Source organism: Enterococcus sp. DIV0187, assembly GCF_051713785.1.
Taxonomy (GTDB): Bacteria; Bacillota; Bacilli; order Lactobacillales; family Enterococcaceae; genus Enterococcus_A; species Enterococcus_A avium.
Genome location: NZ_JBIOQO010000001.1, coordinates 2,769,387 through 2,884,729 on the forward strand (window position 1 = coordinate 2,769,387; position 115,343 = coordinate 2,884,729).

The following is a 115,343-nucleotide window of genomic DNA, read 5'->3' on the forward strand; positions in this document are numbered from 1 at the left end:
TGCTCATTACTAAGCAATCATAACAATCATTTCAATCAAAAACCTTGTCATCTCAACACTTTGCCACTGCTGTCGTAACTACAGGAAATTCCGATTTTCAACGGTCGACAGATTGCCGGCAATGTGAAGTTATTCAAGTTAACTCTAAAGTTATTTGCCCATAACAAATAAAGGTGCAAAATAGCACGCTTTTTTTTGATTAAGCCAATAAAATTTACCGCCCTATTTTCTTCGTCTACGCTTACGATCTTTTGATTTTTTTGGATTACTTTGGCCTTTATTCTTTCTTTTCATTAAATCAGTTTTTTCTTCTATCGCTATTTGCTTCTTGCTTTTGGGCTTTTTGTAGATTGATTGCGGATTCTTTGGTTTCTTGTTTTCCTCAACAGGCTCAGGCGTTTCCTCAACTATAGAAGTTACTGCCCCGCTAGTGGACTCCGGTTCTTGCGACGTGGCGATGGACTTTTCGGGTAGACTTATCTCTTCATTGTCAGGATTTTCTTTATGTCCTTCACTACGTGTATCAGCTAATACGATGCCTTCAGGTAGTAACATTTCTACTAATTGTAGTCTCTCTTCTTCACTCATCCTACTGAAATCAAAACTAGGTTTCGCTGCTTCTGTCTGACTCGCTGAAGTTTGCGCAGACTCCTCCACAATTTCGCCTTTGCGAATTTTAAGATGGCGGGTGCAATTGTCAATTTCAGAGTTTTCCAGCTTCACGAATCGACGAACGCCATCTTTTTCAAAAATCGATAATGAGCTCAACAACTCTAATACGGCATCAATTTTCATCGCTGAGGCATTCTTATCGGCATCCCGCAGACTCCACGTATGAACCTTTCCAATCGCATCCTCAAAGGTCGATACTAGTTTATATTGTTGACCGTTTAATTCTTCGATAGGGGTTGTTTTTGCAAATAAGTATTTCTTACAATCACTCACACGATTATTGTAGCGATGATATTCTTTTGTCTTTTTATATAAACGCCTAGTCACCTGCTCCCATTCTTTTCCACTATCAAAGAATTCTCGAAACAGCGGGGCAAATTTACGCAACACGTCCGTCGGCTCAGCAAATAGCAGAATCTCTCGGACTAGATCCTGACAAATCAGTGAAAAATCAGAAATGCACAATGCATTTCGTACAAGGACAGCAACAACGTATTGAATAACCGTATCCGCGTCATCCGAATACGTATACGCTTTCATTATTGCTTTTTCTAATCTTTCCCGTTTTGTGACAAAAAGTTGTAGCTGAGATAGTGCCCAAGGTTGTGTTGACATCAATTTTTCCTCCCTAACAAAAATGCATATTATTAAATAATCCTTATTTTAAATAATACCGCAATGACAGCTTAATTACTTCCTTACAAAACCCTACTTTTTAATTATTAATAACGAAAATGACAATTAAAAGAATACTTTTCAGTAATACCATGGTTTTCTACTCGCCAAAAAAATACCTCAAAATATCGAGGTATTTCTTTAATTCATCTTATTATTGCTCCTGGAAAGCTGGCAGTTCATTTTTACTTAATTTCTTCAAGTAAGGAATCAGCATAATCACACCAGCAACAAAGGCGATACCTTCTGTAATTGTCATTGACCAGATCAAGCCATCCAATCCGTAGAAGTGATGCAATAGCAAAACAACTGGAATAAAAAAGGTGCCTTGGATCGTTGACATTACGCCTGTCTGAAAGCCATAGCCAGAGGCCTGGAAGATGCCGGTAAATAGACCGGAAAAACCGTTAAACACTGAAGAGACCAATTGCGCAGCCAAGATCGTTAACCCAACTTGGATCACACGTGGGTCATTAGTAAATAATCCCAATACAGGCACTCGGAAAAGGTAAACAATGAGTGCGAAGAAAATGGAGATACCTCCGATCCACAATGAAACTTCCTTCAACGACTCTTTTAAGCGTTTCGTATTATGAGCAGAAAAACTATAGGCGAATAGCGGCATCGCACCTAAAAATAGCCCCATCGTCAAAAATTCTGGCAATTGTGTAATGCGAACGGCGATACCAAAGCTGGCAACAACATTGTCTCCATATTGAACAGAAAAATTATTCAATAATAGAGTTGTGACAATCATAAACGCCGATTTGAACAGTTCAGAAACACCGATTTTATAGACTTCTAATTGATCCTTGAGCGAGAGCTTGAAATGCTTTAAGAAGCCCTTCAATGATTCACTTTTACTCTCCAAGAACCATACATAATAGGTTGTTGATGCAAGGTTTGCGATCACAATCGAGATTCCTGCACCGATCACATGCAGATTAAAGACTAAAATCAGCAAGGCATCCAGAACAATACTGACGGCAACACCAGCAAATAGAATGGTTGCATATTGTTTAGTGTAAAGTATTGTTTGACTATCTGCACCCAACAAATGAACAAAGGGATTCATAAAAATGATCGCTACGATGCCGATGATTATCCCTAGAATGATACTTGCGTAGAAAGAATAGCCAGCAACTTTCTTCCCTTTTTGAGTATCACCGCTGCCTAGCAGCCGTGTGATAAAACTTCCTCCACCGACTCCAAACATATTCCCAACAGCCATTAAAATAATCGTGATTGGCATCGCTAAGGTAATTGCGGACATCATGTTCGTATCGTGGATTAAACCAATGAAATATGCATTGATTAAATTGTAGATTGTTGTCGCTGAGATTCCGATCATCATCGGAATCGATAAATGGACGATGGCTTTACGAATCGGACTTTCTTTTAAATAGTAAATATTTGATTCATTCACTTCAAATTCTTCCATGATAATTCCTTCTTTTATTAGATTTTTAAATGTTAGATTTCTAACTATTTTATTGCAAGCAAGCATTTGCTGCTTGTTGACTAAAGGCTTCGATCAATTTTTCTTAACAGCTCCGTCAATTGTTGGACTTCGTCTTCATTCAATGCGTGGACCAATTCTTTCTCGGCTGCGTAAAAAGCTTCGTTTGTTTCGTCAACCAATGCTTTGCCTTTAGGTAATACAAAAATATTCTTTTGCCGTTCGTTGTTTTCTGGAATCCGGCGTTCGATGTAGCCTTTTTTCTCTAACCCCTGCAACATACTCGTAATACTCGCTCCACGGCGTTGAAATACTTCTGCTAAGTCCTTTTGAATCAATCCCTTGTCTTCGTTTTGCACGATATAAGAGATCATCCGTCCTTGTTGCGGGCTGATATCCATATCCTTGACACGTTGCTCCATCGATTCGCGAGATTTATTCATAATTGAACGCAGCAAATTTGAAATGACCAATTTATCCAAAAGATTTCCTCCTTCGCAAAATAATTAGGTATCTAACTGTTCGAAAAGAATATACACGCTTCAAAAAAAATTGTCAACAAAAAAATTCTATTTCTAATTATTAGATACCTAACAATAATCCATCAACTCTATTTTCAAGAAATAAGAGTCCATTTTACAAAATGAAAAGACCTTTAATTTGTCCAATGAGTAGAACCTAAACACGTATATGGCTGGAAGAGTTTCAGAACCTAGACTGCCTAATTTTTGAAATTTATCTTGGAAAATCTAAATAACTTTTTTAGTCATTTAAAAACATGTGCCTATCTCAATATCCGATTATTAAAATTCTAAAAAATTATTTAGTTTGATTTAATATCAAATTTATAAAAAGATGTAGTATCATTTAAGTACACCTACATGGTTAAATAATTATTTTTAAACAAATTATAGAAGGAGGATAATAAATGAAAAAGCAGATTGGGGTTAAGCTGGGGGTTACATTTGCACTATTATTTAGTTTTCTATTTTCTACGCCGACACCACAGTATCAAGCAGAGGCTGCTAAAACAAAGACTGAGGAAAAGGCAAAGATTAAACGAACTGCCAACAAGAAAATTACGGTCAACGTCAAGAAATATATTGACGGCGACACAACACGCTTCAAACTGAAAAATGGTAAGAACATTACAGCTAAATATTTACTGATTGATACTCCTGAGCTAAAAAAGGAGAGTCCTTACGCAAAAGAAGCCAAAAATCGGACAAAAGAACTACTGAAAAATGCAAAAAAAATTCAGATCGAGTACGACAAGGGCAAGAAGCGTGATAGTAAAAAAAGAGAACTGGTTTATGTTTGGGCAGATGGTAAACTCGTACAAGAAACCCTTGCTAATGAAGGCTTGGGGATGGTACGCAGTACGAAAAATAAAAATACGAAATATCAAGACAAGATCAAAAAAGCCGAGCAACAGGCCAAGGAACGAAAACAAAATATTTGGAGCATTGAAAACTACGCACAAGCTGATAAAGGGTACAATCAAGCAGCAGTAACGGCTCATTTAAAAGCACTGGAAGAAGAAATAGCAGCCAAAAAAGCAGAAGCAGAACGGCAGAAAAAGGAACAAGAGGCAAAAGAAGCCGAGGAAAAACGTGCAGCAGAACAAGCGGAAGCAGCTAAAAAAGCCGAAGAAAAGCGCATCGCCGAAGAAGCAGCGGCGGCTAAACAGGCCGAAGAACAACGCATCGCTCAAGAAGCAGCGGCGCAAGCTCAAGCAGAGGAAACTGCACGTGCTCAGCAAGAGGCCCAGGCTCAGCAGGCTGCTGAGCCTGCTCAAGGACAAACGGTTTACGTTACACCCACAGGCAGCAAATATCACACTCATAAATGCGGCAACGGTACCTACTCCCCTGCTACCTTAGAAGAAGCTCAAGCTCGCGGGTTAACAGCCTGCGCCAAATGCTATTGATTCAAAAAGAGGAGCGCCTAATTTTTTTAGGCACTCCTCTTCTTCTGTATCATCTGTTACATTACTATAAAGCATTCGATTTGATCAGTCCGCTTCATTAGGTTTAGTTAAAAATCTAGCTTGATTTCTGATTCAGGGCGATTCGCATGATACTCTTCCGCTAAATATTTACCAGCGGCAATTTGATAGATCGCACTTTTCAATTGATCCTGGTTGTCTTTAACGCTTAATTGAATCGTCAACCCCTGATGCCAGACCATATCTTTGATCTCCGCCTGTCCATTTCTGATCGTAGCAACAGCTTGATCATTTACCAAAACGTTCGCACCATCTCTATTTGAGGTAACTTTGAAGGAAATCTTATGAAGACTGACAGTAACATGGCTATCTGTCTCAAAATCAGGATTCTGATAGCGAATCAGCCTTTGACTAGATACAGACTGCACATCATCTGATTTTCCTGCAACTTGATAACTTCCAGGTGTGAGAGGACCCCAAGTTATCTGATAATTGCCGCTTTTTGATGTCGCTAATTTCTTATCATCAAGTGCTAACTGAATATCCGCCTGATCTGCCGTAACCGTCAAATAAACAGGCTGGATCACTAATTGATAGCGTGGGAATACCCCGAAGTACCTTCCTCTTTGGTGAAGTGAAAAATCTGCTAATTGTCCCGGATTATTTTTCAAATCGTACAAAAAATCAGCAAATTCACCTTTATGATTCTCCTCTTGATAATAGCTGATAAATTTTTTCAACTCCCCTGCAGTAACCCTATAGTTAGGATCTTCTGAGGTGACAACCTCTGAGATCTTTTTTGGGTCTTGTGTTTTGAAGGTTTGGGCTAAGCGATCCAACTGCTGCGGATAGCTATAATAATAACAACCAAATAAAAGACCGCTTATAAGTAGCACAATTACTGCAAGTATGCCGCAAAGAGCCATTTTTTGTTTACTTGAAAGTTCTTTTCTCGATTTAACCATTGAGTTAGAGGACAATTTTAGCTGTTGTCCACAATTAGAGCAAAAGACTGCCTTCGCTTGGATCGCTTCTCCACAATTGGAACAAAAGTGAAAATCCTGGATTTTGCTTTCAGCTATCTCTATCGTAAAAGGCTGTCCACACTCTTCACAAAAACGCGCATCGGTCAAATTCTCATGATCGCAATTAGGGCAATTCTTCATGTATATCCTCCCTATTCCTTGATTTTTCTTCTTTAATCAATCGCTCAATTGTTTATGTACCTGCTCATTGTAGCAAAAATAGGAACGAAAGAGACTCGATCTTGTTAAAATGCTGTGATGAGCGACAAAAAAGCACCCTCTCTTTTGAGAAAGTGCTCCGTTAATTGATTTAAACGATGGATGTTCCCCCATCAACAATGATGAACTGTCCATTTGTATAGCTGGACGCTTCACTTGAGAAATAAAGAATTGTTCCATTCAATTCTCCACGTCTTCCCGGGCGACTCATCGGATTCATCGTGTTGTACATGGTCAAGAAATCATCCGACTTGAATAAGGTATCCTCAGTCATTTCTGATTCGAACAGCCCAGGACCTACTGCATTAGTGGTAATATTATGTTTTCCGTAACTGGCAGCCATTCCTTTGGTTAGTCCAACGACTGCTGCTTTACTGGCATTGTATGAGTGGCGAATAAAAATATCGGCTTTGTCCGCCATCACCGCGTTGATTGACGCTACGTTAACAATCTTACCGTATTTATTTTCGATCATGTGCTGAACAACATATTTACTAACTAAAAAGATTCCTTTGACATTCACGTCCATTGATTTATCGAAGGCCTCTACGGTTAAGGAATCTACACCGCCATGCACCGCGATCCCTGCATTATTCAGCAAAATATCTAGATGTCCAAAATGATCAAAGGCTTGTTGAATACCCGCTTTAACATTTTCTTCATCTGTCACATCCATTTTGATCGCCAAAACATCGCGACCCATCTTCTTAATCTCTTCCGCCAATTCCTCTAAACGTTCCAAACGTCTAGCTAATAAAACCACATCTGCTCCAGCTTCGGCATACGCAATTGCCGCATCGCGACCTAATCCGCTACTGGCACCAGTTACCACAGCTACTTTTCCACTCAAATCAAACATAACCTATTCCTCCTTTTTGGTAACGCATTCACTGTTACTATTCTAACGGTACCTAAGTTGATAGGGTAATGTCAATAGCTTGTGAAAAATTGATAATCACAATCACGCTGATGCGTGATTTCTAGATTCAAAAACCTCCTTGGCGCTTGTGATTGCATTGAGTACCCGCGGAAAACCCACATAGGGAATGCAATGGGTAAAAATCTCGATAATCTCTTCTTCTGTAATACCAACATTCAGCGATCCATTGATGTGCACCATTAGTTGATTTTTAGTATCTCCTTGGGTCAATAAACTTGTAATCGTGACAATCTCCCGTTCACGAAAGGATAAGGTATCACTATTATAGATATCTCCAAAAGCAAATTCTAAAATATAGCGTCCGACATTTGGTGCAATCGTTTCGAGGCTCTCAATCACTCGTTCTCCAGCTTCTCCATCAATCTCCTGCAAATTTTTAATTCCTTGTTCCAATCTTTTATCAATCATAGCAGTTCCTGCCTCCTTTATGATAAAGTACAATAAACTATCAAGTAGGCTTTACAGCAAGTATTTTTTTTAATCACTAGGAAAAAGGAGAAATTTGATGTACAAAATTAGTGAGGTTGCCAAAATAACTGGCTTTAGCGTTCCTACTCTGCGTTATTATGAAGAGCTAGGAATCAGTGCTCCTGCTAAGAATAAAATCGGCTATCGCGAGTATAGCGAAGCCGACATTGAATGGTTACGTTTCATTTATCGATTAAAGCAAACTGGTATGGCACTGGAAACAATCCAACAATATTCAGAGCTACGTAGGCAAGGAGATCAGACGATTGAAGAGCGTCTAAAGCTTTTAGCGACTCAAAGAAATCGCCTATTATCTGAAAGAAGAAAAATCGACGAACACCTAAACTTTTTAGAAATGAAGCAAGCGACGTATAAACAAATGCTTACTGACAGAGACCAGCAATAAATTGGAACCTATAGTTCCTGAACAACTAGAAGAACCTCAGTCTAATACTTTCCGTATTTTACGAAACAATCATTTCTGTTTACGCCCCTCCTTCTTTACTCAGCATATACATATAATGATAAAAAGAGTGCTAGTACATGGAATTCAGGTCATCTAGATGATTTGATTCATAGTCGTGCAATTGAAGGCTGGGAACTCGTAACCCATTCGTATATGCCAATTCTTACTTCAACCAAGAGGGCGATTCTTGTCATGAAAAAATAGAACCTTTTACTTAAAAGATTGGGAAAAACTTCCCAGTCTTTTTTTTCAGCAAATTTTGTCTTCAAACGATCCCACATAACCCATGCTGTGTTTCGAAATATACGTCCTTTAGTAATAAGCAAAAGATAAATATAAGTAATTTTTATCAAGAAGATCATTAAAAATCACTTGCATTTGTTTGGTTTTTCACCTAAACTTTATAACCAGAGAGAATGAGAATCATTATCAACTATATAAGGAGATGAGTTATTGAGAAAAATAGGGATTCTTTTGGTTTTATTTTTGTTAAGCGCTCTCTCTATTTTTATCGGAGTAAAAGATTTGGTGCTGCAGGCTTTATTTCAAGGAGATTCACAACAGTGGCTGATTCTTGCTACTACACGTGTACCGCGTACCGTCAGCTTGATTTTAGCAGGCGCAACGATGAGTATCTGCGGTCTGATTATGCAGCAGCTCACACAAAATAAATTCGTTTCACCAACAACTGCTGGCACGATGGATAGTGCCCGTTTAGGAATTTTATTGGTCATGCTCTTTTTGCCTAATGCTTCTACGACTGTTCGGACTTTGGCCGCATTTATTTTTGCCTTTCTTGGTACGATGGTTTTTCTGGGGTTAAGTCGGTTGCTCCCAACAAAGGAGCCGATTTTTTTACCCTTATTAGGAGTAATGTTCGGTAATATTGTCGGATCAGTCGCTACCTTTTTTGCTTATCAGTTTCAGCTGATTCAAAACATGTCTTCGTGGTTGCAGGGGAATTTTTCACTAGTGGCTAAAGGCAGCTATGAATTGCTTTATCTAACGATTCCACTGTTTTTGGTTATCTACTTATTTGCCTATTATTTCACAATTGTTGGCTTAGGCGAAGATGTGGCCATTAATTTAGGCGTGAATTATCGCTTGATCCAAACGCTTGGGATTGGTCTCGTTGCAGCAGCCAGCGGACTGGTTTTAATCATGGTGGGGACCGTTCCTTTTTTAGGTGTGATCGTGCCGAATATCGTTTCGCTTATTTATGGAGATCATGTAAAGCAGAATCTATGGATTACCGCAGTGAGCGGCAGTCTATTTTTAATGGTCTGTGACATTCTCTCCCGCATCGTCATCGCACCATATGAGATACCAGTCAGCTTGACGGTCGGTATTTTAGGCAGCTTAATCTTTATTTACTTATTGGTTGGGAGGAAACGTGCATGAAATTTTCTCTGCCAAAAAAAGAATTGCTTTTAGCTGGACTCACTGTCCTTGCCCTACTCTTATGCGGACTTTACTTAACCTATAATACCTATGGCAATTTTCAATTTGCTTGGATGCTGCGAGGGAAAAAGGTAGCGGCCTTTTTACTTGTTGCATTAGCGACTGGAATAGCAACTGTCAGTTTTCAAACACTGACTCAAAACCAGTTTTTGACGCCGAATATTCTAGGTTTGGATTCCTTATATGTATTGATCCAGACACTATTGTTCTTTTTCGTGGGTGGTGTCAACATGCTCTCACAAGAACAAACCTCTACTTTCTTAATCAGCATTTTTTTGATGGCTTTATTGAGTTTGCTCTTAGCTAATGTTCTGCTAAAACAGCAGCAAAATAATCTATTTATCCTATTGATGTTAGGAATGATCCTCGGTACCTTATTCAGCAGCACGAGTAATTTTCTGCAGGTCATCATGGACCCAAATGAATATGATTTGCTGCAGGGACGACTGTTTGCCAGCTTCAGCAATATCAATACGACACATTTAGGGTTGGCCGCCGGAATTATCCTGTTGGGCTCTTTGGTTTTATTGGCTGCTAATCGCTATTTAGATGTCCTGCATTTAGGAGACGATCAAGCAACGAATCTCGGGATTCCACTAAAAAAGTTTCAGATTTTGATTTTATTTCTAGTCAGTCTCTTAACTGGAACAGCGACTGCTTTAGTCGGACCAATCACTTTTTTAGGATTTATTGTCGCGAATATTAGTTATCAGCTGATGCCGACTTACCGTCATAGTTATTTGTTTCCTACCGCGGTTTTACTAGGAATCATCTTTTTAGTCGGTAGTCAATTTTTAGTCGAACAAGTTTTCCAATTAAAAACAACTGTCAGTGTCGTCACACAATTCGTCGGCGGCTTGTACTTTATCGGCAAAATCATTTATGAGAGGAGACGACAACGATGATTGATCTTAAAGAAGTGTCAAAGAATTACGGTGAAAAAAAGGTGGTCACCGAGGTATGCTTGCCAATCGAAGAAGAAAAACTGACGGCCTTTATCGGCCCAAACGGCGCTGGTAAGAGTACCTTACTGTCGATGATCAGTCGGTTGATCTCTATCGATGCCGGACAAATTTATCTCGATCACAATGAGGTCAAAGCTTGGCGCTCCAATGAATTGTCGAAAAAATTATCAATCCTAAAACAAAGCAACGGCGTGAATCTGCGCATCACTGTTCGTGAACTCGTTAGCTTTGGCCGCTTCCCCTATTCAAAAGGCCGACTAACTAGCGAAGATAAAGAATTGATCGGCTATGCCTTAGAAAAACTCGGTTTAGTCGAAATGGCAGAAGATAGAATTGATACGTTATCTGGAGGTCAGCTGCAACGTGCTTATATTGCCATGATCTTAGCACAGGATACCGAATATATTCTTCTGGACGAACCTTTGAATAATCTCGACATGAACCACTCCGTCCAGCTAATGAAGACGCTGCGACGCTTGGTAGAAGAAGAACACAAAACAATCTTGCTAGTCATTCACGATATTAACTTCGCGGCGACTTATGCTGATGAGATCGTTGCCATGAAGAATGGCGGAATTTTTGCTCATGGATCAATGGAAGAAATAATCCAACCACAAATATTGAACGCATTATACGAAATGGATATAAAAATCTGTGAACTAGACGGCAAACGCTTTTGTATGTATTTCAATTAAACATGGTATTTAGCCTCATTTAACAGTGAGGAATTTAATAATAAATTAGGAGGAAACAGAAATGAAAAAATATATTGTTGGCTTATCGATGGTGTTGCTTAGTTTAGGATTGGTCGGCTGCGGTTCGACAAATAATGAAGTAAGCAGCGATTCGACGGGGAAAGCCGCGACAAGCAGCACAGCCAAAGAAGAGACGCTTGAAGTGAATGACTCCAACGGAAAAGTAACTGTACCAAAGAATCCTAAAAAGGTCGTCGTTTTCGATAACGGGTCTTTAGATACCTTGGATGCACTAGGAGTAGGTGATAAAGTCGTGGGTGCGGCAACGGATAATTTGCCCGCTTACTTAGATGACTATAAGAAGGTCGATTCAGCTGGCGGGATTAAGGAACCTGATTTAGAAAAAATCAATCAAATGAAACCTGATTTGATCATTATCTCTGGCCGACAAAGCGACTTTTTAGAACAATTAAAAGAAATCGCTCCAACCATGTATCTAGCGGTGGACACTTCTGATACCTGGAATTCTATCAAACAAAATGTTGAAACCTTAGGAAAAATCTTTGGCAAGGAAAAAGCTGCCGAAAAACAATTAGCAGCGCTTGAAACCAGCATCAAAGAAACCAAAGAAAAAGCTGTTGAAAGTAAAGACAAAGCATTGACTGTGCTTGTTAACGAAGGTCAATTGTCTACTTATGGGAAAGATTCACGCTTCGGGATTGTTTACGATACCTTCGGCTTTGCAGAAGCAGATGATGCCATCAAAGCCTCTACACATGGTCAAAGCGTTTCATATGAATATGTCCTAGATAAAAATCCAGATGTATTGTTTGTCGTTGATCGGACGAAAGCAATCGGTGGCGATGACAGTAATAATAATGTCGCTGACAATGAATTAGTCGCTCAAACAACTGCCGGCAAAGACAAAAAAGTCATTTCATTACAGCCGGATGTTTGGTACCTAAGCGGTGGCGGATTGGAATCCGTTAAAATGATGCTTGAAGACGTCAACCAAGCATTTGAATAATCAGGAAAATAGGAGGGTGTGACTGTCACACTCTCCTCTTTATAGATCCTCCAATCCATTCTTATCTAATAAAACAATTTGCCGCCTCTCCCGGCTAATCAGCTTCAGCTTTTCTAATCGTTTAAATTTTCTAGACAGTGTTTCTGGTGTCGTTCCTAAGAACAAAGCCAACTCCTTCATTTTCATTGGTAAAATGAAGGTATTCGCTTCAGCAACCTTTGCCAAATCCAGCAGATAAGTCGCTAGACGTTCTTCTACTTTTTCCATCATCAAAAACTGCGTCTGCTGCTCAGTCTTGACCATTTTTGCCGCATTAATCTCCAATAGCTTCAGACTTAATTGCGGATAGTCTAGTAACAATTTAGAAAAATCTTGTTTCTTCAGAATACAAACTTCCGTAGGCTCCAATGCTTCACCAAACAATACCTCATTCCGCACACCAAACAATTGATTTTCACCTTCGTAACCACCAGGCGCTACCACACGCAGAAGTTGCTCCTTGCCATTTGACGAAAGCTGATACACTTTTATATTTCCACGAGCCACAATGACCAGCTGTTCTTCTCCGTCTGGTGTAAAGACCTGTTCCCCTTTATCAACAATCCGATGCTTGATTAACGCGTGAATCTTTTTTTGATCCGCAAGCTCAAGATGGTTAAATAATGGAACTAAAGAAACACATAGATGTTCTTGATGCATGGAGACCCTCCTTAGTTTGTATGATGATCCTCAGCTATTCGTCATCATCCTTTTCAAATTCCTCGTGCACATCATTTCCTAAATAGCGCTGCCAAAGCAATACTTGGTGTTTGATCCATGTATAAAGCTTTTTCAGGTATTCAGCTAAGCCGAACTTTTCTTCCTTTTCAGCTAATGCAATTCCACGAGTGATAAATAAATTCTGAGTAGATAAATCAGTGACGAGCTCATTAAGAATATAATCAGCCGCTTCATATTTCAGCCGACCGCTTTCCTTGATCATCGCATAGCTCGTAAATTCCTCTAGAGTTGTAGGAATGAGCTCTCCTTCATCTAATACCAAGCGGCTCAATTCGTCAAACAACTGATCCTCTTCGACAATCATCGTTTTCAGTTTAGGCTCAGCAAAACCTCGCACGCTACCTTTTAAATAATACTCCGCTTGGCGTAATTTCACACGATGGATAAATAAATTGGCTAAAATATGGCTGATCATCGCAGCAGCTGTCGGTGTGTGATGATCCGCTTCACTTTTTATTCGTTCTGCTTGATACGTTTCCTCTGCGTTCATTTTATGCCAACTCCTTTACTTTCATTGCTTCTACTTCGTACCCTAAATCTTCAATAACCTTTTTTAAAGCATCCGGGCTCGTCTCATCCAAACGAAGATCCGCTTTAACTTTACTAGCGTTAAATAGAACTTTTACCTTATCAACACCCTCTTGCTGACCCACCGCGTTCTCAATTTTTTGCATACATGATGGACACGTTAAGGTGCCTAATTGAATAATGACTCTTTTCATGGTTGTTTTCCCCCTCATTTCTCTTGATACTCCTATTCTACTGAGTCCTGTTCCATAACAAATTGATTTCTATCAAGTTTTGAATTTTTTGTGTGATAAGAAAGCAAACGCATCCCATTAATGACCACCACTAGGATACTTAATTCATGGAAGAACATTCCACTAGCCATATAGACATAACCAAAAATCAAACCAATCAGTAAAAATAGAACTGTCCCAATCGCAATCGCGATGTTCTCCTTCATGTTCAATACTGTTTTTTTCGTTAGACGATACGCATGGACCAGCTTTTCTAGTTTTGACTGAATCAATACAATATCTGAGGTTTCCACCGCCACGTCTGTTCCGCCGCCCATGGCAATGCCGATATCAGCTAATGCAATCGAAGGACTGTCATTGATCCCATCTCCAACAAAGGCAACAACCTCACCAGCCTCCTGTAATTGATGGATAAAGGCTGACTTTTCTTCAGGCAGCAGTTCCCCATAAATTTCAGATAAGCCTAATTCCTTCCCAACGATTTCAGCTGTTGTTTGATTATCACCAGACAACATGATCAAGCGCTTAATGCCATTTTTCTTTAGCTTATCGAGCGTCTCCGCTGCTTCTGGACGAAGTTGATCTTTGATTCCGATCACCTGCACCACTTGATTTTCTGCTGCTACGAAGACGATTGAATGACCTTGCAGCTGTAATTGCTCGACATCAGTCTTCACGACAACCGGAAGTGAAATACTCTGCTCCTGCATCAATGCTTTGTTTCCGATCGCTAATTGAACACCGTCAGCTGTTGCGATCATTCCCTTGCCCTTTTCAACCACTGTATCCGTCACTTTGATCTCTGCTGTTTTTGCCTTATCCTCTACATAATCAACAATCGCCCGTCCTAGCGGATGATCAGATTCACTTTCGATGGCTGCTGCTAAAAGTAAATAGTCACGCGCTTGATTTCCATAAGCTTTTGCGAACGCTACACTAGGTTTTCCGTTAGTCAACGTCCCCGTCTTATCAAAAACCATCGTATTCACACGGCTAAAGGTATTCATTACTTCGCTACCCTTAATCAAGATGCCGTTCTTCGCACCATTTCCGATTCCCGCAACATTCGACACAGGCACCCCGATAATCAGCGCCCCCGGACATCCAAGTACCAGAATCGTGATTGCTATGCGAACATCACGTGTTATTATCCCAATAAGCGCGGCTAAAACTAAAATAAGCGGAGTGTAATACTTGGCAAAGCGATCAATAAAACGTTCTGCCAATGACTTGCTGTCTTGCGCCTCTTCCACTAACTCGATAATTTTTCCAAAAGTTGTTTCTTCACCAACTCGTTGCGCTTCGATTTTTAGCGTGCCATTTTCCAAGAACGTTCCAGCAAATACCTGATCGTTCTTTTCCTTAAATACAGGATTTGATTCGCCGGTAACATTTGCTTCATTGAGATAGCCGGTCCCTTCGATCACATACCCGTCCACAGGAACCTGTGCTCCTGTTTTAACTAATAAACGATCACCAATTGCGACTTCATCAATATCGATTTCTTCTGCGGCATTTCCTATCAGTCTCCAAGCCGTTGCAGGTGCCAGCTTTACTAGTTTTTGTATTGCTGAGCGGGTGCGCTCCAATGTTTTTTGCTCAAGTAAATGGCCTAGTAAAAACAGGAAGGTCACGATCGCTGATTCATTGTATTCGCCAATAATGAACGCACCAACCACCGCAATGGTGACTAACAAATCAATACTGATGACCTTCACCTTCGCTGCTTGATATGCTTGAATCGCAATTGGTGCTACACCAAAAATCGATGCCAGTGCCATCCCACTATCGTAGACTGTCATTTGATGAAATAGGACTTTGGCGGCAATCGCTACGACAATAAAGAAGCCGCTGACGAAGGTGATGGCTTTTTTGTGTGCGATTATTTCCTTCTGATACATCATTTTTCTCACCCCTCTTCTTTTCACTATTAGTTTACAAAGATCCTAAGGAGAAATAATTGACAACTATCAAGAAAACAAAAAAATCGACCGCAATAACCTACGATCGATCCTGTAAAATTAAATTAAGCTAATATACAACGGAACCATTTCTTCCAAAGCTTGGGTTGTCGTTTCATCAATATTTGGGATAACGGCTGTTTTAAAGAACAATTTACCCAGTTGGAAGCTGCGCTCTGGCTGCGTATTGTCAGATAAAAACACTGACAATGGCAAGTCGATTATTCATTAATGGCTTCGATACCCTGCTGCTTCATTTTTTCGACATGCGCCAACATTGTTTGCAGCTGCTCCTCAGAGTGCCCAGTCCATTCTCTTACCTCACCAACAACCTTTATAGGCTGACGCGTGCGATACGAGCGAGTGGGATTTCCGGGAAATTTTTTATTCGTAACATTAGGATCGTCCTCAAAAACTCCCGTCGGTTCCACTTGATAAATCCGTTGTGGGGAATCTCCTAACGCCAGTTCAGCACCCCAGATTGCCGCATCCATCGTCGCCGAAAAATAAACAAAATTCGCTTTAGCTTGTTTGCCATAGTTTGATTTTTTTCCAGCCTCCAATAATTCTCCAACCTTCAAATCAGCTTTCGTTCCATGATAAAACGGGCCTTTATCCAATCTAGCTTCCATCGAATCACTCCATCATCTTTTTTCTGTAACCGAGCAGTATAGCAAGAAAAGGCTAGAGTGTAAACTTATTCAGTCGGCTTTACTTCCGATAGCTGTTCGGCAAATTGCCACGTCTCGCCATTATCAGAAGAACGATACAGGCAAGCAAACATTTTCCCCTGATCAATCCCCGCCATTTTCAATAAATAGAATTTCGTTTCTAATTGATTGGTACTGACCTGTGTCACCTCGTTGGGCGTTTGGAAAAGATCCAATCCACCGGTCTGATAATCCGCGGGAATTGTCACGACCGCTTCTTTGAAGGAACTGCCGCTATTATTAGTGTAGTATAGGTTCTCCCGAGTAGAAACGAAGCCCAGTGTCGGATTGACAAAGCTAACATTTTGAACCGGCTGATTAATGGTTGTCCCATTGCTTCTAGACCACGTTTTACCAAAATCATTCGTTTGGAAGATTTCTAATCCTTCCGAAGATACCTCTGGTGAAGCATTAGAATAAACCAGTACACCGCTGCCATCAGCGAAAAACTGCGCCTTGCGATAACGAATCCTCTGAGCATTCTCTGAGACGAGGGATTTTTGCCATGTCTTCCCTTGATCGTGGGAAAATAAGAAAGACAACTCCTTTTCGTTATCGGAATAAATAAACCAAGAAAAATCTGGCGCAATATTATAGGTTTTATCCATCCAGTAGCCCAGCGGAATCTCGCCGCTAGTTAACAAATAGCTGCCAGAGCGCATCCATTCTGATTTCAGCGGTACAAATGACCAAGTACTTCCGCTATCGGTTGTCATATATAGCTCATAGGTTTCATTATTCAAATCCAATTGATTGGCCTGATTCGTCCGTTTTTCTGGTGCCGTTCCCTGCTGGACTATCAAATCATCGCTCGAAAGTGGTGCAGCTTCGCTTGATACTGTGGACTTCGCTGGTTCTGAGTGACCACCATAAAGATTTTGATGACGATTCAGTCCATCATACGTAAATACCCCGGCTGCTCCTAGAAAAAGCAGGCTGATCATCAGAAGCACCCATTTCTGATTTACTTCCTGTGCTTTTGGAAAGGTCATTGGCAGTCGCTCGGGGTCTTCATTGACCACAAATAATTGAACGGTAGAAAAGCCCCAAAACTCTTGATGATTGCCTAAATAGATCGTCGCGCCGTCGAAGGTCGTCGTTAATTCAATACATTCTATTTTTAATAGACGAATCACGGGCTTTCGCTTTTCTTCCGCTAAATAATAGGCCTCCTGATCTTGATAGACGACCGGGTATTTCGCAGCTTTTTTCACCTGTCGTTCCAAAAATCGTTGGAACGAACGGCGCAGCTCGATTCCTTGAATCACGTTTACAATGAAAAAGAGCACCACTGCGAGCACACTAAGCAGTCCCAGCACGAGAGAAAAATGATAAAATCCCCGTAACCAATAGCCGCTGTCGATCGAGCGTACACGCATTTCTAACTGCTGATAGACAAAACTGCCGATTCCAAAAAAGAGCACACTTGTGATTATTAAAAATAAAAAGGCAGACACCAGATTTTTTTGGCGATTCTTTCTTGCTCGCTTGTATATCGGCTCTGCCGCAGAAAGCAATTCAATGATTAATAATTCCTGATCCATCCTGTCTCCTATCCGTACATTCTTTTAGTTATTATCTGCCAAAAATCAATGCATGAATAGCTTCTTTCACTGAATTTAAAAAAAGCCCTAGAGATTTCTCTCTAAGACTTCTTCAGACTCCCTGTAACCACCTGCATTCCCTTACGGATGTAAGTAAAACCTGAATAAAGAACTACCGCAATCACAACCCAAGTCAATACGTTCATATTTAAACCAGTGACAAAACGCGTCGCGATGATCACCCCAATGATTCCGCCGATCGTAATTCCAAGGCTGACCTTACGAGAATAATCACCTGATTTAATAAAGTTTGTTCCTGCAACCGGCATCAATCCGGCACAAGAAGCCATCATGATAGGAAAAGCGACTAATGGACTCAAGCCTAGCATGTATACCATTGCCATACATGGTGCGTATAGACCCACACCGATCGTCATTAATGCGCCTAAAATAAAGTTTCCGACAATACCGACAATCAATTTTATCCCCGTCAAGCTGGTCAAATGATTGCCTGTTCCTAATAAATCAAGTAGGCCTAATTGCTTCAACGCCATCAAGGCCGCAGTGATAATCAACGCGATCCCCATATAAAACTGCACTTTTTTCTCAGGCAGCTTGCTGACGGTTTTTGAACCAACATATGAACCTATGATTGCTGCGAGAACTAATGAAAATAAGGTTAGCGGTGCTACTTTGACAACTGTAATAAAAATAAATGCTTCAATAATAACTGGAACTGTGTGAGAAACGTTCAATGTTCCCGGCAATTGACGGTCATTGTCTAATTGCTTCGTCGTTTCCAGCAGCATCGTCGTTGGCGCGAAGCTTCCGATTCCCAGCGTATCCATCGCGTCAGTAATAAAACCAATCACACCAGAAACCAAGAAGTTCCCACCGCCCCAGTTTCCACGTTCAGCAATCAAATCGCGAACAAAATAAAAAAGATAATAAACCAATAGGACGCCTAACAGTCCCAACAAAATTTGTACCATAATACTCTCCTTTAAATAAAATAATCAATGAAAGCTCTTTTTCCTCTTAAGATAATACAACAATTCACAAGAATTTTGACTTAAATCAAGTAATAGTTTGATGATATTCGTCAAATAAAGCAGCTAGGTTTCAATGAGTTTTAATAACGGATTGCTATTTCATAGCTGCATTATGCTTTCAAAAAAAATAACCCTCAATTACTTGAAGGTCATTCACTCAACACAAAATAATTATTTTCAGGATCGGCGAAATTGAATAGACGCTTTCCGCCTTGCTCCATCATAGGATTTACATTCGGACTAAGTCTTTTCAGTCGCTCATGATAGCTGTCTAAATCAGTTACCTTTAATAGCAGCGAAGGAAAGTTATCAACTACCTCCGGTGACACCTCTTCAATAAAGCGGCGATCAAATAGAACCAGCTGGACCGCTTCAAATAATTCTACCGTCACCTGTAAAGAGTCATCCGGCATGGTTTGCTGCGAAGCAATTTTCCCGTCTAATCCTTCCTGCCAAAAAGCTGCGGCTCCCGCGACATCATCGACATATAGCATAATCTCTATTCCCTTAAGCATTTTTCTCCACCACTTCCTTTAGACGAAATCGGACCATCTTTGTAATCAATTCTCTCGGCAACTCTTTCGTATATGGAAATTGTAAAGCGCCTTTTGATGTTTTATAATCCTTCAGTTGTTTCTCAAATGCCGACATTGCACTTGGTGTCGGATAGAAACCTAGGTGTTTTTTCATCGCGCCAAAGTGAACCAAATTTTCCGTTAAATAGAAGGTTGGCATACCATAAGAGAGTTTTTCAGTGGTTTCGACTGGGAGCATTTCTTTAATAAGTTGATAGATTTCCTTAAGCATTGGTTGTTGGTCCTTTTCAGCATCATTGATGTATTCTTCAATCGGTGACATCACTTCACGCCCTTTTTCTTTTTAGTCTAGCGGAAATCATTGAAAAGGTATACAAACTTGCTTTACTCGTCCTTTAATAAATCACCTAAAGAAAAACCGTCGAAGGTCTCACCATCATAATATTTCAGTAACTGCTCCGGTGTTAATAATGAAGAGGTCATATCTTCCTCTTTATCCTCCACCTGATTCAAGGCTGCATATTCCTGGTATTGCTCTGCTAACTGGCGATACATCGCTTTTTTCGAAGGTCCTTCTCCTGTGATAAACGGCAACTCCTTAATGTGCCCACGATAAAGCGGCAATTCCCCTACCCAGTCAATCGGCTGCTCAACAACAGTCAAATGAACGTCGTCAAAAAGGTCTTCATACATTAGTTTTCTTCCTCTCGCATTTTTCGGTATTGGCGCGGTGTAACTCCTACAAGCTGCTTAAAGCGTTTATAAAAAAAGGCTTTATCCTTGTACCCCAAGCGCTCTATGATTGTTTGAATGGTTAGATCTGTTTGCTCCAAATAGCTTTTACAGCGTTCGATTCTTCTAAACAAAACAAGCTCAGTAAATGTGTGCCCCGTCTTTTCCTTTAACAGACTTGACAAATAATTCGGATGAAAATGAAATTTTTGAGCCACCTCCTCTAAGGTCACTTGTTCTAACCGAGCATCGACATAGGTTAAAATCTCCTCTGTTAATTGTCCATTCGATACAAAGTTGTCCTTTGCGATCAGCCGTTCGGGTGCTGCTTGACTAATTTCCACGATCAAAAGAACAAATGCAGATTTGGTCACTTTATTGTTAAAGTATTCCATCTTAACCACTTGCTTCAGCAGTAACAGCGCGTAAAAATGCACATCCGTTACCTCCGCAAAGTCATAAATCAAAAAACGTGGAACATCATTCAATTCAACACTCAAAGCTTCAACAAAAAAACGATAAAGCAGCGGCTCTTCAAAAAACTGTCCTAAAAGCGATTCCGTAAAGTACCCTGCTTTAAAATAAAAAGCAATGATTTCCGTTTCTAAGTTGCCCTGATAGGAAAGAATCGTGCCCTCATTGGCGATGATCAATCCTCCAGTCCTCAACGCCTTTTCTGAACCATCAATCCTAACAGACACAGCTCCTTTCATCACGTACAATATACGTATGAAACCAGTAGGAATCTCAATCCGATCCCTTGTCTCCTTTGTTACAAAAGCCGCGATTTCCCGCTGCGGATTATCAGCAAAGCGTTGAACCTCATCACTCATCTGACCATCCCCAACTAAGTAGCAATCCAATGTTTTTAGAAATTGATAGAAGCTGGTGTACTGCGCTTTTGTTACCTCCATTTTATCCCACCTTAGAATCAAACACTTTCTTCTTTGTCTACACTATTTTAAATAAGGCTCAATAAGCATATAATTTCTTTATTGATTGTACCATGTTTAGGTATTTTAAACATTTGATTCAAACACTTTCCGCAGTTAAACGGATTAAAAACAAGGAGGATGTACAATGAAAATTGGTTTTATTGGTGCCGGCAATATGGCATCTGCAATTGTTGAAGGAATGGTTCAAAAAGGCTTTAGCAAACCAGAAAACATTTACTTATATGATATCGCAACAGAGAAAGTCCAAGCATTCGCCGAAAAAATCGGCGCTCATGCACTTAGTGATCCGCAAGAAGTTATTAAAACAGTCGACACCTTAATTTTAGCGGTCAAACCAAATGTTATTAAGGGAGTCTTATTAGAGGCAAAAGACGCAATCCTGCAAAATGATCCATTGATCGTCTCTATTGCTGCTGGAACAAGCACCGAGGCTATTTATGAAGTATTTGAAACGGATCAACCGATTCGAATTGTACGTGTCATGCCGAATATGAATGCGATGGTCGGTGAAGGTGCAGCGGCTGTTTGCGGAAATCCAAGTGCCACAAAAGAAGACGTCGCAACGATCATTGATCTATTTAATGCAGTCGGCAAAGCCTGGCCGCTAGAAGAAAAATATTTCTCCATCTTCACAGCGATCGCTGGCAGTTCACCTGCTTACACCTTCTTATTTATTGATTCGATTGCTCGTGCAGCGGTGAAAAATGGCTTGCCAAAAAATATCGCGCTAGAAATGGCAACCCAAGCAGTTCTAGGCAGTGCCGAGACCTTAGCCTACAGTAAAGAAAATCCATGGGAGCTAATCGACCGCGTAAGCTCACCCGGCGGAACAACCGTCGCTGGAATCGTTGAACTAGAAGACAACGCCTTTATCTCAACAGTGATTAAGGGAATCGATGCTACGATTCGTAAAGATGAAGAATTAGGAAAGAAATAGACTAAAAACAGGTGTCTCTCTCAAAACTGAGAAAGACACCTGTTTTATATATTCCCTAAGAAGCAACTTTTTCCGGCATAACCTTTTTTACATATGAATCGGCAAGCCTAACCCAACTTCACAAGCATCCATCACCATCTCGGATAATGTAGGATGCCCATGGATCGTCAGCGAAATATCTTCTAACGTCAGATAAGATTCGATCGCCAGAGTGATCTCAGCCACTAGATCACTGGCGTTGACACCGACGATTTGGGCACCTAAAATTAGCTCCGTCTCCGCTTCAAACACTAAGCGGACAAAACCTTCAGTCGCATTTAAGGATAACGCGCGGCCATTTGCTTGCATCGGAAAATTCGCCGTATTAGCTTTGAACCCTTCCGCTTTGGCTTCTGCCAACGTATAACCGACTGTTGCTACTTCTGGATCGGTAAAACAGATTGCTGGGATTGCGCGATAATCTTTAGCGACATTTTTCCCGCCGATGACTTCTGCCGCGACCTTCGCTTCATAGCTTGCTTTATGAGCAAGTGCTAAGCCCTCAACAATATCACCAATAGCAAAAATATTTTTTTGAGACGTTCGGTATTGTTCATCTACCTTGACTAGATTTCTCTCCGTCAGTTTGACTCCAGCCTTTTCCAAGCCCAAGTTCTCGGTATTCGGTCTTCGCCCGACTGTTACCATCACGTAATCTGCTTCGATCGTTTGGGTTTTACCTTTAACTTCAAACTCTACTGCCACACCATTTGTCGTTTCAACAGCTTTTTTGGCTTTCGCATTCGTAAAGACTTCTACGCCATTTTGCTTGAAACGTTTCGCCACTAACTCAGAAATATCACTTTCAAAATTCGGTACAATATTCGGACTGCCTTCAATGATCGTGACTTCCGATCCTAGATTACGATAGGCACCGCCGAGCTCCGATCCGACGATCCCGCCGCCGATAATGATCAGCTTCTTCGGAATCTCTTTTAGGTTCAATCCGCCAGTGGAATCCAGCACCCGACCGGCAAACGTAAAGCCGGGAATTTCGATCGGGCGGCTGCCGGTTGCCACGATTGCGTGTTTGAATTCTAATTTTTCTTCACCATTTTTCGTTGTGATCCTCATGCTCTGCGGACCTGTGAATGTGGCCCGCCCCATAATAACTTCTGCACCATTTTTCTTTAAGAGCATACCAACGCCGGAAGTCAGTGTTTTTACAACCTGCTGATCCTTCCACTGCTGCGTCTTCGTAAAGTCCAGCTGTGCTTCCTTCACACTCAAGCCTAGAAAGTCAGAATGCTGTGCTTCTTGATAGCGATGACCTGCAGTGATCAAGGCCTTCGAAGGAATACATCCGACATTCAAGCATACGCCGCCAATATGCTCTGCTTCTACTACAGTCACCTTTTGTCCTAATTGTGCTGCGCGAATGGCTGCGACATAACCGCCAGGTCCGGCGCCAATTACGACTGTATCTGTCTTTTTCGTCATGGTCAGCCTCCTCTACAGCAACAAACTCATTGGATTTTCCAGCAGGTCAACGATCATACTTAAAAACGCTGCGGCTGGTGCGCCATCAGCCACTCGATGGTCAAAGGACAGGCAAAGATTCAACGCGGTAATTGTCGCTACTTGTGGTCCTTCTGGCGTATCTTCAACAACAAGCTTTTCGTAGCTTCCACCAACACCTAAAATCGCCACTTCTGGCAAGTTGATGATTGGGTTAAAGGTTTGCACCTTGCTGCGGCCTAACGAGCTGATAGTGAAGGTGCCGCCGCTCATTTCCGCTGGCATCAATTGACCTTCACGAGCTTTCTTTGTCATAGCCTTGACCGCTGCTGTCAGATCGCTTAAGCCCATTTGACTGGCTTGCTCTACGACTGGCACCACTAATCCTGCGTCCACGGCCACCGCAACACCAAGATTGACCTGATCAAATTGCTTAATTCCTTCTTTATACGCATGTGCGTTAAATTCAGGATATGCCTTTAATGCCACCATTGCTGCTTTTGCGATGATCTCTAGGAAGGATAATCGTTGATCGGTACGTTCCTCTACCATTGGCAATAATTGCTTCCGCAGTTCGATTACTTTAGTTAAATCAACTTCAGCATTCATGGTGACATGCGGAATCGTCTGTTTGCTCTCTGACATCTTGTCTGCAATAGCTTTACGCATGCCGCTCCAAGGAATCAGCTCGCCTTCTGTCGCTGCCGCTTTTGATGCAGCAGCTGTGGCTGGTTCTTGATATTCCTTCACGTCCATTGCTTGGATTCGACCTTTCGGGCCAGACCCCTGAACCTTTTTCAAATCGATTCCCTTTTCTCTGGCAATCCGCCGCGCTGCTGGTGTTGCCCGAACTTTAGTCGTTGCAGCGGCTGTTTCCTGCGTTGGCTCCGCTACCGCTTCGGCAGCCTTTTCAAGCTCTTCTTCAACTGCCGCCTCAGCTTCACCACTCGGCATTTCCGCAGGAACGTCTTCCCCAGCTTCACCGATGTAGGCGATTACAGAATTTACTGGAGCGCTCTCCCCATCGCCAATATATTTTTTGAGTAAAATTCCTTCATCATAGGCTTCCACTTCGATCGCGATTTTATCGGTCATCACTTCAAAAATTGCTTCCCCGATCTCCACAGAATCGCCTTCATTTTTCAGCCACGTCGTGATCGTTCCAACATCCATCGTGGAACTTAACTTCGGCATCAATACTTCATTCGCCATTTTTATCCCCCCTATGCCATCAATCCGCGACAAGCTTCAACAATGTCTTCTACTTGCGGTACAGCTTTTTTCTCAAGCTCTGGATGATACGGCATTGGAATTTCTTTTCCGGCTAAACGAATGATGGGCGCGTCTAAGAAATCAAAGCACTCTTCTTCAGCGATCACACTGGCTAATTCCGCACTAAACCCGCTGCGCTTCACGGCTTCCGTCACAACGACCGCTTTCCCGGTTTTAACCACTGAGTCAATAATCGTTTGCTTATCTAACGGCACCAAGGTCCGTGGATCAACGACTTCAATTTGAATCCCTTCCTCTGCTAAAATATCTGCAGCTTCCAACGCTTTATGCACCATGATTCCAGTTGCTACAACGGAAATATCAGAACCTTCGCGTTTGATATCCGCTACACCGATAGGAATCGTGTATTTGCCTTCCGGTACATCAGAACTCGTTCGATAGCAAAGCTTATGTTCATAAAACATCACAGGATTATTGTCTTCAATCGCCGCATGTAGGAGACCTTTCGCGTCATATGCAGTCGCTGGCTGAATGACTTTTAGCCCAGGAACATGAGCTGTCCAGTTTTCCAAACTTTGCGAGTGCTGCGCCGCTGCTCCTGTTCCTGAACCGCCAGGCGTCCGCATTACCAATGGAATCTTCGCTTTCCCACCGTACATATAACGAATTTTTGCCGCCTGATTGACAATCTGATCCAAGGCAATCGTAATAAAATCTGAAAATTGTATCTCAAAAATCGGACGCATTCCAGTCATAGCCGAACCAACTGCTGCTCCAGCGATCACTGACTCAGAGATCGGAGTTGAGCGTACTCGTTCTTCACCAAATTCTTCCACCATTCCGCGGCTTACACCGAAAGCGCCACCATAAACGCCTATGTCTTCGCCTAACATGAAAATATCTTGATCTTCCCGCATCGCCTCAGACATTGCTTCTCTGACAGCCTCCGCGTAAGTGATTTCTCTCATCTTCTGCTCCTCCTATTTCGTATTAACGTATTTATTTTTCTAAAAGAAAAATAAGTTTGATTCTCACCACGCATACCATTTTACTAACTTGCTAAAGCAAGAAGTAAAACTGGCATCCTATTTCCTCTAGTCTGAATAAACGTCTTCGTACATGCTTTCGATCGCCGGCATTGGGCTTTCTTCTGCAAAAGTCACTGCATCTTCAATCGCTTGCTTTGCAGCTAGACGAATTTCTTCCGCTTCTTCTTCAGTAAAGATTCCCGCCGCTACAAATTTTTCACGAGCCAGTTTAATTGGATCGCGATTTTTGCGCCAATCCTCTTCCTCTTCCTTCGTACGGTATTTCTTCGCGTCAGATTTTGAATGGCCCTTCCAGCGATAGGTCATGGCCTCTATCAAGGTCGGTCCCTCTCCGCGACGGGCTTTTTCAACCGCGTCATAGGTAGTATTGATGACTTCAATGACATCATTTCCTTCTATCGTAATGCCCTCAATGCCATAGGCTTTCGCCCGTTCTGACAAACGATCAACATTCATCATAGTTTTAAATGGTCCGCTCATTCCGTATTGATTATTCTCAATGAAGAAGACTACTGGTAACGACCAAATCGAAGCTAAGTTCAATGATTCATGGAAGCTTCCTTCATTGGTTGAACCGTCGCCAGCATACGCCAAAGCAACCGTGTCATTCTTTTTCAGTTTTGACGTTAATGCGGCACCGGTCGCGATTGGAAAGCCGCCGCCAACGATTCCGTTTGCGCCTAGATTTCCAGTATCCAAATCAGCGATGTGCATCGAACCGCCTTTCCCATTGTTGGTTCCAGTGGTACGGCCGAATAGTTCTGCCATCATTTCATTGATGTTCGTTCCTTTTGCGATCGTTTGTCCATGTCCGCGGTGAGTGGCGGTGATCCAGTCCGTTTTTCTCAAAACCGCTCCGCTACCTGCTGCTGTTGCTTCTTGACCCACCGCTAAGTGAGTCGTCCCATGGATCAAGCCTTTTGCAAAGAGCTGATCGACTTTCTCATCAAAGAAACGGATTTCCCACATTGTGCGATAAAGCTCTACTAAGTTTTCATCCGTCAAACCTGCTCGATTTGGAATCGAGATGTTTTTCGTTGCTGTCATCATTTATGCGCCTCCATTTTATTTATCTTCGTCTAGTAACGTTTTCGCTGTCTCTTCATCGGTGATCAACACATTGACTAAATTGCCTTTTAACGCTGCACGAATTCCGCTAACCTTTTCTTTGCCGCCAGACACACCGATACGTTTTGGAATCTTCTTCAATTCCGCCAAACTGATCGCTAACACTCGATCATTCCACGTACAATCCGCAAGTTTTCCCTCCTCATCAATAAAGTTGTAGCAAATATCTCCCGAGACATTCCCAGCAGATAATTCCTTTCTTAATGGCACCTCTTCATTCGGCAAATATGCTTTGGTCATAGTGGAATAGGCTGGTAACCCGCCGATTCCGACTAATGCGATATCTGCTTTTTTGCCTTTATCAAACACGTTTTTGATAAAGGATTGTGCCATGAATACCTTTTTCGCTTCAGCTGAATCTACCGTAATTGGTGCATGGAGCTCTAGCACCGCTCCGCCACTTTTGCGGGCAAATATTTCACAAACCACATTGGCCTGTAACGCTGTATGCTCCTGACCTAACCCGCCAACCAATGGAATAAAACGAATGTTTTCCATTTGATTTTTCGGCAGGAAATTTTGAGCCGCCTCATGAACGACCATCCCGGCAGAAACGCCGATAGTTTCATCACCTTTTAAGATTCGCGACAAGTATTTTCCAGCCGCGATGCCGATCCGTTTATTCAACATTTCAGCCGCTGCCGGCGCAATACAAATCACCTCAGTCAAACCAAATTTTTCTACCAGCTTCTCCTCTAGCAAGCGATAGGGGTGAACCAGATCATCATGAATAATTATTTCTACCAATCCTAGGGAACGCGCCTTTGCTAAATACTTAGAGACCAGCGACCGGCTAATATTGAACTTTTTTGCAACCTCCGATTGTTTGGCGCCTTCTTCGTAATACATTGAAGCAATCTCCGTCAGTAATCGTGCGTCGTCGGAATAACTCATCTTTTATTCCCTCCTAAGGCGAATCTTTCTTAATTACGTCCAACCATTACCATATGTTCCTATATTTAACATATGTTATAATGCCATCATAAGAGGCTTTACTCCGAGAGTCAACGCTTTCAACAAATGTTTTTATTCACAAGCTCATCTTTACAAAATGTTCCAACGACGCGATTTCCGTAACAAATGTCACGAACCTTCACAAACTTCTTTATTTCGGCATTTATCTAAGAGCAGATAAAAAAATTCATAGTGAAAACCATAAATTATTGGATGAAACCAGACCAATAAGGAGGATTTTCACTATGACTTATTTCTAATACACGATAAGAACCTAATGACATCTAGGTATTAGCATTTAAACTTTAGGCAGTTAATCCCACCAAGCATAACGCCCTTACTTCTTCAGGAAGTCCTAGTTCTCCTTCTCATCCTTATCATAATGGATGCCTGTTCCTGATTAAAGACAACCTTTTTTCATCATTAATCATGAAAGGATGAAAGAATCATAGCTGCTTTTTTGTTGTGAAATCAAAAATTGCGCCGCTTAAATTTTCTCCAGCAGTTGCTGGCAACAGGTATCCATATTAAATTTTGTGATAAAGGCTGTGCCATCGATAATTGGAACATCCGTCGTAAATTGTGGCTGACCGATTGCTACGATCGCTGAGATTCCGTCTGCTACTTCCGTTACATCGTAAATACTTTTTCCTTCCACGCTAACAGTCAGCCCTTTGTCTTTCATAAAAGACTCAATGTAATTGACTGCAAAATTGCGTTTATTCTCTGAGGTACCTGTAACAACTAAAATATTTTTCATATGTTCTCCTTAATAGGTTCGTCCACCGTCTGCTAAAATAATCTGTCCATGAATATAGGAACTTTCCGGGCTTGCCAAAAACAATGCCAGATTGGCGATATCTTCTGGTTGTCCGATACGTTGAATCGGAATCTTTTTCAACAACTCTTGTCGGCTTTCCTCATCAGGATAAAGTGTATCTAAAATATCCGTCTGAATCACTCGTGGAGCAATGGCATTGACATTAATTCCTCTCGGTCCAAACTCTTTCGAAGCTGCTCGCATTAATCCATGCTGTCCGGCTTTTGAGGAAGCATAATGCATCCCACCACCAGTTCCTGTGATGGCTGAACCGGAGGTAATGAAGATGATCTTCCCTTCATTGTCGGAAAAATGCTCATAGAATGCCTTCAGTGTATAGAAGGAGCCATCCAAATTAATTCGTAGTACACGCTGCCACTCCGCGATCGTAATTTCTTTTATCGAATGCAGATAACTGATCCCAGCGTTAATCACTAAAATATCAAGACGGTTAAAATACGCCACCACCTGCTCACTGGCAGCCTTCAATGACTCGGGATCTGAGACATCTGTCTTAATGAAGAGCGTTTCAGCGAAGGCTTGCGAGAACTCCGCCGCGGTTTGTTCCCCGCTCGTTTGGTCGAAGTCCAAAATCACTGTAAATGCTCCAGCCTCTGCAAATTTTTTGGCAATGGCTTTTCCGATGCCTTTCGCAGCCCCCGTGACTACCGCAACTTTCCCTTTCATAGGTCTGCTCCTTTTTCATTTTAAATTTTTTTCCGTACAAAACTATCCAGCTGGTCATTAAGCTAGACACGCTTCTGTACAAAAATCATTGACTTCCTAGCTTAAAATATCCACGATTTTTTGCACATCTGCTTCGATTCCTACACCTGTTAAAAAGGATAATGCGCGAATCACAGGAATATCATCACTTTCATAAGCTGTAGTAGTAACAACTAAGTCAGCCCCATGAATTTTTGACGGCAGTTCAGCTACTTTGCATTGTTCAACCGTTGCAGGAATATTATTTTTTTCCAATTCCTCTTTTACTCGCATACATACGACCGTTGATGTGGCAACACCCGTTCCACAAGCAATTAAGATATGTTTTTTATTCATTCATCTCGGCTCCTTTAACTGTATTGTCAGGATCGTCTTTTCCTGTTGGGATTCCATATTGCTTTTTGATGTCATTTCGCGTCCAGAACCATAGTCCACCGTACATCACTAAAGCGATGGCGCCTGCCATGAAGGCCGGCAGATTCGATGGATCGATCAATTTCAACATGATCCATAAAGTAATGTGGGAGCTCATATCGATCCCTGAGATCATCGTTGCACCTTCAGGAAAGGCAAAGCCTACCGCATGGGCCATTGTTGTAGTCAATGCACCTAAATTCGTCGCGATGAATAAAACGATACAAATCGAAGCGATCGAATTCAGCAATCCTCTGAAAATATTTCCCTTTGAAGCGGCCACAGACCAAATCACAGTAAACGGCAACACCGCCAAATCAGCAAATGGCAACAGTCGGTTAAATGGCAACACCGCCGCCAATAAAATCGTGATCGGTACCATTAACAGTGCTACGGTAATAATCGCTGGATGCGCTGTTACAACCGCCGCATCTAACCCGATATAAACCTCTTTTCCTGGGAAACGCTTTTGAATAAAGGTTTTCGCACCTTCAGCAATCGGTGCTAGACCCTCCATTAATAGAGCAACCATTCTCGGCATCAAGATCATTACCGCAGATGTTTGCACGCCTAACTGGATAATCGCCTGTGAATCATATCCTGCCAGTAAACCCATACCAACACCTAGGACCAACCCGATCATCATCGGTTCGCCAAAAATACCCAAACGTTCTTTTAGATTTTTTGCATTGATATCGATTTTGTTGATGCCTGGAATTTTATCCCATAGTCGGTTCAACGCATAAGTCAGCGGCGCAAAGTTGACCGTCTCTCCATGGGGTAGTGAAATTCCCGGTAATCCAAAGAAATGCTCTACCGCTGGTGCTGTCCAATCGGCTAGTTTGAAAATAATGAAGGTATTTACTAAAGAACAAACAATGGCAATCCAAATCGAATCTGTCGCGTAATAAATCATCGCCCCTGGAAAAATCAAATGCCAATAATTCCATAAATCCACATCCATTGTTTTAGTCTGGTTAAAACGCAGCAATATAATATTAAAAATAAAGATAACAGGAATTAAAATGACTGCAATCGGTGTCGCAAAGGTAATCGCTGCACCAATCGGCCAGCCAACATCTAAAATATCTAACTGCAATCCTAAACGTTCAATCATCGCCTGAGAGGATTTTCCGATGGAATCTGATAGTAAGCCAATCACTAGATTTAATCCGGTAAAACCAATCCCAACCGTTAAACCTGCTCGAAACGACTTGCTTAGCTTTTGCCCTAAGATCACACCAAAAATAGTCAGGATGATCGGCAACATCGCTGCCGCACCAAGGTCTAAGATATAATTCACTCCTGCTTTAAGCATATCTAACATTTTTTCTCCTCCTTGTACTTATCACTGAATGGTCTTCAATAATTGCTCCACCTCAACAACCTTCTCTTTTGCCTTAAGTAACTGTAGATTTTGCTCGTCCTGACATAACAGCATCAACTTTTGCAGCATGACTAATTGGTCTTCCGGCTGCTTAATTGCCAGCATAAAAATAAGCTCCACCTCTAAAAAAACATCCTTACTGGCCATCATTTCAAAGGTCACCGGCTTTTCTAATACTCCCACTAAAAAGCCCTCTTTTTTAACATGAATCGAATCTGTATGAGGGATTGCGACATTGATTCCCTTTGTCGGTAGACCGGTGGGAAAGATACGTTCCCGTTCAATAACGGCTTGTTGATAGCTTGGATGAACGAACTCCGCATCAATCAACACCTCACTCATTTTAGCGAGCAGCGTCTCTTTATCATCCTCATCGAATGAATAATATAAAAACTTTTGGTTTTCTTTTCTCAGTAGTTTATTCATAAGGAAATCCCATCACTTTATCTTCTAATTTTCTTAACTGGTTCATGATCGCTTCTTCCGATTGACACTGATCCATCACGGATATGAAATCTTCCGTTGCTAATATTTCCGTAAAATAATACAAACACGTTCCGATTGAGACACCCTCCGGTAAAGAAAAAGCAATCACATATTTTACCGGATCATTTTTCTGATGATTGAAGGAAACAGGTTCTGCTAACCGAATAAAACTAGCGCCGATTTTTTTGGCCCCATGGGAAAATTCGGCATGAGGAATCGCCACTCCCGGTGAAATGACAATATAAGAATCGAACTCCACGACCATTTGGATCATCGCATCAATGTATTCTTGGGTGATCAGCTTATCCTGCAGGAGCAGATTGCCTGCCTTTTCTACTGCTGCCTGCCAGGAGTTGCACTGCTGATCCAGTGCGATCCGATCAATTGTTAAAATCGCGGTTAATCGATTGATTTCTTGCGTTTCCGTTGACAGGCGTTCATTTAGTTGATTAAAGGACTCAAGATCACCTAGAAAACTTTGATATTCTCCGGCATCAAGATATTTCTGAATGATCGGCAAGAAGTCTTCGATCATTGCTTCTTCCTTCGTAAGTAAATATTCTTGATCAATAAAATGGCGCGGTTTGATTTTGTATAAAACTTTTTGAATGCGAATGATATCCTGCTCTGTCAGAATTGGATTTACGAGGACAACCGGTGATTGATCAAATTGCAGCGGAACAGTAGTTACGATCAAATCCTGATCTTCAGGTTGAATCTTTTGCAGTACATGAGACGAATCGACTGAAATAACGTCAATCTGGGGAAACGCTGATAATAATTTCACTTTGATCAATTGAGCGGTGCCGCTGCCAGAGTTGCATACAATGCGTAGCCGAACCTGTCCTTTTGATTGCGTATGGTTGCTGTTTTCTACAATTGCCATCACATACATAACGATAAAAGAGAGTTCATTTTGCTGAATCTCAACCTCTAAATACTCCTCGATCTTATGCAAATTACGTTTAACGATTTCAAACATCTCGGGATATGATTGATAGATTTCATCAAACAAAACATTGGTAACGCTATCATTTAATGAAAGACGGTAGATCAGAAGCTTCAAATGATTTTCCAATAGATCAAATAGATCACTATTCAAGTAATATTTGATATCCATTTCTCTGGCCAAGTTGAAAATAAACTCATTGATCAAAATTTGAATCTCAATCGAATCAATCTTGCGTCCATTGTTTTTAATGTAGCTTTTTCTGCGCAGCACCGAAATCAAGTAATCCAGTTCCCCAGTCGTTGTTGTGATAGCAAAGCGTTCTTCAATTTTTTTCAGAATCGTTTGAGCAAAACTGGATTTTGAGCTCTCCCGAATTTCCTCCAGCATGTCAGATGCCTCAATAAATCGCTCAAATTTAATGCGCTCGATCATGATAATTAAATAGCAAATCACTTCTTGATAAGAAAAATCAGATAATTGGAGCTGCTCTTCTTTTTCTGCTTCCATTAACAGTTGACTGACGTCCTGATAACGCGTATCAGGATCAATGATTTCTAACAGAAGATTTTGGAAAATATTATTTTCCCATCCCATAGCGTAATCATAGCCATAATCGAATAGTCCATTAAAAATCACTAGCTTGGTCATTGCCGAGCGAATATCAAGCTCATCACCAACCACTTTATAGCCCTTTCCGATATGGGAAAGCAAAACCAAATTATTCTTAACAAACCATTTTTTCAATGCTTCTATATCACTAACAAGTGTATTACGACTAACTAAGAGGTATTCAGAAAGATAGTAAGTTGTCACATAATCATGACTTGTGACCAGAAGCAACGCGAGAATCGTTCGTCTTTCATCGAGGGTTAAATGATAGTGTTGGAAAGACGCATAGGTTTTGAATAATTCCTTTAGATTAACCTCCTTCGGTATTTGTAAAAAACCATCCTCCAAATAGATTGCTTTGTTTCCATTATTACTTTCCAGTTGAAAGTTGATCTCTTTAATATCGTTGCGAATCGTCTGCTCAGAGACATCAAACAATTTGGCATAGTTCACCAATGAATCTTCCTTTTCGTGCAAAATATCCAATAAAATTTTATTGATCCTTCTGTTCATTACTATCACCTCTACACTTTTAATTGTATCTGCCTCCTATTATTTCACAAGACCAATCCTTTTTGTTCGTTTCTCAAAAGAATTGTGATAGATGGCTACTAAACATCTATGATAGGCTTGGCATACAGAGAACAAAAACTTTTTTAATAACAACTTCTAACTAATAAACAATCAAGGAGGATATTAAATTGAAGGCATTGAGGAAATTATCAGCTGGCTTTGGGAATGTAGAATTGTGCGATGTAGAAGCACCCTCAATTAAAGATGATGAAATTATAATCAAAGTAATTTATAGTGGTATCTGCGGCTCAGACATCCATGCATTAAAGGGAGAATATAACAAAAAAATACCATTAACTCTCGGACATGAGTTTAGTGGTATAGTCTATAAAAAAGGAGATAAAGTAACAAATTTTTCTATTGGTGATCGGATAGTTAGTGAGACAACCTATGAAGTTTGTGAAATTTGCCCCTACTGTTTGAAGAAAGAATTCAATCTCTGCAGTCACCGAAAAGGGCTGGGGACACAAGTCGATGGAAGCTTCGCAACGCTTGTTTCAGCAAAAGCCAATCGCTGTCATCACCTGCCGGACTCACTGCCGAATGAAGTCGCTGCACTATTGGAGCCACTAGCTTGCTGCATCCATGCCGCAATGGAAAAAACCACCATTAAAGCAGGTGAAAAGATCGCGGTCTTTGGCCCTGGTCCCATCGGAGTTTTACTCGCCTTAGTCGTAAAATCTTTAGGTTCGGAAGTCACTTTGATCGGGATTACGAAAGATGTCAGTCGTTTGGCAAAAGCTCAAGAACTCGGTATTGAACACGTTATTGATAGTCAAACAACAGAACTAAAAGCGCTCATTAAAGAAGCGACTAACGATTTAGGCTTTGATCAAGTGTTTGAATGCTCCGGCAGTCCGCAAGCACTTCAACAGGCATTGGAGCTTGTTAAGAAAAAGGGAACAGTTATCCAAGAAGGGCTCTTCGCAAAAAATCCTGTTCCCATCGATATGGGCTTACTATTGAACAAAGAGATTCAATTAATCGGATCACGAACTCAAAAACCAAGCTCTTGGTACAAGTCGCTTGAATGGCTAGAGACCTCAAATGTCGATCTCACGCCAATGATCACCAAAATTCTGCCATTGAGTCAGTGGGAGAGAGCCTTTGAGTTGGCGATGAACGGAGAAGAACTAAAGGTTCTGCTGAAACCTGAGTGAGCCCAATAAGTTTTTCCTGATTAATCGACAAGTTGGTTAAATGAAAAGAAGAAGACACAAAAACTGCCTGCCGAGTTTCGGCAGACAGTTCACAATAAAGTGTCTTCCAATCGTCCCTTCAACATAAAATCCAAATTCTCATGATAACAGCTGATTCTTTAGCCCTTCACCTGTCCATAATCTTTAAAGACTTCAACTGCCGTTTGGATCTGTTCCTCATTCAGTTTGGCGACTTTCCCGCCATAGGAATGAGCGACATACAATGTTTTCGCGGCTTCTTCTAAGTAGACGGCCGCATACAACGCCTCTTTCAAGCTCTTGCCGATGGTTACAACACCATGATTTTTCAACACGACAGCTAATTGATCACCAATATGATCCACTACCGCATAGCCCATATCAATACTGGCAGCTGAGCTATATGGTGCCACATTGACATGCCCCTTTGCTGTATTGGCAAGTGTTGTAACATCGCAATCGATGCGATCCACTACTAAACCGATCCCAGTCGCATAGGGCTGATGCGTATGGATCACCGCATTAACCGCAGGCATCTTTTGGAAAATGTAGCGGATCGCGATTGTATCAACACTTGGACGACGTGTACCTTCGATGATTGTTCCATCAAGTGCCATCACCAAGACATCTTCTGGGACCATCTCTTCATACATCATCCCGCTAGGAGTCACCAGTAGCGTTTCTTTATCGATTCGCACACTGACATTTCCGCCGGATAAAGAGATCAGACCATAGCGATCCAATTTTACGCCTGCAGCAATAATTTCTGCTTTTTCTTTTTCTAACATCCGCTTGCCTCTTTTTTCTTTTTGACTTTAGTATTGTATTCAGTATTGACCCTTCTAGCACGCGCCTTCAACGATTCAGGATGTTTTTCATACTCCATATCTAGCAGTAATCGAAATAGCTCCTGTCCGTCGTTATAATTTTTCGTATTCAACCAATAGCGACCCTTCAGCAGCCCGCCTCCATCCATTCGCAGGTACATTTTTCCTGCAGTTGGAAATTCGCGGATTTTAAAGCTTTTAAGCTGCGACAAATGATAGTCATCCGTCCGATTGAAAGAACGAAGCATTAGCGTATCGCCAGTTACATCCACTTCTTTTGGCGTTACTCTGGCCACCAGCGCATTCCAAAAGCTATAAAAAGCGACAATCCCTACTAAAAACATCAAGGCAGGCATTCGATTCGTGACAATTAAGGCGATCGCAATAAGGAAAACGATCAATGAGACTACTCCTGTAAGAAGAACATCTATAAAATACAATGTTTTATCGTATTCAAATCGCTTCATTCGTTCCTCCTCCTTTTCATAGGAAATACTTAGGCAGCTCCTCCGTCATGTAATTGTGCAGCTTCTTTTTTGATCCGGTTACGATTCCAGACAGCCATCGCTAATGCTACGACAGCGCCAATTCCAGTCCCGATATAGCCCAGACCGTTCAATCGAACCAGCACCCAAGTCAATGGGTTAGCCCCATCACAGATAGAAGAAATCTGTGAAGCTCCTTCTGGCATTTCGAAATTCACATTTTTAGCTGCCGTCGTAATCATCGGTGCCAAATCAGTTGCGATCCATAGCCCGAATACTAATACGACCAGCCCGACAATCAAACCTCTAAATCCATTTTCTTTTACAATTGGTGTAATCAAAACGAACATCCATGGGATAACAGCCAAATCGGCAAATGGCAATACTGTGTTCCCAGGTAAAACAACAGCCAAGAAAATCAATAACGGTACTAAGATAAAGGAAATCGCCAATGTCACTGGGTGTCCGACACCAATTGCTGAATCCAATCCGATATAAATTTTCCCGCGATTTTGAAATCTTTCTTGAATAAAATCACTGGCAGCATCACTAATCGGAATCAAACCTTCCATCAATAAAGCGGCCATTTTCGGAATCAAGACTAATACGGCACCTAGTGAAACCCCTAAGGTTAAAACATTTGTTATGTCGTAACCGGCGATGGCCCCGATAACGATCCCCATCACTGTTCCAACTAAGATAGGTTCCCCAAAAACACCAAAGCGACGTTGGACAGTGTCCATATTAATATTGATATCGCGTACACCAGGAATCATATCAATGATTTTGTTGATGACCATTGCGATTGGCGCATAGGCTGTCGTGAATCCATGAGGTAGTGAAACCCCTGGCAGATCCAATGATTTTTCTACCTCTGGAGCAGTAACATCGCCTAGAACCATAATGATCACCATGTTTACAACAGCCGCCAGAATCCCTAACCACAACGTATCTGTAATAATCGCAACTAAAGCACCAGTAAAGGCAAAATGCCAGTAATCCCAAATATCCACGTCAACTGTCTGAGTCGTATTTGTAAAGAGCATTACAATATTCACAACTAACCCTAGTGGGATAATAATCAGCCCTACTGTTGACCCCATGGCAATCGCCGCCGCTGCTGGCCACCCAACATCAATCGTTGAAAGGCTGAGTCCAAAACGGTCAACCATCGCTTGAACAGCTGGCGACAGACTTGTTCCTAACAACGAATTGATGACTAAATTCAATCCAATAAAACCAACACCTACCGTCAAACCTGCTCGAAGACTTTTCCCAACACCTGTTCTGAATGCACAGCCAATAATAAAGATCACAATTGGCATTACAACGGATACTCCTAAGCCCTGAATAAATTGAAACACATTAATAATAGCATCCATGATTCTTCCCCCTTATTACTCCTAATAGTTACTGCCGCTTACTTTTCCATCAACGCTAAAATTCGATCAATCGTCGGTTTCGTATTCACACCTGTCAAAAAGCACACACCTGAAACAGATTCACAGTCCAAATCCTTTGGTATCACCGTTGTAGAGATCAAAAAATCATAGTTGGAAGCTTTGTTAGGTGCTTCCGAAATCTTACATTGGGTAATTTTGTATTGCCCTTTATAACCATTTTCATCCAAAATTTTTGAGATTTTTCCGTTCACTGCTGTTGATGTCGCGATTCCTGAACCACATGCCAATAAGATATTTTTCATTTTTCCCACGTCCTTAATTTAGATTCTGTTTCATTCTTTTTACGGCTTCCGCTGCCGTTTTTGCTTGAACAATTGCTAAGACTTGTTCGTCTTTTTGGAACATATCGATCAATGCTTGGAGAAATTCCAATTGTTTCTTCGGCTCCTTAATCGCCAGCATGAACATGATCTTGACTGGTACCAAGACTTCAGGCGACCCCATCATTTCAAACATTACGGGTTCCTTTAAAATACCGATTGCCATCGATTGCTTATAGACATATTCAGAATCCGTATGAGGAATCGCAACCCCCACATGTTCAAGCGGCAGGCCAGTTGAAAATTCTTTTTCCCTTTCTTGAATCGCTCGACTAAATTCGCCATTCACACATTGATTTTTTTCAAGACAGCCTGCTAATGCTGCCAACGCTGAAAAATTATCTGATGCCTCTATTTCTAAATCTACCAAATGTTCGTCTAAGTACATTTCATCCCAAAAGTCAGCCACTTAGATTGCACTCCCTTCCCCCATCACTAATTCCAATAGTGTCTCTTTATCCGTTACTTGAATTAACTGCTCCACGTTCTCCTCCTTTTCGATGAATTCAAGCAAACCTGTGATTTTACTCTTTGCCACGTCGATATCTGTATCTGAAATTGCAAAAAACAGAATGACATTTACATTGTTGATGCCCCAATTGATTTTTTTAGCCAAGGTCATAATTCCAATGGATGTTTGATTGACCTCACTAGGGTCGGCGTGGGGAATTGCCACACTGACTGAAAAACTGGTATCGCCTAATTTTTCTCTGACCCAAACTGATTCACCAAATTTTTCCTTCGCGATTCCCAATGCCTGATATTTTTCGATCATGAAGTTCAAACATTCCTCTTTGTTCTCTACCTGTTCTCGGAGAAAAACAAGTTCAGGATTGATCCACTGGTGTCGGACCTGTGATTTCTCCTTTGTGGTTGCATGGTAACGTTTATAGTAGGTATGAACGATTCGACTAATTTCCTCATCTTTAATCATTGGGGAAATGTACACGACATTTCTCGCCTTTACAGTGGCATCCGTAGTCACAACAACGTCATTTGAATTCAACGTCACCTGCTCAAATTCCTTCGTAGTTAATTGAATTACTTTATCCGTGTGGGGAATGATTCGCCGAATTTTTGTATAAATCAAATCACTGGTAATCAATCCACGAGACAAAACAACATAAATATTTCGAAAACTAACGCCATACTTACGTTCTAATGACACTTGGAAATAAATGACCAAAAAAGAAATTTCATCACCAGTAATCTCAATCGAAAAGCGCTGAGCTAAGCTGCTGGTGGCATAACACATCATGGAATACAATAGTAGATAACGGTTTTTGATTTCCTCCATAAAAGGATTTTTGATCAGAATGTTGCGTCGCAAACGATAAATCATTGGGATAATGTGACTCATTAAGGATTCGTGCAGCTCTTGATCACCAGAAAAATCAATATTTAATAAATTCCCTAAATCTGCTATGAGTTCTTCAACTGCTTCTTGATAACAGTCGCTGTAACGTTTAGTCGATTTATAATATGGCTTCAAGTTCATGGCATACAACGTTTCGGATAAATGATAAATGTCTGGGTACCATAATTCGATCGCACTATTGGCGGAAATAAAGGCACAAATTTCATAAGTTTGCGTATAAAGTGCCAAATCTTCCAACTCACTCTTTTGCTTTTCTTCGATAGTCATATGACAGCCTTGTTCTGCTCTTGTCAGTAAGCATAAAAATGTAAGAAAAATTGCTGGAAAATATTTATTTGAAATATCGCTGGAAAACATGTCTGAAAACTTCTCTAAAGTTTCTTTGACTAATTGAATCTTTGCCTGAGAGAAATAATTCTCTAATTGAATCAACAGCTCTTCATTATTTACAAGTAACGCATCTGGAAACTTGGTCATCAAAAAATTCTGATACGCTTGTTGAATATCGGCCTCTGCACCAGCAAGCCCCACTTTTCGTCGATTCTGAGAAATTTTCACCCCAAAGTGGCGGAGATATCGCTGAAGATAGTCTAGGTCTTTTTTTAGCGTAGAATCCGAAATAAAAAACGTGCTCTCCAGATCTTCTAGTAATTGTCCTTTTGAATGCATAAATAACTTTCGAAAAATGGCTTCTCTTCTTCCCAATACATCATAAACATCCCCGTCATTTTCAATTGCCAGCTCTCCGATTTGATTGACAGTTCCCTTGGTACCCACTAGCTTGATGCCATGCCGTGGCACTTTGACGATCTCAATCTCTTTTTTGACTAACTCCTGATTTAAAAAATTTACGTCATTCAAAATTGTCCGAGTTGAGACTTCCAATTTCTCACTAAAATAATCCGTCGTTTTGTAATCGCTTTCAGAAAGTAGTAAAGATAGTAATTGATTTCGGCGCCGCATACTCTTATCCATTTTCTCACCTCCTTGTCTGTTTGGTGACAGCTTATTTTTCTCAACTTTTTTGAGAAGTCCTATCCTTCTACTAAACTGCTTGTTCAATACAAAGAATAACTTCAAGAATAGCTAAACCTGTCGAAATCACTGAGAAAAGCATCACTAGCAACCTTGAACCGACCTCTTTACTATTTCTTATATTCATCTTAATCAATTTTCTATATCCTTTAAAGGCATCCTTTTTTCATCATTAATCATGAAAACACTAATGAACAAGAAATATTTCTGAAAAGACTGCTTAGCATTTATTTGAAACAGCTCTCCTGATTTTCCATTATAACTGTTTACACCTCGGAAATTTCACACTTTGTATCCTGCACCTTTTATTTGTACAGTGACTTCTCTAATCACTATCTTTATAAGCAACATTAAAACAATTATGTTATCTTAAGACCTTATTCTCATGACAGATTCTCTACTTAAATTGGTTGAGTAACTACTCTTACATCCTTTTATTAACGGTTCCGTACTTTAATTCTAACAAAAAAATTGCTGATCAATGCGACCAGCAATTTTATAATTATGATTATTTTTGCCACCCATCAACTTCTTTTTGATGGTCCTTAATCCAATCTTTGGCTGCCTGTGAAGGGTCCTTCCCTTCGTTGATTGCCAGCATGACACTTTCCATGTCTTTTTGGGTCCAATGGAAGTTGTCCAATACTTTGTAAGCCTCAGGATGATCCTCTTTCAAGCCTTTACGAGCCATAGTATGGATCGCTTCTTCCGTACCCATAGCTCCTTTAGGGTCTTCTAAATATTTCAACCCATATTTAGCAAACATCCAATGTGGTGACCAGCCAGTGATTACGATTGGTTGTTTCTTCTTGATTGCTTGGCCAAGTGCCACAGTCATCGCACCTGAAGAAGACGTAGCAACCTTCCAATCAGCTAAGTTTGGATAAGCCTTCAACGTATTTTCCGCCGCGTTCACTACACCGGCACCAGGTTCGATTCCAGTAATCGTTTTATTGGCTTGATCGCTCAAATCTTCAATTGAATTGACATCCATATAATCAGGAACAACGATCCCGACTTTGGCACCCTTCAAATTGACGCCTAAATCATCGACTTGATCCTTATATTGAGCAAATTGTGATTTATGAGTATTTGGCAGCCAAGCAGCCACCATCGCATCCGATTCTCCTTTTGCGACAGATTCCCACATAATTGCATTATCTAATGGCGTCATCTTGACATTGTAGCCCATTTCTTTTAAGACTTCTCCTACGACATGGGTAGAAGCAACTTCGGTATCCCATTCCACATAAGTTAGATTGATCGTGCCTTTGTTTTCATTAGATGATCCGCCAAAGCCAAAAGAAGCAAGCAGTACGATCGCTGCTACGACACCTGCCGCAATCCCGATTTTACGTTTTTTGGTTTTCGGCATTTTTTCCGCCGCCTGTTGTTTTGGTTTGTTGATGTTTTGAGTGAAGCGGTCAATGATGATAGCCAGAATTACTAACGCCAAACCATTCACAAAACCATTTCCGACCTGTGCTCGTTGCAGTGCGGACAATACGCCACGACCTAGACCGGGAGCTCCGATCATTGAAGCAATAACAACCATTGATAAAGCCAACATCGTCGTTTGATTGATTCCTGCTAAGATCGTGCTTTTGGCTAACGGCAATTCTAATTTAAATAATTTTTGTTTGCCGGTTCCGCCAAATGAATCGGATGCTTCCACCAATTCTTTCGGAATTTGACGTATCCCTAAATTGGTAAAACGGACGGTTGGCGGCAAAGCAAAAATCACGGAAGCAAATACGCCGGGAACCATTCCGATTCCAAAGAAAGCAACGGCTGGAATCAAATACACAAATCCAGGCATCGTCTGCATAAAGTCCAGAATTGGCGTAATGATCTTTTTCGCTGTCTCATTTTTTGCCATCAAGATTCCTAAGGGAACCCCAATGACGATAGAAAGTACACTAGATAAAAGAACTAGCGTGACTGTACTCATTAAATCGATCCACAGTCCTTGATTGTAGATAAAGAGCAAACCAATCAGCGTAAAACTCGTCAATCCCCATTTTTTATTGGAGATGAAAAAGGCTGCAATGGTCAAAACAAGAATCAATAATAATGGCGGAATCATCGTTAATAGATTGGTCATCCCATCCATCAAAAATTGACCAGCATGCTGCAAGGCTGAAAACAGTCCTGCAAAGGTGCCTGTTAGCCAATCAGTAAATCCTTCAACCCAATCTGCAACGGGCAAGGCTTGTTGTAAAAAATTAAACATGAGCAATCACCTCTTCAGTCTCTGTATCTGCCAACGCTTCTAAGACACTCCCGCGGATAACGACCCCAACTAAACGGTCGCCTTCAACGACAGCCAACGGTGCTGGCGAATCAAAAATCAGATTGAAAATATCAGTAACCAGCATATCTTTTGGTATGCGTCGGACATTTTTATCGATGACGTCCTTCAATGTTAGGTTATTTTTACGAGCTTCCCGCGCCTTTTCCGCTGTCAAACTTCCTTTCAGCTTGCGCTTGCGATCAACCGCTAGAAGCATGCTGACTTCTTCCTTACGCATCCGGTTCAACGCGACATTCGGCCCATCAACTTCGATATTGGTCGTTAATGCTGGAACCATGATGTTTTGTGCTGTTAGTACTTTTGAACGATCGACATCTTCCACGAAGTCACGCACGTATTGGTTCGCTGGATGAGTCAGAATTTCTTCACCAGTACCGATCTGCATGATTTGCCCATCCTTCATCAAAGCGATCCGATCACCGATTCGCAAGGCTTCATTCAAATCGTGAGTAATGAAAATAATCGTTTTCTGCACATTCGATTGCAAATCCAATAATTCATCCTGCATTTCCCGACGAATCAATGGGTCTAATGCTGAAAAGGCTTCGTCCATCAATAAAATCTCTGGATCATTAGCTAAAGCCCGCGCTAAGCCGACCCGCTGCTGCATCCCACCGGATAATTGATTTGGATATTGATCCTTGAAGGTCAATAATCCTGAGTTCTCTAATGCTTGTTCAGCCAATGCCTGACGTTCGACTTTGGGAACACCTCGCACTTCCAAGCCATATTCTGTATTTTCTAAAATCGTTCGATGAGGAAACAAGCCAAAATTTTGAAAGACCATATTGATTTTATGGCGACGCACTTCCCGCAGTGCCTCTTTATCCATTTGGGCAATATTTTTCCCGTCGATATAGATTTCACCAGATGTTGGATCGATCAAACGATTTAATAAACGAATCATTGTAGATTTTCCGCTGCCGGAAAGTCCCATAATGACAAAAATTTCTCCTTCTTCGACTTCAAAACTTGCGTCATATACACCAACAGTTGCACCTGTTTGCGCCACGATTTCATTCTTATCGCGGTTTTCTTGAATCATTGCAAGTGCTTGTTGTTGCTTCTTACCAAATATTTTAGTCAGATGTTCTACCTTAACTTTACTCAAAAAATATCCTCCTTTTAAAAAAGTGACCATACAACACTAACACCATGTGGTCACTTTGTCAAAGGAGATGCAGAAAATTTTCAGTAAATCAGCATTAATTTCAACAAAATTCACTGTAAGAAAACCTCAGGAGAAAACCGCTCCTGAGGACTTTTTGTTTAGATAAATCATTTTATTGTCGATCACTGATTCTAAATTCGTATCCAAGTACGTTCTTATAGTATTCTGGATACATCTCTCCACCACATTTTTCGCAATCAAATTGCGGAGCGTTCTCAGGATCAAATGCAACATCTCCTGCATCCAAAAATTGAACTACTTCCTTTGGAATTTTTTCCTTTATCCCACATTCAAGACAAATGTAATGAACCACTCCATTGGAATCGAAGTTTTTTAAAAGCTGCTTCTTTTTCTTTTTCATACTTACGTTTCGATGCTTCTTCCCCAATTTTTTTATTCTCCTCTCGCATGAATCGTTCCGATTCTTTATTCTTCGCATATTTCACTACAAGTCGTCCATTTTTAGACACACTAACTCCACTAAATTCATAATATTCGCCACATCTAGTACATTCCAATGGATTTACTCCGAATTCTTCGGCTATTCGTTCACACCATGATTTTGGTTTAAGTGCTTTCTTCACATTCACAAGCATTCGTTGAATCTCTTTCTGGTAATTACTTAATACTTTTTTCATGATTGTCTTGATCCGCCGACTATAAATGCCGTATCTACGAATTGTTTTGAACTGGTTCTCTGGAATATGACGAATCAGTGCACCAATAAATTCCTCTGCCGACATCGTCTTTATCTTATCCGTGTTAGTTCGTTTATCATGATACTGAAACATCACTATTTTCCCATCGTACAAAAGGATACGATTTAAAGCAATGGGACCACGTTTCATATAACGACTGATATATTCTAATATCTTTTTGAGAGAAGTTCGGCTCCTTTTGGGTGCATGCACGTAAAAACCCTCTGCATTTTTCGTGTACGCCGCTTGTAAAAGCGGCTGGACTCGTGCCTTATCCCATTGGGATAAGGTTCTTCGAATGAGCTTTAGGACCGCATTCTGCCAATATTTCCTCAACATTGCGAACGGAAAATAGTCATAGTCCTTCCATTTTCCATCCCTCGTCAGTCCACCCATGGTGACGACTAAATGAACATGCGGATTGTATTCTAGCTGAGAACCGAAGGTGTGGAGTGTTGCCACAACCCCAGCTTGTATATGGTGCTTTCTAAAAAAATCTAATAGTATCCGTGCAGCTTCATCCATTAATCCTTTTAAAAGCTCCTTACGATACTTCTCCTTCAGAAAAATCTCACGTAAACCTTCATCGATCGTGAAGATGACGTGTCGATGCGTCACTGTAAACAGATCATTCGCCGCAACCTCTGCCCACCGTTGACTTTCCCCAGTTGCACAAGTTGGACAAAATTTCCCTTTACAACGAAAAGCCACTTTCTTTACATCATGGCATCCTTCACAGACAAATAGACGATAACCTTTTTTAAGGTCACCACAATCGCGAAACTTCTTCACTTCTCTTTTCACAACGGATCGAATCCTTCTCGTGTACCTTTGATTGAATTTCTCCCAGTTTTGATATTCATCAAAGAAAATGGCGTGTAAAATATTGGGTTTCATATCTCCAGTTTAATAGGAAAAAGACCAGATGAAAAGAGGTCAAAAGATTGATGTATCAATCCTTTGACCTCTTAAAATGTTATACTTCCTTTAATGTCAAAAAAAGAATCTCAACGATTCCTTTGAGATCCCTCTTAATGCTAAGAAGCAGATATTCACCTATAATTGACGATTTTGATCAAACAGATTCGTCGGATCATATTTTTCCTTTACTTCTTTTATTTTCTTTCCTGTTGCACCTGGCCAAACTCGCGCATTCTCTTCCTGACTCGTGTCACTTGAATAAGCGCCGTACACACCTTGCCCAAATTCTTGGATTGGTTGAAATAATTGAATTGCTTGATCGGTATATTCCTTATTAAAAAAATAAGCAATCATAATTTCAGCCTCTCTAAAGGGCCACGCATTAAAATCAGCAGTTTTTTCATTGACTGCGCCGCCAAGCGCTCGTAATTCTACACCATAAACAAATGACAGCTCCAACAGTTTTTCTATTTCTACCGCGATTTCTTGCGGGATATGTGTCACTAATGTATTTTTCGCGAATACCGGATTTTTTCCTTCAATACGAGCATGCTCATCCGGAAAGAAATCAGAGTAGTTCATCAAAATTTCAGTAGTTGCCGAAACAGTACCTAGTCGAAGCGCTTGTTCCAATACATTCTTCGATTCACTTGTTTCTTCTCCATACCAAAAATTTCGTGTTTGTACAGTAATTGTTTGATCGGGTCCCTTATTTAAAAATAACGTACTTGTTAATTTATTTGAAGCAGTTTTAAACCAATTGTGCCATCCTTGAATAAATTCAAAAAGATCCGTTATCGAGTAGTTAATCGTTTGTACAATCATTGGATTGGCAATTTTCGAATTCACTGCAGTTGCCTTATCTGCTTGGAAAAGAAATTCGGTCACTACACCAAACTGCCCACCGCCCCCACGAATCCCCCAAAAAAGGTCAGGTTCGTTCTCTTTATCCACAATGTGTTTTTTACCATCTGCCGTTATAATCGTTGCTTCGATAACTTTATCAATGGTTAGTCCAAAGGAGCGTAAAATGGTTCCCATACCGCCAGATACTGCTAATCCACCCACACCAGTGTCTCCGTGGTCACCACTGGAAATAACTAATTGATCAGAATGCAGCTTTACTGCGACATCACTCCAAAGAGCACCCGCTTGAACGTTGACAAGCCCTTTCTCTTTATCAACAACACTTATCTGATTCATTTGCGAAAGATCCAGAATCACTCCTTGATCATTTACTGAGGTAGCAGCCAAGCCATGCCCGCCGCATCTGACTGATAATGGAAATTTCTCGTTCTGATCCTGCCTGATTCTTGCTGTATAGTTAATCGTTTCTATGACTTGTTCTTCTGTCTCGGCTAAAATAACAATTTTGGGCTGTCCTACTTTAAAATCATTTGAGCGAACTTTGTCATAACGTGGGTCTTCTGGAAACACTGCAACGTCCTTCAGAGACTGCGGTAATTCTTTCTGCATAGTAAATCCTCCATTTCGCTAAAATTATTAGTAGACTTAGTCAAGTCTCTCATGTCACAAATAAATAGTAAAAAGATAGCTTCTACAATATAGTAAGCGTTATCATTTCTTAATATTTTGTCGCTATAAAGCTGCTAACATAGTAAAAAATCAAATAAAAAAGAACCAACGTATTGGCTCTTTTATGTGCGATTTATTTAGACCCATTTTCTGGGTAAAACAAGTGCTGCATTCGTTGCAATACCAGTTCGTCTCCAACGAAAAACAAAGTATCGCCAGCACAAATTTTAGCATATGGACCAGGAGACAATAGCAGCTCATCCTTTTGCTGAATGGCAATGATCGTAGCTCCCGTCTCATGCCAAATATTTAGCTCGTTAACTGTACTATTCAAATGAACCGCCTCATTGGTCAAGGTAAGCTCATAAGGAACGAAAGGAGCAACGTTATGAACACGTTTAGTTTGAGCTAATAATTGATTCAACAATTGACTCACATGCTCCAATTCTCTTTTCTGTTTTTCAACACTTTCTTGAAGCTCATTTTTGATTTCTTGGACTGATTGTACATCCTGATATTTCTCAAAATAAATTTTGGCTTTTTCCCGTGACAACACATATGCGCCGCTGCCGTGACGTACTTCCATAATCCCGAGATCAACCAGCACATTGATCGCCTTGCGAGCTGTCTCAGGAGAAACATTAAAATTACTGGCTAACGTTGAACGTGCGTGAATCTTTTCTCCTACCTGATACCGCTGGTCTGCAATCCGTTCAGCAATCTCTACTGCTACTTGCTGATAGCGTGGCAGCAAGATTCGCTTCTTGTTTTCCCCGTCCATCTACATCCCTCTTTTTCTGCAGAATTCTGTTCAAGCATAGCATATTTTTTTAGGAAAAGCTGTAATCATCAAAAATCCGTAAAAATGAAGTTGTTAGTGTTTTCGTTTTTAGAATTTGTTCATAGAAGCGCTTTTTTCATAGTTAATCTTCGCAAAATTTTGAAAAACAAGCTAAGCTGATTCAGATTATTTTTAAACTATGAAGCCCTTCTGCAGTAATGAAGCAGCTTCGAAATCAACTTTCTAATTTCGGCAAGCTGCAAAATGAAATATGGGTGAACATCGAATTCATTTTACTGGTTTGCAGATGAATGAGGATATTATTATGAACTAGGAGTGATTTTTTGCGTTTTATTGGTATTATTGGTTTGATTCTTATCTTGGCATTGAGCTTTGTCATTAGCAGTGACCGAAAAAAAATTCGGTATTCACCGATTTTGATTATGCTGGTTTTGCAATTTTTATTAGGATTTATTTTGTTGCGAACGACTGCGGGAACAACGATTGTTAGTGGTTTAGCCGGTGTGTTTGATGCACTGCTGCGGTTTGCTGGCTCTGGGGTTGATTTTGTTTTTGGCGGAATCGCCAACAAAGGCAGCTTTCCTTTCTTCTTAAATGTCTTAATGCCGATCGTCTTCATTTCTGCAATCATCGGAATTTTGCGTTACGTGAAGATTTTGCCCCTCTTCATGAAAGGTGTAGGCTTAGCACTTAGCAAAATCAATGGCATGGGCAAATTGGAATCCTACAACGGAATTGCTTCAGCAATTTTAGGACAGTCGGAAGTCTTTATTTCTATTAAAAAGGAATTGCCTTCTTTGTCTGAACAACGTTTGACGTCCATGAGTATCTCGGCGATGTCTACGGTTTCGATGTCGATTGTCGGATCCTACATGGCGTTGATTCAGCCACGTTATGTAATTACTGCGCTTGTCTTGAACTTATTCGGCGGCTTCATCATCGCATCGATCATTAACCCCTATCAATTTGCAGATGACGAATTGGTGATTGAAGAGGATAAGGAGCAAACCTTCTTCCAAATGTTGGGGGAATATATCTTGGACGGCTTCCATGTAGCGATCACTGTGGCAGCGATGTTGATCGGTTTTGTGGCTTTGATCGCAATGATTAATTTCATTTTCGCTAAGATCACCGGCTTGACCTTCCAAGAAATTTTAGGTTACATTTTCGCTCCATTAGCGTTCATTACTGGGATTCCTTGGAATGAAGCAGTCGATGCAGGGAGTTTAATGGCTACGAAATTGGTAACAAATGAGTTTGTTGCCATGACAGAATTAGCCAAAGGCAACTGGGACTTCTCCCCTCGCACGACAGCGATCATCTCTGTTTTCTTAGTTTCCTTCGCCAACTTCTCCTCCATCGGGATCATCTCCGGTGCCATGAAAGGCTTGAATGAAGAAAAAGGCAATTTAGTTGCTAAACATGGGTTGAAAATCTTGCTAAGCGCCAGTCTGGTCAGCTTCTTGAGCGCCATTATTACAGGTTTGATCTTCTAGAATATCGTCCCCACTGGAATGGACCCAGTAAAACCTACATGATAAGAGTGGTTTTGCTGGGTCCATTTTGTATTAATTATATAGTTTTTATTCGTTTTAGCTTGATAAAATGCCCTTCGGCAGATTCAACTACTTGATCAATCCTATAGTGAGGAACAAACCTTGTCTCATTTATCTCCAACAGTGTTACTTCTTTCCCAAAACCAGGAACGCCGACAACTAGGTTTTTGGTGTCTAAGTGTAACTGCATCACATTTTGCAAATGAGCGGCAATTTCTAATAATGCTTTTTTGTCCTTGTTTTTTCGCCACGTACTTTGATGTAACAGTCGTAATCCACTTCGTAAAATCGTATTTTGGACCGTCTTTTGGTGAATCACTTCTTTCCACATGGCTAATTTCCTAAGCAGCCTTCGCTTTCACCGTAACCGTTACTCTAACGCCTAAAGCACGTCCGGCTTCGATGAGCTGTTCTGCGACTTCATTTGGACAGTCTACATAAAAGACAAAAGCAGAATAATCCTTTGAGAATTTGTCTAAAAATCGTTTTCCTTCTTCTACCAACGATCGTCCAGTCAGGCTTTCATAAAAAATAACTTGCTTATTTCGTAAGAAGGTTTGTGGCAATTGCTTCTCGACTCCAACAACTGCTACTTTTTCCCCCTGATAGTGACGTTTGATGTGTGTCCATATTTGTTGCGCTGGTTCCGCTTTCTTTTCAAGAATAAACAATTCATTAACTTCCTTTCAGTTTTAATTCATTGCTTGCAGGAAATAGCCCTGCTGCTAGTCGATCATGCAAGACCATCACCTCCCATTCTTGCTAAAAAATAACAAACCATATTGTATCTATCATACCAGCTTCTACTTTTAAAGCAAGTCAAAAAAAGACCCTCAAGCATTTAAACTTGAAAGCCTTGCGTAATTAGCGTTGTTCTTCTTCTAAAACTTCGTATTCGTACGGTGATCCTTCATAGAAAAATTGCGTTGAAACTGTTGCATCTTCATCCATTGCGATCAATTCTTTCCGGAAGGGAAATCGGACTGCTTGCCCGTTAGCCGTTTTATCACCTGGTAAAATGTAATAAAGCTGGTCGTCTGGTGTCGGTTTGTTCAATTCTTCCATTACATCATCGACTACTTGTTGCTGGTCAATCGTTGCTGCCTTAGCAACTTTTTGATAATCCTCTAAGAATGCTGCTTGTCCTTCAAAATATGTAAGTTCCATTTTCTTCACCCTTTCAATTTAACTGTAACATCTATCTACGTTTTAACAAACTTATTCGCCCAAATCCAGACGCCCAGCTTCTGTTTGAAACACTGGCCAGCTTCCGGCAAGCTCGACACGAATCAACTGCATATCAGGATATTCTCGAATCGTTGCTATCACAGAATCAATCAAATTAGCCTGATAAGTCAAATGTTGCTGAGAGGATAAAAGCTGATCCTGATCCAACAGCTCACGATATTCCTGATTTGCTTCCACAATCTCATGAAAAGCTGTTTTAAATGATCGCTCAACCTTACGCGCGAACTTCACTTCATTTTCTGTAGTGTAAGCCACCTGCGCTTTTTCCATTAAAAAAGTCGCGTAAATTAACGGAACTGTCGATACAGGCTTAACTGGCGAAACATAATAGAATGTTTTTTCTAAAATATCTAACGAAACTGTCAGCTTCATAGTTTTCCTTCTTTCTGCTAATAAAATCAAGACGCCCGTTTATTAATTCAATAAAAGCGGCATGCTCTTTTTCATGCTTTGATTATAGCATTCACATAAGAGATACTTGTCTTTTTTATCTCATCAAACAATTTTCAAACTTAATTTAGACAAAAAAATAGGCCAAAGCTTACCAAGCTTTTAGCCTACTTTTCGTCTGAAAGTTATCATTAATTTTTAGATCATTACCGTCATCGCAGCGGCAGCTAGAATCAGTACCAATCCAATGATCGTAATGGTCATTTCTTTTTTCGTTTTCTTTTGTCCCAGGAACCAGATACCCGTCAATGTTGCTAGAACAACGGAAGTCTGAGACAGGATGAAGCCTGTTGCTAATCCATTCATATCTGGTTGGGCTGAAATCAAATAAGTCAATGCTGCAAAAGCGAAAAAGAAACCTGAAAAAATATGCTTATAAGAAACGGCTTCTGCAAGTGCCGATTTTTCTTTATCCTTCACACTTAAAATTACTGAATAGACAAGAGCTACTAGAAGCATTCCGATCGCTTGCGGTAAGAATGCATGCATCCCATCAATATTCGTTGCTTGAGGGGCAGCAGAATAAGCCCAGTAGCCGATCTCACCAACGGCTAATAAGAGAACCGCTTTCTTTAAGACGTTGGCTTTTTCCTGTGTTTTCTCTTCTGTCCAGACCGTCATCCATGCACCTAAAATGATGAGAACTAAAGCAAGTCCACCTAATAATTTAGCGTTCATGCCTGGCCAATCACCTAATGCAAATACCCCCCACAAAGATGCTCCCAATAATTGAAAAGCTGTCGTGATCGGCATCGCCCGTGAGGAACCGATCAGCGTAAAGGATTGAAAGGTAATGATTTGGGCAATCGCCCAACCAACTCCTGAGAGAATCGAGAAGACTAGATCCATCCCTGTTGGTAAACTCATTCCGTTAACTAATGCGAAAACGAAGGCAAAAATCAATGTTCCTAAAGTTGAACCTAAAATTTGATTTACTGGACGACCACCGATTTTTGAAGCAATCGTTGGGTAAAGTCCCCAACCAAGTAACGGGCCTAGTCCGATTAAAATTGCTGTTGTGTTCATAGTATTTCCTCCTTATGACAATTCTTAAAATACGACGCCGCTCTCCAATAGAATATTCGCGTAAGGAGTCATTTCGCCTGTTCGAATAAATGCTCGACTATCATGCAACGCTGCCTTCATTTCGCTATGAGGAATAAACGTCACAGGAGTTTCAGGTAAACGTTCTTGAATTTTCTTCAACATGTCAGGATTTTCTGTTTTGATTTCCTCGGCTAAATAAATCCGTTGAACTTCCAATTCTTCCAGCACATTATTCAAAACATCCATAAAGCTTGGGATACCATTATCAACTGCTAAATCAATTTTTTCTGTCGTCATGGGAACCGGCATGCCGGCATCGCCAATGCTTAATTGATCAAAGTGACCCATCTGTGCGATCACGCGTGAAATATCTGAGTTAATGACTTTACTTTTTTTCATATTAAAGATCCTTTCGTTAGTTTAATTCGTTTTTATAGGGAATAGATGGTTGTGCACCAAAGCGTTGAACTGTTAGAGAAGAGGCTTTGTTTCCGTATTCGATCGCCTGTTCCAAATTGCTGAAATCTTTGGCTAAGATACTACTCATCGCGCCAATAAAGGTATCGCCTGCTGCGGTTGTGTCCACTGCATTGACCTTGAATGCTGGTACGATGCCGCTACGACCCTGTACATCATAAAATGCACCTTTACTACCGATGGTGATAATTACTGCTTCAATTCCTAACTGATGCAAATGATCCGCTGCAGCCTTTAAGCTTGTCTCATCTGTGACCTTGATTCCCGTCAAAATTTCGGTTTCCGTTTCATTTGGAATGATCATGTCGGTTACCTTCAATAATTCTTCAGGAACATTTTCTAGAGCCGGAGCAGGATTTAGAATCGTTTTTACTCCCGCTTCACGAGCGATCGTAAAGGCTTCAACCGTGCTTTCTAAAGTGCTTTCAAATTGAGCAACGATAAAATCACTCGCCTTAATTAGATCCGTATGTGCTTGAACTTGTTTGGGTGTAAAGGCATTGTTGGCACCAGAATGAATCATGATGCTATTTTCTCCTTGATCATCCACGATGATATAAGCTTGCCCTGTCGCTTGCTTTTCCAATGTTTGTACACCAGCTAATTCAATGCCTTCTTCTGATAAAAGTTCACGCATCATTTCGCCAGCCTCATCATTGCCGATTGCCCCAATAAAATTCGTAACAGCTTCAGAACGTTTTGCTGCCACTGCTTGATTTGCACCCTTGCCTCCGCCAGCTGAAAAAATTTCCTTGGTATGCATGGTTTCACCAGGTTTTGGCATTTGCTTTACACGAATTGTCCGATCAAGATTGATGCTCCCAATGACTGTAATCGTATTCATTTTCTTCACTCCATTTCTCGTTCTTTAAACTCATTCATTTGCTTTTAAGTTAAAACGTTTTATTAAAACGTTTTAACTCGACACCAAAAATATAGCACAGCTTGAAAGCTATTTCAAGTGTGCCGTTGAAAAACGTTGAATCAGCTGTACCGGCAGGGTCTTCTCCTCCCAATGCTTCTCGGGCTGTTCAATTCTTTCCAGTAATAATCGTGCGGTCGTTTGGCCTAGCTCGTAAATCGGTTGCGCAATTGTCGTTAGTTGAGGCGTCACGTATTCGCACATATCGATATTGTCGTAACCAATCACACTATAATCCTGCGGAATTTTCTTATTCAGATCTGCCAAACCCAAATAAAGTCCAAAAGCCAATTCATCATTGATCGCAAAAATCGCAGTCGCCTCAGTTTTAATGATCTCTTTAGCTGCTTGGCGTCCGCCGTTTTTAGTTAAGTCTCCACGAATCAGAATAGCATCAGGATAAATCTCCTGAAAACCTGCCAGTCGTGTCTGAATATTTTCTGTCGCATCCTCTGGCAAAACAACAGCCGCTTTTTGATGACCTAATTGGCTTAAATGTTCGCCTGCAAGTTTTCCGCCTGTGAAGTCATCAGTCAAGACCGCATCACTGAAGCCTTCTGCCTTCTTTTGATCCAAGACGATATAGGGCAGATTTTTTTTTCGTAAAGAGTCATTGATCGCCTGATTGGAAATCGCTGAGCTGGCGATGATATAGCCATCAACACCGCGACGACTAAGCTCTTCTAGATAAACTGTTTCCTTTTTCGTGTCCAGATCTGCGTTGCAGAACATAGTCACGAAATTTTCGCGGTATAGAACACCTTCAATACCGCGCACCAAAGTACTAAAAAAAGGATTGGTGATATCGGGAACTAAGACACCAATCGTCTTGCTTTTTTTCATAATCATACGGCGTGCAAAATAATCTGGTTCATAATTCAATACATCTTTGGCTGCCAGCACCTTTTCGACAGTTTTTGGACTAAACTTTTGATCGTTGCCATTTAAAATCTGAGAAACCGTTGCGATGGAAACACCTGATTGCTTCGCAACGTCTTTAATCGTAATTTTTTTATTTTTCATTTGCTTACTCCTTGCTCATAAATAAGGTAATGCTTTTTATAAAAATCACTTTGTCTTCGCGACGTATATCATTCTGCTAAATTACTCCTGCTCAATTGCCCTAAGAATTCAGGATTATTGCGCGAACTTTTTCATCTGGGAAAAGCAGAACTGATATCCTTGCTCTAAACTCTGCTACATTTTCTCATGAATATAAACCTCTGTAAATACGACAGTGTGTGAACTTGTTATGAGTCGGAATTTTCTTTATACTGCTTATGATACATTTAGAGGAGGCAAAAATGAGTAAACCAATAAAAATAATTTTAGGAATTGTCCTGGTTATAGTGATTGCACTAATTGCAGCAGGAAATTATTTCTATTCATACGCCGTGGTTCCGGCCAAAAAAGATTTCTTGGCGGAGAGTTCAGATAAAAAATCGAAGGAATTGATCGCCGCTGAAGATTGGTTCCATAATAAAAATAACCGTACAGATTGGCAGTTGACATCCACAGATGGGCTGAAATTATCTGCTTATTATCTGCCAGCTGAAAAAGAGCAGCACAAAACAGCCATCATTGCTCATGGGTATATGGGACAAGCTTCAGACATGCCGCAATATGCAAAAATCTATCATGATCTCGGATATAACGTACTAATGCCGGATGCCCGTGGTCATGGCAAAAGCGAAGGCGATTATATCGGCTTTGGCTGGCCAGAACGAAAAGACTATCTTCAATGGATCAATCGAATCGTCAAGCAAGATCCTCAATCAGAAATCGTCCTTCATGGTGTTAGTATGGGAGGAGCAACGGTTATGATGTCTAGCGGAGAAAAATTGCCGGATAATGTCAAAGCTTTCATAGAAGACTGCGGCTATAGCTCTGTTAATGGGGAATTGAGTTATCAATTGAAACAAATGTTCAATTTGCCGGCATTTCCTTTGATTCCTGTTACCAGTGTCGTAACAAAAGTACGTGCGGGCTATTTTTTTGGCGAGGCAGATACCATCAAACAGTTGAACAAGAACAAGCGGCCAATGCTCTTCATTCATGGTGACAAGGATGACTTTGTTCCTTATTCAATGCTAGATGAGGTTTATAACGCGACAAACGGGCCAAAGGAAAAATATATCGTTCATGACGCTAAACATGCAAAAGCTCTGAGCAGTGATCCTGCCATGTATCAGAAAAAAGTTACGGCGTTTTTACAAAAATACGTTCAATAAGAAAGGCTTTGCCAACTCGCTCAGCTTTTGAACAATATTTTTGCTTATTACCGATATGCTAGTTCTGCTTAATGGAGTTTAGCAGTAACCGTATGCTTAGTTTGTGTAGAATAGCTAGTTCGTAAAGTCGGACATGGATATAGCGATTTAATCATGTAAAAATTTTATATTTTCCCTATAAATAAAAAACGAGACGTTTCATCAAGACGTCTCGTTTTTTGCTCGTTCTAATAAGTATTCAGCTAAGCTATCTGTCACTGTAATATGGGTAAAAATTTTAGTTTTCGCCCCGACGTACAGCACTTCTTTTTTGCTTTCCTCGTAGCAGGCAACTGCAACATTTGAAATTTTCCGAACATCCTCAACACCTAGACCAATCACGTTTTCGTTGATCTCGCAGGTAACTTCCTGACCATTCTGATCAATAAATTTTGAATTAACATCTCCGATCACATCTAGTTTTTCCAGTTCATCAATATCCTGCTGATCAACATAACCGATCTCCGTCATCGTATTATTTTTAGAAAACGGACTAGCAATTCCCACTAATGCAAAATCAACATTTTTTCCCGCTTCCAAGACATCGCGGATTCCGTCATTTTCAATCAAACTTTTTTTAATAAATGCATTGTCCACCAGTGCAGGTGCATAGAGATATTTACATTTCGCTCTAAGTTTTTTCGCTAGATCATAGGCCAACTGATTGGAATGAACGTCTACCATCTCTGACCCTAGTCCGCCGATTAATGGGATAATCGTGGTATCTGCTTGATTTTCATATGGGTACTCATCAACGATTCCCCGCAGCATTTTTCCCCAAGAAAGACCGATCGTTTGAGCTTTCGTGATCTCCTTTTGAAAGGCCGTGATCGCTGTTTGGACTAATAAGCGTTCGGTCTCGTCTTTTCGCAAACTGCTGGTATCTAAGACCGCGGCTTTTTTCAACCCGAATGTTTCCTCTAAAGCCAGCTCCAGTTCGATGGAATAGGCGCTCTCGCTTTTAATAAAAATATCAACGATCCCTTCATTCTTTGCATCATTCAAATATTTTGAAACCAGTGAACGTGAAATGCCCAAGTATTTAGCGATCTCCGACTGTTTCAAATTCTTTTTGTAATACATCGTAGCCACTTTTACGATGTCGCGATTATGTTTTATAGCCATTTTTTGATCCCACCTTCTGAACTACTTTGATCCCATTCACTATACGGTTGATCCTGCGCGCCTGCAAGTACGAAAATTATACAGAATTGCTCTATTTACTAAAAAAGCCGAGGATGACCTATTTTCGGCACATCCTCGACCTTTTAAACTAAATAATTTCGATCACGCCACCGACTTCAAAGCTTGGGAAATTGCCAGGACTGACAATGATTGCCCCTGGAAGGATTTCGCCAATTGCGTTACGAAAATAAATCGAAATATGTCCCAATTCTTCAAAATTTGCATTTGCTTGCGAACCTACCTCTTCGATCGTAAATTCTTGATCGCCGAATTTGATTTTTCCGCCGACCTTCAACGCATCCTTGGGCTGACCCTCGAACTCATGAATCACACAAATATCTTTTAATTCTGCCGTTGCAGAAGGACCAAACAAAATAATTAAGCGTTCTTCTTCAAAGGCTGGCACCATGCTGCCGATTTCAATAATTTTGGTTTTTACCATCTATCCATTCGCTCCATTCAAACAGTTTTAATACATTCCGAAACTAGCCAACCATGCCAAGATTACGGCAGTAAAACCAGTCAGCATCCGTCCATATAAAATCGCTGGCACTCCGATTGCTACCGTTTCCGGTTTGGCTTCACCTAATGATAACCCTACCGGAATAAAGTCACAACCTACATGAGCATTAATTGCAAATAATGCCGGCAATGCATACTGTACTGGAATTGAGCCATTGGCGATCTGGGTACCGATCAATACTCCGATGACCTGTGAGATTACTGCTCCTGGTCCTAAAATCGGCGACAGGATCGGAATACTACAGATCAAAGCCAACGCAATCATTCCAGGCAGTGAACCAGCTAATGGTGAAAGAACTTTCGCCAACCAATCACCGATACCTGTGTAGTTAATGATCCCAACGATCATACTGATGAATGCCATGAAAGGAATAATGTTTTTCAATAGCATATCTAACGCGTCGCGACCAGATTGGTAGAAAGTACTCATCACTCCGCCGATACCACGGGAGAAACGAACTAAGAAGCTGTCCTTTTTCGCTTGTTCTTCTTTATGCTCTTCTTTGATTTTTGAATATCTTTCTCTGAACTCTTCTTCAGACTCACGACCTTCGTCTTGTTTTGTCACAATTTTTTCTGTCACGGCTGCTGATTCTGCATCCTGTGCATGAGCGTGATTAATCGCTGCCATTTGTTTTTCTTCTAAATTCGCCTCTTCTAAGATAGTTACATCTTCTGGACGGACCCCTGAAACAAAGATATCTTCCGTGATATGTTTAGATAATGGACCAGAAGGAGAAGACGGCAAAACATCCACTGTCGGTATGCGCTTCATCGGATATACACCGATTCGAGCCGTGCCGCCACAGTCAATTACGGCACATAGAGTTTCATCTTCTGGAATTTGATTCTTAAAGCCATCACAAGCCTCACAACCGGTTAAATCAGCAATTTGCTGCGCCACCGGATGAATACCTCCGCCTGTAACAGAAACAACTTTATTTTTTTGCTCTGATGGAACTAATGTTAGACCAACACCCCAACCTTTACTTCCAGGTTTTACAAATACTGTTTTGTACATTACGATTCCTCCTTTACGCAGTCGCTTTCTTCGCTTCTCTAGCCATCATGAATTTCGTTAGTCTTTCCGTAACAATTCCGCGAATCAGGATAACCACGATCCCTACTAAGAAATACCGGACAGCTAAACTTGATTGGCTAAATCCGGCTTTCGTTACGCCGTTGGCAATTCCTAAGTAAACAAAAAGCTCTCCGGCATTCGCATATGGAAATAGACCAGTAACTGGGTGAACAAAAGAAACGGCTGCATCGTAAAACGCCGGTTTTTCCTCTTCCTTAACAAATTTTCCAAAGGTATACGCCATTGGATTTGTCAGCATCAAAACAGCTAAAATCGGCATTAACGAATAGCGTAAAATCATATATTTCGAACAATAACGGATCGCTCTATCTACACGTTCTTCACCAATAAATGCAATAACTGAATAAGTAAACGTTAAAAGTACAATCAATAGTGGAACGATTCCAGTCATGTAACCCATGAACTGTTCGCCGCCGGCTTCAAACATACCAATAAAGTTTTTCCCTGCCCATTCGATATATTTCATTATAAAATCCTCCTCTTTCTAGGTAACCGCTTCCAATTTCCGTGTGTAAATCTGCGATAATGCTTTTTCTGTTTGAGATGCGCCTTTTTCTTTTGCAACATTACTGTAATTAACCAATTGCGTTCCTTTATACGATTGGTCCTCTTTAAAACGTGCAAATATCGTCAAACCTTTACAGACATAACATTGAATAACTCTGCCTTCTGCATCCACAACTACCGCGACGATCGCTCGTAAAAGTCTTCCCTTTACGACCTCGGTATAAAACTCATACTCTGTACCTGCTTGTTCTGTCGTAATTTTTTTAATAAAACGCTGATAGTATTTTACCTGAACAATGCTCAACAGGCTCTGGCTAAGCATCAAAACGATTAAAACAATTACTAAGCCACTCATAAGCTACATCCTCTCCAAAAGCAGACGAGGGTATCCCTCATCTGCTTTAAATTTGCCTTAATCACCAAACGTTGAATCCTGAAGTTTTCGTAAACGATAAACCGTCGTTGTTTCATCAATCTCAATATCATCATAGGTTAAGAAGGTTCCATCTTTGATATCACGCTTCGCTACAGAAGAACCACCAACTAAACCAATTGGTACATTATTGTTTTTCACCAGATCTGCATGGGTTTCTAACACACCGCGTACGCAATAACCGCCAATGCCATCAATTTTTTCGCCTGCTTTAATATCCTTTTTAGCTACCGCAACAGTTTCTGAAATTGGAGCACCTAATGGAACGATTGCATGATCGTGATTCAAGACTGCTTTTGCAATCGTAATCGGTGTTTCTAAGCTTGCTAAATGGTAGGGACGATACAAGATATGATGATCGCGATCACCCTTTTTCATCAAGTAACTTAACTCATGACGTGCCCCGTCATTTTGTCCCTTGACGATCACGAACACTCCAGGCGCCAATCCATCGACATATTCAACAACGCCATATTTATCCAAGATACCGCCATTTTCCTTCAAGTCTAAATCCTTAATAACTGAATCCACATCTCCACTGATTCCGTGCATTCCTACTTTGTCAGGAATGAATCCAATCGCATTTGACAGTAGATTCATTTCAGCCATAGTCTTCGTACCGTCTTGGAACGCAGCTAACATATGGCTAGACATCTGTTTAGAATCCGCTTCTGCTTGCGCAGTATCTGGGTTTGCACCAACCTTCAGCTTGTTGTTCTTGCCTTTACCAGCAACTAAGACTTCCATCCCCATGCTTTTTGCAAATTCAAATAATTCTGTCGTAGCAGCCGGCTCATCACCGTCAGATCCTGTATACACTAAGTCTGCCGCATCGTACATTTTCTTCATCAATGGCCCAATTGTGATATCCACTTCCACATTTAGCAATACAATGTGTTTTTTCGCTAATAAAGTTTCTAATGAAATTTGGGCGCCAACTTCTGGGACACCTGTCGCATCAACAATAACTTCTACCTTGTCTGAATGAATGATTTCTTTAAAATCTGAGCTGACCAAGATATCCACTTTTTTCTCTGCACTTGCATTATAAGCATCCGCTGCTCGCTGCGCGGCATCCTTATTGATATCACTGATACCAGTCACTGCCATTCCTGGAATCGTCGAAATCTGAGCAATCATCCCAAAACCCATTTGACCTGCACCAATTACCCCAACTTTGATCGGTGCGCCATTTCTTTCTCTTTCCAAAAGCTTCCCATAAAGTGTCATTGTTACCCCTCCATACTTTTTTGACATATGACAATACATTTGACATATGCCTTAAATCACTTTTAGTATAACATCGTAAAAATAAGTGTCAACGCTTTCTTTTCACAAACTACCGTTTTCTACCAATTGGAACATATGTTACAAAAGTAAAAAATACCGTAAAAAACGTGATATATCAATATCTAAAAAATATTATCTATTAAATCGAAATAATTCAAACAATAAAAAAGTCACAATTGCACATTCTTAAAATAACAATATAAAAAATAGAAAAGAGAGCCTAATTTAGAAATATAATAGAAAAGGAGATGAGCATGAAGGTTCGTTCACAATCTATCCAGAAGAAAAAAATTTATACATATAGGATGTTCAGCTATTAAAAAATATTAGACCAATCAAAAATTCTCACAGACTATTTTAATTGTGAATAAACGAACAGCGGAGTTTTCACTTGATCATTCTTTCATTTACTTCTACGAAAAACAAAAACCGCCGCCTTGACTCCCGTCAAAGCAGCGGTTTATTATTGTTGCCCATAGGTTTCGAACTTTTCTAGAACTTCTTTCATTTGTCCTTGATTTAGTAGTTTTGGTGTACCAATGCATCGCGCTCGGTAATCGAGTTTAGCAAGAAACTCGATGTCTTTCGCCACACCAAAGGCGCTGGATAAGTCTGGGCCAATGGTCAAAACGCCATGATTGCCTAGCAAGATTCCGTTGTCTTCATGAATAAAGTTAAAGGCTTCCTCGGCTAATTCCCGAGTACCGAACGTTTTATACTCGCAGCAACGAATTTTCTCCCCTACAGAACCAATGATGTAATGCAATGGTTCAATCTCCTGCTGCAGACAAGCAAACGTCGTCGCATATTCTGAATGAGTATGAACAACTGAGCGAACGTCTGGACGATTCGCGTAAAAAATACTATGAAGATCATATTCACTTGAAGGTTTACGATTGCCCTCCAACACATTGCCATGAAGATCCATTAGTACAATGTCTTCTGGTTCTGTTTCAAAATAAGGAATGCCGCTTGGGCTAATCAGCATCGCTTCTTCTTCAGGCAGATAAATGCTGATGTTGCCGCCAGTACCTGTCGTTAATTTTTCAGTGATAAGTTTCTTGCCATAGTCAACGATCAGCTCACGCTCTTTTAAATGCTTCATCTTCTTCTCCTCACTGCTATTGATGATTCTATTTTTATCACGTAATCATTCAATCAATAAAAATTATTTTCCGGCTGCTCTTTGATATAGCGTTTCAAGTCATAGGGTGAAAAAATTCCACGATCCGTCACAACTGCTCCAATTAATTCTGGCGGTGTGATATCAAAGGAAGGATAAATGGCCTTGACCCCGGCTAAAGTATGCTTGATCTCATTTAACTCCATGACTTGCTCAGGATCGCGCATTTCGATTTTGATGCTTTCATGACTTGTTTTATCTGTATCTGGAATACCTGTAACAAAGTAAGGAATACCAAATTTTTGCGCCAAAATTGCGATTTGATACGTACCGACTTTATTGGCAATATAGCCATCTTGAGCGATCGTATCCGCCGCCGAAGTGAATAAATCAATTTTTTCATGCGCCATTAAATAAGCGATCATATTATCAGAAACAACGGTTGTGTCAAACCCCATTTCTGCACAGCAGCTGGCAGTTAATCGCGCACCTTGCAGATATGGACGCGTCTCCGTACAAAAGAAACGCAGCGTTTTGTTCTGTTCGATCGCTTCTCGCAGCAACATGCCGATAATCGTTTCACCGAAGCATTGGGTCAAAACAGTCCCGTTATCCGGAATTTTTTCAATCAAGTATTTGGCTACCTGATCCATTGTATAATAACGGCGATTTAAGGAATTGATCGTATTTTGCTTGATCGCTTCGGTTGGATCTTCCCCTTTGTCCAATGCTTGCTCTGCTACTTCTACACATTTTTCTGTGATCAGTGTCATGCGATTTGCTGTTGTCGGACGGGCGTTGGCAATCGTGTGAGATGCTTTTTTTAGATAAGCGATCTGTTCTTCTGGTGCGAAATCGCGGCTCTCTTCCGCCGCTAACGCCATACCCATACCTGCCGCAGTATAAGGTCCGGCACTTTGTGTAACCATGTCCGTAATCGCCTGCGCTACAGCTTGATGCGTTTCACACTCTACAAATTCGAGCCGCGTTGGATAAATCCGCCGATCCAAAATACGGACTTTCCCCTTCTCGTACCACGCGACATTCTCATATTGCAGCAATGTTGGCATCGTATAATCTTGTCTTTCCAAATTCTTCACCTGCTTCTGTTGAAGGAATCTTGTTCTAAAACCTTTTAGTGCTGAACGTGCCGCTAAATTTGCAGCAATTCCTCATCTTTCTTAATTCTGCATACTAGGAAAAGCCGAATTGACAGCTTCGTCAATTCCAGCGACTAGCTGACTGCCGCTAATAACATGTTGTCGATTAATAATTAATTGAATGCCTATTTTCAATAAAATCCGTTCAGCCGTGACCTTTTTATCAGAAGGAATTAATGACAATTCCTTCACTTTTGAATCTCCTACAACGCGACGAATGATCTCGGTTCCAGCATAGCCGATCGCATCCTCCATGATTTTTTGCAGCATCCTCTCCTTGAACGCGTGATTCCGATACAACGGAAAAGTCACTGCTTCATCGTAGACTGTCTCTAATTTTTCTTGAACCTGATCGTAAACAGCGGCAATCGTTTCCTTGCACCACTGGTGGAATTCTTGATCGCTCGTCGAATCAAACAAATTTTTAATCATTGGAAAATAAAGATGAGCCAAAACATTGCCGATATCATAGCCCGCTGGACCATAAAAGGCAAACTCTGGATCAATCACCTTTACTCCTGTTTGATTGATAAAAATCGATCCCGTATGCAGATCGCCATGCAGCAATGATTGGGCATTATTCATAAAGTTATGACGCAGCAATGCAACTTCTACTTGCAGCGGTTCATTTTCATATAGGTTTTCTCTGATAAAATCTTCATTACCTGCAGTCACGATATTCCTTTGCTTATAATCATCATATGGCTCAGTAAATACCAGGTCTTCACTGATATCGCACATTTCAGGATTGATGAAGTCTTTGACGCGCTGCTTCTTCACGTCGCGATCTAAGACCAAATCACTTGTTAAAAGTAACGTACGTGCTAAAAATTCCGCGATCTTTTCGCTAAAATCTGGAAAAATCTGCTTGTCAATCAATTCATAGCGCATATTTTGATAGGCTGAGACATCTTCCATTGTCAAAGCATACATCTTTTGGTCATAATAATAAACCTCTGGTACAAACTGCGGTGCCAATTCATTTTGCAGTCGTAAAATTTCCGCTTCGATCCGGTTTCGCTCAATGTCTAATGGTCGCCCAGAAGAACGTAACAGGATATCTGCCTGCTTGATGATCAGACTTTCCTGTGTCGCCTGATTCACCACGCGAAAAACATAGTTGATATTCCCATCACCAATCTCCGATACTTCAATTGGTGTCCCTGAAGGAAAAGCGCCCAATCTTTCCACAACATATTGTTTGATTGCTTCCGTATCCATTAAAAAATGTTTTTGATACGCACCTGATTCCTTTGGTGTAAGCTTCATATTATCGCCTCATTCATTAAATTTCCCAGATATCTCCATGTAGTTAGGTGTTTTTCTAACCTGCAAAGGCAAGAAAAACTGACAGCTAGTTCATTGCTGTTGTATTCATTTTTCAAAAAGCGTGAAAAATGGTTTTATTTTCGTACGCATATCATTTTTCTAACCTGCTAAAGCAGGAAGAAAAACTGACAGCTAGCTCATTACTGTTGTATTCATTTTTCAAAAAGCGTGAAAAATGATTTTATTTTCGCACGCATATCATTTTTCTAACCTGCTAAAGCAGGAAGAAAAACTGACAAAAACACCCATCTAAAAGTTTACATTTAAAATTGTTAAATGCAACTCTTAGATGAGTGAAAATTCACGCTTTTCCTAATATTCGATTCATTTCTACTTGCAATAATTGCGGCGAACGGTCTATCGCGTCGATGGTGTCTCCTGCAATATGTGAAGTGATGACTACGTTGTCCAATGCTAGCAAGGGCTCATCAGAAGCGATTGGTTCTTCCCATAGGACATCGATACCCGCTCCTGCGATCTGATTTTTCGTCAAACAGTCAAGTAAATCTGCTCGATTAATAATATCCGGTCGCGCGGTATTAATCAAATAGGCACTGGGCTTCATCAAACGCAACAACGAATGATTAATCAAATTCTGGGTCTCTGGTACTACTCTCAAATGTAGAGATACTACATCTGAATCACTGAAAATCTCCTTCAAGCTTTTTAATTTAATTTGATAGCCTTCTTGATCTAGGCTGGCTTGATCGATAAACGCATCATAAGCACTGACCTCCAACCCTAAAGCAGTTAGACGTTTGGCGACGATTTTCCCAATATGTCCTAATCCCACTAGCCCGACTTTTAGATTGGAAAAGGAGGTTTTATATGCATCATTGGAAAAATTCTGCGGCCAATTTCCCTGCTTTACTTGAATGGCAGAAGCCGCGATATTACGAACAGTCGCATACATCAAACCAATCGTAAAATCCGCGACTGGTTCCGCATTTCGAATAACATTGATTACCGAAAGTCCAGGTCTCTCTTTCACTGCCTCCAGATCAATATGCTCTAGTCCACCTCGGCAGGTGCCGATCATCTTTAGCTTTTTTGCTTGAGCTAATAGTTTTCGTGAAACAGGCGCCAAATGTACGAGCAAATACTCGGCCTCTGCTACTTCTGCCAAGATCTCCGCAGACCATTCAAAACCATTCGGTCCATCATGTTCCAGAATTTTGATAACTTCGCGAAATTCTGACCGTGTTTTTTCAGACTGCCACTCGAAGCTTTGAATAATAACGGGCTCTTCAAGTAGTAGTCCTTTTGCAGCATTTGCCAAATTTGCTGCTGAAACGAAAGGATCACCAATCACGACTACCTTAGTCACTGCGCAGACCTTCTTCCAATAAAATCCCGGATTTCGGTTTCACGTGAAACTTTTCTGCTAAATCTAAAAGCTGCTGGTCTGTAATCTGCTGCTTAATTTCTTGTTTGGCTGAGCAAATTTGCAGATAGATTTTAGCAGCCTTTTCCGCCGTTTCCACTAGACCAAAAGCATCGTCCATCGTTTGACCGGCACCCATAATTCCATGATGCGGCCAAATCACAATTCTAGAATTCTGCATTTTGTCAGCTGAAGCTGCTCCAAGTTGTCTCGTTCCTGCAACCATCCAAGGAAGAACCGACACCCCATCTGGAAAAACGACTAAACATTCTGTGATCATTTGCCATAGCGTCTTAGTGAATTTCTTTTCGTCTAGGTCGTGAATAAACGTCATCGCCGATATGGCCGTCGCATGAGTATGCAAAATGACCCGATGCTCTGGATCTTGTGCAAGACGAACTTCATGACATTGAAGGTGTGACGCCAGCTCACTCGTTGGCAAATCGCCACCCTCTAGTCCCCACAGCAGCTCATACCTGTCGCCTTCTGCACTTATTCGAATGATAGCTAAACTATCAGCGGGATTCTTTTGAATATTTTTGAAATATTTGCCTGATCCTGAAACAAGAAATAGCTCACCTGCTAAGCTTTTTACAGTAAAATCCAATGGAATAGTTCTTTTAACCTGATCACTATCGAGATAATATTGAACCTCCTCTTGCGGCAGGCGATAGCTGATATTTCCACCATTTCGCTCTGCCCAGCCGTACGCCCATAATTGACTGGTGGCTTCACACATTTCTTTGATAAAAGGAGCTTGATTGATCTCATGAAGTTTCACTTTATCATCCCCTGTTGACTATAGATTAGAGGAGAATCGTAATTAGTCGTGCCACGATCATAAAGGCCACACCTAACACACCATGAATCAGATACGTTTTGCTCTTAACAACATCGCCATTCGCTCCAATCACGAGTTTTTTGGCGCCATCAAAAAAGATTTTGATAAAAAAGGCCAATCCAATCAAAACAAACAAATCGCTAATCATCGTAATCCTCCTCCCAAATTAATAACTACTTTTGCCCATAATAAGCATTTGCTCCATGCTTACGTAAATAATGCTTGTCCAAAACACGTTGCGGCAGCTCTTCAGCAAAGGAATTTAATTGCCGCGTCAGCAGGTTCATCTTACAAACCTCCTCCAATACTACGGCATTCATCACGGCACTATGAGCATCCTTGCCCCATGTAAATGGCCCGTGACCATGAAGCAGCACTCCTGGAACCTCTAAGGGTTTTATTTCCCGTTGCTTAAATGTCTCTACGATGACACAGCCCGTTTCGTGTTCATAGCCTTCATCGATTTCATATTGACTCAAAAAACGTGCACATGGAACAGACCCGTAAAAGGTATCCGCATGGGTTGTCCCCATTGCCGGAACGTCTAACCCTGATTGTGCCCAAGCAGCCGCCCACGTTGAATGGGTGTGAACGATTCCGCCAATTTCCGGAAACTCTTTATATAAGACTGCGTGAGTCGGTGTGTCAGAAGATGGGTTTAATCGTCCTTCGATCACATTATTTTCCAAATCGACAACGACCATATCCTCCGCTGTCATTTCTTCATAGCTGACACCGCTGGGTTTGATCACAAAATACTTCGTCTCAGGATCATAAGCACTGACATTGCCCCAAGTGTATTTAATTAACCCTTGTTTAGGTAAATCTAAATTTGCTTGAAATACTTCTTCTTTTAATTGTTCTAACATTGATTCGGCCCTCTCTTACTCTGGATTGACAGCAACAACGATTTTGTTATAGGCAAGCTCGCGTTTGAACATCTTAGGCAGCACCTCTGGCAAATCGTTTAAGGTAATTTCATTACTCACCATTTCCTTGAACTTGATTCGACGTTTAGACATTTCTTCTAATGTCGCCTCCCAGGCGCGGCCAGGATAAGGTGCCGTATAGGAATTCCATGAACCGGTAATGGTTAACTCTGCCCGCATGATTCGTTCTGCTTCGTGCTCTGATAATGGCAGATCTTGGTGAGAGATTCCTACTAATACGACCGTTCCGTGCTTACGTGTAATCAAAAGTGCCTGCTTCTGAGTGAATTTACTACCCGCAGTCTCAATTACGACATGGACCCCTAAACCTGTTTCTGCCTTGATTGCAGCTTCTAAATCTTGCTCTTTGCTGTTGATTGTTACATCCGCGCCCAAATTCTTTGCTAAAGCCAATTTCTCATCAAAAATGTCGACTGCAATCACTTTTTTCGCGCCAAATATTTTTGCGATTTGGATGGCAAATTGACCAATCGGTCCGCAACCAAGCACCGCTACAGTATCGCCAACCTTCATATTCGATCGCTGCATCGCATGCCAGCTAATCGTTGCCGGCTCTACCCCAGCTGCTGACAACAAATCCAAATCCTCCGGCATTACCACACAATGCTCTTCTGGAACTTTCACGTATTCTGCAAAGGCCCCATTACTGCCGGTACCGATTATGTTATAATTATCACTGAGACCGTAAGACCCTTCTTTTGTATATTCAGAATTTGGGTCTGGGATCAGTGGTGCAACTGCGATCTTATCTCCGACTTGAACTTTAGTGACCTGTGATCCTACCCGATCTACAGTACCGCTAAACTCGTGTCCTAAAATGAGCGGATACATTCTTGCACCATCTTCTAAGTTTGCGCGGGGCACATCTGAGCCACAGATCCCCGCGTAAGCGACTTTAACTAATACTTCACCTTCACCAATATCGGGAACATCCACTTCTTGAACTTCCAACACACCAGGTTTTATCAGCACACTTGCTTTCATCTTTTTTGTCATGATTTCTTTCATCCTTCTCTATTAAGCTACCTTTGTTTTTCCTTCAGGGATCTCACCACTATTTTTCGCTGCAGCTCGTTCAACATAGCCATAAAAAGCTTCTTTATTTTTACGGAATAAGAAGTAAACAACAAAATAAGCGACAATCGTTAAACCAATCCACAATGGATTCTGACTTAAAAAGGCCAGGAAGATCAGCCCAAAAATCGGTTTTCCTAAGATATTAAAGCTGGTAACCATCAATGCGCCAGCCGGCAAAGTAACCCCTACAGTTTGTGCTATTTCAGTAAACATTGGCGCAGTGTATGAACACATATATAATCCTAAGCTGAACCAGATCACACCATTTAACAATGTCTTCGCAATATTTCCATTCGATAAGCAGACTAGCGCCTGAACCATGTATGGAATCGCTAACAAGTCAACGACTGGTAATGTTTGATTTCCAGGTAAGATCATTGCGATGAACACCATGATCGGAATTAAAAGAATTCCTGAGATCAGCGTAGCAGGTTCACCATAGCCAGTCGCATCATTTACTCCTAGATACCATTCTCGACCTTCATTATTGCCACGAACGTTTTTACTAGCTGCTTGTGAAATCGGATTGAAGGCTTGTGAGAAGATTCCCGCCACTTTCGGAAAGATTGCCATTACCGCACTTGTTGCGATCGCTACTTCTGTGATTTGTCCCCACGCCGATAATTCCGCTAAGTTGCTGATATTTCCTAAAATTCCTAAAAACAGACCTAAGAATAATCCTAATGAGATCGGTTCTCCTAAAAAGCCCAGCTTCTTCTGCAACCCTTGAGGATTTAAACGAACTTTATGCAGACCAAGCATATTCCAAATCGGGTCCATTATTAAGGCAAAAATTCCCGGCTCAATATTATGCATCGCGATGATCGTACAATTGGGATAATGATAATAGCTGGACCATCTTCTGGCTAACATTTCTGACAATAACAGACTGTACATATTCAATAAGCACATCAGGACAACGGCTAAAATCATGTTTTTCGTAGCCAAATATACCATCGAGCCCCAAACCATGTAAGAATAGTTATTCCACAAATCAGAAGGCTGGAACACATTCGTCCATTTGACTAAGAAAAGAACGGTTTGTAACACTAAGGCAATCACTAAGTAAATCATGCCCGCTTCTGTCGAATAGGCAACTAAAGCCGTCGCCTGCCAGCCTACGTCAAATGCTGGCAAATTGATTCCGGTTTGATCGACCATCTGTTGTACAACTTTAGAAATAATCGGAGTGTAGGAATTCAAAATCAAGGTGAAACCCATCAAACCTACGCCTGCATATAAACCAGATAAAAATGCCTTTTGAGTCTTCACTTTTAATACTTTGGCAACAACAAAAATCATTACCGGAACAAAAACAGCCGATCCAAACGTATCAAAAACGCTCTTTAAAGTTTCTAACATCTCATTACTCCTTTTTCGTTTTAATGTATTTATTTTTCTTTCTGAAAAATAAGTCTGATTCTCAAGCCGTATACTATTCCTCTAATGCGCTAAAGCGCAAAGGGGAACTAGCATCCTTTTTCGTTTTAATGTATTTATTTTAGTTCTGCCAAATACTGGCAAAACAAATTATCTTCGCAAGAAACCAAATACAACCTTTTCTCAAAAGCTTATTTTTCTAATGCTAACAAGACCTCATCTACTTCTTCCAAAAACTCATCTTCGCCAAATCCAGTTAAAAAGCCAATTGCGTTCACTACGGGAATACCATAATCACCATCAGGTAGCGGACTCGTATAGGTAATAAAATCAAACTTACCAGTCTTCGCTAGCGACAATGCTTCATTAGGATTCGCTTCTGTCGTATCAACGATATAGCCTTTTTCCTCCAACGTTTCTCTTAATTTTTCCGCCACCATTGAAGATGTCACTGTTCCTGATCCACAAACCGACAATACATTGTATCTTTTCATTACTGCTTCCTCCTTTTTTCTTTATGCGATTTCTAACTCCATTTTTTCCACAATACTATACATTTCTTCTACAGATGACGCTCGCTCCAACCGCTTCAACGTTTCGACATCTTGAAAAAGCCCCATCAATTTGCTGAGCATTTTCACCTGTCCATCTGGGTCCTCTACGGCCATTAAGATTACTAACGATACACGAACCTTTTCTTCTGGATTAATCATTGAACAAACCTCGATGGGTTCTGCTAGGGTCGCGATTGCTAAAGCGGATTGATACACATGTTCACGATCCGTGTGAGGAATCGCAATCCCGTAATCTCCCATCTGCAATCCAGTCGGAAAGCCCTTCTCTCTTTCTAATACCGCGGGAACATAGGTTGATTTGACATAGCCTAATTCTTCCATTTTTTTCCCTAAGAACGTAATCATCTCTTCATAATCTTGCGGCTTCATTTTGCTAAAAAGCAACTCACGTTTGATCACTCGATCCCTCCTACTTCTGTTGTTTTGCTTCTTGCTTAACCAAAAGATAACACGGAAACGCTTTCTTTTAAATTTCTTTTGAACTCATTTTTTACTGAACCTATTCCTGAATATTTGTATGACTTGCTGAAAACGTTGATTTCACAAGCGTTTCTCCTTCTGTAATAATTGCGAAAATAGACAGATAATGCAAAAATCCCATTCGTGAAATGAATGGGAAATCGTTTTATTACTTTTTGAATGCTTGGATAATCGCTAGAAGCGCTTCCTTGTTCTGCGCCTGATCCAAACGCTCAATCGCTCTAGGATCACTAGCGATTTTAAGCAGCTGCATCATAGGCTGAATATGCAATTTTTTATCAATCGCTGAAATCACAACAACATATCGATATGTCTGACCTTGACTGCTAAATCCTTTTGAAACTTTAGCCAAGCACATCCCCAGCTCACGCGCTCCATGTTCCGGAATAGTATGAGGAATGACGATTTGATTCCCCAACACAATACTGGGGGTAACCTCAGGAAATTGCTCCTCAAGATGAGATAAATAGCTTGGTTCAACAATCTTACGATCAATCAAATTTTGCGTCGCTGCTTGAAGAATATCTAACCAATCCAACTCATCTGGTAAAATGATGATACTCTCCTTTGTGATCAGATCGCTCAAATTTAACTTTGTTTCATTGGTCAAAATCTCTTGATCCTGGATCTGAAAAATAGAATTATAAGAGATCATTAATTCTTTACGAATCTTTCCTTCAATCTCATCATCCATTGACAGATGTTTTTTGACGATCGATAAAATATGATCCGGCTGCAGCTTGTAACTATCAATTTTATAGATCAGCTGGATCACTTCATTGACGATCAAGGTTTTGTTCATTGCAGATAGGTCATTTCCTACAACGATCACAGGGAATTCAGTTGTTAACGGATTTGTAGAAAATATTAATTGAACATCCAATTGCTTTTCTTTTTCATAGAATTCACGAATCGAAAAAGAACTGACAAAATGAATCATGGGGAACCAATTGTCTAACGTCTTTTCCAAAAGTTTTGAACTAATGATACCATTGGGACAAACCACTGCTGCTTTGACAATCGTACGCTCAAGATTGATCGGCTTTTCTTTTGGCATGTATGCGCCAATGAACATGGTGATCAGATAAATTTCATCATTCGGAATCCGCTCTTCAAAAAAATCCTCTAAGGGCGCTACCGATGATTTCACAATAAAAAATAAAGGGTCCAACTGATTTTTAACAATATCCGTCAGTGTATAGTCAGAAGTTAACCCATAGCGAATGCGATAGTATGCTGGTGTCAGATGCAATGCTAAGTTTTCAATCAGCTGTTCTTTATCATTCAGCTGAATAATCGTATTTCTCTCCAGCATCGCAATAAACAGTTCAATATGCTTTCTGAGATCTTCTTTATTTAGGGAAAAAATATTGCTTAGATCGGTTATTTTCAACGAAAGAATGTACAGACACAGATAAAGGTGCTCCGTATAGGACTTCGGCAGCATTCCTTGCCCCGCCAACACTTTGACAATTGCCGCATATTCGTTGGTATCCATAATTTCCTTTGCCAACAAGCCAAAACGTTGCTCAATGATATGACCATTCTTAACTCGGCGATCTAGCAATACCAAAAAGTACGGCGCTGTTTGAATCCGATTATCTGTATACTGAACTTGCAGCTCATCTTCCACCATGCGCAGCATTTTTCGCTGTTCTTCGATTTCTGTCGCTTGGATGGCCAAATACTTCTCAAAAATAAGGCGATTATAAATAGAATCCATCACTTGATCTGTCACTACAAGAATCAAGCCACGAACCGCTTCTTCATCCCCTCGAAAATAGTACCCGCCTTTTCTGGAATAATCGATCGTTAATTTATGTTTTTTTAGTTGCTTTTTGAGTTTCTTGATATCCGATACGATCGTGTTTTTACTAACCTCTAAGCTTTCTGAAAAGTGATACAGCGAAAGATAATCTGCAGAAAAAATTAACAATAAAATAACTAGCAAACGATGATCCTCATCCAAAAAACTGTTTTCATCTGCTTGCAGCTGACTTTCACTATTCATAATTCCAGAGAAAACATCGACCACTTTCGTATCAACGATAAAGCTGCCATTACGTGAGCGAATGATTTTACGATAATTATTTTCTTCAAGATAATCATTGATTTTTTTTATAGCATAGTCTAATTGATTACGAGTCAGATCATATTTTTCCATGATTTCTTTGGAAGAAATTTTCACCGTAGAAGCGACTGCCTGCAATATCTGGACGCTTCGATTATCAAGATCCATCTAGTGCCCTCCTGCCTACATTTTTTCCTATAGTCTAGCTTGAACAGGATGAATAGTAAACGTTTTCTTTGTGAATTCACTTTAAAATAACAATGATTGGAATATCTCGATACACAATATTCTTTTACAATTTCTTGCTAATGATTATTTATTACACTGTTTCTATGAAAATAGTATCAAAAAATCCTCCTATAAAACAAACTCACAAAAAAGCTGCACCAAAAAATTCTGGTACAGCTTCCTTGATTCAAATTAAAACTCTTCTGGATTGGATTCGATCATTACCTTGATTTCATTACCTTCCATCACTTTATCAAAGGCTTCCCGCCATTTAGTCAATGGATATTTTTTCGTAATCATCTCATCGATATTGATCGCACCTTTCGCTAATAAGTGGATCGCAATCGGCCAGTCATAAGGATTTTGTGAACGACTGCCGATGTATTCGATCTCTCGTTGAATGATCGATTCAGTGTCTAAATCCACCATTTTATTAGCGAACAAGCCTACTTGAATAAATTGCCCCTGCTTGCGAATCAATGGCAGACTAGCATTGACTGCTGGTACAGCACCTGAGGCATCATACACTTTATCGACACCGTAGCCATCCGTGATCTCATTAACAACTTTCGCTAGATCTTCCTTCATCGTATCAACGATCACATCCGCACCTAGTTTTTTTGCTAATGCTAAGCGATGAGCATCTTTTGTGATCCCCGTCATAATAACGAAGGCTCCAATTTCCTTGGCAATCTGCAAAAGATACAGTCCGATTGGTCCAGGGCCCATGATAATGATCGTGTCTTTTAATTCCAAGTGACTCTTTTGATACATCGCGTGGACACAGCACGCTAATGGTTCGCTCATCGCCGCACCTTCATAGCTTAAATGATCCGGCAGTAAATGAATGCTTTCTTCTCGAGCCAACACATAGTTCGCCATGGAGCCATTTTGCTGCGTGCCGATTCCTTTTCGATGGGGACACAAATTATACTGCTTTTCCTTGCAATAATCGCATTCGCCGCAGACATAAAAGGTCGTCTCACTGGTTACCCGATCGCCCACTTTAACTTTTGTTACATTGGCTCCGACTTCAACCACCTGCCCAGAAAATTCATGCCCTAGGACGACGGGGGTGGTGGGATTTTTGTATTCACCTTTAAACGTATGGATATCTGATCCGCAAATACCTGTATAAGCGACTTTAATCAAGACCTTGTCATCTGTTGCTTCTGGTACAGGTAAATCGATAAATGCCATTTGGTCATAACCGGGTGCCTGCTTGGAAACACCCTTCATTGTTTTACTCATTTACAAAAACCTCCTACATCACTGTGGCAACTAATTCTGAGAATTTCAAGAAGATCCATTTTAAGAAATTTCCGCCTGTATCTAGGTTCGTAATTTCGGCAGCGCCTTCTGGGAACTTCACGATCCCTTGCGCCATTTCAGTAATCACTGGCGCAAAATTGGTCGCCATTAACAAGGCAACAGCCATCACGACTGTCAATGAAATCACTGAATGTAAGATATTTCCTTTACGACTAGGCACAACTAACGCTGCGAAAAATGGAATCGTTGCTAAATCTCCGAAAGGCAGCACGCGGTTTCCCGGCAGAATAACTGCTAAAAATAATGTGATTGGTACCATCAAAAGACCTGTAGATAGTGCAGCCGGTGAGCCAGTCGCTAAGGCGGCATCCATTCCTAGATAAATTTCGCGATCGCCGTAGCGGCTTTGCAATAGTTTTTGTGCTCCCTCTTGAATAGGAATTAACCCTTCCATCAGGATTTTTACCATCCGCGGCATTAAGAACATTACGCCACCCATGTTCATTCCAATTTGTAGGATACCAATGAAATCGTAGCCGCCTAACAAACCAAGGAACATCCCGATGATGATGCCCATGATCATTGGTTCGCCAAAAATACCAAAACGCTTTTGGATCGTTTCAGGTTTTACGTCTAATTTATTGATACCAGGAATCTTATCGACTAGCCAGCCGATCGGCAATGCTAAAACCGCATAACCTTGTGCTGAACCAGTCGTAATACTGATACCTTCTAACCCATAATATTCTTGTACCTTCGGCGCAGTCTTATCAGCGATAATTTGAATAATGATCGTAAACAGAATTCCGCACAGGATGCCAAAGAAAAAACTTTTTGTTACAATATAACCAGTTGCTGCCACAGAACTAACATGCCAGTAGTTCCAGATGTCAATGTTTAGTGTCTTGGTCCGATTTAACGCCAACATAATTAAATTCACGATCAAGATTACTGGAATCATCACAGCCGCGATTGGTTGCGCCCATGTCCCGGCTGAGACTGCTGGCCAGCCTGCATCAATGATCGTCAGGTTCAAACCAAACCGTTCAACCATCGCTTGTGCCGCTGGACCAACGTTTGTGGTCAATACATTAATAACCAAGTTTATCCCGATCATCCCGATACCTACAGTAATTCCGGAAATAATTGCTTTTTTTATTGGAACCCTAAAAATAATCCCAACAATAAAGATGATGATGGGCAGCATCACACTTGCGCCGGCGCCTAAAATACTTTGCACCACATTCATTAAACCATCCATTTAATACATTCCTCCTAATTTGTTTTGATCTATTTATTTTTAATGTTAAAAATAAACCTGACTCCTCTTCACGCACATCAAATCCGCAAAGCACGGAGTTGACCTACCTGAATGTAAATAATTATTGAATACCCTTTGCTGCTTCGATGATTTGATTCTCAACTTTTTCCGTTCCGATCCCAGTTAAGAAGGCCATGGCTGAAATTGCTGGAATCTTGTATTGAGTTGGAAGCATCGTGGTTGAGATCAACATATCTGCTTCATCCTGTTTCCCAGCTGCTTCAGCAATCTTAATCTGTGTGATTTCCACTGGCAGATCATTTCTGGCAAATAAGTCCTCGACTTTTTTCATAACTACCGTTGAGGTTGCGATTCCTGCTCCACATGCTACTAATACACGAATTGTTTTCATAATGATTTTCTCCTTTTAATGTTTTTTTATTTTTTGTTCTGTCCTATTTGCAAAAAGTAGAACGAGCTTCCTTTTTTATAGCTGATTTTTTTTAATAGTTGTCACTAATTCATTTTCAGTGGTTGCTAACAATAATTCTGATAAAACCGTTTCATTTTGTAAAAGCCCCATCAACGATTGCAGCATTTCTAACTGTGCGTGGGGTTGATTTAACCCTAAAACAAAGATGATTTGGGCTTTGACCTGCTGGGTGTTATCTTCCATACTGTAAAAAGTCACCGGCTCTTGCATCGTAATCACTGCGACAAATTCTTCCCGCACACATTCGGCATCAGTATGGGGGATCGCCGCGCCAAAATTCATTAATTGAATCCCGGTGGGAAACTCTTTTTCCCGCTTCACGATCCGTTCCAGAAAATCCTCTCGGACCCAACCTAGGTCTAAAGATTTCTGATACACTTGCTCAAATAATTCTTCCTGTGACGTAAAGTTCTCTTGCGCGAAAACTAACGGTTCTTTCACATAAGAACTTAGTGTCGTTTCTGTCATCAATTTATCCTCCAATACTCTTCGTTAAAACGCAGCAACGCTTTCCGAATCTCATCCTTCGTTTTTGCTTTTTCTAACTGTGCCAATTCATTTGCACCAGCCAAACTCATCATTTCAAAAATCAAATCCAAGTGTTCCTCTTTATCGTTGGACCCCAGCAGAATAACGGTATGAATTCGTCTGCCGTCCTCTGAAAGAATCCCTTTTTTCACTAAGCCTAGACTGATTCCAACTCCGATTGCTCCCGCTTCTGTTACGGTATGAGGCAAAGCGATCTTATGACGTAAAACGGTATAGGCCGGCAGGATCGGCATCTCTTTTTTCAAAGCTTGCACGTACTCTGGCGTGATCACATGCTGACGTTCCAGCGGTCGCGCTAAAGCTTCTAAAACTTCGGTCCAGCTGGTCGTTTCCTCAAAAATTTGAATCGTTTCGCCCTTTAAAAGATCAATCAAATGCGGTCGCTTCTTTTCAAGAATCTTGGATTCTTTCGGTGCGAACAAACTTAACAATTCTTCGTATAAGCTTGTCTCATCCACAACATCGGCATGCTTTTTTACTACTGCCAAAATTTTTTCTGGCGTTACAACTTCTGTCTGAATAATCGCCGTTGATCGCAAAACACGTTCTCTTAATTGGCGTTTTTCTTGTTCAGATAAAAAATTATTTACGACAAAGACTTTCTTTTCTGTTTTCAGCGGAACCGCCGAAAAAATGAAATCCGCATCAACCTCTGTTCGATAAAATTCCCGTGCCGACATCGATCTCACAAAGTCAATTTCCGGAAGCAAATTTTTTAAGGTGTTCTCCAATAAAACAGCAATTGAGATACCGTTAGGACAAACGATGACCGCTCGTTTACGATTTTCGGGGTGAATAATTTCCGTGCTCTCAACGATGTGGCTGCCGATAAACAACGAAATAAAAAATAATTCGGCATCAGGAACCGGCTGTTCAAAGTACGTTTCCAAAGGACCACTAGCTTCCTTGACTAAGTAAAATAATGAAAAAAGGTTGGCATCCTTATTCTCTTGATAAAAACGCGTCTGCAAATTCAAGTGGTATTTGATTCGGTAATAAGCTGGCCGCATATGAACGAGCAAGCGCTCTAATAACTTTTCTTTTTCCTCAAGATTGACACCCGCGATACGTTCAAAATTCGCAATGACCTTCTCAAGCGCCTCTTTCATCTTATTGATCGCTTTAACCGATAAGATATCGCCTCGCGAAAGATTCGTCGTCAACAGCAGCATCGTTACATACACACGTTCATTCTCACTTAAGCCGTCTACATCCCAAATAACTCGATCCGCTGCAAGATACTCCTTCGTGTCAGCAAGCTCGCGATAATTGACCTTAAAACTATAAGAAATCAATTTACCCTTTTGCGCTCGGCGAATCATCAAAATGATTAATAGCGGCAACGTTTTTAATCGTTCATCGGTAAATTGAACATCCAATTCCTCTTCTACCAACTCCACTCGTTTGCGAAAAATTTCGATCTGTTGTGGATCGATATTCGCAAATTGAATAATCACATTGATTCCGTTATACATCACCGCGAGATTATTCAATAAATCAGACAGAAGATTTCGCTTATTCCACTCGTCGCCTTGGATAAAATACCCCTTTTGTCTGGTATACTTCAAAGCCAGTTCATGTTGCCAAAGCGCGTGATCCACTTCCTTCAAATCCCTTAGCACTGTATTTCGACTAACCTTTAGATCCTCAATGAAATGATTTAAGGATAGATACTCTTCCTTGCTTAGCAACATCAATTCGATTATGCCCACCCGTTCCTTACCGGAAAATACATAGCTTTCTGTTGATTCTCCGAATTGCTCATCACCCCCCTTATAGTTTGAAAGAATCTCATTTGCAATCAGAAAGTGCCCATTTTTCGTTCGTTTGATCTCACTTAATTTCTCATCTACTAAAGAATCATTAATCTTTTTCAACGCATAATTCAATTGCCCTCGCGTCAAATCAAATTTCTCACATAACGCTTTACTGGTGATTTGCGGATTATTGACTAATTCAACAAAAATCTGGTTTGTTCGTTCTTCTAAATTCATTCTCATCCCTCTTCACATCTTCAATTTAGACGAAAAACGCTTACATTTCCATCTTCTTTGTTCCCAAATAATTCAGTGTTCTTTATGCAACTTGGTGCTTACAAATACTTTTTTTCGCAAAAAAAAATGAACAAAAACTAGAAATCCCTAAATAACGGTAAAAAATCATGTCAGCATTCCTGTTTTTGATCACCTATTATGCAACTTGGTGCTCTTATTCTTCATTCATTTTAACAAGAGTCTCATTAATTGTCTGTTTTTTATGTAAGCTAGACTTTTCTGGTTTTGTTAATAAATACAAGAGCTATTCCTTAAGCTCATACAAAAAAGTACTGGAATGAACAATTTTCACTTCAGTACTTTTTGTAGCAGCTCTACTTATAAGAATTTTTTATGCTAATTTCAAAATTTAAAATGGGTACTGCCCTTTTCCTGAATTTGTCGTTACCCATTGAACTCTAGTAAATTCTTCTAATACCCATTCACCGTTAAAGCGTCCGATCCCCGAGTTTTTCTCGCCGCCGAACGGTGCATTCGGCTGATCATCGACAGTCAAACCATTAATATGACACATTCCAGCTTCGATTCTATTTGCCAGAGCGCGTCCTTTAGCTAAATCTTTAGTGAATAAGGCACTTGATAGACCATATTCTGTATCGTTGGCCGCTTCGATTGCTGCTTCTGTGTCCTTCACTTTCAGAATCGGAAGTACCGGTCCAAAGATTTCTCGATGAAAAATTTCTAAATCAGGATCTTCAGAAACTATAACGAAAGGCTCGACGAGTTGTCCTTTAACCGTGCCTTCAACTAAAAATTTTGCTCCAGACTCCTTCGCTTGTTGAATGATTTCTTGAATTTGATCTGTCTGTTTTTGATTAATGATTGGTCCGATCACCGTCTTTTCGTCAGTAGGATCGCCCGAAACTAACTCTTTTACACGTTCCTCTACTTTATGGACAAATGTATCAAATACCGCTTCAACCACGATTGCACGATTAGCTGCCATACAGATTTGTCCTGAATGCATAAATTTGCTGACGATCAAAGCATGAGCTGCCTCTTCAATATCTGCATCATCGAGTACAATAAAAGGAGAATTCCCACCTAATTCTAAAGCCACTTGCTTAATCTTTTTACCACTCATAGCTTGACTGGCGATATTTTTTCCTACGGGAGTAGAGCCTGTAAAGGAAATGAATCCTGGTATAGGGTGGGCAACAAAATAATCTCCAATCTCACTGCCGCTGCCGACAGTCACATTGACCAATCCTTTAGGAACACCTGCTTCTTCAAAAATACTTGCCGGCAATAGACCGCCAGTTACCGGACTATCACTCGCTGGTTTAATCACCACACCGTTTCCTGCTGCTATAGCAGGCGCTAAAGAACGCATCGTTAAATGAAAAGGAAAATTCCACGGACTAATAATTCCGATTACTCCCACAGGTCGATGGATCACAAAGCTTTCTTCTGCTGGCGTATTTGTCGGCAAAACTCTCCCTTCTGTCCGCATTGGAAAGCTGGCAGCTTCTTCAGTAATTCCTTTTGCTAAACGGACCTCGAGTCCTGCCTTTATTTTGGTGGCTCCACCTTCTTTAATTAGCCATTCGATAATCTCTGTTTGTCTTTCTTTCATTATCCCAACAGCCTTCTTCACGATCTCACTTCGTTCCTGAGGTGTTTTATCCATCCATTCTTTTTGAGCCTTTCGAGCCGCTTGATAAGCTTCGTCAACATCTGCTGTATTCGCGCCTTGGATTTTCAGGAGTGTCTCTTGGGTATAAGGATTTTTATCCTCATTCACATGTTCTACATCATTTCCTAGCTTCCATTCTCCGCCAATAAACTGTTTTTCAAATTGTTTTACCATATTCTCCACCTCTCCTATCCTTTCATATTAGAATACGCTTTCATAAAAAAGCAAAAATCCGGCTCAAAAAGTTGAGGCTCTGAATTTGTCTACACTTTTAAAGGCTATCTTTTCCTTATTCCACAAAAAAAGACGCAGTAACAAGTTTTTTGTCACTGCGACTTTTTCCGATTCTATCACAACCTATTTACTCAACGGCTATCTTTATCTCATAAGGCTCAAGTTTAAACAGTTGAACCAAAACACTGTTTACCTGTTCAAATAATACGTCATTATCATTGAAGCGTTGCTTCGTTTGAATTCGTTCATTTCCCTTCTGATAGCTGATTTGATCACCAAAATAGACTGGTTTGATTACCTCATTTGCTTTTTGTAAAACGATCTCTTCTTCGCCAATCCCTACAGGAATAGCCTTTTCTCGCCATCCATTCTTTTGAGCAATCACTTGAACAAGCGATGGAACATCAAAATGATCCAACACAGCGGATCGTTGATCTTCAAAATGAATAGTAAAAGTCTCTGTATTTTGTAGCCCACAGGCATTACAGCCGCCTTCAATTAGAAACGCTTTACTGGAAATAGCTGCTTTAGGCATGAGACGCCCTCACTTTCTGATAAATTTTCGTTAACGAATCCGCATCTAGCTCAGCAAAAGACGAAACCACTCTATCCGCGAATGCCAAATCTTGCTTCGGAAATGCCGGGTTAGCAAAGCCTACACAAACCATGCCCGCATTGCGAACAGCTCCCGTGCCGTTTTTTGTATCCTCTATACCTAAGCAATTTTCAGGCATTATACCTATCCGTTCTGCCGCAGCCAAATAAACATCTGGCGCAGGTTTCGAATGCTCTACCTCCTCCGTACTAACGACTTCTGAAAAATACTCCGACAAACCAATTTCTGCTAGATTTACTTTAATTTCTGCTAATGAGGAAGAGGAGGCTACTGCTAGTTTCAAGCCTGCCTGAGACAAACCTTTTACAAACTCTTGAACATGCGGAATTACTCTAATGCCATCTCTCTTGATCATTGCTTGGCGCAAAGCTGTCATTTGTTGAATATATTCTGCTACAGATAAGGGCAAAGAGAATTCCTGCTTCATTTTTTCCCACATATAGTCACTGGTCGTACCCATGAATTGAAAATGATAACTGTCTTCTACCTCATGACCAGCTTCGCTTAAAATCTGTGATTTACTTTGAAAATACGTATACTCTGAATCAACCAAGACACCATCCATATCAAAAATAATCGCTTCTAACATTGATATCCTCCATTTAAAACGTTTGCTTAAACTCTACCATAGATAAAGGACCGAGTGTAGCGATTATGGAAAAATCCCAGCTAGACTGAGAGCAGCTCTTGGCTTAGACAAAAAATTAATATTTAGTCTTAAACACGATTTTCTTCAAAAAAAATTATAACAATCAACGAAAACTTAATAACGCTATAGATTTAAAATATAAAGTAAAAAGCCCCATTGCTTATTTGATAAATTCTATTTTTCGTTAAGTTATTTTAAACTCTATCATTTCAGTTAGCTATTTATCAAAAAGACACCAAAAAACTTATTATTCAAAAGGTTTATTTTTTTTAACAGAAAAAGGTATTTGCTAAAGCTATTTACTTTTTCGTTATCTAATATTATCATTTTTGTGAAAACTATTACTTGATAATGAATAAAAATAGATGGTTGGAGGATGAAATTGATGGATACAGTGAAGCTTGGACAAAGACAGATTTTTGGAATGAAAAATGTAAATCTTATGAAGCGGGTAGCAAAATACTTTGAACAAACTAAGAATGCTTCACAGGTTGTTGAGTATTTGGTTGCAATTCTTTTGCGAGATGCTTTATGCGTCGGAGATTTTTCACTAGAGTCATTAACAGAGCTTATTCATCAGATTTTTCTTACCACAACACCGAATGATACATTGCGGAAGCACTGTGTCTTTTTTGAGTCGTTCTTTTCACTTGAAGAGTGGCAAAACGTCGTGAATCGTCTGTTTAAAAATAAAAACGAATACCACCAATTTACCAAGGAAACCTGTCTATATCAAAAGTTCCTAGAGAAAAAGAACCGTGAACAGCCGGAACCTTCCGAATACCAGTACACCTTGATATCAAGCTTCAATGATTCAAATGGCAAAAAACATACCTGGACGCTGCGTAATACCAAACGAATCCCTAAACATTTAGAAAATGAAACCGCTAACGTCTTGAAAATCTTGACGAGCTTAACAGTTTTTCAGTCTCCCACTGCTCGTCGCTTTGCTGAATATTTGAATTTTTATAGCCATGAAGGCCGGATTGATGCACAGCATAAAGAGGTTCAAGAAGAAGTTGTTCCAACCGAAACTATCGAAGAGACAACGATACCAGAAGCTTCGATTGAAAAGAAAACACCGCAAAAACAAGCTATAGCTACGTCCACAACGCCTTATTACGATGAAGAAGCCGCTAAAGTAGAAGCGAAATATCCACCACTGTCGAAAGAAAAAACGCCAACGAGGCTGGAGCTGTCTGCTCTGGAATCTGCTTCTGCCATTGAATCCGCCGAAAATTCGCATGAAATGGATATCAACTACTTACGCTATGGAAAAACCAAAGAACAAATCGAGGAAGGTCGAAAAAATAAAACTTTGAACAGAAGGGCTACCAAAGCTTCGGGGAATAGTGGAAAGAAAAAAACTGGAGGAAATCAAAAGAAGAAAAAAGGGAAAAACAAGAGAAATAAGAAAAAGAAATGATCTTAGGGATTTTTTTCGGTAGCCTATAACGGAAGCTTCTTTAGTATGTCAGTATGTCCGAAAATCCCCTAGTTAAACCTGTTCGACAAATTTTTTCTCTGAAATTAAGGTATTGCAACGAAAAAAAGCGCAACACCAGGCTGCACTTTTTACAGGATTTTCTCGATGGATTTTTCCGGAATAAACCACATTAATAAAATCAAGACATTAACAACTAATACCGCAATCGGGGCAATTAATTTCCCTAAAATTAATGCTACTATCGCTAATCCAATGGATAGATAAGACTTCGGATAATGCTTAAACAATTGACCAATTTTAGACTCTTTCCCATTTGCTCTTACGAGTGCCCGCACTAACAGATAGTAAGCAAAATCTGTTCCTAACGTCACCAAGCCGTACAAAGCTTGCGGCGGCCAAGAAAAAGGATAATCTCCGACCCAAGCAGTGACATAAGGAAAGAGCGTCATCATTAAAATCAAAAAATTATTAGCCCACAATACCCAGCCATCTACTTTTCGGACTAGCTGAAAAAGATGATGATGATTATTCCAATAGATTGCCAAGCTGACAAAACTAATCAAATAGACGATAAATTTATGCTCCATTTGTAAAAAAGCGGACCAGCTAGGATCATTAGGCTCATGTAGTTCTAACACTAATAGGGTCATGATAATGGCGATAACTGCATCTGTAAAAGCCTCAATTCGTGACTTTGGCATTTTCTCTTAACTCCATTCGTTACTTACTAAAATTTAGTATCCCAGCTCCTATTAAACAAAAAAACAATAGATTTGCCAATAAATACGTCTTAAGTTGGACGTAAGTGAGAAAATTGTTTGCTAAACTATGTTTAAGTTAAAACAAATGGAAAGAAGGAAATTAAAATGATGAAAGATTACCCTATGGTTGTACGAATTTTAGCTGTTGTCGGCTTTTTCTTAGTTGCTAGTTTGATTTTAAGTATTGTTGGTCCCCTTATTTCAGGCCTGATCGGTTTATTCTTTAGAATTGCCATTCCGTTAGCCATCGCCTACTTCTTAGTCAACTGGTTGACCAAACGTCGCGGACGGACCTATTAAAATAGCAAACGTCGAAAGCTTTATCAGCTTTCGACGTTTTTTTTTATCCCAACGCAACATCTAAAATCATCATAATAATGAATCCTAACATCGCTCCAAAGACTCCAAAGTGATGTTTGCTGTCTGTTGTTGCTTGAGCTTCTGGGATTAATTCTTCCACTACAACATAGATCATTGCACCGGCTGCAAAAGAAAGAGCATACGGCAGCAACGGTTGAACACTTGTTACTAAAAGTGCTCCGATTACTGCCGCGATCGGTTCTACAAGTCCCGACGCTTGTCCGTAAATAAATGATTTTGTCCGGCTCAGCCCTTCTTGACGCAAAGGAATTGATACTGCCGCACCTTCTGGAAAATTTTGAATCCCGATCCCTAATGATACAGAGATTGCAGCCAAAACCGCCGCGGTTGGATTCGTTGCTTCACTTGCTGCCCCAAAAGCCACACCAACTGCCAAGCCTTCAGGAATATTGTGTAGCGTAATGGAAAACACCAATAAAATTGTTCGCTTTAAATGACTAGGAAAACCTTCTTTTTCTTTATTAGGACCAAAATGCATATGAGGAATAGTCTTATCCGCTATATAAAGAAACAGACCGCCAAGACCAAAACCAATACTGACCACCAACCAAGGAATCGAACCATTCGACTCAGCTGCTGCAATCGCCGGATCTAACAACGACCAAAAGCTTGCCGCAATCATCACCCCAGAGGCAAAACCCAACATCAAATTCAACACATTGCGGTTAATATTTTTAAAGAAGAAGACCAATGCAGCTCCCAACGCGGTCATTCCCCAAGTAAACAGCGTTCCTACTAACGCTTGTTGCCAGGCTGACAGGCCCAATAACCATTCAATCATACAAACCTCCATATTAGTTATTCTGATATTTCTCTTTCTATGGATAACCTAGCCATTTGCTGATCCATTGAAAATTTATTTTCTCTGCATCCGATTTCATTTAACTCTAAAAAGCTTAATGAAACTAACAAACTTTAGACTGGTATCCTGAAAACGGTTATTCATATTCACTTTAGCATATTTTAGGTATACCTGTAAACTTCTTGTGAGACACTTTCTTTGCTGGTTTTTTTTAGACGCGTTATACTTTTTAGGTAGGTAACTTACAAAATGAAAGTGAGTGAAGAAGATGGCAAAAATTAATGCAGGCGTAGCGATGGTCAATGTTTTAGAAGCTTGGGGAATCGATCATATTTACGGGATTCCTGGCGGTTCATTCAACTCAACGATGGATGCGTTATACCATGAACGCGAAGCAGTAAAGTATGTTCAAGTCCGCCATGAAGAAGCAGGCGCTTTAGCAGCCGCAGCTGATGCAAAATTAACAGGTAAAGTAGGCGCTGTCTTTGGTTCTGCAGGTCCTGGTGCTAGTCACTTGATTAACGGTCTTTATGACGCGCAAATGGACCATGTTCCAGTCTTGGCTTTACTGGGACAGGTAGCCTCTACTGCTATGAATTACAATGCATTCCAAGAATTAAATGAAAATCCAATGTTTGCAGATGTCAGTGTTTATAATCGTACAGTGATGACACCAGAAAGTTTGCCTCACGTAATCGATGAAGCGATCAAAGCAGCGTATCAGCAAAAAGGTGTCGCAGTTGTTACGATCCCTGTTGATTTCGGCTTTGAAGAAATCGAAGAAGCAGAAATTGCAACGGCAAAAAATCATAAAACAGGTGTCGTTTTCCCTGACGAAGCAGATTTGAAAGCTGCTTTACCTTTGATCGAAGCAGCGCATCAACCAGTTCTTTACATCGGACAAGGGGTTCGCGGCAACTTCGATGCCATCAAAGCCTTTTCTGAACATTTTTCAATGCCTGTTGCAGCTTCTGTTTTAGCCAAAGGGATTGTACCTGATTTATATGAAAACTTTTTAGGTTTTGCTGCTCGTGTCGCTACTAAACCAGCAAATGAAGCGTTGGCTGATGCTGACTTGATCGTCTTTGTCGGCAGTGATTTCCCATTTGGCCGGAATTTCTTCAATCCATCTGCTAAGTTTATTCAAGTTGATATTGATGCTGCTAAATTTGGCCGCCGCCACAATGTCGATCAATCAGTATTAGGTGATGGTGCGACTGCGCTTCGTCGCTGGGTTGAACTCGGAACAGCTCGGCCTGCGGATGCTTGGTTAAAAGCCAACCAAGAAAATATCCGCAATTGGCATGCTTGGCGCAAGAGCTTTTATAATGACGAATCGACACCGTTAAGGGCGGAACCTGTCTTTAAAGAAATCAATCGCATTGCTGAACAGGACGCTGTGTATGTTGCGGATGTCGGAAATGTTACGTTGAATGCGATCCGTCATTTGGAAATGAATGGGGAACAACAATTCACAACCTCTGGTTGGTTTGCTACGATGGGAAATGGGGTTCCAGGCGGAATCGCCGCTCAATTGACTTACCCAGATAAGCAAGTCTTTACCTTCAGCGGTGATGGCGGCTTTGCAATGCAAATGCAAGACGTCATTACACAAGTAAAATACAATTTGCCAATTATCAATGTGGTCTTTTCAAATGATGCCTTTGGTTTCATCGAAGCTGAACAAGAAGATACAGAGCAACAAAAATTCGGTGTCTTTTTAGAAGGAGCTGATTTCGGCAAAGTCGGAGAGGCGCTTGGAGCTGACGGCTTCACGATTACTGAATATAGTCAATTAGAGCCGGCCTTCACTGCGGCAAAAGCCAGCAAACGTCCAGTCGTGATTGATGTTAAGATCAAAGATGAACGTCCATTACCGGTGGAAGCCTTACAATTAGAGCCTGAAAAATTCTCTGTCGAACAAATTAACGCCTTCAAAGAAAAATACCAAGTTCATGATATGCCGACATTACGTGAACTCTTGAAATAGAATAAAAAGGTTGGGCCATAAATTTTGACCCAACCTTTTTACATTCTACGAATCGTTTGTTTCGCTTCTATTTCTAATTGCTTCGTCAATTCTGCTGCGGACAACTCTCGTTTTACCAAAGCCTGCAGGACCATTGGCAAATTGACCCCCGTCACTAAGGACTGGCGCGAATCATCCATCACACAATAACTAGCATAACGAAATGGCGTTCCCCCAAACATATCTACCAGCCAAACCAGCTCGTCGACTTTAGTTAATAAGTCTTTGGCGTAATCCTCAATTTTTTCTTGCAGTCCTGTAGCACCTGGCTCGATATTTAAAGTTTCCACACAGCTCTGTTCGCCCAAAATAGATTCAGCCGTTTTCAACAGGCTGTCCGCTAAATGGTCGTGGGTCGCGATAATTATCCCGATCATACTGACACATCCCTTCAAAGCCAAGTCTATCCTATTTTAAATCCCAAGTAAATTCTTAACGGTTGACTTGAAACTTCAGATGTTCCCCGATATAATGCAAAGAGGCCTTGCGCCAATACTGATAAAGCGAGGAAAATCATTGATTACAGTAAGTGACGTTAGTTTACAGTTTCCTGATCGTAAACTTTTTGATGATGTAAATATTAAATTCACTCCCGGCAATTGTTACGGGTTGATTGGTGCCAATGGTGCCGGCAAATCAACCTTTCTGAAGATTTTAGCAGGCGATATCCAGCCTTCTACTGGCTCTGTTACTTTAGGTCCAAACGAACGAATGGCTGTGTTAAAACAGAACCATTTTGACTTTGAAGAATATACCGTTCTTGAAACAGTCATTATGGGGCATGAACGCTTATACCAAGTCATGCAGGAAAAAGACGCCATTTACATGAAGGAAGATTTTTCTGACGAAGATGGTATCCGCGCAGCAGAACTTGAAGGTGAATTCGCCGAACTGGACGGCTGGGAAGCAGAACCAGAAGCAGCAGTTCTATTACAAGGATTGAACATTCCAGAAGAGTTGCATCAGCAAAAAATGAGCGAACTGACGGCTGGACAAAAAATCAAAGTCCTATTAGCTCAATCTCTTTTCGGTAAGCCAGATGTTCTGTTACTAGACGAACCAACAAATGGTTTAGATATCCAATCGATCAATTGGTTAGAAGAATTTTTAATTAATTTTGATAATACCGTTATCGTCGTTTCCCATGACCGCCACTTCTTGAACAAAGTGTGTACTCATATGGCCGACCTAGATTTCGGGAAAATCAAGTTATACGTCGGAAACTACGACTTCTGGTTAGAATCAAGCCAGTTAGCAGCAAAATTACAATCTCAGCAAAATGCGAAAAAAGAAGAACAAATCAAAGAATTGCAAGAATTTATTGCTCGTTTCAGCGCTAATGCGTCAAAATCAAAACAAGCGACTTCTCGTAAGAAAATGTTGGATAAAATCACCTTAGACGATATTCAGCCTTCTTCACGCCGTTATCCCTTTGTACAATTCAAACCAGAACGGGAAATCGGAAATGACTTGCTGCAAGTCGATAATGTCAGTGTAACAATCGACGGCAAAAAGATTCTAGACAATATCTCATTTACCTTGAATCGTGACGACAAAGTTGCTTTCATCGCTGAAAATGACTTGGTAACAACTACATTATTCAAAGTTATTATGGGTGATCTAGAACCCGATACAGGAACGGTTCGTTGGGGTGTAACAACCAGCCAGGCTTACTTGCCAAAAGATACGACTAAGGAATTCGACAGTGATATGCCGATTCTTGATTGGCTGCGGCAATACGCCAGTAAAGAAGAAGACGATAATACCTTCTTGCGCAGCTTCTTAGGTCGTATGCTGTTTTCTGGTGATGAAGTAATGAAGCCTGTCAACGTCTTATCCGGTGGTGAAAAAGTTCGTTGTATGCTATCAAAATTGATGCTGTCAAAATCAAATGTCTTAGTCTTAGATGATCCAACCAATCACTTAGACTTAGAATCCATCTCAGCATTGAACGAAGGTCTGATTGCGTATAAAGGTTCCCTTCTATTCGCCTCTCATGACCACCAGTTCATTCAAACAATCGCGAACCGTATTATTGCGATTTCCGAAAATGGCGTGGTTGATCGTGCAGAGACAACGTATGATGAATTCTTAGAAAATCCAGAAGTACAAAAACAATTGAGCCATTTGTATTAAAAAAAAGCATTCGCAATTCGCGAATGCTTTTTTGCTTGAGGAAGCAAATTAAATAAATTGAACGAGCTGCATTAAAATTGGAACGACCACTACAAACAAGATTGTACTTGTCGTTACTAAGTTCGTCGCGTATTTAACATCACCATGTGCTTCATTTGCTAAGATTGGCAAAACAGCCAACATCGGAGTGGCAGATTGTACAATCAGCGTTTGCTTCAACAATGGTGCTAAATTGGCGCCAAAGGCATTTGAGCCGAGAGCGATCAAACCGATCAACACAGCAGGAGCTAAAACAAAGCGTCCCAGTAATGCCACGACTGTATCACGATCAAAGCGAATACTCTTCAAACCAGCATCGTACAAAACGATCCCAATATAAAGAAGTGATAGCGGAGTAACGATACTGCCAACATAACCAAGCGTTGCATTAATAAAGCTTGGCACAGGAATTCCTATTAACAAGAAGATGATGGCGGCGGCAATAGTTTCTTCCAGTTTAATTTGGCTTTAGTTTCACCTTTGACTTTAGTTGGATCATCGTTTGAGATCAAGAAGACTCCAAATGCCCAAGTTGAAACTGTGTTGGTTACATAATAAACCAAGAAATAGGGCAACGCTTTTTCACCAAATAGAGCAATATTCAAAGGTAACCCAATAAAGATCGTATTAGCATTCACCACAGCGTTCATAAATATTCCGCGGCGTCCTGGGCGAATCTTTAAAATTTTAACTAGTCCATAGGCCAAGAAGTAAAAGATAATGACGGCTCCAACTGGATAGATTAAGCTACCCGATAACTGAAATAAACTTTCTTTGGTTAAATTCTTTAACACGGATACAAAAATAGATGCTGGCAATGCCACTCGCGTGATCAGTGATGAAATACTTTTTCCAAAACTTTCATCAAACCAGCCCTGACGCTTTAATAGATATCCTAAAGCAATCATAATAATGATACTCAATACACTTTGAATTGATTGAAAGAAAATCATCTTTTTTCCTTCTTCCTTTTAAACTATTTTTTTTCGCTAACCAAACGATTATCTTCATCGTTCTCTTATTCGAAATCAAGGGGTTAAGAAAGTCTTCGTGAAACCGGACATGGATACCCTGCTGTAAAGCGATTTATTCATGTGAAAATTTTATACTTTCCTTACAGTTGAGTAAATTTCATTAATTTTGAAACTTATGGCAATACTAATGCCCCAGTTTACTTGTATAATTTCGTTGCCTCTATCGTTGTTTACATTTAGGACGATACACGCCCCCACAAACTATAGTCAAAACAAAAGCTTAGGATAAATTTTATTTATATGATAATCTAATTTCACAAGAGGAGATTATTATGAACTTTAAAGACCTAGAATATTTCCAACGATTAGTACGTGAGAAAAATTTTACAAAGGTTGCCAATGCCTTTCATGTCAGTCAACCAACCATTACCTATGCAGTAAAACGTCTAGAAGATGAATTAGGAACGCAGCTCGTTTATCGTGATCAATCTCACAAACAATTAATCATTACCCAAGCTGGCTTAATCCTATCCCGACACATTTCAAATATCTTGAAAGAAGTAACCATCGCCGTTACAGAGATTGATCGCTTGAAGGAAGAGACCTTAGATTTTGGGTTGCCACCGATCATCGGAAATTTTTACTTTCCCAAGCTCTCTTCTTACCTTTTCAAAAATAATTTAATGCGACACATCCATCTAGTAGATGGTGGCTCGCGTGATCTCTACGGACTTTTGCGCCGTGGAAAAATTGATCTTGCTTTGTTAGGATCAACACAGCCGATTCGTGATGATGAACTGACCAGTGAACTGCTGATTGAAAAGCGTTTTATGATTATTGTTAGCCCAAATCATCCTTTGGCTAAACGCAAGGAAGTGTCTTTTTCTGAATTGAAGGATGAACCCTTTGTCCTATTGAATGAGCATTATGTCCATCCGACTGCCTTCAAAAAAATGGCTCAGCAAGCTCATTTCGAACCACATATTATCTATCAAAATAGCAATTTGAATATTTTAAAAGGGATGATTCGTGAACAGATTGGTATCGGTTTTTTAGCCGAACTAGCAGTTTCATCCGATGATCATTTGGTGATGATCCCGATTACTGATGAACCTCAACCAACCTTCATGATTTCATTGGTACAACGGGAACAAATTTTAGATTCTACGATTCGAGGGCAATTAATTGAACTAATCCGCGACTTCAGCCAACAAAAAGAACACTAAAAAGAAGAGGTTGTGACAATTGATTTTGCCACAGCCTCTTCTTTGAATGATTTCTATTTTCGTTTTTCACCACGAGTGAAGACCGCGATACAGCCAAGGCCAGTATGACTGGCGATAGTCGTCCCTAGCGGAAAGATTCGAACTTCTTTTGGCTGAATACTTTCTTCTAGATGACGTTTCACCTCTTCCGCGCCTTCTTGATCTGCGCTGGTCGTGATAAAGATCGTTTGATTTGCTGGATCTGATGTTGCTTCGCTAATTTTATCTGCAACCAACTGTAAGGCTTTTTTACGTCCGCGAATTTTTTCAACATTTTGCAGCTTGCCTTCAACATCCACTGTAATGATTGGCTTGATATTCATCAGTCCGCCGATCGCAGCACTTGTCTTTGAGATGCGTCCGCCACGTTGTAAGTGATTTAAATCGTCCACAGTCACCCAATGATGATAGGTCAGCTTATTTTCTTCCAACCAGTGATGCAGGTCTGCTAAAGACATTCCTGCTTGTTGTTTCAGTGCCGCTTCATAAACCATCAAGCCTTCACCGCCACTAGCAGCTAAAGAATCCACTACGTAAACTTCCGCATCTGGCAGGTCTTCTTTTAAGAGCTCAACTGCCTGCATCGCACTTTGATACGAACCGCTCATTCCAGATGTGAAGCAGATATACAAAACTGGTATATTTTTCTCCGCATAGCCGCGGAAAAATTCTACATAACGACCAACATTAACTTGTGACGTCGTTGGCATCGCTCCATCTTTAATTCGTTGATAAAAATCATCAATCTTAAAATTACGACCCAAATCATCTGCGAATTCCGTGCCATCTATTGAAACATACATCGAAATAAAATCAACGTTATTTTCTTCCAATACTTCATAAGGCAAATCACAACATGAATCTGTCAGAATCTGATACATTTTAAAATCCTCCAAACACCCACTTAATAGTAAATCCATTTTACTAGATAATTGGTTGCTTGTCTCACAATAAGTTAGATTTGCGCCCAAACACTTTCCATAATATTCGTTTGTGTCCGATCTGGTCCTACAGAAAAAGTAGAGATTCGTACACCAACAAGCTCTGAAACACGACGAACATAGTTCCGAGCATTTTCAGGCAAGTCTGCTAAATCACGACAGCCAGTAATATCCTCACTCCAGCCAGGTAGCTCTTCATAAACTGGTTTGCAGCGATTCAATTCCTTTAAGCTTGCTGGATAATGGTAGATTAATTCTCCGTCTAACTCATAAGCGGTACAAATTTTGACTGTTTCCAAGCCGCTCAACACATCGATTGAGTTCAAAGATAGATTGGTAATCCCAGAAACGCGTTTTGAGTGCCGCATAACCACAGAGTCAAACCAGCCAACTCGACGTGGACGACCAGTTGTTGTTCCATATTCGCGACCGACTTCACGAATTTGATCACCAACTTCGTCAAATAATTCCGTTGGAAAAGGTCCATCACCAACGCGTGATGTATAAGCTTTACATACCCCTACGACTTTATCAATCTTCGATGGTCCAACACCGCTACCGATCGTGACACCACCGGCAACCGGATTGGAAGAGGTAACAAATGGATAAGTCCCTTGATCGATATCCAGCATTACACCTTGTGCCCCTTCAAATAAAACACGTTTTCCTTGATCCAACGCATCATTTAAGATTACGGATGTATCCGTTACATATTGTTTAATTTGTTGACCATATTCATAATACTCTTCAAAAATATCATCAAAGCTCATTGCTTCATCATCAAACATTTTAACAAATTGACGATTTTTTTCTTCCAAATTGATTTTTAAGCGTTCTTCAAAAATTTCTTTATCTAATAAATCAGCCACACGAATACCAACACGAGCCGCTTTATCCATGTAGGCTGGTCCAATCCCTTTGATGGTCGTACCGATTTTATTATCACCTTTTGCATCTTCCTGCAATTGATCCAACTTGATATGGTATGGCAAGATGACATGAGCGCGATCTGAGATACGCAAATTATCCGTCATAACCCCACGTTCATGTAAATAAGCCAATTCCGTAACTAATGACTTCGGATTGACGACCACACCGTTTCCGATAACACTGATTTTTTCTTTGTAGAAAATCCCAGAAGGAATCAAGTGTAATTTATATGTTTCATTGTCAAATTTGATTGTATGACCTGCATTATCTCCACCTTGGTAACGAGCAATGACTTCCGCATTCTCACTTAAAAAATCCGTGATCTTTCCTTTACCTTCATCGCCCCACTGCGTCCCTACAACTACTACAGATGACATCTGAACACCTCATTTTATTTTATTTAATCCTGAACCATTGTAACAAGAATAGCGCTATACTTCAATGAAAATTCGAATATTAAAATATAAAGATTATAAAAACAAGGTAAATCACGAACATTATTTTTCAATAATCGGAAAATCAATACAAATTTCGAATACTAAAAAAAGCGCAAGTTCAAGACCTGCGCTAGAAATCTTCTCTCGGTGACAAGGAAGAGAATTTATTGTATTCCTTAATAAAGAGCAGTTCTACGGTTCCTCGTGCCCCGCTCCGGTTTTTCTCAATGATTACTTCGATTACGTTACGGTTAGCTAATGATTCTTCCTCCTCTTCACCTTCACGATCGTAATAATCATCACGATATAAGAAAGCAACGATATCGGCATCTTGCTCGATTGATCCTGATTCACGGATATCACTCAACACCGGACGCTTGTCTTGCCGTTGTTCAACCCCACGAGAAAGCTGTGACAAAGCAATGATTGGTACTTTTAGCTCTTTTGCCAGCTTTTTCAATTGTCGTGAAATTTCAGAAACCTCTTGTTGGCGATTTTCTCGTCCGGTTCCTTCAATCAATTGCAGATAGTCAATTAGGATCAAACCAAGATTGCCTTTTTCCTTGGCTAATTTGTGACATTTTGCTCGAATCTCAGATACTTTGATTCCGGGAGTATCATCAATAAAGATATTCGCACGAGACAGGCTTCCCATTGCAACGATCAGGTTTTGCCATTCTTCTTCAGACAGCTGCCCTGTTCGTAAGTGACTCGCTTCAATTGATCCTTCTGCACACAGCATCCGGTTCACTAAGGATTCTGCCCCCATTTCCAAACTGAAAATAGCGACTGATTTATCAGTTTTGGTTCCAACATTTTGGGCAATATTCAAAGCAAAAGCTGTTTTACCTACCGCTGGACGAGCAGCTAAAATAATCAGCTCTTCTGCCTGCAGACCCGCAGTCATTTTATCTAACGCTGCATAACCAGTTGGCAAACCAGTAATTTCTTCATCATTTCTAGCTAACTGGTCGATATTTTCAATCGCAGTATTCAAGACCTCACTGATGGTCAAAAAACCGCTCTTATTGCGTCGTTCTGATACTTCCATGATATTACGCTCGGCAGCATCTAAAATCGTTTGTACGTCGTCTCCTTGCTCAAAACCCTCGGTCACGATATTGGTAGCCGTTTGGATCAGATTTCGCAATAAGGACTTTTCTTCCACGATTTTAGCGTAATAGCCTACGTTAGCCGCTGTCGGAACGCTCAAAGCAAGTTCAGATAAGTAACTTAAACCGCCAGCATCTTCCAGCTGGTTTTGTTGTTCTAGTAATTCTTTGACCGTCACTACATCGATTGCTTCATTGCGATCGTTTAGTTGAATCATTGCTCGAAAAATCAGTTGATGACCGCGACGATAAAAGTCTTCTGGAACTATGTACTCCATGGCCGTGATTAAAGCATCGGTCTCCAAAAAAATAGAGCCTAAGGTCGCTTGTTCGGCTTCAATACTTTGGGGTGGAACACGATCTTGTAACATTTCGCTCATGTTTGTTTACGCTCCTCTTCGTCCATCTATTTTACAAAATCTGCTCACTAAATACAATAAAGAGTATAAGAGATTCTCGTAATTTCAAGAACTCTCATACTCTCTTGTAATTATTCCGTTTAAATAAATTATTCTTCCACTACATGGACTTTAATGATTCCCTCAACCTCTGTATGAAGTTTTACCGGAACTTTCGTATAGCCCAAAGTCCGAATCGGATTCTCCAATTCGATCTTGCGTTTATCAATTTTCAAATCATATTGTTTTTTCAAACCTTCAGCGATTTGTTTTGAAGGAATTGAGCCAAACAAGCGTCCGTCCTCGCCGCCCTTAGCTTTGATTTCTACCACAGTCTCTTCTTTCGCTAAAAAGTCCGCCAGTTTTTTAGCTTCAGCCAAAACTTCGGCCGCTTTTTTATCCTGGGCTTTCTTTTGTCCACTCAATTCAGAGATACTGCTTTTCGTCGCTTCCTTTGCTAGTTTATTCTTTAGCAGATAATTTTGCGCGTAACCTGTTGGGACTTCCTTGATATCGCCTTTTTTCCCCTTGCCTTTAACATCTTGTAAAAAAATTACTTTCATTCTTCTGTCCCCTCCGTTAACTGTTTATTAATGGCATCCAATAATTGTTCTTTCGCTTCAGCGATCGTACTATTCGATAATTGAGTAGCTGCATTTGTAAAATGCCCGCCGCCACCTAAAGCTTCCATCACCGTTTGGACATTAATCGTCCCAGAACTTCTAGCACTGATAGCAATCACGCCATCAGTTCTTTTGATGATCACGAAAGCCGCATTAATATCCACCATCGATAACAAAGTATCCGCGGTTTTGGCTGCCGTTACACTATCATACTCATGATCATCCGTCCCAGTAGCGACAACGATATCTTCTCTGACATAATCGCTCTCACCCACTAGCTTACTAATTTCCAAATAGGATTGGATATCGGTACTCAATAGATATTGTACTAAAGAAGCATCCGCTCCACAAGTCTTTAAATAACTAGCGACATCAAATGTTCGGGCTGTTGTTCGAACAGCAAAATTCTTAGTATCAACCGTAATACCAGCTAATAACAGTGTCGCAGCCATCTTACTCATTCTTTGCCGTTCATTACTCTCAAATTGGATCAGCTCTGTAACTAACTCTGACGCCGAAGATGCCGAAGACTCAATGTATGTGAGTAATGATTTTTCCGGGAATTCTTCTCCTCGTCGATGATGATCGATAATAACGATATTTTCAAATTGTTCATACAGATCCTGATCAATTGATAACGATGGACGATGATAATCTACCATAACTAATAAATCACCGGCTTTGCGCTGTCTTTTGGCGGCATCCGGAGAAATCAGTAAATCTTCCAACTCCCCGTTTTTATGAATTTCTGTCAAACAGCGTTCGACATCTGGAATTGTTTCATCCTCATTAATGACAATTCGAACTTTTTTATCATGATAGCGAGCTAAACAAGCAACGCCAAACGCAGAACCGATCGCATCCATATCTGGAAAACGATGTCCCATCACAAATACATTGCCTGTTTGATTAAAAACATTCTTCAAGGCTGTTGACATTGCTCGTGAACGCACGCGTGTCCGCTTCGCAGCACTTGCAGAGTTACCGCCATAGAAAACCGGCTTTTGGCCTTCTCCAGCATTTTTAACCACCACTTGATCGCCGCCACGAACCAATGCAATATCTAAATTATTTTGGGCTTCGTCACCAATCACTTCTAATGATTCTGTTCCATAGCTGATTCCCATACTGACAGTAATCAACATGTCTTGTTTTTCAGCCGAAACACGGATATGCTCTAGCAAATCAAAATTATTCTCGATCATTTTTTCTAAATCATCATAGCGAGCAAACAGAAAAAAGCGCTCTTCATTTACTCGTTTATAGAAAATCCGATAAGAATCCATCCAATCAGAAATAATCGTTGTAATGAAGGAATTTAAGTTTGATACTTCCTTATCGTCTCGACGATCAATTACATCATCATAATTATCTACTGAAAGAATTCCAACCACAGCTTGTTGTTGCTTTTCCTTATTTTCTAACGCATATTCCTTCGTGATATCAATTAGGTAAACAACGCGTCTCTCTTTGTTTAAATCAAAATGATAAAGAATATTATCTATTTTATAAATACTCTTCCCTTTTTCAGCCCGTTGCAGCAATTCATTGACCATATCTTGCTGGTCTTCTTTCGTCAAATGCTGAATCTTTTCTGTAATTGCCGGATTCGACCAAATGAAAGTATTGTCATCATCCCAAGTAATAATCCCTACAGGCATGTCATCAGATACATATTCTAATGCCTCTTCAGCATATCGAGAAGCATCTCGAATTTTCTGTTGATTGGTAATCTCAGTTTGTTTACGTAAAGCAATCATATAAAACCATAGTAAAAGATCGATTAATATAACGATTGCCGCTGATAAAATACTGAACGGCAATACGAAAATTGCGGCTAATTGAATCAGTAGTATGCAGAACAAGAAAAAGGACCATTTCATTCTAGGATTCCTTTTCATTTAGAACCTCCTAATTCATTTTACCTATTCATCCTGCTTTTCTATGCTAAAACCCTAACAAGCAAAATGATTAGACTAACAGTGTAATTTTATCACAATCTGCCTCAGCAAGCGACTTTCCTGAATGTTTCACGTGAAACACAAAAAAGAGACTTCGCGTTCGAAGTCTCTTTAAAATGACAGTTTAGTCTTCAGAAACGAATGCTAATAAGCCCATAATACGTGCGCGTTTAATAGCGATCGTTAATTTACGTTGGTTTTTAGCGCTTGTTCCAGTTACACGACGAGGCAAAATTTTACCACGTTCGCTGATGAAACGTTTTAGTAATTCAATATCTTTATAATCGATATATTCGATATGATTAGCAGCAATATAGTCTACTTTACGACGTTTGCGACCTCTTCTTTGTTGTGCCATTCCGTTTCCCTCCTATTCAATTGTTAGAATGGTAAATCATCATCTGAAATGTCGATAGAGGATCCACTAAATGGATCTGAATCTCGATCGAAGTCAGGCATAGTGTTCTTAGCTGACTGAGAGGATTGATTATAATTGTTGTTAAAATTATTTCCCCCACCTTGGAAGCTATCACCGGAACTTGGGTTCTGTTGACGTTGTTCACTTGCAGTACGAGATTCCAATAATTGGAAATTCTCAGCAACAACTTCTGTCACATAGACACGTTGCCCTTGCTGATTTTCATAATTTCTTGTTTGGATACGGCCAGTCACACCTAAAAGAGTTCCTTTGCGCGCATAATTAGCTAAAGTTTCTGCTGATTTCCGCCAAATTACACAATTGATAAAATCTGCCTCGCGATTCCCGCTTTGATTCGTAAAATTACGATTCACAGCTAAAGTAAACGTGGCAACACCTGTACCATTTGCGGTGTAGCGTAAATCAGGATCCTTTGTTAAACGACCAACTAGTACAACATTATTAATCAAAGTAAAGCCAGCTCCCTTCTCGTCAATTGTTTCACGTGAAACAATTATTCTTCAATCTTAACGATCATGTGACGAATAATATCGTCATTGATTTTTGCAAGACGATCGAATTCGTTAACTGCACTAGCTGTTGTTGGCGCAGTTGCATTGACGATATGGTAGATGCCTTCACGGAATCCGTTCATTTCGTAAGCGAAACGGCGTTTTTCCCAATCTTTTGAATCGATAATTTCAGCTCCATTATCTTTCAAGATTGTATCGAAACGTTCTACTAAAGCAGTTTTTGCTTCTTCATCAATGTTCGGACGAATGATGTATGTGATTTCATACTTCGTGTTTTGACTCATTGATTTTCACCTCCCTATGGACTATAAGGCTCTTAATTCTATTAAGAGCAAGGAGAGCGATCTAAATTTTATCTAGACTACTCACAAATATTCATTATACATAATCATCCTGCAAAAATCAAATGTTTCTTTACTTTAAGGTACGAAAAAAGACTGGAATTGCTCCCAGTCTTCAAACTTTTTTTACTCTTCTGTATCATTTTGTGCTTCTTCAGTAATTTCTGTTGTTTCTGCAGCCTCAACTGTCTCAGTCTCTTCGACTTCTTCGTCTTCTTTATCAACGATAGCCATCGTCACAACTTTCGTGTTTCCTTCCATCTTCATTAATCGTACCCCTAAAGTTGCACGACCTGTTTGTGAAACACTGCCAGCGTTGAAACGAATGATTACACCCTTATCTGTAATCAATAAAATGTCTTCATCACCAGTGACTGTCGTTAGTCCTGCCAGTGGACCATTTTTTTCTTTGACGTTAGCGGTCTTGATTCCTTTACCCCCACGACCTTTGACAGGATATTCAGAAGCTTTCGTCCGCTTACCATAACCTTTTTCGGTAATAACTAGAACTTCTTGATTTTCTTTCAGCACAGCTGAGCCGATTACATAATCCTCGTCTCGTAAACGAATCCCGCGAACTCCGCTGGCTGTCCGTCCCATATCACGAACAACTGCTTCTTTGAATGTTACAGAATAGCCATCATGGGTACCAATAATGATCGTTTCGTCACCTTCAGTGGACATTACATTTACTAATTCATCACCTTCACGCAATCCAATCGCAATCAGTCCATTAGCACGAATATTTGAGAAGGCCGTAACAGTTGTACGTTTGACCGTTCCTTTCTTTGTAACAAAGAATAAGAAATGACCATCTTCTGCTTGTCCATTCACCGAAATTACGGCTTGAATCGTTTCATTCGAATCAATTCCCAGTAGGTTGATAATTGGTATCCCTTTAGCTGTCCGTCCATACTCAGGCACTTCATACCCCTTCGCCCGATATACGCGTCCGCTATTGGTAAAGAATAGCAATGTATCGTGAGTCGAACATGAGATTAATGTTTTCACGAAATCATCATCGTGAATCCCCATCCCTTGAACTCCACGTCCACCACGACGTTGTGATCGAAACTCAGTTGATGCTACCCGTTTGATGTAGCCATTATTTGTTAGTGTAATGACAACATCTTCTTCTTCGATCAAATCTTCATCTTCAAGACTCAATACTTCACCGACTAATAATTCTGTACGACGTTCATCCCCAAATTTAGCAGCAATTTCTGCTAATTCCGTACGAATGATTTCTTCCACACGTTCAGGACGCGCTAAAATGTCTTCTAAGTCGCTAATTGTTTTTAACAGCTCTTGGTATTCATTTTCAATTTTCTCGCGCTCTAAGCCCGTTAAACGGCGTAAACGCATATCTAAGATTGCTTGTGCTTGACGATCAGATAATTCAAACCGTTCCATTAATGTCGTTTTAGCGACATCATCTGAAGCCGAATTACGAATCGTTGCAATAATCTCATCTATATGATCTAACGCGATACGTAAACCTTCTAAGATATGAGCACGTGCTTCGGCTTTTTTCTTATCAAAGATTGTTCGACGAGTAATAACAATTTTTTGATGCTCAATATAATTCTCCAAGATTTGCTTCAAGTTCAAGATTCTTGGTACACCTTTTTCAATTGCTAACATATTGAAACTAAAGGATGTTTGCAGTGATGTCATCTTGTATAAATTGTTCAAAATAACAGAAGCACTAACATCACGACGAACTTCGATGACAACCCGCATTCCTTCGCGAGAAGACTCATCACGTAAATCAGTAATGCCTTCTACTCGTTTATCTCGATGCAATTCAGAAATTCGTTCGATCAGTTTAGCTTTATTAACCATATACGGCAATTCGGTAACGATAATTCGTTCCTTGCCGTTCTTTTGTTCTTCAATCTCGATCTTCGCACGAACTGTAATTGAACCTTTACCTGTTTCATATGCTCGACGAATCCCTGATTTCCCCATAACTAAACCGCCAGTTGGAAAATCTGGTCCTGGAATGCACTCCATTAACTCTTGTGTCGTTGCCTCAGGATTTTCCATCAATAATTCAATTCCGGCTGTCACTTCTCTTAAATTATGAGGTGGGATATTCGTCGCCATACCAACTGCAATCCCTGTTGCTCCGTTCACTAATAAATTCGGAAAACGTGCTGGTAATACCACAGGCTCTTGTTCACTGTCATCATAGTTTCCTTGAAAATCAACGGTATCTTTATTGATATCCCGCAGCATTTCCATCGCGATTTTACTTAGACGAGCTTCGGTATAACGCATCGCTGCCGCACCATCTCCATCGACAGAACCAAAGTTTCCGTGTCCATCTACTAACATATTGCGGTAACTGAATGATTGAGCCATCCGTACCATTGATTCGTAAATCGCACTGTCACCGTGAGGATGATACTTACCCATTACATCCCCAACGATACGTGCCGACTTTTTATGCGGCTTATCGGGAGTGACTCCTAATTCATTCATTCCATATAAAATCCGACGATGAACGGGTTTTAAACCATCCCGTACATCTGGTAAAGCACGTGCCACAATAACGCTCATTGCATAATCAATGAAGGATTCTCGCATTTCACTGGTTAGATTGACGTCATGTATATTCTCTCTACGATCTTCCAAAATGATCCTCCTAGTTCGTGTTGCTAAATTTATTTTTCTTAAAAATAAATCTGATATTCATCACATCTATCGTTTCTCTAAATATCCAAGTTTTTAACATAATGTGCATTTTCTTCAATGAAGGCGCGGCGTGGTTCTACTCGATCTCCCATCAGCATTTCAAAGACTTGGTCAGCTTCGATTGCGTCATCGACACTGACACGCAACATCAAACGATTTTCTGGATCCATCGTTGTTTCCCATAATTGATGGTCATCCATTTCCCCTAAACCTTTATATCGTTGGACATTCGGTTTTGGTGACGCAGGTAATTCAGATATTTTCTGGGCTAATTCTTCTTCCGCATTTTTACCTGGTTGGATATAAGTAATATTTTTCCCTTGTTTGATACCGTATAAAGGAGGTTGAGCTATATAAACATAGCCTGCTTCTACGATCGGGCGCATATAGCGATAGAAAAGCGTCAGCAGCAGCGTCCGAATATGTGCTCCATCGACATCGGCATCGGTCATGATGACCAATTTATGATAACGTGCCTTTGATACGTCAAAATCGGCACCAAATCCAGTTCCCATTGCAGTAAACAAGGATCGAATTTCTTCGTTGGCTAAAATTTTATCCATCGAAGCTTTTTCCACATTCAAAATTTTTCCGCGGATCGGTAAAATTGCTTGGAACTCACGACTACGTCCTTGTTTCGCTGAACCGCCGGCAGAGTCTCCTTCGACAATAAACAATTCGCATTTTTCTGGATCGTTACTTGAACAATCGGCCAATTTACCAGGCAAATTGCTGATTTCTAATGCACCTTTTCGACGAGTGACTTCACGAGCCCGCTTGGCTGCTAAACGTGCTTTAGCCGCCAATATTCCCTTTTCAACAATTCGACGACCAACAGAAGGATTTTCCATCAAGAATTTCATGAAATTCTCTGAGAATAAACGATCTGTCACCGTACGAACTTCAGAATTTCCTAGTTTTGTTTTGGTTTGCCCTTCAAATTGCGGTTCTGGATGTTTGATCGAGATAACAGCTGTTAAACCCTCACGGACATCTTCACCAGAAAGATTCTCATCATTGTCTTTCATGATTTTTTGTTTGCGTGCGTAGTCATTAATGACCCGAGTCAAGGCCGTTTTGAAACCAAACTCATGTGTTCCGCCTTCGTAAGTATGGATATTATTGGCAAAACTCAAAATATTTGTATGATATCCATCGGTATATTGCATTGCGACTTCAACAGTAATATCCTGCTGCTCACCTTCTACAAAGACAGGCTCCTCAAAAATAACTGCTTTATTGTGATTTAAATGCTCTACATAGCTTTTAATTCCGCCTTCGTAATGGTACTCCCGCAAGACTGGTTTTTCTTCCCGTTTATCTTCAATCGATAGCTTCAAACCACGATTCAAGAAAGCTAATTCTCGCACCCGTGTTGCTAATTTTTCGAAGTTGAAAACTGTTGATTCAGTAAATATTTCAGGATCTGGTATAAAATGAACCGTTGTCCCGTGCTTTTCAGTCTCGCCAATTACTTTTAGATCATCTACAACAGCACCGCGACGATAATCTTGGAAATAAATTTTACCTTCTTTGAAAACACGAACGTCTAAACTTGTAGACAAAGCGTTAACAACAGAAGCTCCTACACCATGAAGACCACCAGATACTTTGTATCCGCCGCCGCCGAATTTACCGCCGGCATGTAAGATCGTAAAGACTGTTTCAACAGCTGGACGACCTGTTTTGGCTTGAATCCCAACAGGAATACCACGCCCATCGTCACTAACAGTAATACTGTTATCCTCTTCAACTACTACATGAATATGTGTTGCAAATCCGGCCAAAGCCTCATCAATGGAATTATCTACGATTTCCCAAACAAGGTGGTGCAAGCCTTCTGTGCTAGTGGAGCCAATATACATCCCTGGACGTTTTCGAACAGCTTCTAATCCTTCTAAAACCTGGATCTGACTGGCGTCATACTCTTGAGCGCGCTCTAGTAAACTCTTTTCCTCTTCTGTCATCTACGTTTCTTTCCTTTCTATCTGCCCTTGATGGACATAAAAAATATCCGGATGGACCGTCATTTTGCCCTTAACATGATTCAACGTTGTTGTTGTTAAAAACGTTTGAACCTTATTTTCGATCGTCTCTAATAAATGGATCTGACGATTGTCATCAAGTTCACTCATAACGTCATCTAAAAGTAAAATCGGATATTCGCCTGTTTCTTCTTTCATCAAATCAATTTCTGCCAATTTGACGCTTAATGCAGTTGTTCGTTGTTGTCCTTGTGACCCATAGGTCTGAACATTTTGCTGATTAACCTTAAAGATCAAGTCATCTCGATGGGGACCTAAAAAAGTATTTCCTTTGAATATTTCCCGCTTGCGATTTTTCTGTAGTTCATTTAGAAAAACATAACGAATTTTTTCAACATCTTCACTCTCTAGCGGGAGGCTAGCGTCATATTCAATTGCTAGAGTTTCTTTTTGATTGGTAATCTTACCGTGAAGATCATTGGACCAATACTCCAGTTTTTTAACAAAACGCAGTCGATTTGCTAAAACTTTACTACCAAAATCTACTAGCTGTTCCGTTAAAATATCGAGATATATCTCATCTGTCTGCTTCTTCTCGGATAATTGCTTGAGATAAAGATTGCGCTGCTTCAAAGTCTTCTGATACTGTGCCAAGTCATAAAGATAGACTGGATTGATCTGCCCTAATTCCATATCAATGAACCGCCGTCTCATTTGCGGACTTCCCTTTACTAAAGAAAGATCCTCCGGTGCAAATAAGATGACATTCAACTGGCCGATATAACTGCTCAATTTCTTTTGTTCGATATGATTGACTTTAGATTTCCGGCCTTTTTTTGTCAGCAATAATTCTAATTCCAACGCACTTGTTCCTCGTTGGATTCGACCTTTTATCTGAGCAAAATCATCTTCCCAGCCGATCAATTCTTGTTCACTGCTGGTTCGATGGCTACGAGTCAAAGCTAACACATAGATGCTTTCCAAGAGATTTGTTTTCCCTTGGGCATTCTCACCTAAAAAAATGTTCAATCGATTGGGAAATTCCAAGATAAGTTCTTGATAATTACGATAATTTCTCAACTCAAGCCTATTCAGCTGCATCTTGCTCTTCCTTATTTTTGACCATAAAAAAAGTTCCTACCTCAGGAATCTCAATCATCATTCCCGGATAGAGCTTTCGGCCGCGGCGATTTTCTAACTCGCCATCTACAAATACTGTTTCTTCTGCAAGAAACCACTTAGCTTGTCCACCGCTAGAGATTAAATTGATCTCTTTCAATAACTGACCAAGCGTCATGAACTCTGTTTCTAAAAAAATTTTTTGTTTCACATTCATCCCTCATTTTCATGCTAGAAACACCTCTTCATTATACCCCTTTTTAATCGATAAAACAAATTAGCTCGTTGTATTTTTCGTTTTAAGAAGTTCTAAGCCATTTTAATTAATTCACTCAAAAAAAAGTAAAAGGTCTTAAAATCGATTTTAAGACCTTTTACTGAAATTGCATCTTTTGCAAATTATTTTCATATTTTTCTAAAAACTTGTGAAACTCGTTATATTTTTTTAGTTTGTCCGCACAGGTGTAATCAATTGAATAAAGGAGACATCCCCTTCACTTGGTTCCAAAGTAAACGGACGAATCGCTGAAATAAATTGGACCTTGATGCTCATATCACCAAAAGCACGTAAAGCATCCTTCATGTAATCAGGGTTAAAGGAAATTTCTAACGGATCTCCACTAACCTTTTCATAAACCAATTCTTCCTCAACTTTACCGATTTCTGGCGAATTTCCGTAAAGAATAACTGAGTTATCGGCAATTGCTAAACGGACGATGTTATTACGCCCTTCGTGGGAAAGTAACGAAGCCCGTTCGATTGCTGCCAAAAACGTTGGGACAGAAAAAGTAATCTCCGTATTGAAGCTAGTTGGGATTAATCGATTCGTATCAGGATAATTTCCTTCCAGTAAACGAGAGTAGAAATACATCGTTGGCGTTTTAAATAGAACTTGGTTTTCCATGATGCTAATCTCGACTTCTGCTTCTTCATCAGATAATGAACGAGAAAGTTCAACTAAGCTTTTTCCAGGTATAACGATATCAAAATCAGTACTCGCGTTTTCTACAGGGACAATCCGTTGACTCAAACGATGAGAGTCTGTAGCAACTGCTAATAACTGGCCATTAGACATCGTGAAGTGAACCCCTGTCAAAATCGGACGACTTTCATGTTGTGAAACAGAAAAAACCGTTTCACCAATTAATTTTGTCAACATGTGGACAGGCAATTTCAACTGATTTTGTTCTTCAACAACTGGCAGATGTGGATAATTATCTGCATCTAATCCATTAACCGTAAAGTGAGCTGCTCCAGATGTAATTAACACTTGATGGTTTTCTTGGACTTCCAAAGTAAAAGTTGCTTCTGGCAAACGGCGAATAATTTCACTGAAAAAACGAGCCTGTAAAACAATTGTACCTATTTCAGCAATTTGTAATTCCGCTTTCTCATCATCAGCGGCTAAAAAAGTTTCAATTGAAATATCGGCATTACTACCTGTTAAATTCAGTCCTTCATTATTTAATTCAATTTTTACTCCTGTTAAGATCGGAATCGTTGTTTTAGTAGAGATTGCTCTTTGAACCGTTTGTAATTCTTGAATAAAGCGTGCACGATTAATCGTAAATTTCATAATGGAACTCCTTTTTTATTTTAATTGGTGTTACTTAAAAAAAATGAATCAGCTAATCTCAATCAATTAGATCAGCCCTTAAGTTTTTCAGCTGTAAGCTTTTTTTATTTATTTAATAATTTAAGTAATAAAAGTAGTAGGGCCTGTTAATGATGTGGAAAAAGTGAGTCAAAGCTTGAAATAATAAGTTTTACACTTGTGGATAAGCTGTGGACAAACAAGCTGTTCTTTGTCTTGTTTTCCACAAACTAGCCTAACAGCAGATTTTTGATTTCTGCGATTTCTTGTTGAATGTTGCTATCGCTTTTCATTAATTGACTGATTTTTTCGTGTGCGTGAATGACTGTTGTATGATCCTTTCCACCAAATTCAGCGCCAATTTTTGGTAAGGAACTTTCAGTCATTTCTCGAGCTAAATACATAGCGATTTGTCGCGGAACAACAATTGTTTTGACACGTTTCTTTCCTTTTAAATCTTTTAATTGGATATGATAGAACTTAGCGACTTCATCTTGAATTTTACTGATGGAAAGTTGTGAATTGCTGGTTCCTTTCAAACTTTTTAGAGCGTCTGCCGCGATACTAGTCGTGATATCAGCGCTATTCATCGTAGCGAAAGCTTGTACTCGAACCAGAGCGCCTTCTAGTTCACGGATATTAGAGTCAATTTGTCCCGCAATATAACTTAAAGTATCATCTGGGATTTCAAGATTTTCTGCCTGTGCTTTTTTCCTTAAAATTGCTGTACGCGTTTCTAGATCTGGTGGCGTGATATCTACTGATAAGCCCCAAGCAAAGCGAGAAACTAATCGTTCTTGTAACTTAGGTATTTCATTTGGTAGACGATCACTAGTTAGAACGATTTGCTTATTATCATTATATAAATTCTCAAAAGTATGGAAAAACTCTTCTTGAGTCGCCTCTTTGTCAGCAAAAAATTGAATATCATCTACTAATAATAAATCCACTTTTCGGTATTCCTGTCGAAATTCCTCCGAGGTTTTATTCTTAATTGAATTGATAAAGTCATTTGCGAATGTCTCACTAGAAACATATTTGACTTTTGCTTGCGGATTTATTGCAAGCATTTGATGTCCAATAGCATGCATCAAGTGGGTTTTACCTAACCCCACTCCTCCATAAAAGAAAAGCGGATTATAGATTGATCCTGGTTCTTCAGCAACCACTAATGCTGCTGCGTGAGCCATTTGGTTGCCTTTTCCGATTACAAAGGTATCAAATGTATATTTGGGATTGAGCATTGCTCGTTTTGTTGTTTCCATTTTGGGTGGTTCTTCTTTTTCCACAATGCTAACGGGCGGAGCTTCATCCGGTGTAACAAATAATGGCATAATCTCGTCCCCGGTTACTTTAAAGCCGATTTCGACGATTTTTGCAGCTAGATGTTTTTCCCAATAGCGCTTATGTAAGTCGCTCGTAACTTCGATCGTCAATTGATTATGAGCTAATGATAAGGGTTTAGCTGTACCTACCCATGCATCATAACTGGCAGGATTGAGGTCATTTTTATAACTGTCCTTCAATTCCTGCCAGAAATTGTCCAATGAGGTCAAATAAGTCGCCTCCTATTAATAAATTCAGATAGACATACTTTATCATTTTTTTTTAAAGTTTTCCACAACCAGAAACAAAATAGAAAGAAATTTCTCTTTTTCCACATAATGTATAAAAATACAAAAAAACTATCCACGTCTATGCAAAAACATATCCACAACTATTAGGAAAAATGTGGACAAATCACTTTTTCCACTGAAAAATGCACAAAACCGAAAAAAAGAAGAGCTTGATAGAAAAAGAATATAGGAACTTATTCACACAATTTATCCACCTTGTGGACAAGTTATCAAAAAGATAAAAAAGAGTGGAAAAAGCATTTGAAAATTCTATGCAAGTTTTTTTGTGGAAAAAAGTTTTACACAATTAATTAGAGTTTATCCCCAGATTTTGTGGATAAATTTTTCTTTTTGGTAATAAAAGAATCTTCAAATGAACAGCGTTTTTGCGAAAAATAAAGAGCTGATTTTTTGATCTGATAAAAAAATACAAGATGAAACATAAAATTTTAGCGAATTTCACTCGCTGTTTTCATTTCATGATTGACAAAGTAGGGAATGAGTCGTTATAATATTCGGGTATGTCTATGTAAAGTTAGCTATGGAGGTGTATTTTAATGAAAAGAACTTATCAACCCAATAAACGTAAACGTCAAAAAGTTCATGGATTCCGTAAACGCATGAGCACTAAAAACGGCCGTCGCGTATTAGCAAGCCGTCGTCGTAAAGGAAGAAAAGTACTTGCTGCTTAAGCCACTGCCGGTCAGTGGTTTTTTTTGTATCCAAAATGTGATTCTTAAGGAATTTTTCTGATAAATAAGGATGATTCCTTAATTTGAAGTATGGTATTATTGTCAGGTATAGATTTAAAAGAAACGAAGGAAACTAGATGCAGAAAAAATATCGGGTCAAAAAAGAACGAGAATTTCAAAAAGTGTTTGAAGAAGGTGCTTCTTTTGCGAATCGAAAATTCGTAGTTTACCGTCTAGAACCTTCTGGTCAAAAACATTTTCGAGTAGGTTTGTCAGTCGGTAAAAAAGTTGGGAATGCTGTAGCACGAAATCAAGTAAAAAGACAAATTCGAGCAGTTTTGCAAGAATTGAAAACTGAATTACCACCTATAGACTTTATCGTGATCGCTCGCCCAGCCACGAAAGATCTGCCTCATGATGAAATGCGTTCGAATCTTATACATGTCTTAAAATTAGCAAAAATATTAAGTTAGGAAGGAAACAGATGTAAGTGAAGAACTATAAAAAAATACTATTAATGACAGGATTGCTGAGTCTCGTCTTCTTGTTATCCGCCTGTGGAACTGGTGAAGTCAGTGCAAGCAGTAGCGGCGTGTGGGATCGTTATGTCGTTTATTATTTCGGCCAAGCGATTAAAGGGTTGTCCTTTGGTAATGTCGGAATAGGGATTATTCTATTTACAATCATCATTCGCATTATTTTAATGCCGCTTATGCATTTTCAAACAAAGAGTATGCGTAAAACACAAGAGTTACAGCCTAAGATCAAAGCACTCCAACAAAAATACAGTACACGTGATCAAGAGACACAACAGAAATTGCAAGAGGAAACAAAAAAGCTCTATGCAGAAAATAATGTGAGCCCTTACGCAGGCTGTTTACCGTTGTTAGTACAAATGCCCGTAATGATGGCTTTGTACCAAGCAATTTTACGAATTCCTGAACTGCGGTCTGGTCATTTTCTATGGTTGAACTTGAGTCAATCCGACCCATACTTTATTTTACCTATCCTTGCAGCAGTCTTTACTTTTGCAAGTAGTTATCTATCTAGCATGAGTCAGCTTGAATCTAATGCTTCATTGAAAATCATGAATTTTGCGATGCCAGTTATGATTTTTGTTATGGCATTAAATTTAGCAAGTGGGTTATCATTGTACTGGGTAATTTCGAATGCTTTCCAAGTAGTTCAAACGTTACTAATTAATAATCCTTTCAAGATTCGTCGTGAAAGAGAAGAAGCAGCTCGTCAAATTCGTGAAAGAGAACGTGCTCTTCAAAAAGCCAAGCATCCGAAGAAAAAACGGAAAAAATAAGACTATCCATCAACTATAAATAAGGAGGTTTAGAAAATGCCTGTTTATGAAGGACCATCGATCGACGAAGCAATTTCAAAGGGATTGCACGCTTTAGGGTTAAAGAAAGAAGCGGTCGATATCGAAATTTTATCAGATGCGAAAAAAGGGTTTCTAGGAATGGGAAAAAAAGATGCTCGTGTCTCGATTGAACCAATTATTGTTGAAAAAAATATCGTTACTTCCGAAGCGGCTGAAGAACCAATAAAAGAACAGTTTGTCGAGGAGAAGCTTGAAGAAGAAGTATCGAAGCCAATTGAAACAACAGACACACCTAGTCAATTAGTTGAATTGGATGAAGATGAGGCCGTCAAAGAATTGGCGCTTTACTTAACGAATATTACGAATGATATGGGTGTGCCTGCTTTGGTTAAGATTCAGCATGAAGCAAGTGGTTTGATTGTCATGAATCTAGAAACTAGCAAGCAGGGGATGCTGATTGGTAAACATGGTAAGATATTGAATGCTTTGCAGTATTTAGCTCAAGTCTTCTTACATCGCGTTGCAAAAGAAAAATTATCAGTAGTAGTAAATGTTGGAAATTATCGACAAAAACGTGAAGAAGTTCTAACGCGTTTAGCGCAACGAACGGCGGAAAAAGTTAAGGAAACAGGTCGTCCGGTATTTTTAGAACCAATGCCTGCCTTTGAACGAAAAATGATTCATTCTGCTTTGAGTAAAGATGAATATATCAAAACCCATTCTGAAGGTGAAGATCCTTATCGTTATTTGGTTGTTGAACCAGCGAAAAAATATTTCTAATTCTGTTTAAAATGAATAGTGCGGAGCATTTGACCTGCTCCGCACTTTTTTGTGATCTATTTTAGTTATAGAAGTTCTTAAACAAAATTTGAAAAAGCAGGTATTTTGGTAAGAAAACTTGAATTGTTGAAAGATCTATGCTAATCTAACACCAGAATTTTGTAGAAAAAGCAGTCAAAGTGCTCAATCTACTCCTTTTTCAAGGGGTGGAGTAGGCACTTTTTTTATGTTCTTAATTAATAGGAGGAAAACAAGTGGCAGAGATCACCTTAGAATTTGATACAATTGCAGCAATTTCGACTCCGCCAGGTGAAGGCGCGATCAGTATCGTGCGATTGAGTGGCGACCACGCAGTAGCAATCGCAGATAGTGTTTATCACAGCGGAAAAAAAAGTTTGTTAGATGTTCCATCACACACGATCCATTATGGACATATCATTGATCCAGAAGAACAAGAAGTAGTCGATGAAGTCATGGTAAGTGTGATGCGTGCACCGAAGACCTTTACACGTGAAGACATAGTGGAAATTAACTGTCACGGCGGTATTGTGGTAGTAAATCAATTGCTGCAACTAATTTTGCGCTCTGGCGCACGTTTAGCTGAGCCAGGTGAGTTTACTAAACGAGCATTTTTGAACGGTCGTGTTGATTTATCACAAGCAGAGGCTGTTATGGATCTGATTCGTGCCAAAACAGATCGAGCGATGAGTGTCGCGATCAATCAATTAGATGGCAATTTATCTCATCTAATTCGTCGTTTACGTCAAGAAATTTTAGAAACACTGGCACAAGTTGAAGTGAATATCGATTATCCAGAATATGATGATGTCGAAGAATTGACGACTCAATTACTATTAGAAAAAGCCCAACAAGTGGGTCAACAGATTGACGCGTTATTATTAAATGCCAAGCAAGGAAAAATCTTGCGCGAAGGTTTAAGTACCGCAATTATTGGTCGTCCAAATGTAGGGAAATCAAGCCTGCTCAATTATTTATTACATGAAGAAAAAGCAATTGTGACAGAAATTGCCGGAACTACACGCGATGTCATTGAAGAATATGTTAATGTACGCGGGGTTCCTTTGAAACTGATTGATACAGCAGGAATTCGTGAAACAGATGACGTGGTAGAACGCATTGGAGTAGAACGCAGCCGTAAAGCATTAGGAGAGGCAGATTTGATTTTGTTAGTCCTAAATCAAAGCGAACCCCTAACTGCGGAAGATAGAGAACTATTGGAAGCGACACAAGGATTAAAACGCATTGTTTTATTGAATAAAACTGATTTGCCGAGTCATCTATCGCAAACGGATCTTTCTGCATATTTGAGTGAAGATGAAGTCTTTTCAATCTCCGTTTTAGAGAAAGCTGGACTAGATCAACTTGAAGAAGCAATCGCAAAACTTTTTTTTGGCGGTCAAACTGGAGAAAAAGATGCCACTTACGTATCGAATACTCGTCATATCGCACTACTAGAAAAGGCTGGACAATCATTAAACGAGGTTCAAAATGGCATTATGGCGGGTATGCCTGTAGATCTTGTCCAAATTGATATGACACGCTGTTGGGATTATTTAGGTGAAATCGTTGGAGATAGTGTGCAAGATGAATTAATCACACAATTATTTAGTCAATTTTGTTTAGGAAAATAGTAAAGGAGCGACTATATGGAATATCAAGCAGGAAGTTATGATGTGATTGTTGTTGGTGCGGGTCATGCGGGTTCTGAAGCGGCTTTAGCAACAGCGCGCATGGGACAAAAAACCTTGTTGATAACAATCAATTTAGATATGGTAGCATTCATGCCATGTAATCCATCTATTGGTGGACCGGCTAAAGGAGTGGTCGTACGAGAAATAGATGCACTTGGTGGTGAGATGGGACGTAACATAGACAAGACATATATCCAAATGCGGATGTTAAATACAGGGAAAGGTCCAGCAGTACGCGCCTTGCGTGCTCAAGCGGACAAGCATGCATATGCAGAGGAAATGAAACACACGATCGAAAAAGAAGAAAAATTAACTTTGAAGCAGGGAGTCGTCGATCGTTTAGTTGTTGAAGAGGGTATTTGCAAAGGTGTTGTCACTTCAACAGGTGCAGTTTATTCAGCGAAGGCTGTAATTATTACAGCAGGGACGGCTTTGCGCGGGGAGATTATTATCGGCGAATTAAAATATTCTTCAGGTCCTAATAACTCTCAGCCATCAATCAAACTAGCTGATCATTTACAGGAATTAGGTTTAGAAATTCATCGTTTTAAAACCGGAACACCGCCGCGAGTGAAATCTGGTTCTATCGATTACAAAAAAACAGAGATTCAACCTGGCGATGAAAAACCTAATCACTTTAGTTATCAAACGCCAGATAGTCAGTATTTAACGGAACAAATTCCTTGTTGGTTGACCTATACGAATCCCAAAAGTCATGAAATCATTCAAAATAATCTGCATCGTGCACCGATGTTTACAGGTATTGTAGATGGGGTAGGGGCTCGTTATTGTCCATCAATTGAGGATAAGATTGTACGCTTCGCAGACAAAGAACGTCATCAATTATTCTTAGAACCAGAAGGACGTAATACAGAAGAAGTATATGTCCAAGGGTTATCAACTTCACTGCCAGAAGATGTTCAAAATGACGTTTTACATTCGATTGAAGGTTTAGAAAACGCTGAAATGATGCGGACAGGCTATGCCATCGAATATGACATGGTAGCTCCTCACCAATTACGCCCAACTTTAGAGACGAAAGTGATCGAAAATCTCTATACTGCTGGACAAACCAATGGAACTAGCGGATATGAAGAAGCTGCTGGTCAAGGATTAATGGCTGGAATCAATGCTGCTTTGAAGATTCAGGGGAAAGAACCATTTATCATGAAACGTAGTGATGGATATATTGGTGTCATGATTGATGATTTAGTAACTAAAGGAACCAATGAACCGTATCGTTTATTGACTTCACGAGCAGAATATCGTTTGATTTTACGTCATGATAATGCTGATTTACGTTTGACTGAAATTGGACATAAGATCGGCTTAGTTGAAGAAGAAAGCTATCAAGCATACCTAGTTAAAAAGGCGCATATCGAAGCAGAGATAGCTCGTTTACAATCAATTCGCATAAAACCCACTGCTAATGTTCAAAGCTTTCTAAGAGCTAAAAACAGTGCAGAATTGAAAGATGGTGTTTTAGCGAGTGATTTCTTGAAACGGCCAGAAATCACTTATCAAGAATTGTTACAATTTATTCCAGCAAATGCTGATTTGACAGGAAAAGAAGTTGAACAAGTTGAGATCCAGATAAAATATGAAGGCTACATAAAAAAAGCGATGGAAAAAGTTGAAAAGCTGAAGCGGATGGAAGCCAAACGCATTCCAGAGCGAATTGATTATGAGGCAATCAATGGGTTAGCAACAGAAGCAAAGCAAAAATTACAAAAAATTCAACCTGAGACAATCGCTCAAGCCAGCCGTATTAGTGGCGTAAACCCTGCAGATATCAGTATTCTAATGGTGTATGTGGAGCAAGGAAAGATAGCGAAGGTTGATAGTGAAACGATCTAATGTAATAGTATATTAAAAGAGATCAGCCCCGTAATATAAAGGGGCTGATCTCTTTTTAAAAGCATAGTTAAGTTAATTGGATGTTCCATGTGAAACACGCAAGTTATTTTT

Annotated in this window: 112 protein-coding genes and 1 pseudogene; 21 read left to right on the plus strand and 92 right to left on the minus strand. The window is 40.2% G+C overall.

Features of this window, described 5'->3' with window-relative positions; all coding sequences use genetic code 11:
• Positions 1–222: 222 nt before the first annotated feature.
• The 3 genes from IGI52_RS13560 to IGI52_RS13570 form a co-directional block, all read right to left on the minus strand.
• A complete protein-coding gene (locus tag IGI52_RS13560; protein WP_311871686.1) occupies positions 223–1,287 on the minus strand; it encodes a glycosyltransferase in 1,065 nt (354 codons plus the stop codon).
• Positions 1,288–1,501: 214 nt separating this feature from the next.
• Positions 1,502–2,788 carry an MATE family efflux transporter gene (locus IGI52_RS13565; RefSeq protein WP_311871688.1) on the minus strand — a complete coding sequence of 429 codons (1,287 nt, stop codon included), beginning with the start codon at positions 2,786–2,788 and terminating at the stop codon, positions 1,502–1,504.
• A gap of 80 nt (positions 2,789–2,868) precedes the next feature.
• The gene (locus IGI52_RS13570; RefSeq protein WP_016179393.1) at positions 2,869–3,288 is read right to left on the minus strand and encodes a MarR family winged helix-turn-helix transcriptional regulator; all 420 of its coding nucleotides are present in this window, start codon (positions 3,286–3,288) and stop codon (positions 2,869–2,871) included.
• Between the two features lie 446 nt (positions 3,289–3,734).
• Here IGI52_RS13570 and IGI52_RS13575 point away from each other — a divergent pair, with 446 nt between their 5' ends.
• On the plus strand, positions 3,735–4,736 hold the full coding sequence (locus IGI52_RS13575) for a thermonuclease family protein (protein WP_311871689.1): 1,002 nt from the start codon (positions 3,735–3,737) through the stop codon (positions 4,734–4,736).
• 107 nt (positions 4,737–4,843) lie between these two features.
• Here the strand turns inward: IGI52_RS13575 and IGI52_RS13580 are convergent, their stop codons facing one another.
• From IGI52_RS13580 to IGI52_RS13590, 3 genes are all read right to left on the minus strand, one after another.
• Positions 4,844–5,920, minus strand: a complete 1,077-nt coding sequence (locus IGI52_RS13580) for a zinc-ribbon domain-containing protein (protein WP_311871691.1) — start codon at positions 5,918–5,920, stop codon at positions 4,844–4,846.
• Between the two features lie 169 nt (positions 5,921–6,089).
• On the minus strand, positions 6,090–6,857 hold the full coding sequence (locus IGI52_RS13585; protein WP_176674402.1) for an SDR family NAD(P)-dependent oxidoreductase: 768 nt from the start codon (positions 6,855–6,857) through the stop codon (positions 6,090–6,092).
• A 102-nt stretch (positions 6,858–6,959) separates the two neighbouring features.
• Complete coding sequence (locus tag IGI52_RS13590; RefSeq protein ID WP_016179389.1) at positions 6,960–7,346, minus strand: carboxymuconolactone decarboxylase family protein; 387 nt, start codon at positions 7,344–7,346, stop codon at positions 6,960–6,962.
• Between the two features lie 97 nt (positions 7,347–7,443).
• On the opposite strand from IGI52_RS13590, the gene IGI52_RS13595 reads away from it, so the two are divergent.
• From IGI52_RS13595 to IGI52_RS13615, 5 genes are all read left to right on the plus strand, one after another.
• Positions 7,444–7,812, plus strand: coding sequence for a MerR family transcriptional regulator (locus IGI52_RS13595; RefSeq protein ID WP_016179388.1), 369 nt, complete (start codon positions 7,444–7,446; stop codon positions 7,810–7,812).
• Between the two features lie 513 nt (positions 7,813–8,325).
• The gene (locus tag IGI52_RS13600; protein WP_016179387.1) at positions 8,326–9,273 is read left to right on the plus strand and encodes an ABC transporter permease; all 948 of its coding nucleotides are present in this window, start codon (positions 8,326–8,328) and stop codon (positions 9,271–9,273) included.
• Positions 9,270–10,238 (plus strand): iron chelate uptake ABC transporter family permease subunit, encoded by a 969-nt coding sequence (locus IGI52_RS13605; protein WP_016179386.1) that lies wholly within the window; start codon positions 9,270–9,272, stop codon positions 10,236–10,238. Before IGI52_RS13600 ends, IGI52_RS13605 begins: the two co-directional genes overlap by 4 nt.
• Positions 10,235–10,993, plus strand: coding sequence for an iron ABC transporter ATP-binding protein (locus tag IGI52_RS13610; protein ID WP_311871851.1), 759 nt, complete (start codon positions 10,235–10,237; stop codon positions 10,991–10,993). The genes IGI52_RS13605 and IGI52_RS13610 overlap by 4 nt, the downstream gene beginning before the upstream one ends.
• Before the next feature lie 61 nt (positions 10,994–11,054).
• A complete protein-coding gene (locus IGI52_RS13615) occupies positions 11,055–12,020 on the plus strand; it encodes a siderophore ABC transporter substrate-binding protein (RefSeq protein WP_311871853.1) in 966 nt (321 codons plus the stop codon).
• A gap of 39 nt (positions 12,021–12,059) precedes the next feature.
• On the opposite strand, the gene IGI52_RS13620 is transcribed toward IGI52_RS13615, so the two are convergent.
• The 11 genes from IGI52_RS13620 to IGI52_RS13670 form a co-directional block, all read right to left on the minus strand.
• Positions 12,060–12,719, minus strand: a complete 660-nt coding sequence (locus tag IGI52_RS13620; RefSeq protein WP_311871854.1) for a Crp/Fnr family transcriptional regulator — start codon at positions 12,717–12,719, stop codon at positions 12,060–12,062.
• 34 nt (positions 12,720–12,753) lie between these two features.
• On the minus strand, positions 12,754–13,290 hold the full coding sequence (locus IGI52_RS13625) for a DNA-binding protein (RefSeq protein ID WP_311871855.1): 537 nt from the start codon (positions 13,288–13,290) through the stop codon (positions 12,754–12,756).
• A 1-nt stretch (position 13,291) separates the two neighbouring features.
• On the minus strand, positions 13,292–13,522 hold the full coding sequence (locus IGI52_RS13630) for a heavy-metal-associated domain-containing protein (RefSeq protein WP_311871856.1): 231 nt from the start codon (positions 13,520–13,522) through the stop codon (positions 13,292–13,294).
• A 32-nt stretch (positions 13,523–13,554) separates the two neighbouring features.
• Positions 13,555–15,465: a heavy metal translocating P-type ATPase gene (locus tag IGI52_RS13635; protein ID WP_311871858.1), complete on the minus strand. Its 1,911-nt coding sequence runs from the start codon at positions 15,463–15,465 to the stop codon at positions 13,555–13,557.
• A gap of 278 nt (positions 15,466–15,743) precedes the next feature.
• A complete protein-coding gene (gene arr, locus IGI52_RS13640; protein WP_311871861.1) occupies positions 15,744–16,154 on the minus strand; it encodes an NAD(+)--rifampin ADP-ribosyltransferase in 411 nt (136 codons plus the stop codon).
• Positions 16,155–16,219: 65 nt separating this feature from the next.
• Positions 16,220–17,776, minus strand: coding sequence for a sialidase family protein (locus IGI52_RS13645; RefSeq protein WP_311871862.1), 1,557 nt, complete (start codon positions 17,774–17,776; stop codon positions 16,220–16,222).
• Positions 17,777–17,877: 101 nt separating this feature from the next.
• Positions 17,878–18,768, minus strand: coding sequence for a sulfite exporter TauE/SafE family protein (locus IGI52_RS13650; protein WP_016179376.1), 891 nt, complete (start codon positions 18,766–18,768; stop codon positions 17,878–17,880).
• 209 nt (positions 18,769–18,977) lie between these two features.
• Positions 18,978–19,343: a VOC family protein gene (locus IGI52_RS13655; RefSeq protein ID WP_070503734.1), complete on the minus strand. Its 366-nt coding sequence runs from the start codon at positions 19,341–19,343 to the stop codon at positions 18,978–18,980.
• Positions 19,336–19,686 carry an iron chaperone gene (locus IGI52_RS13660; RefSeq protein WP_311871863.1) on the minus strand — a complete coding sequence of 117 codons (351 nt, stop codon included), beginning with the start codon at positions 19,684–19,686 and terminating at the stop codon, positions 19,336–19,338. The genes IGI52_RS13655 and IGI52_RS13660 overlap by 8 nt, the downstream gene beginning before the upstream one ends.
• Before the next feature lie 62 nt (positions 19,687–19,748).
• Positions 19,749–20,057, minus strand: a complete 309-nt coding sequence (locus IGI52_RS13665; protein ID WP_049221924.1) for a hypothetical protein — start codon at positions 20,055–20,057, stop codon at positions 19,749–19,751.
• A complete protein-coding gene (locus IGI52_RS13670; RefSeq protein ID WP_311922366.1) occupies positions 20,057–21,010 on the minus strand; it encodes a helix-turn-helix transcriptional regulator in 954 nt (317 codons plus the stop codon). The genes IGI52_RS13665 and IGI52_RS13670 overlap by 1 nt, the downstream gene beginning before the upstream one ends.
• 166 nt (positions 21,011–21,176) lie before the next feature.
• Between IGI52_RS13670 and proC the strand changes: the two genes are divergently transcribed.
• Complete coding sequence (proC, locus tag IGI52_RS13675; protein WP_049221923.1) at positions 21,177–21,989, plus strand: pyrroline-5-carboxylate reductase; 813 nt, start codon at positions 21,177–21,179, stop codon at positions 21,987–21,989.
• 87 nt (positions 21,990–22,076) lie between these two features.
• On the opposite strand, the gene lpdA is transcribed toward proC, so the two are convergent.
• The 11 genes from lpdA to IGI52_RS13730 all read right to left on the minus strand — a co-directional run bounded on the left by lpdA (position 22,077) and on the right by IGI52_RS13730 (position 33,757).
• Entirely contained in the window at positions 22,077–23,468 is a 1,392-nt protein-coding gene (lpdA, locus tag IGI52_RS13680; protein WP_438781583.1) for a dihydrolipoyl dehydrogenase, read from the minus strand.
• Between the two features lie 12 nt (positions 23,469–23,480).
• Positions 23,481–24,698: a dihydrolipoamide acetyltransferase family protein gene (locus IGI52_RS13685; RefSeq protein WP_102866073.1), complete on the minus strand. Its 1,218-nt coding sequence runs from the start codon at positions 24,696–24,698 to the stop codon at positions 23,481–23,483.
• Between the two features lie 11 nt (positions 24,699–24,709).
• Positions 24,710–25,687, minus strand: coding sequence for an alpha-ketoacid dehydrogenase subunit beta (locus IGI52_RS13690; RefSeq protein ID WP_016179368.1), 978 nt, complete (start codon positions 25,685–25,687; stop codon positions 24,710–24,712).
• Positions 25,688–25,813: 126 nt separating this feature from the next.
• Positions 25,814–26,818 (minus strand): thiamine pyrophosphate-dependent dehydrogenase E1 component subunit alpha, encoded by a 1,005-nt coding sequence (locus IGI52_RS13695; protein ID WP_016179367.1) that lies wholly within the window; start codon positions 26,816–26,818, stop codon positions 25,814–25,816.
• Positions 26,819–26,833: 15 nt separating this feature from the next.
• On the minus strand, positions 26,834–27,790 hold the full coding sequence (locus tag IGI52_RS13700; protein ID WP_016179366.1) for a sugar-binding transcriptional regulator: 957 nt from the start codon (positions 27,788–27,790) through the stop codon (positions 26,834–26,836).
• Positions 27,791–28,337: 547 nt separating this feature from the next.
• Positions 28,338–28,610: a hypothetical protein gene (locus IGI52_RS13705; protein ID WP_016179365.1), complete on the minus strand. Its 273-nt coding sequence runs from the start codon at positions 28,608–28,610 to the stop codon at positions 28,338–28,340.
• Positions 28,611–28,619: 9 nt separating this feature from the next.
• Positions 28,620–29,357, minus strand: coding sequence for an SDR family NAD(P)-dependent oxidoreductase (locus IGI52_RS13710; protein ID WP_438781584.1), 738 nt, complete (start codon positions 29,355–29,357; stop codon positions 28,620–28,622).
• A 96-nt stretch (positions 29,358–29,453) separates the two neighbouring features.
• Positions 29,454–29,732 (minus strand): PTS sugar transporter subunit IIB, encoded by a 279-nt coding sequence (locus tag IGI52_RS13715; RefSeq protein ID WP_016179363.1) that lies wholly within the window; start codon positions 29,730–29,732, stop codon positions 29,454–29,456.
• Positions 29,725–31,137: a PTS galactitol transporter subunit IIC gene (locus tag IGI52_RS13720; protein WP_016179362.1), complete on the minus strand. Its 1,413-nt coding sequence runs from the start codon at positions 31,135–31,137 to the stop codon at positions 29,725–29,727. Before IGI52_RS13720 ends, IGI52_RS13715 begins: the two co-directional genes overlap by 8 nt.
• A gap of 21 nt (positions 31,138–31,158) precedes the next feature.
• Positions 31,159–31,623 carry a PTS sugar transporter subunit IIA gene (locus tag IGI52_RS13725; protein ID WP_016179361.1) on the minus strand — a complete coding sequence of 155 codons (465 nt, stop codon included), beginning with the start codon at positions 31,621–31,623 and terminating at the stop codon, positions 31,159–31,161.
• On the minus strand, positions 31,616–33,757 hold the full coding sequence (locus tag IGI52_RS13730) for a BglG family transcription antiterminator (protein WP_207487755.1): 2,142 nt from the start codon (positions 33,755–33,757) through the stop codon (positions 31,616–31,618). The genes IGI52_RS13725 and IGI52_RS13730 overlap by 8 nt, the downstream gene beginning before the upstream one ends.
• A gap of 188 nt (positions 33,758–33,945) precedes the next feature.
• Between IGI52_RS13730 and IGI52_RS13735 the strand changes: the two genes are divergently transcribed.
• On the plus strand, positions 33,946–34,977 hold the full coding sequence (locus tag IGI52_RS13735; protein WP_438781586.1) for a zinc-binding dehydrogenase: 1,032 nt from the start codon (positions 33,946–33,948) through the stop codon (positions 34,975–34,977).
• Positions 34,978–35,135: 158 nt separating this feature from the next.
• Here IGI52_RS13735 and IGI52_RS13740 read toward each other — a convergent pair whose 3' ends face one another.
• The 12 genes from IGI52_RS13740 to IGI52_RS13795 form a co-directional block, all read right to left on the minus strand.
• The gene (locus tag IGI52_RS13740) at positions 35,136–35,783 is read right to left on the minus strand and encodes a class II aldolase/adducin family protein (RefSeq protein WP_048720057.1); all 648 of its coding nucleotides are present in this window, start codon (positions 35,781–35,783) and stop codon (positions 35,136–35,138) included.
• Complete coding sequence (locus IGI52_RS13745) at positions 35,777–36,289, minus strand: hypothetical protein (RefSeq protein ID WP_016179357.1); 513 nt, start codon at positions 36,287–36,289, stop codon at positions 35,777–35,779. The genes IGI52_RS13740 and IGI52_RS13745 overlap by 7 nt, the downstream gene beginning before the upstream one ends.
• Positions 36,290–36,318: 29 nt before the next feature.
• Positions 36,319–37,689, minus strand: a complete 1,371-nt coding sequence (locus IGI52_RS13750) for a PTS galactitol transporter subunit IIC (protein WP_016179356.1) — start codon at positions 37,687–37,689, stop codon at positions 36,319–36,321.
• Positions 37,690–37,727: 38 nt separating this feature from the next.
• Positions 37,728–38,012 carry a PTS sugar transporter subunit IIB gene (locus IGI52_RS13755; protein WP_016179355.1) on the minus strand — a complete coding sequence of 95 codons (285 nt, stop codon included), beginning with the start codon at positions 38,010–38,012 and terminating at the stop codon, positions 37,728–37,730.
• A 13-nt stretch (positions 38,013–38,025) separates the two neighbouring features.
• A complete protein-coding gene (locus tag IGI52_RS13760) occupies positions 38,026–38,499 on the minus strand; it encodes a PTS sugar transporter subunit IIA (RefSeq protein WP_016179354.1) in 474 nt (157 codons plus the stop codon).
• Entirely contained in the window at positions 38,500–40,443 is a 1,944-nt protein-coding gene (locus tag IGI52_RS13765) for a BglG family transcription antiterminator (protein WP_438781588.1), read from the minus strand.
• Positions 40,444–41,011: 568 nt separating this feature from the next.
• The gene (locus IGI52_RS13770; protein ID WP_016179352.1) at positions 41,012–42,736 is read right to left on the minus strand and encodes an ABC transporter permease/substrate binding protein; all 1,725 of its coding nucleotides are present in this window, start codon (positions 42,734–42,736) and stop codon (positions 41,012–41,014) included.
• Positions 42,729–43,928 (minus strand): quaternary amine ABC transporter ATP-binding protein, encoded by a 1,200-nt coding sequence (locus tag IGI52_RS13775; RefSeq protein ID WP_016179351.1) that lies wholly within the window; start codon positions 43,926–43,928, stop codon positions 42,729–42,731. The genes IGI52_RS13770 and IGI52_RS13775 overlap by 8 nt, the downstream gene beginning before the upstream one ends.
• Positions 43,929–44,100: 172 nt before the next feature.
• Positions 44,101–44,235, minus strand: a complete 135-nt coding sequence (locus tag IGI52_RS13780) for a hypothetical protein (RefSeq protein ID WP_002302374.1) — start codon at positions 44,233–44,235, stop codon at positions 44,101–44,103.
• 43 nt (positions 44,236–44,278) lie between these two features.
• Complete coding sequence (locus IGI52_RS13785; protein ID WP_438781589.1) at positions 44,279–45,583, minus strand: IS91 family transposase; 1,305 nt, start codon at positions 45,581–45,583, stop codon at positions 44,279–44,281.
• Between the two features lie 159 nt (positions 45,584–45,742).
• Positions 45,743–47,083 (minus strand): FAD-binding oxidoreductase, encoded by a 1,341-nt coding sequence (locus IGI52_RS13790; RefSeq protein ID WP_216453254.1) that lies wholly within the window; start codon positions 47,081–47,083, stop codon positions 45,743–45,745.
• Positions 47,084–47,276: 193 nt separating this feature from the next.
• Positions 47,277–47,924: a GntR family transcriptional regulator gene (locus IGI52_RS13795; RefSeq protein WP_216453253.1), complete on the minus strand. Its 648-nt coding sequence runs from the start codon at positions 47,922–47,924 to the stop codon at positions 47,277–47,279.
• A gap of 344 nt (positions 47,925–48,268) precedes the next feature.
• Between IGI52_RS13795 and IGI52_RS13800 the strand changes: the two genes are divergently transcribed.
• Positions 48,269–49,441, plus strand: coding sequence for a NupC/NupG family nucleoside CNT transporter (locus IGI52_RS13800; RefSeq protein WP_438781590.1), 1,173 nt, complete (start codon positions 48,269–48,271; stop codon positions 49,439–49,441).
• A 76-nt stretch (positions 49,442–49,517) separates the two neighbouring features.
• On the opposite strand, the gene IGI52_RS13805 is transcribed toward IGI52_RS13800, so the two are convergent.
• The 8 genes from IGI52_RS13805 to rbsR all read right to left on the minus strand — a co-directional run bounded on the left by IGI52_RS13805 (position 49,518) and on the right by rbsR (position 54,668).
• Positions 49,518–49,832 (minus strand): hypothetical protein, encoded by a 315-nt coding sequence (locus IGI52_RS13805; protein WP_048721122.1) that lies wholly within the window; start codon positions 49,830–49,832, stop codon positions 49,518–49,520.
• Between the two features lie 10 nt (positions 49,833–49,842).
• Positions 49,843–50,172 (minus strand): hypothetical protein, encoded by a 330-nt coding sequence (locus IGI52_RS13810; protein ID WP_049219025.1) that lies wholly within the window; start codon positions 50,170–50,172, stop codon positions 49,843–49,845.
• 193 nt (positions 50,173–50,365) lie between these two features.
• Positions 50,366–50,668: a DUF5960 family protein gene (locus IGI52_RS13815; protein WP_016179338.1), complete on the minus strand. Its 303-nt coding sequence runs from the start codon at positions 50,666–50,668 to the stop codon at positions 50,366–50,368.
• 51 nt (positions 50,669–50,719) lie between these two features.
• A complete protein-coding gene (locus tag IGI52_RS13820) occupies positions 50,720–51,121 on the minus strand; it encodes a hypothetical protein (protein ID WP_016179337.1) in 402 nt (133 codons plus the stop codon).
• A 216-nt stretch (positions 51,122–51,337) separates the two neighbouring features.
• Positions 51,338–52,225 carry a ribose/proton symporter RbsU gene (gene rbsU, locus IGI52_RS13825; RefSeq protein WP_016179336.1) on the minus strand — a complete coding sequence of 296 codons (888 nt, stop codon included), beginning with the start codon at positions 52,223–52,225 and terminating at the stop codon, positions 51,338–51,340.
• A 24-nt stretch (positions 52,226–52,249) separates the two neighbouring features.
• Positions 52,250–52,645 carry a D-ribose pyranase gene (gene rbsD / locus IGI52_RS13830; protein ID WP_048721127.1) on the minus strand — a complete coding sequence of 132 codons (396 nt, stop codon included), beginning with the start codon at positions 52,643–52,645 and terminating at the stop codon, positions 52,250–52,252.
• A 16-nt stretch (positions 52,646–52,661) separates the two neighbouring features.
• Positions 52,662–53,567 (minus strand): ribokinase, encoded by a 906-nt coding sequence (gene rbsK / locus IGI52_RS13835; protein WP_070503694.1) that lies wholly within the window; start codon positions 53,565–53,567, stop codon positions 52,662–52,664.
• A gap of 108 nt (positions 53,568–53,675) precedes the next feature.
• On the minus strand, positions 53,676–54,668 hold the full coding sequence (rbsR, locus tag IGI52_RS13840) for a ribose utilization transcriptional repressor RbsR (RefSeq protein ID WP_016179333.1): 993 nt from the start codon (positions 54,666–54,668) through the stop codon (positions 53,676–53,678).
• A gap of 281 nt (positions 54,669–54,949) precedes the next feature.
• Here rbsR and IGI52_RS13845 point away from each other — a divergent pair, with 281 nt between their 5' ends.
• Positions 54,950–55,876: an alpha/beta hydrolase gene (locus IGI52_RS13845; RefSeq protein ID WP_438781592.1), complete on the plus strand. Its 927-nt coding sequence runs from the start codon at positions 54,950–54,952 to the stop codon at positions 55,874–55,876.
• A gap of 201 nt (positions 55,877–56,077) precedes the next feature.
• Here IGI52_RS13845 and IGI52_RS13850 read toward each other — a convergent pair whose 3' ends face one another.
• From IGI52_RS13850 to IGI52_RS13975, 26 genes are all read right to left on the minus strand, one after another.
• A complete protein-coding gene (locus IGI52_RS13850) occupies positions 56,078–57,040 on the minus strand; it encodes a sugar-binding transcriptional regulator (RefSeq protein WP_016179331.1) in 963 nt (320 codons plus the stop codon).
• A 148-nt stretch (positions 57,041–57,188) separates the two neighbouring features.
• On the minus strand, positions 57,189–57,542 hold the full coding sequence (locus IGI52_RS13855) for a PTS glucitol/sorbitol transporter subunit IIA (RefSeq protein WP_311871875.1): 354 nt from the start codon (positions 57,540–57,542) through the stop codon (positions 57,189–57,191).
• Positions 57,543–57,569: 27 nt separating this feature from the next.
• The gene (srlE, locus tag IGI52_RS13860; RefSeq protein WP_048719177.1) at positions 57,570–58,643 is read right to left on the minus strand and encodes a PTS glucitol/sorbitol transporter subunit IIB; all 1,074 of its coding nucleotides are present in this window, start codon (positions 58,641–58,643) and stop codon (positions 57,570–57,572) included.
• A gap of 13 nt (positions 58,644–58,656) precedes the next feature.
• Positions 58,657–59,190, minus strand: a complete 534-nt coding sequence (srlA, locus tag IGI52_RS13865) for a PTS glucitol/sorbitol transporter subunit IIC (protein ID WP_016179328.1) — start codon at positions 59,188–59,190, stop codon at positions 58,657–58,659.
• Positions 59,191–59,208: 18 nt separating this feature from the next.
• Complete coding sequence (locus tag IGI52_RS13870) at positions 59,209–59,586, minus strand: transcriptional regulator GutM (protein ID WP_016179327.1); 378 nt, start codon at positions 59,584–59,586, stop codon at positions 59,209–59,211.
• Between the two features lie 57 nt (positions 59,587–59,643).
• Entirely contained in the window at positions 59,644–60,894 is a 1,251-nt protein-coding gene (locus IGI52_RS13875) for an NAD(P)H-dependent oxidoreductase (RefSeq protein WP_016179326.1), read from the minus strand.
• 523 nt (positions 60,895–61,417) lie between these two features.
• On the minus strand, positions 61,418–62,059 hold the full coding sequence (locus IGI52_RS13880; RefSeq protein ID WP_070503683.1) for an L-fuculose-phosphate aldolase: 642 nt from the start codon (positions 62,057–62,059) through the stop codon (positions 61,418–61,420).
• A gap of 53 nt (positions 62,060–62,112) precedes the next feature.
• Positions 62,113–63,168: a s-methyl-5-thioribose-1-phosphate isomerase gene (locus IGI52_RS13885; RefSeq protein WP_311871877.1), complete on the minus strand. Its 1,056-nt coding sequence runs from the start codon at positions 63,166–63,168 to the stop codon at positions 62,113–62,115.
• A 90-nt stretch (positions 63,169–63,258) separates the two neighbouring features.
• Positions 63,259–64,506: an S-methyl-5-thioribose kinase gene (mtnK, locus tag IGI52_RS13890; protein ID WP_311871878.1), complete on the minus strand. Its 1,248-nt coding sequence runs from the start codon at positions 64,504–64,506 to the stop codon at positions 63,259–63,261.
• A gap of 361 nt (positions 64,507–64,867) precedes the next feature.
• Positions 64,868–65,893 (minus strand): NAD(P)-dependent oxidoreductase, encoded by a 1,026-nt coding sequence (locus IGI52_RS13895; RefSeq protein WP_048719216.1) that lies wholly within the window; start codon positions 65,891–65,893, stop codon positions 64,868–64,870.
• A complete protein-coding gene (gene rhaD, locus IGI52_RS13900) occupies positions 65,886–66,731 on the minus strand; it encodes a rhamnulose-1-phosphate aldolase (protein ID WP_049221744.1) in 846 nt (281 codons plus the stop codon). Before rhaD ends, IGI52_RS13895 begins: the two co-directional genes overlap by 8 nt.
• 25 nt (positions 66,732–66,756) lie before the next feature.
• Positions 66,757–66,939, minus strand: coding sequence for a hypothetical protein (locus IGI52_RS13905; protein WP_016179320.1), 183 nt, complete (start codon positions 66,937–66,939; stop codon positions 66,757–66,759).
• A 25-nt stretch (positions 66,940–66,964) separates the two neighbouring features.
• Complete coding sequence (locus tag IGI52_RS13910) at positions 66,965–67,660, minus strand: L-ribulose-5-phosphate 4-epimerase (protein WP_048719220.1); 696 nt, start codon at positions 67,658–67,660, stop codon at positions 66,965–66,967.
• 15 nt (positions 67,661–67,675) lie between these two features.
• The gene (locus IGI52_RS13915; protein WP_311871880.1) at positions 67,676–68,737 is read right to left on the minus strand and encodes a galactitol-1-phosphate 5-dehydrogenase; all 1,062 of its coding nucleotides are present in this window, start codon (positions 68,735–68,737) and stop codon (positions 67,676–67,678) included.
• A 21-nt stretch (positions 68,738–68,758) separates the two neighbouring features.
• Positions 68,759–70,180 (minus strand): PTS galactitol transporter subunit IIC, encoded by a 1,422-nt coding sequence (locus IGI52_RS13920; RefSeq protein WP_048719223.1) that lies wholly within the window; start codon positions 70,178–70,180, stop codon positions 68,759–68,761.
• 209 nt (positions 70,181–70,389) lie between these two features.
• Positions 70,390–70,692: a PTS sugar transporter subunit IIB gene (locus tag IGI52_RS13925; protein WP_016179316.1), complete on the minus strand. Its 303-nt coding sequence runs from the start codon at positions 70,690–70,692 to the stop codon at positions 70,390–70,392.
• 21 nt (positions 70,693–70,713) lie between these two features.
• Complete coding sequence (locus IGI52_RS13930) at positions 70,714–71,172, minus strand: PTS sugar transporter subunit IIA (protein WP_049219817.1); 459 nt, start codon at positions 71,170–71,172, stop codon at positions 70,714–70,716.
• Positions 71,173–71,401: 229 nt separating this feature from the next.
• The gene (locus tag IGI52_RS13935) at positions 71,402–73,492 is read right to left on the minus strand and encodes a BglG family transcription antiterminator (RefSeq protein WP_070503668.1); all 2,091 of its coding nucleotides are present in this window, start codon (positions 73,490–73,492) and stop codon (positions 71,402–71,404) included.
• Positions 73,493–73,744: 252 nt separating this feature from the next.
• Entirely contained in the window at positions 73,745–74,803 is a 1,059-nt protein-coding gene (locus IGI52_RS13940; protein WP_311922360.1) for a zinc-binding dehydrogenase, read from the minus strand.
• A 13-nt stretch (positions 74,804–74,816) separates the two neighbouring features.
• Positions 74,817–76,085 carry a PTS galactitol transporter subunit IIC gene (locus IGI52_RS13945; RefSeq protein ID WP_016179312.1) on the minus strand — a complete coding sequence of 423 codons (1,269 nt, stop codon included), beginning with the start codon at positions 76,083–76,085 and terminating at the stop codon, positions 74,817–74,819.
• Positions 76,086–76,206: 121 nt separating this feature from the next.
• Positions 76,207–76,497 (minus strand): PTS sugar transporter subunit IIB, encoded by a 291-nt coding sequence (locus IGI52_RS13950; RefSeq protein ID WP_016179311.1) that lies wholly within the window; start codon positions 76,495–76,497, stop codon positions 76,207–76,209.
• A 75-nt stretch (positions 76,498–76,572) separates the two neighbouring features.
• Positions 76,573–77,046, minus strand: a complete 474-nt coding sequence (locus tag IGI52_RS13955) for a PTS sugar transporter subunit IIA (protein WP_016179310.1) — start codon at positions 77,044–77,046, stop codon at positions 76,573–76,575.
• Complete coding sequence (locus tag IGI52_RS13960) at positions 77,046–79,121, minus strand: BglG family transcription antiterminator (RefSeq protein ID WP_127978188.1); 2,076 nt, start codon at positions 79,119–79,121, stop codon at positions 77,046–77,048. Before IGI52_RS13960 ends, IGI52_RS13955 begins: the two co-directional genes overlap by 1 nt.
• Before the next feature lie 409 nt (positions 79,122–79,530).
• Entirely contained in the window at positions 79,531–80,991 is a 1,461-nt protein-coding gene (locus IGI52_RS13965; protein ID WP_016179308.1) for an aldehyde dehydrogenase family protein, read from the minus strand.
• 187 nt (positions 80,992–81,178) lie between these two features.
• Entirely contained in the window at positions 81,179–81,586 is a 408-nt protein-coding gene (locus IGI52_RS13970) for a DUF4809 family protein (RefSeq protein ID WP_311872107.1), read from the minus strand.
• Entirely contained in the window at positions 81,579–82,256 is a 678-nt protein-coding gene (locus IGI52_RS13975; RefSeq protein WP_311872109.1) for an HAD family hydrolase, read from the minus strand. The genes IGI52_RS13970 and IGI52_RS13975 overlap by 8 nt, the downstream gene beginning before the upstream one ends.
• 445 nt (positions 82,257–82,701) lie before the next feature.
• Between IGI52_RS13975 and IGI52_RS13980 the strand changes: the two genes are divergently transcribed.
• A complete protein-coding gene (locus IGI52_RS13980) occupies positions 82,702–83,742 on the plus strand; it encodes a hypothetical protein (protein ID WP_311872111.1) in 1,041 nt (346 codons plus the stop codon).
• A gap of 149 nt (positions 83,743–83,891) precedes the next feature.
• Here IGI52_RS13980 and IGI52_RS13985 read toward each other — a convergent pair whose 3' ends face one another.
• On the minus strand, positions 83,892–84,464 hold the full coding sequence (locus IGI52_RS13985; RefSeq protein ID WP_311872113.1) for a TMEM175 family protein: 573 nt from the start codon (positions 84,462–84,464) through the stop codon (positions 83,892–83,894).
• Positions 84,465–84,629: 165 nt separating this feature from the next.
• Between IGI52_RS13985 and IGI52_RS13990 the strand changes: the two genes are divergently transcribed.
• Positions 84,630–84,824 (plus strand): hypothetical protein, encoded by a 195-nt coding sequence (locus tag IGI52_RS13990; protein ID WP_016179303.1) that lies wholly within the window; start codon positions 84,630–84,632, stop codon positions 84,822–84,824.
• A gap of 43 nt (positions 84,825–84,867) precedes the next feature.
• Here IGI52_RS13990 and IGI52_RS13995 read toward each other — a convergent pair whose 3' ends face one another.
• The gene (locus IGI52_RS13995; protein WP_016179302.1) at positions 84,868–85,686 is read right to left on the minus strand and encodes a ZIP family metal transporter; all 819 of its coding nucleotides are present in this window, start codon (positions 85,684–85,686) and stop codon (positions 84,868–84,870) included.
• A gap of 289 nt (positions 85,687–85,975) precedes the next feature.
• Between IGI52_RS13995 and spxB the strand changes: the two genes are divergently transcribed.
• Positions 85,976–87,697 (plus strand): pyruvate oxidase, encoded by a 1,722-nt coding sequence (gene spxB, locus IGI52_RS14000; protein WP_311902062.1) that lies wholly within the window; start codon positions 85,976–85,978, stop codon positions 87,695–87,697.
• Between the two features lie 38 nt (positions 87,698–87,735).
• Here the strand turns inward: spxB and IGI52_RS14005 are convergent, their stop codons facing one another.
• A complete protein-coding gene (locus IGI52_RS14005) occupies positions 87,736–88,113 on the minus strand; it encodes a PTS sugar transporter subunit IIA (protein ID WP_311872114.1) in 378 nt (125 codons plus the stop codon).
• A gap of 139 nt (positions 88,114–88,252) precedes the next feature.
• Here IGI52_RS14005 and IGI52_RS14010 point away from each other — a divergent pair, with 139 nt between their 5' ends.
• Positions 88,253–89,872 (plus strand): ABC-F family ATP-binding cassette domain-containing protein, encoded by a 1,620-nt coding sequence (locus IGI52_RS14010; RefSeq protein ID WP_048720654.1) that lies wholly within the window; start codon positions 88,253–88,255, stop codon positions 89,870–89,872.
• Positions 89,873–89,920: 48 nt separating this feature from the next.
• Here the strand turns inward: IGI52_RS14010 and IGI52_RS14015 are convergent.
• A pseudogene (locus IGI52_RS14015) lies at positions 89,921–90,864 on the minus strand (AEC family transporter).
• A gap of 353 nt (positions 90,865–91,217) precedes the next feature.
• Here IGI52_RS14015 and IGI52_RS14020 point away from each other — a divergent pair.
• Entirely contained in the window at positions 91,218–92,111 is an 894-nt protein-coding gene (locus IGI52_RS14020) for a LysR family transcriptional regulator (RefSeq protein WP_311872117.1), read from the plus strand.
• A 53-nt stretch (positions 92,112–92,164) separates the two neighbouring features.
• Here the strand turns inward: IGI52_RS14020 and IGI52_RS14025 are convergent, their stop codons facing one another.
• The 14 genes from IGI52_RS14025 to dnaA form a co-directional block, all read right to left on the minus strand.
• Positions 92,165–93,031 (minus strand): DegV family protein, encoded by an 867-nt coding sequence (locus IGI52_RS14025; RefSeq protein WP_048719938.1) that lies wholly within the window; start codon positions 93,029–93,031, stop codon positions 92,165–92,167.
• Positions 93,032–93,105: 74 nt separating this feature from the next.
• Positions 93,106–94,398, minus strand: a complete 1,293-nt coding sequence (locus IGI52_RS14030; protein WP_048719939.1) for an adenylosuccinate synthase — start codon at positions 94,396–94,398, stop codon at positions 93,106–93,108.
• Between the two features lie 190 nt (positions 94,399–94,588).
• A complete protein-coding gene (gene dnaB / locus IGI52_RS14035) occupies positions 94,589–95,950 on the minus strand; it encodes a replicative DNA helicase (protein WP_016179294.1) in 1,362 nt (453 codons plus the stop codon).
• 128 nt (positions 95,951–96,078) lie between these two features.
• Complete coding sequence (gene rplI / locus IGI52_RS14040) at positions 96,079–96,531, minus strand: 50S ribosomal protein L9 (RefSeq protein WP_016179293.1); 453 nt, start codon at positions 96,529–96,531, stop codon at positions 96,079–96,081.
• On the minus strand, positions 96,528–98,492 hold the full coding sequence (locus IGI52_RS14045; RefSeq protein WP_137438813.1) for a DHH family phosphoesterase: 1,965 nt from the start codon (positions 98,490–98,492) through the stop codon (positions 96,528–96,530). The genes rplI and IGI52_RS14045 overlap by 4 nt, the downstream gene beginning before the upstream one ends.
• 184 nt (positions 98,493–98,676) lie before the next feature.
• A complete protein-coding gene (gene rpsR / locus IGI52_RS14050; protein ID WP_010747412.1) occupies positions 98,677–98,910 on the minus strand; it encodes a 30S ribosomal protein S18 in 234 nt (77 codons plus the stop codon).
• 23 nt (positions 98,911–98,933) lie between these two features.
• Complete coding sequence (gene ssb / locus IGI52_RS14055) at positions 98,934–99,440, minus strand: single-stranded DNA-binding protein (RefSeq protein WP_016179291.1); 507 nt, start codon at positions 99,438–99,440, stop codon at positions 98,934–98,936.
• A 44-nt stretch (positions 99,441–99,484) separates the two neighbouring features.
• Positions 99,485–99,787, minus strand: a complete 303-nt coding sequence (rpsF, locus tag IGI52_RS14060; RefSeq protein ID WP_010742561.1) for a 30S ribosomal protein S6 — start codon at positions 99,785–99,787, stop codon at positions 99,485–99,487.
• 183 nt (positions 99,788–99,970) lie between these two features.
• Positions 99,971–102,484 carry a DNA gyrase subunit A gene (gene gyrA / locus IGI52_RS14065; protein ID WP_070505114.1) on the minus strand — a complete coding sequence of 838 codons (2,514 nt, stop codon included), beginning with the start codon at positions 102,482–102,484 and terminating at the stop codon, positions 99,971–99,973.
• Between the two features lie 77 nt (positions 102,485–102,561).
• Entirely contained in the window at positions 102,562–104,511 is a 1,950-nt protein-coding gene (gyrB, locus tag IGI52_RS14070; protein ID WP_049220787.1) for a DNA topoisomerase (ATP-hydrolyzing) subunit B, read from the minus strand.
• Entirely contained in the window at positions 104,512–105,630 is a 1,119-nt protein-coding gene (recF, locus tag IGI52_RS14075) for a DNA replication/repair protein RecF (protein ID WP_311872122.1), read from the minus strand.
• Positions 105,617–105,859 carry a S4 domain-containing protein YaaA gene (gene yaaA, locus IGI52_RS14080; RefSeq protein ID WP_010747417.1) on the minus strand — a complete coding sequence of 81 codons (243 nt, stop codon included), beginning with the start codon at positions 105,857–105,859 and terminating at the stop codon, positions 105,617–105,619. Before yaaA ends, recF begins: the two co-directional genes overlap by 14 nt.
• Positions 105,860–106,093: 234 nt before the next feature.
• Positions 106,094–107,224 (minus strand): DNA polymerase III subunit beta, encoded by a 1,131-nt coding sequence (dnaN, locus tag IGI52_RS14085; protein WP_311872124.1) that lies wholly within the window; start codon positions 107,222–107,224, stop codon positions 106,094–106,096.
• A gap of 248 nt (positions 107,225–107,472) precedes the next feature.
• The gene (dnaA, locus tag IGI52_RS14090) at positions 107,473–108,798 is read right to left on the minus strand and encodes a chromosomal replication initiator protein DnaA (protein WP_048721465.1); all 1,326 of its coding nucleotides are present in this window, start codon (positions 108,796–108,798) and stop codon (positions 107,473–107,475) included.
• Positions 108,799–109,415: 617 nt separating this feature from the next.
• Between dnaA and rpmH the strand changes: the two genes are divergently transcribed.
• From rpmH to mnmG, 6 genes are all read left to right on the plus strand, one after another.
• A complete protein-coding gene (gene rpmH / locus IGI52_RS14095; RefSeq protein WP_006703104.1) occupies positions 109,416–109,550 on the plus strand; it encodes a 50S ribosomal protein L34 in 135 nt (44 codons plus the stop codon).
• Positions 109,551–109,687: 137 nt separating this feature from the next.
• The gene (gene rnpA / locus IGI52_RS14100) at positions 109,688–110,023 is read left to right on the plus strand and encodes a ribonuclease P protein component (RefSeq protein ID WP_048721468.1); all 336 of its coding nucleotides are present in this window, start codon (positions 109,688–109,690) and stop codon (positions 110,021–110,023) included.
• Between the two features lie 17 nt (positions 110,024–110,040).
• Positions 110,041–110,862 (plus strand): YidC/Oxa1 family membrane protein insertase, encoded by an 822-nt coding sequence (locus IGI52_RS14105; protein ID WP_048721470.1) that lies wholly within the window; start codon positions 110,041–110,043, stop codon positions 110,860–110,862.
• Between the two features lie 36 nt (positions 110,863–110,898).
• Positions 110,899–111,663, plus strand: coding sequence for an RNA-binding cell elongation regulator Jag/EloR (gene jag, locus IGI52_RS14110; RefSeq protein ID WP_048721472.1), 765 nt, complete (start codon positions 110,899–110,901; stop codon positions 111,661–111,663).
• 254 nt (positions 111,664–111,917) lie between these two features.
• Positions 111,918–113,315, plus strand: coding sequence for a tRNA uridine-5-carboxymethylaminomethyl(34) synthesis GTPase MnmE (mnmE, locus tag IGI52_RS14115; protein WP_049220791.1), 1,398 nt, complete (start codon positions 111,918–111,920; stop codon positions 113,313–113,315).
• 15 nt (positions 113,316–113,330) lie between these two features.
• Positions 113,331–115,232: a tRNA uridine-5-carboxymethylaminomethyl(34) synthesis enzyme MnmG gene (gene mnmG, locus IGI52_RS14120; RefSeq protein ID WP_311902059.1), complete on the plus strand. Its 1,902-nt coding sequence runs from the start codon at positions 113,331–113,333 to the stop codon at positions 115,230–115,232.
• Positions 115,233–115,343: the final 111 nt, after the last annotated feature.

Coding starts and splice junctions, on each gene's coding strand:
- rbsU (WP_016179336.1), bottom strand. CDS start 52,225: ATGAACACAACAGCAATTTTAATCGGACTAGGCCCGTTACTTGGTTGG.
- IGI52_RS13925 (WP_016179316.1), bottom strand. CDS start 70,692: ATGAAAAGATACAATGTATTGTCGGTTTGTGGATCAGGAACAGTGACA.
- IGI52_RS13910 (WP_048719220.1), bottom strand. CDS start 67,660: ATGTTAGAACAATTAAAAGAAGAAGTATTTCAAGCAAATTTAGATTTA.
- IGI52_RS13935 (WP_070503668.1), bottom strand. CDS start 73,492: ATGGATCTTGATAATCGAAGCGTCCAGATATTGCAGGCAGTCGCTTCT.
- IGI52_RS13955 (WP_016179310.1), bottom strand. CDS start 77,046: ATGACAGAAACGACACTAAGTTCTTATGTGAAAGAACCGTTAGTTTTC.
- IGI52_RS13960 (WP_127978188.1), bottom strand. CDS start 79,121: ATGAATTTAGAAGAACGAACAAACCAGATTTTTGTTGAATTAGTCAAT.
- IGI52_RS13580 (WP_311871691.1), bottom strand. CDS start 5,920: ATGAAGAATTGCCCTAATTGCGATCATGAGAATTTGACCGATGCGCGT.
- IGI52_RS13850 (WP_016179331.1), bottom strand. CDS start 57,040: ATGGCTATAAAACATAATCGCGACATCGTAAAAGTGGCTACGATGTAT.
- rpmH (WP_006703104.1), top strand. CDS start 109,416: ATGAAAAGAACTTATCAACCCAATAAACGTAAACGTCAAAAAGTTCAT.
- recF (WP_311872122.1), bottom strand. CDS start 105,630: ATGCAGCTGAATAGGCTTGAGTTGAGAAATTATCGTAATTATCAAGAA.
- IGI52_RS13625 (WP_311871855.1), bottom strand. CDS start 13,290: ATGAACGCAGAGGAAACGTATCAAGCAGAACGAATAAAAAGTGAAGCG.
- dnaN (WP_311872124.1), bottom strand. CDS start 107,224: ATGAAATTTACGATTAATCGTGCACGCTTTATTCAAGAATTACAAACG.
- IGI52_RS13685 (WP_102866073.1), bottom strand. CDS start 24,698: ATGGCGAATGAAGTATTGATGCCGAAGTTAAGTTCCACGATGGATGTT.
- IGI52_RS13965 (WP_016179308.1), bottom strand. CDS start 80,991: ATGGTAAAACAATTTGAAAAACAGTTTATTGGCGGAGAATGGAAGCTA.
- IGI52_RS14005 (WP_311872114.1), bottom strand. CDS start 88,113: ATGATCGGGATAATTATCGCGACCCACGACCATTTAGCGGACAGCCTG.
- IGI52_RS13750 (WP_016179356.1), bottom strand. CDS start 37,689: ATGGATGCTATTATTAATGTGTTTCAATTTATTCAGGGCTTAGGAGTA.
- rbsK (WP_070503694.1), bottom strand. CDS start 53,567: ATGAATACGATTACAGTCATTGGGAGCATCAATCTTGATCGGACAATT.
- srlA (WP_016179328.1), bottom strand. CDS start 59,190: ATGAAATATATCGAATGGGCAGGGAAAAACTTTATTGGTATGTTTGAA.
- IGI52_RS13740 (WP_048720057.1), bottom strand. CDS start 35,783: ATGTTAGAAAAAGAAAAAGCAGAAATTATTGCTGCAGGCGTAAAATTG.
- IGI52_RS13905 (WP_016179320.1), bottom strand. CDS start 66,939: ATGATTAGCGATTTGTTTGTTTTGATTGGATTGGCCTTTTTTATCAAA.
- IGI52_RS13950 (WP_016179311.1), bottom strand. CDS start 76,497: ATGAAAACAATTCGTGTATTAGTAGCATGTGGAGCAGGAATCGCAACC.
- IGI52_RS13585 (WP_176674402.1), bottom strand. CDS start 6,857: ATGTTTGATTTGAGTGGAAAAGTAGCTGTGGTAACTGGTGCCAGTAGC.
- IGI52_RS13985 (WP_311872113.1), bottom strand. CDS start 84,464: ATGCCAAAGTCACGAATTGAGGCTTTTACAGATGCAGTTATCGCCATT.
- IGI52_RS13595 (WP_016179388.1), top strand. CDS start 7,444: ATGTACAAAATTAGTGAGGTTGCCAAAATAACTGGCTTTAGCGTTCCT.
- IGI52_RS13915 (WP_311871880.1), bottom strand. CDS start 68,737: ATGACAAAAAAGATGAAAGCAAGTGTGCTGATAAAACCTGGTGTGTTG.
- IGI52_RS13995 (WP_016179302.1), bottom strand. CDS start 85,686: ATGATTGAATGGTTATTGGGCCTGTCAGCCTGGCAACAAGCGTTAGTA.
- IGI52_RS13655 (WP_070503734.1), bottom strand. CDS start 19,343: ATGCTTAAGGGAATAGAGATTATGCTATATGTCGATGATGTCGCGGGA.
- gyrB (WP_049220787.1), bottom strand. CDS start 104,511: ATGACAGAAGAGGAAAAGAGTTTACTAGAGCGCGCTCAAGAGTATGAC.
- IGI52_RS13690 (WP_016179368.1), bottom strand. CDS start 25,687: ATGAGAGAAATCACTTACGCGGAGGCTGTCAGAGAAGCAATGTCTGAG.
- IGI52_RS13575 (WP_311871689.1), top strand. CDS start 3,735: ATGAAAAAGCAGATTGGGGTTAAGCTGGGGGTTACATTTGCACTATTA.
- IGI52_RS13620 (WP_311871854.1), bottom strand. CDS start 12,719: ATGCATCAAGAACATCTATGTGTTTCTTTAGTTCCATTATTTAACCAT.
- IGI52_RS13645 (WP_311871862.1), bottom strand. CDS start 17,776: ATGGATCAGGAATTATTAATCATTGAATTGCTTTCTGCGGCAGAGCCG.
- jag (WP_048721472.1), top strand. CDS start 110,899: ATGCCTGTTTATGAAGGACCATCGATCGACGAAGCAATTTCAAAGGGA.
- IGI52_RS14025 (WP_048719938.1), bottom strand. CDS start 93,031: ATGTATCAGATTCTGACAGATTCATGTTGTGATTTGCCTTATGAAGTA.
- arr (WP_311871861.1), bottom strand. CDS start 16,154: ATGGAAGCTAGATTGGATAAAGGCCCGTTTTATCATGGAACGAAAGCT.
- IGI52_RS13610 (WP_311871851.1), top strand. CDS start 10,235: ATGATTGATCTTAAAGAAGTGTCAAAGAATTACGGTGAAAAAAAGGTG.
- IGI52_RS13820 (WP_016179337.1), bottom strand. CDS start 51,121: ATGAAGCTGACAGTTTCGTTAGATATTTTAGAAAAAACATTCTATTAT.
- spxB (WP_311902062.1), top strand. CDS start 85,976: ATGGCAAAAATTAATGCAGGCGTAGCGATGGTCAATGTTTTAGAAGCT.
- IGI52_RS14045 (WP_137438813.1), bottom strand. CDS start 98,492: ATGAAAAGGAATCCTAGAATGAAATGGTCCTTTTTCTTGTTCTGCATA.
- IGI52_RS13875 (WP_016179326.1), bottom strand. CDS start 60,894: ATGACACTTTATGGGAAGCTTTTGGAAAGAGAAAGAAATGGCGCACCG.
- IGI52_RS13975 (WP_311872109.1), bottom strand. CDS start 82,256: ATGTTAGAAGCGATTATTTTTGATATGGATGGTGTCTTGGTTGATTCA.
- IGI52_RS13795 (WP_216453253.1), bottom strand. CDS start 47,924: ATGGACGGGGAAAACAAGAAGCGAATCTTGCTGCCACGCTATCAGCAA.
- IGI52_RS13785 (WP_438781589.1), bottom strand. CDS start 45,583: ATGAAACCCAATATTTTACACGCCATTTTCTTTGATGAATATCAAAAC.
- IGI52_RS13880 (WP_070503683.1), bottom strand. CDS start 62,059: ATGAAGCATTTAAAAGAGCGTGAGCTGATCGTTGACTATGGCAAGAAA.
- IGI52_RS13665 (WP_049221924.1), bottom strand. CDS start 20,057: ATGTATGAAGACCTTTTTGACGACGTTCATTTGACTGTTGTTGAGCAG.
- IGI52_RS13945 (WP_016179312.1), bottom strand. CDS start 76,085: ATGGATGGTTTAATGAATGTGGTGCAAAGTATTTTAGGCGCCGGCGCA.
- rnpA (WP_048721468.1), top strand. CDS start 109,688: ATGCAGAAAAAATATCGGGTCAAAAAAGAACGAGAATTTCAAAAAGTG.
- IGI52_RS13990 (WP_016179303.1), top strand. CDS start 84,630: ATGATGAAAGATTACCCTATGGTTGTACGAATTTTAGCTGTTGTCGGC.
- IGI52_RS13565 (WP_311871688.1), bottom strand. CDS start 2,788: ATGGAAGAATTTGAAGTGAATGAATCAAATATTTACTATTTAAAAGAA.
- IGI52_RS13590 (WP_016179389.1), bottom strand. CDS start 7,346: ATGATTGATAAAAGATTGGAACAAGGAATTAAAAATTTGCAGGAGATT.
- IGI52_RS13805 (WP_048721122.1), bottom strand. CDS start 49,832: ATGTGGAAAGAAGTGATTCACCAAAAGACGGTCCAAAATACGATTTTA.
- IGI52_RS13980 (WP_311872111.1), top strand. CDS start 82,702: ATGGATACAGTGAAGCTTGGACAAAGACAGATTTTTGGAATGAAAAAT.
- IGI52_RS13770 (WP_016179352.1), bottom strand. CDS start 42,736: ATGTTTAATTTTTTACAACAAGCCTTGCCCGTTGCAGATTGGGTTGAA.
- IGI52_RS13920 (WP_048719223.1), bottom strand. CDS start 70,180: ATGTTAGAAACTTTAAAGAGCGTTTTTGATACGTTTGGATCGGCTGTT.
- IGI52_RS13755 (WP_016179355.1), bottom strand. CDS start 38,012: ATGAAAAATATCTTATTGGCATGTGGTTCAGGAATCGCGACATCAACA.
- rplI (WP_016179293.1), bottom strand. CDS start 96,531: ATGAAAGTAATTTTTTTACAAGATGTTAAAGGCAAGGGGAAAAAAGGC.
- IGI52_RS13845 (WP_438781592.1), top strand. CDS start 54,950: ATGAGTAAACCAATAAAAATAATTTTAGGAATTGTCCTGGTTATAGTG.
- IGI52_RS13700 (WP_016179366.1), bottom strand. CDS start 27,790: ATGAGTTATTCCGACGACGCACGATTACTGACGGAGATTGCTTCAATG.
- IGI52_RS13650 (WP_016179376.1), bottom strand. CDS start 18,768: ATGGTACAAATTTTGTTGGGACTGTTAGGCGTCCTATTGGTTTATTAT.
- IGI52_RS13730 (WP_207487755.1), bottom strand. CDS start 33,757: ATGAACAGAAGGATCAATAAAATTTTATTGGATATTTTGCACGAAAAG.
- IGI52_RS13720 (WP_016179362.1), bottom strand. CDS start 31,137: ATGTTAGATATGCTTAAAGCAGGAGTGAATTATATCTTAGACCTTGGT.
- lpdA (WP_438781583.1), bottom strand. CDS start 23,468: ATGACGAAAAAGACAGATACAGTCGTAATTGGCGCCGGACCTGGCGGT.
- IGI52_RS13695 (WP_016179367.1), bottom strand. CDS start 26,818: ATGATGACAGCAACGAAAAACATCTCGATTCCAAATCGAGCAGGTTTG.
- IGI52_RS13630 (WP_311871856.1), bottom strand. CDS start 13,522: ATGAAAAGAGTCATTATTCAATTAGGCACCTTAACGTGTCCATCATGT.
- rpsR (WP_010747412.1), bottom strand. CDS start 98,910: ATGGCACAACAAAGAAGAGGTCGCAAACGTCGTAAAGTAGACTATATT.
- IGI52_RS13745 (WP_016179357.1), bottom strand. CDS start 36,289: ATGAAGCGATTTGAATACGATAAAACATTGTATTTTATAGATGTTCTT.
- IGI52_RS13715 (WP_016179363.1), bottom strand. CDS start 29,732: ATGAATAAAAAACATATCTTAATTGCTTGTGGAACGGGTGTTGCCACA.
- IGI52_RS13940 (WP_311922360.1), bottom strand. CDS start 74,803: ATGAGTAAAACAATGAAGGGTGTTTCCAAGCAGGCACCCGGTTATGAC.
- rbsD (WP_048721127.1), bottom strand. CDS start 52,645: ATGAAAAAAAGTAAAGTCATTAACTCAGATATTTCACGCGTGATCGCA.
- IGI52_RS13670 (WP_311922366.1), bottom strand. CDS start 21,010: ATGGAGGTAACAAAAGCGCAGTACACCAGCTTCTATCAATTTCTAAAA.
- IGI52_RS13710 (WP_438781584.1), bottom strand. CDS start 29,357: ATGAAAGGGAAAGTTGCGGTAGTCACGGGGGCTGCGAAAGGCATCGGA.
- IGI52_RS13870 (WP_016179327.1), bottom strand. CDS start 59,586: ATGAGTGGCTTAGTAATTGTTTTAATCGTTTTGATGCTTAGCCAGAGC.
- IGI52_RS13815 (WP_016179338.1), bottom strand. CDS start 50,668: ATGGAACTTACATATTTTGAAGGACAAGCAGCATTCTTAGAGGATTAT.
- IGI52_RS14020 (WP_311872117.1), top strand. CDS start 91,218: ATGAACTTTAAAGACCTAGAATATTTCCAACGATTAGTACGTGAGAAA.
- rpsF (WP_010742561.1), bottom strand. CDS start 99,787: ATGAGTCAAAACACGAAGTATGAAATCACATACATCATTCGTCCGAAC.
- mnmG (WP_311902059.1), top strand. CDS start 113,331: ATGGAATATCAAGCAGGAAGTTATGATGTGATTGTTGTTGGTGCGGGT.
- IGI52_RS13790 (WP_216453254.1), bottom strand. CDS start 47,083: ATGCAGAAAGAATTACCGCAGTCTCTGAAGGACGTTGCAGTGTTTCCA.
- proC (WP_049221923.1), top strand. CDS start 21,177: ATGAAAATTGGTTTTATTGGTGCCGGCAATATGGCATCTGCAATTGTT.
- IGI52_RS13635 (WP_311871858.1), bottom strand. CDS start 15,465: ATGATGTATCAGAAGGAAATAATCGCACACAAAAAAGCCATCACCTTC.
- IGI52_RS13660 (WP_311871863.1), bottom strand. CDS start 19,686: ATGTCACCGATTGAAGAATACATCAATGATGCTGAAAAGGACCAACAA.
- srlE (WP_048719177.1), bottom strand. CDS start 58,643: ATGTACAAAACAGTATTTGTAAAACCTGGAAGTAAAGGTTGGGGTGTT.
- dnaB (WP_016179294.1), bottom strand. CDS start 95,950: ATGAGCGAAATGTTACAAGATCGTGTTCCACCCCAAAGTATTGAAGCC.
- IGI52_RS13855 (WP_311871875.1), bottom strand. CDS start 57,542: ATGGTAAAAACCAAAATTATTGAAATCGGCAGCATGGTGCCAGCCTTT.
- IGI52_RS14030 (WP_048719939.1), bottom strand. CDS start 94,398: ATGTCATCTGTAGTAGTTGTAGGGACGCAGTGGGGCGATGAAGGTAAA.
- IGI52_RS13615 (WP_311871853.1), top strand. CDS start 11,055: ATGAAAAAATATATTGTTGGCTTATCGATGGTGTTGCTTAGTTTAGGA.
- IGI52_RS13970 (WP_311872107.1), bottom strand. CDS start 81,586: ATGCCTAAAGCAGCTATTTCCAGTAAAGCGTTTCTAATTGAAGGCGGC.
- mtnK (WP_311871878.1), bottom strand. CDS start 64,506: ATGAAGCTTACACCAAAGGAATCAGGTGCGTATCAAAAACATTTTTTA.
- IGI52_RS13765 (WP_438781588.1), bottom strand. CDS start 40,443: ATGGATAAGAGTATGCGGCGCCGAAATCAATTACTATCTTTACTACTT.
- IGI52_RS13725 (WP_016179361.1), bottom strand. CDS start 31,623: ATGAATAAACTACTGAGAAAAGAAAACCAAAAGTTTTTATATTATTCA.
- rbsR (WP_016179333.1), bottom strand. CDS start 54,668: ATGAAAAATAAAAAAATTACGATTAAAGACGTTGCGAAGCAATCAGGT.
- IGI52_RS13705 (WP_016179365.1), bottom strand. CDS start 28,610: ATGAAAAATATTTTAGTTGTTACAGGTACCTCAGAGAATAAACGCAAT.
- IGI52_RS13605 (WP_016179386.1), top strand. CDS start 9,270: ATGAAATTTTCTCTGCCAAAAAAAGAATTGCTTTTAGCTGGACTCACT.
- IGI52_RS13560 (WP_311871686.1), bottom strand. CDS start 1,287: ATGTCAACACAACCTTGGGCACTATCTCAGCTACAACTTTTTGTCACA.